This window comes from Parageobacillus sp. KH3-4, assembly GCF_022846435.1.
Taxonomy (GTDB): Bacteria; Bacillota; Bacilli; order Bacillales; family Anoxybacillaceae; genus Parageobacillus; species Parageobacillus thermoglucosidasius_A.
This window is the reverse complement of sequence record NZ_AP025627.1, coordinates 2,259,831-2,375,173: the sequence shown is the minus strand read 5'-3', so window position 1 is coordinate 2,375,173 and position 115,343 is coordinate 2,259,831. Positions and strand designations below refer to the sequence as shown.

The 115,343-nt window shown below is 41.0% G+C and carries 100 protein-coding genes and 14 pseudogenes (1 of these 114 only partly in view); 83 read left to right on the top strand and 31 right to left on the bottom strand.

Annotation, left to right across the window (positions count from 1 at the left end; translation table 11 throughout):
- The 3 genes in view from MWM02_RS12025 to MWM02_RS12015 are tightly spaced (at most 15 nt apart) and all read right to left on the bottom strand, a layout consistent with a single transcriptional unit that may run on beyond the window.
- Nucleotides 1–94 carry the 5' portion of a ribonuclease YeeF family protein gene (locus MWM02_RS12025; protein WP_244402110.1) on the bottom strand. Its footprint begins 1,526 nt before the window's first position, so 94 of the gene's 1,620 nt are visible here — the first part of the coding sequence; its start codon is at nucleotides 92–94; the stop codon falls past the left edge of the window.
- Nucleotides 95–106: 12 nt separating this feature from the next.
- On the bottom strand, nucleotides 107–379 hold the full coding sequence (locus MWM02_RS12020; RefSeq protein ID WP_244402109.1) for a YwqI/YxiC family protein: 273 nt from the start codon (nucleotides 377–379) through the stop codon (nucleotides 107–109).
- A gap of 15 nt (nucleotides 380–394) precedes the next feature.
- The gene (locus MWM02_RS12015; protein ID WP_244402108.1) at nucleotides 395–778 is read right to left on the bottom strand and encodes a YwqH-like family protein; all 384 of its coding nucleotides are present in this window, start codon (nucleotides 776–778) and stop codon (nucleotides 395–397) included.
- Nucleotides 779–2,196: 1,418 nt separating this feature from the next.
- Here MWM02_RS12015 and MWM02_RS12010 point away from each other — a divergent pair.
- From MWM02_RS12010 to MWM02_RS11995, 4 genes and pseudogenes are all read left to right on the top strand, one after another.
- Nucleotides 2,197–2,343: a hypothetical protein gene (locus tag MWM02_RS12010; RefSeq protein ID WP_157778151.1), complete on the top strand. Its 147-nt coding sequence runs from the start codon at nucleotides 2,197–2,199 to the stop codon at nucleotides 2,341–2,343.
- Nucleotides 2,344–2,733: 390 nt separating this feature from the next.
- Nucleotides 2,734–4,452, top strand: coding sequence for a serine hydrolase domain-containing protein (locus tag MWM02_RS12005; protein WP_244402107.1), 1,719 nt, complete (start codon nucleotides 2,734–2,736; stop codon nucleotides 4,450–4,452).
- An 18-nt stretch (nucleotides 4,453–4,470) separates the two neighbouring features.
- Nucleotides 4,471–6,563 (top strand): annotated as a pseudogene (locus MWM02_RS12000) (glycoside hydrolase family 3 protein).
- A gap of 15 nt (nucleotides 6,564–6,578) precedes the next feature.
- Complete coding sequence (locus tag MWM02_RS11995; RefSeq protein ID WP_244402106.1) at nucleotides 6,579–7,835, top strand: exo-beta-N-acetylmuramidase NamZ family protein; 1,257 nt, start codon at nucleotides 6,579–6,581, stop codon at nucleotides 7,833–7,835.
- 603 nt (nucleotides 7,836–8,438) lie between these two features.
- On the opposite strand, the gene MWM02_RS11990 is transcribed toward MWM02_RS11995, so the two are convergent.
- Together MWM02_RS11990 and MWM02_RS11985 are read right to left on the bottom strand one after the other, a co-directional pair.
- Nucleotides 8,439–9,314, bottom strand: coding sequence for a fructosamine kinase family protein (locus MWM02_RS11990; protein ID WP_064551275.1), 876 nt, complete (start codon nucleotides 9,312–9,314; stop codon nucleotides 8,439–8,441).
- On the bottom strand, nucleotides 9,314–10,039 hold the full coding sequence (locus tag MWM02_RS11985; RefSeq protein WP_244402105.1) for an NAD-dependent deacylase: 726 nt from the start codon (nucleotides 10,037–10,039) through the stop codon (nucleotides 9,314–9,316). The genes MWM02_RS11990 and MWM02_RS11985 overlap by 1 nt, the downstream gene beginning before the upstream one ends.
- A 158-nt stretch (nucleotides 10,040–10,197) precedes the next feature.
- Between MWM02_RS11985 and MWM02_RS11980 the strand changes: the two genes are divergently transcribed.
- A complete protein-coding gene (locus MWM02_RS11980; protein ID WP_064550814.1) occupies nucleotides 10,198–10,752 on the top strand; it encodes a DJ-1/PfpI family protein in 555 nt (184 codons plus the stop codon).
- A 104-nt stretch (nucleotides 10,753–10,856) separates the two neighbouring features.
- Here the strand turns inward: MWM02_RS11980 and MWM02_RS11975 are convergent, their stop codons facing one another.
- Nucleotides 10,857–11,753 carry a DMT family transporter gene (locus MWM02_RS11975; protein ID WP_064550813.1) on the bottom strand — a complete coding sequence of 299 codons (897 nt, stop codon included), beginning with the start codon at nucleotides 11,751–11,753 and terminating at the stop codon, nucleotides 10,857–10,859.
- 640 nt (nucleotides 11,754–12,393) lie between these two features.
- Between MWM02_RS11975 and MWM02_RS11970 the strand changes: the two genes are divergently transcribed.
- The 5 genes and pseudogenes from MWM02_RS11970 to MWM02_RS11950 all read left to right on the top strand — a co-directional run.
- On the top strand, nucleotides 12,394–13,836 hold the full coding sequence (locus MWM02_RS11970; RefSeq protein WP_244403626.1) for an NAD-dependent malic enzyme: 1,443 nt from the start codon (nucleotides 12,394–12,396) through the stop codon (nucleotides 13,834–13,836).
- Between the two features lie 417 nt (nucleotides 13,837–14,253).
- Complete coding sequence (locus tag MWM02_RS11965) at nucleotides 14,254–14,796, top strand: helix-turn-helix domain-containing protein (protein ID WP_064550812.1); 543 nt, start codon at nucleotides 14,254–14,256, stop codon at nucleotides 14,794–14,796.
- A gap of 39 nt (nucleotides 14,797–14,835) precedes the next feature.
- Nucleotides 14,836–16,881, top strand: coding sequence for a hydantoinase/oxoprolinase family protein (locus MWM02_RS11960; protein ID WP_244402104.1), 2,046 nt, complete (start codon nucleotides 14,836–14,838; stop codon nucleotides 16,879–16,881).
- Nucleotides 16,882–16,884: 3 nt separating this feature from the next.
- The gene (locus MWM02_RS11955) at nucleotides 16,885–18,651 is read left to right on the top strand and encodes a hydantoinase B/oxoprolinase family protein (protein ID WP_064550810.1); all 1,767 of its coding nucleotides are present in this window, start codon (nucleotides 16,885–16,887) and stop codon (nucleotides 18,649–18,651) included.
- A gap of 479 nt (nucleotides 18,652–19,130) precedes the next feature.
- Nucleotides 19,131–19,383 (top strand): annotated as a pseudogene (locus MWM02_RS11950) (PTS transporter subunit IIC); the annotation flags it as partial.
- Between the two features lie 119 nt (nucleotides 19,384–19,502).
- Here the strand turns inward: MWM02_RS11950 and MWM02_RS11945 are convergent.
- Nucleotides 19,503–19,726, bottom strand: a pseudogene (locus MWM02_RS11945) (winged helix-turn-helix transcriptional regulator); the annotation flags it as partial.
- On the opposite strand from MWM02_RS11945, the pseudogene MWM02_RS11940 reads away from it, so the two are divergent.
- The 7 genes and pseudogenes from MWM02_RS11940 to MWM02_RS11910 form a co-directional block, all read left to right on the top strand.
- Nucleotides 19,712–19,891: pseudogene (locus tag MWM02_RS11940) on the top strand (aldo/keto reductase); the annotation flags it as partial. The pseudogenes MWM02_RS11945 and MWM02_RS11940 overlap by 15 nt on opposite strands.
- Nucleotides 19,892–20,311: 420 nt before the next feature.
- Nucleotides 20,312–20,923, top strand: coding sequence for a glycerol-3-phosphate responsive antiterminator (locus tag MWM02_RS11935; RefSeq protein ID WP_481861461.1), 612 nt, complete (start codon nucleotides 20,312–20,314; stop codon nucleotides 20,921–20,923).
- A complete protein-coding gene (locus tag MWM02_RS11930) occupies nucleotides 20,910–22,016 on the top strand; it encodes an ABC transporter ATP-binding protein (protein ID WP_244402103.1) in 1,107 nt (368 codons plus the stop codon). Before MWM02_RS11935 ends, MWM02_RS11930 begins: the two co-directional genes overlap by 14 nt.
- A complete protein-coding gene (locus tag MWM02_RS11925) occupies nucleotides 22,013–22,939 on the top strand; it encodes a carbohydrate ABC transporter permease (protein ID WP_244402102.1) in 927 nt (308 codons plus the stop codon). Before MWM02_RS11930 ends, MWM02_RS11925 begins: the two co-directional genes overlap by 4 nt.
- Nucleotides 22,936–23,748: a carbohydrate ABC transporter permease gene (locus MWM02_RS11920; protein ID WP_244402101.1), complete on the top strand. Its 813-nt coding sequence runs from the start codon at nucleotides 22,936–22,938 to the stop codon at nucleotides 23,746–23,748. Before MWM02_RS11925 ends, MWM02_RS11920 begins: the two co-directional genes overlap by 4 nt.
- A gap of 18 nt (nucleotides 23,749–23,766) precedes the next feature.
- Nucleotides 23,767–25,104, top strand: coding sequence for an ABC transporter substrate-binding protein (locus MWM02_RS11915; RefSeq protein WP_244403624.1), 1,338 nt, complete (start codon nucleotides 23,767–23,769; stop codon nucleotides 25,102–25,104).
- 117 nt (nucleotides 25,105–25,221) lie between these two features.
- Entirely contained in the window at nucleotides 25,222–25,941 is a 720-nt protein-coding gene (locus MWM02_RS11910; RefSeq protein WP_081260222.1) for a glycerophosphodiester phosphodiesterase, read from the top strand.
- Nucleotides 25,942–26,386: 445 nt separating this feature from the next.
- Here the strand turns inward: MWM02_RS11910 and MWM02_RS11905 are convergent, their stop codons facing one another.
- From MWM02_RS11905 to MWM02_RS11885, 5 genes are all read right to left on the bottom strand, one after another.
- Nucleotides 26,387–26,767 carry a DMT family transporter gene (locus MWM02_RS11905; protein WP_064550804.1) on the bottom strand — a complete coding sequence of 127 codons (381 nt, stop codon included), beginning with the start codon at nucleotides 26,765–26,767 and terminating at the stop codon, nucleotides 26,387–26,389.
- Between the two features lie 120 nt (nucleotides 26,768–26,887).
- Entirely contained in the window at nucleotides 26,888–27,820 is a 933-nt protein-coding gene (locus tag MWM02_RS11900) for a TauD/TfdA dioxygenase family protein (protein WP_003251288.1), read from the bottom strand.
- 153 nt (nucleotides 27,821–27,973) lie between these two features.
- On the bottom strand, nucleotides 27,974–28,816 hold the full coding sequence (locus MWM02_RS11895; RefSeq protein ID WP_064550803.1) for an ABC transporter ATP-binding protein: 843 nt from the start codon (nucleotides 28,814–28,816) through the stop codon (nucleotides 27,974–27,976).
- Between the two features lie 21 nt (nucleotides 28,817–28,837).
- Nucleotides 28,838–29,899 carry a taurine ABC transporter substrate-binding protein gene (locus MWM02_RS11890; protein WP_244402100.1) on the bottom strand — a complete coding sequence of 354 codons (1,062 nt, stop codon included), beginning with the start codon at nucleotides 29,897–29,899 and terminating at the stop codon, nucleotides 28,838–28,840.
- A 36-nt stretch (nucleotides 29,900–29,935) separates the two neighbouring features.
- Nucleotides 29,936–30,730, bottom strand: a complete 795-nt coding sequence (locus MWM02_RS11885; RefSeq protein WP_003251282.1) for an ABC transporter permease — start codon at nucleotides 30,728–30,730, stop codon at nucleotides 29,936–29,938.
- A 389-nt stretch (nucleotides 30,731–31,119) separates the two neighbouring features.
- Here MWM02_RS11885 and MWM02_RS11880 point away from each other — a divergent pair, with 389 nt between their 5' ends.
- From MWM02_RS11880 to MWM02_RS11870, 3 genes are all read left to right on the top strand, one after another.
- Complete coding sequence (locus MWM02_RS11880; RefSeq protein WP_244402099.1) at nucleotides 31,120–33,177, top strand: BglG family transcription antiterminator; 2,058 nt, start codon at nucleotides 31,120–31,122, stop codon at nucleotides 33,175–33,177.
- A gap of 31 nt (nucleotides 33,178–33,208) precedes the next feature.
- On the top strand, nucleotides 33,209–33,475 hold the full coding sequence (locus MWM02_RS11875) for a PTS sugar transporter subunit IIB (RefSeq protein WP_003251279.1): 267 nt from the start codon (nucleotides 33,209–33,211) through the stop codon (nucleotides 33,473–33,475).
- Nucleotides 33,476–33,629: 154 nt separating this feature from the next.
- Nucleotides 33,630–34,892 (top strand): PTS ascorbate transporter subunit IIC, encoded by a 1,263-nt coding sequence (locus MWM02_RS11870; RefSeq protein WP_064550800.1) that lies wholly within the window; start codon nucleotides 33,630–33,632, stop codon nucleotides 34,890–34,892.
- Nucleotides 34,893–35,384: 492 nt separating this feature from the next.
- Here the strand turns inward: MWM02_RS11870 and MWM02_RS11865 are convergent, their stop codons facing one another.
- A complete protein-coding gene (locus MWM02_RS11865; RefSeq protein WP_244403623.1) occupies nucleotides 35,385–36,248 on the bottom strand; it encodes an SDR family oxidoreductase in 864 nt (287 codons plus the stop codon).
- A gap of 644 nt (nucleotides 36,249–36,892) precedes the next feature.
- Here MWM02_RS11865 and MWM02_RS11860 point away from each other — a divergent pair.
- The 5 genes and pseudogenes from MWM02_RS11860 to MWM02_RS19670 all read left to right on the top strand — a co-directional run.
- Entirely contained in the window at nucleotides 36,893–37,198 is a 306-nt protein-coding gene (locus MWM02_RS11860; RefSeq protein WP_244402098.1) for a DUF5082 domain-containing protein, read from the top strand.
- The gene (locus MWM02_RS11855; RefSeq protein ID WP_244402097.1) at nucleotides 37,195–38,493 is read left to right on the top strand and encodes a pre-toxin TG domain-containing protein; all 1,299 of its coding nucleotides are present in this window, start codon (nucleotides 37,195–37,197) and stop codon (nucleotides 38,491–38,493) included. The genes MWM02_RS11860 and MWM02_RS11855 overlap by 4 nt, the downstream gene beginning before the upstream one ends.
- A 28-nt stretch (nucleotides 38,494–38,521) precedes the next feature.
- On the top strand, nucleotides 38,522–38,866 hold the full coding sequence (locus MWM02_RS11850) for a hypothetical protein (RefSeq protein WP_064551988.1): 345 nt from the start codon (nucleotides 38,522–38,524) through the stop codon (nucleotides 38,864–38,866).
- Nucleotides 38,867–39,082: 216 nt separating this feature from the next.
- A pseudogene (locus MWM02_RS11845) lies at nucleotides 39,083–39,262 on the top strand (EndoU domain-containing protein); the annotation flags it as partial.
- Nucleotides 39,263–39,733: 471 nt separating this feature from the next.
- Nucleotides 39,734–40,139, top strand: a pseudogene (locus tag MWM02_RS19670) (IS1634 family transposase); the annotation flags it as partial.
- A gap of 162 nt (nucleotides 40,140–40,301) precedes the next feature.
- Here the strand turns inward: MWM02_RS19670 and MWM02_RS11835 are convergent.
- Complete coding sequence (locus MWM02_RS11835; RefSeq protein ID WP_275973735.1) at nucleotides 40,302–41,546, bottom strand: APC family permease; 1,245 nt, start codon at nucleotides 41,544–41,546, stop codon at nucleotides 40,302–40,304.
- 310 nt (nucleotides 41,547–41,856) lie between these two features.
- Between MWM02_RS11835 and MWM02_RS11830 the strand changes: the two genes are divergently transcribed.
- Complete coding sequence (locus MWM02_RS11830) at nucleotides 41,857–43,605, top strand: cache domain-containing protein (protein WP_244402095.1); 1,749 nt, start codon at nucleotides 41,857–41,859, stop codon at nucleotides 43,603–43,605.
- A gap of 309 nt (nucleotides 43,606–43,914) precedes the next feature.
- Here MWM02_RS11830 and MWM02_RS11820 read toward each other — a convergent pair whose 3' ends face one another.
- Nucleotides 43,915–45,039, bottom strand: coding sequence for an NAD(P)/FAD-dependent oxidoreductase (locus tag MWM02_RS11820; protein WP_244402093.1), 1,125 nt, complete (start codon nucleotides 45,037–45,039; stop codon nucleotides 43,915–43,917).
- A 614-nt stretch (nucleotides 45,040–45,653) separates the two neighbouring features.
- Here MWM02_RS11820 and MWM02_RS11815 point away from each other — a divergent pair.
- The 10 genes from MWM02_RS11815 to MWM02_RS11770 all read left to right on the top strand — a co-directional run bounded on the left by MWM02_RS11815 (nucleotide 45,654) and on the right by MWM02_RS11770 (nucleotide 56,777).
- On the top strand, nucleotides 45,654–46,826 hold the full coding sequence (locus MWM02_RS11815; protein WP_064550727.1) for an ATP-grasp domain-containing protein: 1,173 nt from the start codon (nucleotides 45,654–45,656) through the stop codon (nucleotides 46,824–46,826).
- Between the two features lie 3 nt (nucleotides 46,827–46,829).
- Nucleotides 46,830–48,542, top strand: a complete 1,713-nt coding sequence (locus tag MWM02_RS11810) for a methyl-accepting chemotaxis protein (protein WP_244402092.1) — start codon at nucleotides 46,830–46,832, stop codon at nucleotides 48,540–48,542.
- A 768-nt stretch (nucleotides 48,543–49,310) separates the two neighbouring features.
- The gene (locus MWM02_RS11805) at nucleotides 49,311–51,455 is read left to right on the top strand and encodes a BglG family transcription antiterminator (protein ID WP_244402091.1); all 2,145 of its coding nucleotides are present in this window, start codon (nucleotides 49,311–49,313) and stop codon (nucleotides 51,453–51,455) included.
- 2 nt (nucleotides 51,456–51,457) lie between these two features.
- On the top strand, nucleotides 51,458–51,901 hold the full coding sequence (locus tag MWM02_RS11800; protein ID WP_064550724.1) for a PTS sugar transporter subunit IIA: 444 nt from the start codon (nucleotides 51,458–51,460) through the stop codon (nucleotides 51,899–51,901).
- Nucleotides 51,898–52,164 carry a PTS sugar transporter subunit IIB gene (locus tag MWM02_RS11795; RefSeq protein ID WP_064550723.1) on the top strand — a complete coding sequence of 89 codons (267 nt, stop codon included), beginning with the start codon at nucleotides 51,898–51,900 and terminating at the stop codon, nucleotides 52,162–52,164. The genes MWM02_RS11800 and MWM02_RS11795 overlap by 4 nt, the downstream gene beginning before the upstream one ends.
- Nucleotides 52,165–52,192: 28 nt before the next feature.
- Nucleotides 52,193–53,488 carry a PTS ascorbate transporter subunit IIC gene (locus MWM02_RS11790; RefSeq protein ID WP_064550722.1) on the top strand — a complete coding sequence of 432 codons (1,296 nt, stop codon included), beginning with the start codon at nucleotides 52,193–52,195 and terminating at the stop codon, nucleotides 53,486–53,488.
- Between the two features lie 100 nt (nucleotides 53,489–53,588).
- Nucleotides 53,589–54,581 carry a phosphotriesterase family protein gene (locus MWM02_RS11785; protein ID WP_064550721.1) on the top strand — a complete coding sequence of 331 codons (993 nt, stop codon included), beginning with the start codon at nucleotides 53,589–53,591 and terminating at the stop codon, nucleotides 54,579–54,581.
- Nucleotides 54,582–54,590: 9 nt separating this feature from the next.
- Entirely contained in the window at nucleotides 54,591–55,322 is a 732-nt protein-coding gene (locus MWM02_RS11780; protein WP_064550720.1) for a creatininase family protein, read from the top strand.
- A complete protein-coding gene (locus tag MWM02_RS11775) occupies nucleotides 55,309–56,037 on the top strand; it encodes a KDGP aldolase (RefSeq protein ID WP_064550719.1) in 729 nt (242 codons plus the stop codon). Before MWM02_RS11780 ends, MWM02_RS11775 begins: the two co-directional genes overlap by 14 nt.
- Entirely contained in the window at nucleotides 56,034–56,777 is a 744-nt protein-coding gene (locus MWM02_RS11770; protein ID WP_064550718.1) for an SIS domain-containing protein, read from the top strand. The genes MWM02_RS11775 and MWM02_RS11770 overlap by 4 nt, the downstream gene beginning before the upstream one ends.
- A gap of 81 nt (nucleotides 56,778–56,858) precedes the next feature.
- On the opposite strand, the gene MWM02_RS11765 is transcribed toward MWM02_RS11770, so the two are convergent.
- A complete protein-coding gene (locus MWM02_RS11765; RefSeq protein WP_081260214.1) occupies nucleotides 56,859–57,314 on the bottom strand; it encodes a CBO0543 family protein in 456 nt (151 codons plus the stop codon).
- Complete coding sequence (locus MWM02_RS11760) at nucleotides 57,241–58,392, bottom strand: DUF2515 domain-containing protein (RefSeq protein ID WP_244402090.1); 1,152 nt, start codon at nucleotides 58,390–58,392, stop codon at nucleotides 57,241–57,243. The genes MWM02_RS11765 and MWM02_RS11760 overlap by 74 nt, the downstream gene beginning before the upstream one ends.
- 81 nt (nucleotides 58,393–58,473) lie before the next feature.
- Here MWM02_RS11760 and shc point away from each other — a divergent pair, with 81 nt between their 5' ends.
- From shc to mngB, 4 genes are all read left to right on the top strand, one after another.
- Nucleotides 58,474–60,360 carry a squalene--hopene cyclase gene (gene shc / locus MWM02_RS11755; RefSeq protein WP_244402089.1) on the top strand — a complete coding sequence of 629 codons (1,887 nt, stop codon included), beginning with the start codon at nucleotides 58,474–58,476 and terminating at the stop codon, nucleotides 60,358–60,360.
- A gap of 168 nt (nucleotides 60,361–60,528) precedes the next feature.
- Nucleotides 60,529–61,257 (top strand): MurR/RpiR family transcriptional regulator, encoded by a 729-nt coding sequence (locus MWM02_RS11750; protein WP_125010031.1) that lies wholly within the window; start codon nucleotides 60,529–60,531, stop codon nucleotides 61,255–61,257.
- Between the two features lie 132 nt (nucleotides 61,258–61,389).
- A complete protein-coding gene (gene mngA / locus MWM02_RS11745) occupies nucleotides 61,390–63,300 on the top strand; it encodes a PTS 2-O-a-mannosyl-D-glycerate transporter subunit IIABC (RefSeq protein ID WP_244402088.1) in 1,911 nt (636 codons plus the stop codon).
- A 4-nt stretch (nucleotides 63,301–63,304) separates the two neighbouring features.
- Entirely contained in the window at nucleotides 63,305–65,932 is a 2,628-nt protein-coding gene (gene mngB, locus MWM02_RS11740) for a mannosylglycerate hydrolase (protein WP_244402087.1), read from the top strand.
- 119 nt (nucleotides 65,933–66,051) lie between these two features.
- Here the strand turns inward: mngB and MWM02_RS11735 are convergent, their stop codons facing one another.
- The 5 genes from MWM02_RS11735 to MWM02_RS19485 form a co-directional block, all read right to left on the bottom strand.
- Nucleotides 66,052–67,407: an amino acid permease gene (locus tag MWM02_RS11735; RefSeq protein WP_244402086.1), complete on the bottom strand. Its 1,356-nt coding sequence runs from the start codon at nucleotides 67,405–67,407 to the stop codon at nucleotides 66,052–66,054.
- A gap of 792 nt (nucleotides 67,408–68,199) precedes the next feature.
- On the bottom strand, nucleotides 68,200–68,574 hold the full coding sequence (locus MWM02_RS19325; protein WP_252120594.1) for a tyrosine-type recombinase/integrase: 375 nt from the start codon (nucleotides 68,572–68,574) through the stop codon (nucleotides 68,200–68,202).
- Nucleotides 68,571–68,870, bottom strand: coding sequence for a site-specific integrase (locus tag MWM02_RS19665; RefSeq protein WP_481861776.1), 300 nt, complete (start codon nucleotides 68,868–68,870; stop codon nucleotides 68,571–68,573). The genes MWM02_RS19325 and MWM02_RS19665 overlap by 4 nt, the downstream gene beginning before the upstream one ends.
- Nucleotides 68,871–68,976: 106 nt before the next feature.
- Nucleotides 68,977–69,345, bottom strand: coding sequence for an Arm DNA-binding domain-containing protein (locus MWM02_RS11725; RefSeq protein ID WP_244402085.1), 369 nt, complete (start codon nucleotides 69,343–69,345; stop codon nucleotides 68,977–68,979).
- Between the two features lie 25 nt (nucleotides 69,346–69,370).
- Nucleotides 69,371–69,703 carry an ImmA/IrrE family metallo-endopeptidase gene (locus tag MWM02_RS19485; protein WP_332455029.1) on the bottom strand — a complete coding sequence of 111 codons (333 nt, stop codon included), beginning with the start codon at nucleotides 69,701–69,703 and terminating at the stop codon, nucleotides 69,371–69,373.
- Nucleotides 69,704–69,895: 192 nt separating this feature from the next.
- Between MWM02_RS19485 and MWM02_RS11715 the strand changes: the two are divergent.
- The 5 genes and pseudogenes from MWM02_RS11715 to MWM02_RS11690 form a co-directional block, all read left to right on the top strand.
- Nucleotides 69,896–70,246, top strand: a pseudogene (locus MWM02_RS11715) (N-acetylmuramoyl-L-alanine amidase); the annotation flags it as partial.
- 231 nt (nucleotides 70,247–70,477) lie between these two features.
- Entirely contained in the window at nucleotides 70,478–70,576 is a 99-nt protein-coding gene (locus MWM02_RS11710) for a YjcZ family sporulation protein (protein WP_081260212.1), read from the top strand.
- 1,076 nt (nucleotides 70,577–71,652) lie between these two features.
- Nucleotides 71,653–72,456, top strand: a complete 804-nt coding sequence (locus MWM02_RS11700; RefSeq protein WP_244402083.1) for an N-acyl homoserine lactonase family protein — start codon at nucleotides 71,653–71,655, stop codon at nucleotides 72,454–72,456.
- 948 nt (nucleotides 72,457–73,404) lie between these two features.
- Nucleotides 73,405–73,881 carry a putative immunity protein gene (locus MWM02_RS11695; protein WP_244402082.1) on the top strand — a complete coding sequence of 159 codons (477 nt, stop codon included), beginning with the start codon at nucleotides 73,405–73,407 and terminating at the stop codon, nucleotides 73,879–73,881.
- A gap of 301 nt (nucleotides 73,882–74,182) precedes the next feature.
- On the top strand, nucleotides 74,183–74,542 hold the full coding sequence (locus MWM02_RS11690) for a YunG family protein (protein ID WP_064550763.1): 360 nt from the start codon (nucleotides 74,183–74,185) through the stop codon (nucleotides 74,540–74,542).
- A gap of 306 nt (nucleotides 74,543–74,848) precedes the next feature.
- Here MWM02_RS11690 and MWM02_RS11685 read toward each other — a convergent pair whose 3' ends face one another.
- Nucleotides 74,849–75,913, bottom strand: coding sequence for an acyl-CoA dehydrogenase family protein (locus MWM02_RS11685; RefSeq protein WP_244402081.1), 1,065 nt, complete (start codon nucleotides 75,911–75,913; stop codon nucleotides 74,849–74,851).
- A 274-nt stretch (nucleotides 75,914–76,187) separates the two neighbouring features.
- Nucleotides 76,188–76,721: a DUF4242 domain-containing protein gene (locus tag MWM02_RS11680; RefSeq protein WP_064550765.1), complete on the bottom strand. Its 534-nt coding sequence runs from the start codon at nucleotides 76,719–76,721 to the stop codon at nucleotides 76,188–76,190.
- Nucleotides 76,722–77,110: 389 nt separating this feature from the next.
- Here MWM02_RS11680 and MWM02_RS11675 point away from each other — a divergent pair, with 389 nt between their 5' ends.
- On the top strand, nucleotides 77,111–77,560 hold the full coding sequence (locus MWM02_RS11675) for a winged helix-turn-helix transcriptional regulator (protein WP_064550766.1): 450 nt from the start codon (nucleotides 77,111–77,113) through the stop codon (nucleotides 77,558–77,560).
- Between the two features lie 55 nt (nucleotides 77,561–77,615).
- Here the strand turns inward: MWM02_RS11675 and MWM02_RS11670 are convergent, their stop codons facing one another.
- The 3 genes from MWM02_RS11670 to MWM02_RS11660 all read right to left on the bottom strand — a co-directional run bounded on the left by MWM02_RS11670 (nucleotide 77,616) and on the right by MWM02_RS11660 (nucleotide 80,244).
- On the bottom strand, nucleotides 77,616–78,383 hold the full coding sequence (locus MWM02_RS11670) for an ABC transporter permease (RefSeq protein ID WP_244402080.1): 768 nt from the start codon (nucleotides 78,381–78,383) through the stop codon (nucleotides 77,616–77,618).
- Between the two features lie 4 nt (nucleotides 78,384–78,387).
- The gene (locus MWM02_RS11665) at nucleotides 78,388–79,356 is read right to left on the bottom strand and encodes an ABC transporter substrate-binding protein (protein ID WP_244402079.1); all 969 of its coding nucleotides are present in this window, start codon (nucleotides 79,354–79,356) and stop codon (nucleotides 78,388–78,390) included.
- 102 nt (nucleotides 79,357–79,458) lie between these two features.
- Nucleotides 79,459–80,244: an ABC transporter ATP-binding protein gene (locus MWM02_RS11660; RefSeq protein ID WP_064550769.1), complete on the bottom strand. Its 786-nt coding sequence runs from the start codon at nucleotides 80,242–80,244 to the stop codon at nucleotides 79,459–79,461.
- A gap of 616 nt (nucleotides 80,245–80,860) precedes the next feature.
- On the opposite strand from MWM02_RS11660, the gene MWM02_RS11655 reads away from it, so the two are divergent.
- From MWM02_RS11655 to MWM02_RS19400, 11 genes and pseudogenes are all read left to right on the top strand, one after another.
- The gene (locus MWM02_RS11655; protein WP_064550770.1) at nucleotides 80,861–81,151 is read left to right on the top strand and encodes a 4a-hydroxytetrahydrobiopterin dehydratase; all 291 of its coding nucleotides are present in this window, start codon (nucleotides 80,861–80,863) and stop codon (nucleotides 81,149–81,151) included.
- Nucleotides 81,152–81,177: 26 nt separating this feature from the next.
- Nucleotides 81,178–81,450 carry a YdbC family protein gene (locus MWM02_RS11650; RefSeq protein WP_244402078.1) on the top strand — a complete coding sequence of 91 codons (273 nt, stop codon included), beginning with the start codon at nucleotides 81,178–81,180 and terminating at the stop codon, nucleotides 81,448–81,450.
- Nucleotides 81,383–81,715 carry a hypothetical protein gene (locus MWM02_RS11645; RefSeq protein WP_244402077.1) on the top strand — a complete coding sequence of 111 codons (333 nt, stop codon included), beginning with the start codon at nucleotides 81,383–81,385 and terminating at the stop codon, nucleotides 81,713–81,715. The genes MWM02_RS11650 and MWM02_RS11645 overlap by 68 nt, the downstream gene beginning before the upstream one ends.
- A gap of 526 nt (nucleotides 81,716–82,241) precedes the next feature.
- On the top strand, nucleotides 82,242–82,790 hold the full coding sequence (locus tag MWM02_RS11640) for a GNAT family N-acetyltransferase (RefSeq protein ID WP_244402076.1): 549 nt from the start codon (nucleotides 82,242–82,244) through the stop codon (nucleotides 82,788–82,790).
- Between the two features lie 560 nt (nucleotides 82,791–83,350).
- A pseudogene (gene tnpB, locus MWM02_RS11635) lies at nucleotides 83,351–84,466 on the top strand (IS200/IS605 family element RNA-guided endonuclease TnpB).
- A gap of 72 nt (nucleotides 84,467–84,538) precedes the next feature.
- A pseudogene (trpB, locus tag MWM02_RS11630) lies at nucleotides 84,539–85,537 on the top strand (tryptophan synthase subunit beta); the annotation flags it as partial.
- A gap of 251 nt (nucleotides 85,538–85,788) precedes the next feature.
- A complete protein-coding gene (locus tag MWM02_RS11625; protein ID WP_244402075.1) occupies nucleotides 85,789–86,004 on the top strand; it encodes a hypothetical protein in 216 nt (71 codons plus the stop codon).
- Nucleotides 86,005–86,534: 530 nt separating this feature from the next.
- Nucleotides 86,535–87,434: an ABC transporter ATP-binding protein gene (locus MWM02_RS11620; protein ID WP_244402074.1), complete on the top strand. Its 900-nt coding sequence runs from the start codon at nucleotides 86,535–86,537 to the stop codon at nucleotides 87,432–87,434.
- Nucleotides 87,424–88,221, top strand: a complete 798-nt coding sequence (locus MWM02_RS11615) for an ABC transporter permease subunit (RefSeq protein ID WP_244402073.1) — start codon at nucleotides 87,424–87,426, stop codon at nucleotides 88,219–88,221. The genes MWM02_RS11620 and MWM02_RS11615 overlap by 11 nt, the downstream gene beginning before the upstream one ends.
- Nucleotides 88,221–88,898: a TetR/AcrR family transcriptional regulator gene (locus MWM02_RS11610; RefSeq protein ID WP_244402072.1), complete on the top strand. Its 678-nt coding sequence runs from the start codon at nucleotides 88,221–88,223 to the stop codon at nucleotides 88,896–88,898. Before MWM02_RS11615 ends, MWM02_RS11610 begins: the two co-directional genes overlap by 1 nt.
- A 538-nt stretch (nucleotides 88,899–89,436) precedes the next feature.
- Nucleotides 89,437–89,640: pseudogene (locus MWM02_RS19400) on the top strand (NAD(P)-binding domain-containing protein); the annotation flags it as partial.
- 248 nt (nucleotides 89,641–89,888) lie between these two features.
- Here MWM02_RS19400 and MWM02_RS11600 read toward each other — a convergent pair.
- Nucleotides 89,889–90,380, bottom strand: a complete 492-nt coding sequence (locus tag MWM02_RS11600; protein WP_481861450.1) for a thioredoxin family protein — start codon at nucleotides 90,378–90,380, stop codon at nucleotides 89,889–89,891.
- 133 nt (nucleotides 90,381–90,513) lie between these two features.
- Nucleotides 90,514–90,888 (bottom strand): YmaF family protein, encoded by a 375-nt coding sequence (locus MWM02_RS11595; protein WP_081260221.1) that lies wholly within the window; start codon nucleotides 90,886–90,888, stop codon nucleotides 90,514–90,516.
- A 303-nt stretch (nucleotides 90,889–91,191) separates the two neighbouring features.
- On the opposite strand from MWM02_RS11595, the gene MWM02_RS11590 reads away from it, so the two are divergent.
- From MWM02_RS11590 to MWM02_RS11480, 25 genes and pseudogenes are all read left to right on the top strand, one after another.
- Nucleotides 91,192–93,120 carry a sigma-54-dependent Fis family transcriptional regulator gene (locus MWM02_RS11590; RefSeq protein ID WP_244402071.1) on the top strand — a complete coding sequence of 643 codons (1,929 nt, stop codon included), beginning with the start codon at nucleotides 91,192–91,194 and terminating at the stop codon, nucleotides 93,118–93,120.
- 251 nt (nucleotides 93,121–93,371) lie between these two features.
- On the top strand, nucleotides 93,372–94,358 hold the full coding sequence (locus MWM02_RS11585) for a thiamine pyrophosphate-dependent dehydrogenase E1 component subunit alpha (protein WP_064550787.1): 987 nt from the start codon (nucleotides 93,372–93,374) through the stop codon (nucleotides 94,356–94,358).
- A 25-nt stretch (nucleotides 94,359–94,383) separates the two neighbouring features.
- Entirely contained in the window at nucleotides 94,384–95,403 is a 1,020-nt protein-coding gene (locus tag MWM02_RS11580) for an alpha-ketoacid dehydrogenase subunit beta (protein WP_244402070.1), read from the top strand.
- A 27-nt stretch (nucleotides 95,404–95,430) separates the two neighbouring features.
- Nucleotides 95,431–96,804 carry a 2-oxo acid dehydrogenase subunit E2 gene (locus MWM02_RS11575; RefSeq protein ID WP_244402069.1) on the top strand — a complete coding sequence of 458 codons (1,374 nt, stop codon included), beginning with the start codon at nucleotides 95,431–95,433 and terminating at the stop codon, nucleotides 96,802–96,804.
- A 279-nt stretch (nucleotides 96,805–97,083) separates the two neighbouring features.
- Complete coding sequence (locus tag MWM02_RS11570) at nucleotides 97,084–97,359, top strand: hypothetical protein (RefSeq protein ID WP_064550790.1); 276 nt, start codon at nucleotides 97,084–97,086, stop codon at nucleotides 97,357–97,359.
- 398 nt (nucleotides 97,360–97,757) lie between these two features.
- The gene (locus MWM02_RS11565; protein WP_244402068.1) at nucleotides 97,758–98,591 is read left to right on the top strand and encodes a formate/nitrite transporter family protein; all 834 of its coding nucleotides are present in this window, start codon (nucleotides 97,758–97,760) and stop codon (nucleotides 98,589–98,591) included.
- A gap of 349 nt (nucleotides 98,592–98,940) precedes the next feature.
- Nucleotides 98,941–99,153, top strand: a pseudogene (locus MWM02_RS11560) (IS4 family transposase); the annotation flags it as partial.
- A gap of 118 nt (nucleotides 99,154–99,271) precedes the next feature.
- On the top strand, nucleotides 99,272–99,451 hold the full coding sequence (locus MWM02_RS19660) for a PaaD-like zinc ribbon domain-containing protein (protein ID WP_481861446.1): 180 nt from the start codon (nucleotides 99,272–99,274) through the stop codon (nucleotides 99,449–99,451).
- Between the two features lie 46 nt (nucleotides 99,452–99,497).
- On the top strand, nucleotides 99,498–99,596 hold the full coding sequence (locus MWM02_RS19480) for a hypothetical protein (protein ID WP_332455035.1): 99 nt from the start codon (nucleotides 99,498–99,500) through the stop codon (nucleotides 99,594–99,596).
- A gap of 94 nt (nucleotides 99,597–99,690) precedes the next feature.
- Nucleotides 99,691–100,055 (top strand): annotated as a pseudogene (locus MWM02_RS11555) (3-hydroxyacyl-CoA dehydrogenase family protein).
- Nucleotides 99,959–100,248: pseudogene (locus MWM02_RS19655) on the top strand (3-hydroxyacyl-CoA dehydrogenase family protein). Before MWM02_RS11555 ends, MWM02_RS19655 begins: the two co-directional pseudogenes overlap by 97 nt.
- Before the next feature lie 107 nt (nucleotides 100,249–100,355).
- The gene (locus tag MWM02_RS11545; protein WP_346015917.1) at nucleotides 100,356–100,565 is read left to right on the top strand and encodes a thiolase family protein; all 210 of its coding nucleotides are present in this window, start codon (nucleotides 100,356–100,358) and stop codon (nucleotides 100,563–100,565) included.
- Nucleotides 100,566–100,676: 111 nt separating this feature from the next.
- Nucleotides 100,677–101,477, top strand: a complete 801-nt coding sequence (locus tag MWM02_RS11540; protein WP_244402065.1) for an enoyl-CoA hydratase/isomerase family protein — start codon at nucleotides 100,677–100,679, stop codon at nucleotides 101,475–101,477.
- Nucleotides 101,478–101,691: 214 nt separating this feature from the next.
- On the top strand, nucleotides 101,692–102,567 hold the full coding sequence (locus MWM02_RS11535) for a PaaX family transcriptional regulator (RefSeq protein WP_244402064.1): 876 nt from the start codon (nucleotides 101,692–101,694) through the stop codon (nucleotides 102,565–102,567).
- 19 nt (nucleotides 102,568–102,586) lie between these two features.
- A complete protein-coding gene (locus MWM02_RS11530; RefSeq protein WP_064551983.1) occupies nucleotides 102,587–103,573 on the top strand; it encodes an MBL fold metallo-hydrolase in 987 nt (328 codons plus the stop codon).
- A 457-nt stretch (nucleotides 103,574–104,030) separates the two neighbouring features.
- Complete coding sequence (locus MWM02_RS11525) at nucleotides 104,031–104,966, top strand: Phenylacetic acid catabolic protein (protein ID WP_064551982.1); 936 nt, start codon at nucleotides 104,031–104,033, stop codon at nucleotides 104,964–104,966.
- On the top strand, nucleotides 104,966–105,292 hold the full coding sequence (locus MWM02_RS11520; RefSeq protein WP_064551981.1) for a metal-sulfur cluster assembly factor: 327 nt from the start codon (nucleotides 104,966–104,968) through the stop codon (nucleotides 105,290–105,292). Before MWM02_RS11525 ends, MWM02_RS11520 begins: the two co-directional genes overlap by 1 nt.
- Nucleotides 105,289–105,528 (top strand): Cas5 family CRISPR-associated protein, encoded by a 240-nt coding sequence (locus tag MWM02_RS11515; protein WP_064551980.1) that lies wholly within the window; start codon nucleotides 105,289–105,291, stop codon nucleotides 105,526–105,528. Before MWM02_RS11520 ends, MWM02_RS11515 begins: the two co-directional genes overlap by 4 nt.
- On the top strand, nucleotides 105,525–106,169 hold the full coding sequence (locus tag MWM02_RS11510) for a Phenylacetic acid catabolic protein (RefSeq protein WP_244402063.1): 645 nt from the start codon (nucleotides 105,525–105,527) through the stop codon (nucleotides 106,167–106,169). The genes MWM02_RS11515 and MWM02_RS11510 overlap by 4 nt, the downstream gene beginning before the upstream one ends.
- 325 nt (nucleotides 106,170–106,494) lie before the next feature.
- Nucleotides 106,495–106,686 (top strand): enoyl-CoA hydratase-related protein, encoded by a 192-nt coding sequence (locus MWM02_RS11505; protein ID WP_256462218.1) that lies wholly within the window; start codon nucleotides 106,495–106,497, stop codon nucleotides 106,684–106,686.
- A 271-nt stretch (nucleotides 106,687–106,957) separates the two neighbouring features.
- Nucleotides 106,958–107,758 (top strand): enoyl-CoA hydratase/isomerase family protein, encoded by an 801-nt coding sequence (locus tag MWM02_RS11500; protein ID WP_244402062.1) that lies wholly within the window; start codon nucleotides 106,958–106,960, stop codon nucleotides 107,756–107,758.
- Nucleotides 107,759–107,870: 112 nt separating this feature from the next.
- Entirely contained in the window at nucleotides 107,871–109,460 is a 1,590-nt protein-coding gene (locus MWM02_RS11495) for a benzoate-CoA ligase family protein (protein WP_064552939.1), read from the top strand.
- A 41-nt stretch (nucleotides 109,461–109,501) separates the two neighbouring features.
- Nucleotides 109,502–109,951 (top strand): acyl-CoA thioesterase, encoded by a 450-nt coding sequence (locus tag MWM02_RS11490; protein WP_244402061.1) that lies wholly within the window; start codon nucleotides 109,502–109,504, stop codon nucleotides 109,949–109,951.
- 24 nt (nucleotides 109,952–109,975) lie between these two features.
- The gene (locus tag MWM02_RS11485; protein ID WP_064552943.1) at nucleotides 109,976–111,754 is read left to right on the top strand and encodes an adenine deaminase C-terminal domain-containing protein; all 1,779 of its coding nucleotides are present in this window, start codon (nucleotides 109,976–109,978) and stop codon (nucleotides 111,752–111,754) included.
- A gap of 440 nt (nucleotides 111,755–112,194) precedes the next feature.
- The gene (locus MWM02_RS11480) at nucleotides 112,195–112,527 is read left to right on the top strand and encodes a hypothetical protein (RefSeq protein ID WP_244402060.1); all 333 of its coding nucleotides are present in this window, start codon (nucleotides 112,195–112,197) and stop codon (nucleotides 112,525–112,527) included.
- Between the two features lie 420 nt (nucleotides 112,528–112,947).
- Here the strand turns inward: MWM02_RS11480 and MWM02_RS11475 are convergent, their stop codons facing one another.
- Nucleotides 112,948–113,451, bottom strand: coding sequence for a hypothetical protein (locus tag MWM02_RS11475; protein WP_232509641.1), 504 nt, complete (start codon nucleotides 113,449–113,451; stop codon nucleotides 112,948–112,950).
- A gap of 285 nt (nucleotides 113,452–113,736) precedes the next feature.
- The gene (locus tag MWM02_RS11470; RefSeq protein WP_244402059.1) at nucleotides 113,737–114,321 is read right to left on the bottom strand and encodes an Atg14 domain-containing protein; all 585 of its coding nucleotides are present in this window, start codon (nucleotides 114,319–114,321) and stop codon (nucleotides 113,737–113,739) included.
- Nucleotides 114,322–114,471: 150 nt separating this feature from the next.
- Between MWM02_RS11470 and MWM02_RS11465 the strand changes: the two are divergent.
- Nucleotides 114,472–114,825 (top strand): annotated as a pseudogene (locus tag MWM02_RS11465) (BMQ_0737 family morphogenetic spore coat protein); the annotation flags it as partial.
- Nucleotides 114,826–115,343 lie beyond the last annotated feature (518 nt).

The window sequence follows — 115,343 nt, the reverse complement described above, 5'->3', positions numbered from 1 at the left end:
GAACAGCAAGAATTTGTTCTTTTTCTTGCTGTTTTTGACGGATCAATTGATTGGTTTCATGCGAAACTTCCGATACTTTTAATGCCTTCATCATCTTGACTCCCCGTTATATGGTCATCTTTTTGGCAATATTTCGGTCTGTCTCCGCAAGATTCTCAATATGTCTGCGAACATCGCTTTCAATGTTTAACAGCGTATTTTTATAATCGGCAACGATTTGATAGTAAAGGTCTTCAATTGCTTTTATTTTTGTGATGAAATCAAGAGAGGAAACAGGGAACGATGGATGTGAATGGTTAGTGTTTAATTCGCCGATTTTACGTTTTAGCCCGTCTAAGGACGCTTCAACTTCCTGTAAATGGACTTTAATTTCTGTCATTGTGATCCCACCTGTTTACTGAGCCTTTAGATGAGCCAGCTGGCTTCGTTTTGAAGAGATGGTGTTGGAAATGCTTGTATTCATCACTTCTAGTTCCGATATCTTTTTGGAAATATCATTTAGAAGGTCTTCGGTTTGCTGAATAATGCCAGTGTATGCGTAATTGGTGTCGTTTCTTATATCTAAAAACATATCGGCATATTTGCCCTGCCATGTATAGGGAGTGAGCTCGGGGTCAAATACAAGTGGTTTGTGATCAACCAATTCACTAAGTTCATTGGATATGCCGCTTTCAGCTTTTTTTAACCGTGCAATTTTTTCGTGATTACCGCGCAATTGGTTTTCAAGATTAGAAATATCATTATATAATTGGTGAATGATGTATTCTTTCTCCGTCATATTCATCTTCCTTCAAAATAACTACTGTTTATAGAAAATATGGAATTCATTATATATTTTACACAGTGTTTGTTTTCCAGGAAATATGAAACAGGAAAATTAAGGATTTTGAATCATTTTATTCATAAAAATATGATAAAAAATACCTATTTGAATTTTGAGAAATCCATTCAATCAGCGCTTATTTGTAAAAGAAACGCGCCTGAATGGGGGCTTTTTGTATGCCCGGTATAGGAGCAGTCTATAGGAGGATGGTCCCAATCCGTGAAGGCAAAAGCAGCTGCTAATCTAGCGTAAGGGTGTTCGTGGCGACATGGAATCGGAAGGGAGCGGGCGGCAAACTTTCGGACTGAGGAACATGAACTTCATAGGAGGCTAGGTATTATTGGTAAATTTTTGCACAATAAAACAAATTTCTTTCTGCCGAAGGGGATGCTGAGCAAATGAAGCAGATGGGGAAATGACCACAGTTGAGTTATAATTTAGATAAATTATTCATAATAAAAGCAAGGAACACGAGCATGAACAAATTCCTTCTATCTGTATCTGCACGTGTTTTTTTCTTTTTCTTTTCATATGGGCTACGGTGGCGACAGAAGTGATCCATGCAATCGATCAGTAGCTGTTGCAATTATTTAACTCGTGAATCGAAGGCTAACGTCTTGAATTTTCTAGTTTTTGTGAATGTTAAATTGTCCTCCATCTCGAAGCGAAGTGAGGGGGAATCCTCTCGTTCAGTCGAAATATGAAGGGTTCAATAGTGTTTAAGAACGTATATTTTTGTTTATAGAGCATTATACATCAAAAAAGCACCTCCAACTATACATTTTTCACATTACCGCTTTCTTCAAAGAGTTTTTCTCAAATATAGAAGAAAAAAAGCTTGAGCTTGGTCTTTTCATCTAGACTTTCTTCTTTTTGTATAAAATGTGGTAAACATGGAGGTATATGATTTATTTTAAGGGAATGAAAAGATAGAAATACGCAGGATATTTATTAGGTATAGTGTTGATATTGGCTGACATTATTTTTTTGTATCTAATTAGAAAATATTAGATCGTTTTACAAATACAAGATTGAACATCGGCTTAATGGAATTGCTTTACGGGTTGAGAACGGTTTTTGTCTATGCCATGATTTTTTAGGCAGATGGATGTTTGTCTGTGAGGCGTTGGCGTTTGGCATTACGCTCGCTCTGATCGGGCAGATTTATAACTCCCATGCTGACAACTATTGGCTGTTTATCATTTAGCTTGTTCCAACGGCGGCGTTGGCGTGGATTACGAAGTATGAAGCGGTTTCTGTCATTAGTATCGCGCTACTTATTATTGGCTAACGTTTTTGCAGGGAGATGATATGCAGTTGTTTTATGATAGTTTGACGATCCAGTCTTTAATAGGAATAGAAAAGTACAAATAGTGCTGCGAAAGGGCCAAGACGGCGTGCATCGCTTTGCGGATATCTATGCGATAAACAGGCAACAACATGAGGAGTACGTTCCGCAAGGCGGCGATGTAATCATCAATGGAACGTTTTATGGCAATACGGTTCGTGTATGGAATTGAATCATATTTATTCCGGAAGGAGAAGGAACGAAATGTCAGGAGAAGACCTTCTTTGCCTATGTGCATGTTAGTGAGGATGGAGATGCGCTGCTCGAAAACATCAGCGGCGAATGACGGATCCTTTTATAGTTTGATAAAGCTAATTCAAAAAGGGAACTGACGCGTGAATTATTTTTGATTGGAGATTAGGAAAAACGTCTTGATCAAATCAGGAGCAAAGTGGTATATACGCCTATACCATAAATTGCTATTCTATTATTAAAAATGAAACCCCTTCCAACATCTCTGCTTCCACATTGACATTGATCCCTTCTTTCTTTGCCCCAAGACAATGCACCAGAAGAAATATGCTTTCTTTAATTAGTTATTTCGATGAAAAGGAGGTTGCTCATGAACAATCGGTCTATTTCCGTTGTTTTGTCGTCTATAATGCTAAGTTCAACTATCTTTTCTTCATCCCCATCTGTTTTAGCAACATTTCATAAACATCCATCTCCTACGATCGAGCAAATGGAAAAGAAAGCATATCGAACAACTCGGTCAAAAATGCAAACGCCTTTTTCTTGGGATCGTCCAGGCCCCGTTTTTGCCGTTATACACCATGGATCGCCTAAAGCGGCTGGCATGAGGGAAGAACCTTTGCGGAAAATCGATCAAGTAATCGAACAGGCGATGCGTGACCATGTTATCCCAGGGGCGGTTGTTTATATTGTTCGGAGAGGAATCATTGTCAAACATGAGGCGTATGGATACGCAAAGCGATATGAGGATGATGCGTTTACCGAATCCAAACAGCCGATACCGATGCGGGAAGATACTATTTTTGATTTAGCTTCCATCAGCAAGCTGTTTACGACGACTGCGGCGATGAAACTATATGAGCAAGGAAAATTTTCGTTAGATGACCCTGTTGCCAAATACATTCCTGAGTTTGCGAAAAATGGAAAGGAAAAGGTGACGATCCGGCAGTTGATGACCCATACTTCCGGGCTTGCGGCGTGGATTCCGTTGTATCAAATGGGAGACAATCGCGAAGACCGTTTGCAATTCGTGTTTGCCCAGCCGCTTGAACATCCGCCAGGGACAACGTATATATACAGTGATTTGAACATGATGACATTAGGAGCGCTAGTGGAGCGGTTGTCCGGTTTGCGCCTTGATCAGTTTGTGTATAAATATATTACGAAACCGCTTGGCATGAATGATACGATGTATAATCCTTCCCCACAATTAAAGGAGAGAATTGCAGCTACAGAATATCAGCCGTGGACCGGAAGAGGGCTTGTCTGGGGGGAAGTCCATGATGAAAACGCGTGGGCGCTGGACGGGGTGGCCGGTCATGCAGGAGTGTTTTCGACTGCTCACGATTTAGCCATTTTTGCTTCGATGTTTTTACAAAACGGAAAGTATGGCGGTAAGCGCATCCTGCAGCCTGAAACCGTCCGGCTATTAATGGAAAACCAAATTCCGCAATTCCCTGGCAATGACCATGGACTAGGATGGGAACTTGCTCAAGGGTGGTACATGGATGCGCTGTCGGAAAGTACGACGCTGGGGCATACTGGGTATACAGGCACATCGATGGTCGTAAGCCCGAATAATCATGTTATTGCTATTTTATTGACGAATCGTGTGCATCCTACGCGGAATACCGTGTCTACAAATCCGCTGCGCAGACAAATTGCCCGTTTAACGGCCGATGCGATTCCAGTGGCAATGCCTAGTAAAAAACGAGCCTGGTTCGCAGGGTACGGTGACGGTTTGAATGCAGTGCTATCGACAAATGTAACATTAAACGAACGGGCAACATTAACGTTTGATACGTGGTATCGAGTCGAACCGAACGCTGATTTTGGTGTAGTGGAAGTATCACAAGACGGCATTCATTGGACGCAAGTCGGAGAATGGCTGACAGGCAGCAGTGGAGATTGGGTGACAAAGACCGTGACAATTCCGGCACATACTGTCTCGATTCGTTTTCGCTATCATACCGATGCTTCTGTCAACGGGCGTGGCTGGTATGTAACGAATATTTGTCTTATGGATGAAAGCGGTAAAAAGAGGAAGGCAATATGGGAGAGCAGCGAGTGGGAACAGCGTTCATTTTGATATAGAGGAGGAGCAAGGATGTTGTCATTTTATAAAAAAATAACTGTTATTTTGGTAACGGTGATGATGCTCTTCGTTCCATGGACTTCGCCGCAAGCGCATACAGAAAAATCGAAGCCCGACTTAATCATTTATCAAAACATTCCGGAAGTAGATGTGAAAGTCAATGGAAATACGATTTCGTTGCGGGCGCTCCATGTTCATCGGGAAGGATATTTCACCGAAGTAACAGAAGGGCTAAGGTGGAAGTCATCCAATAAAAAGGTAGCTACCGTTGATGATCATGGTGTTGTTACTTTTTTCGGAAAAAACGGAAGAACGTTGATTACGGTGACAGATGGGGCACGGAAAGACCGTATCGCTTTTGCTGCCAAAACCGCTCCTGCAGCGAACAAAAACAGCAAACAGAACGTGAAAGTGGCCGTTGCCAAAGAAAAGGGAAGCCGCTACAACATCATTGAGAAAGCAGTAAACAGCTTAACGTTGGAAGAAAAAATCGGGCAAATGCTGATGCCGGATTTCCGCAATTTCAATGGGAAGCCTGTCACTGCTATGCTTCCGGAAATCAAGGAACTGATACAAACATATCATATTGGCGGCGTCATCTTATTCCGGGAAAATGTAGTGACGACGGAGCAGACGGCAAAGCTCGTCGCGGACTATCAGCAGGAGGCTGAAAAGTTCGGTTTGCTTATGTCGATAGACCAGGAAGGCGGCGTCGTGACGCGGCTGCAGTCAGGGACAAATATGCCAGGGAATATGGCGCTGGGGGCAACGCGTTCCGAACAACTTGCTTACAAAGTGGGGCATGCGATTGGCGAGGAATTATATGCGCTAGGCATTAACATGAATTTAGCACCTGTTTTGGATGTCAACAATAATCCGGACAATCCGGTGATCGGCGTTCGTTTGGCGAAAATCCAGAGCTTGTCGCGGAGCTAGGGATGTCTTATATCAAAGGATTGCAAGACAGTGGGGTTGCCGCTACCGCCAAGCATTTCCCAGGACATGGAGATACCGCTGTCGATTCCCACCTTGGCCTGCCGGAAGTGCCGCACGACCGCGACCGTCTCCAAAAAGTCGAATTGTATCCGTTTCAAAAAGCGATGGAAGCGGGAATTGACGCGATTATGACTGCCCATGTCACGTTCCCGAAAGTCGATGATACAAAGGTGATTTCGCAAAAAGACGGAACGGAAATTTCGCTTCCTGCCACTTTGTCGTATAAAGTGCTGACCGAGTTAATGCGCGAAGAAATGGGCTTTAATGGTGTCATTATTACCGATGCAATGAATATGAAGGCGATTAGCGATCATTTTGGGCCAGTGGATGCGGCGGTAAGAGCGGTTCAAGCCGGTGCTGATATCGTGCTGATGCCGGTGGGGCTGGAAGAAGTGGCAAACGGGTTAAAGAAAGCAGTGCAAAACGGTGACATTTCGCAAAAACGCATCAACGCCTCCGTAAAACGAATATTAACGCTAAAAGTGAAACGCGGCATTTTCAAGCAAGAAACACCGCCTGATACGCAAGAAATCGTCAACCAAGCTTTGCGCGTTGTCGGTTCGAAGGAGCATAAACAAGTTGAAGCTGAAGCAGCGGCAAAATCGGTTACACTTGTGAAAAACGACGATGCATTGCCGATTCAAGCAAATGAAGTGAGCAACCTTGTTGTTGTGGGAAATACGATGATGGAATCATTAGAGAAAGCAGTACAGACCTATGTTCCAAATGCGACTGTCATCCAAGCGGCGGCTCTTTTAGATGAAGCGCAGCTGCAAAAAGTGAAAGAAGCAGACGCGGTCATTGTTGGCACGTATACTGCGGACGTCTCAGGAAGATTGCCATCGAGCCCGCAAATGAAAATGGTGCAGCAAATCATCGACAGCACCGAAGCTCCTGTCATCGCAATCGGAATTCGCAATCCGTATGATGTGATGTCCTATCCGAACGTAAATGCCTATCTTGCGCAATACGGTTTTCAGCAGGCAAGTTTCCAAGCGGCAGTAGATGCAATTTTCGGAGTAAATACACCGACTGGCAAACTTCCGGTAACGATTCCAAGTTATGATGGCGGCGTGCTGTATGAATACGGCCATGGCCTCACTTATTAAAAAGGGGGCGATTTCATGCGGAACCGATGGTGGATTGTTTTTTCGGCAGTGATCTTGAGTTTGTCGCTGTTTACGGGTGTATTGGCAAAAGGGCCATCAGAAGAGAAAAAGAACCAAAAACTAGAGCTTGGCATAGAAGTGCTATTAAAGGAGAAGAAGTACTTAATTAAAGGAAAACGGGTTGGGCTCATTACGAATCCAACAGGTGTTGACCAACGCCTAAACAGTGTGGTGGATCTCCTTTACAATGACCCTGACGTCCAGCTTGTCGCTTTATACGGCCCGGAACACGGGGTGCGCGGCAGTGAGCAAGCCGGCGAATATGTTCCTTTTTATATCGATGAAAAAACGGGGCTTCCGGTATATAGCTTATACGGACCAACGAAAAAGCCAACACCGGAGATGTTAAAAGGAGTTGATGTGCTTCTTTTTGATATTCAAGACGTCGGCACCCGCTGCTATACGTACATTTATACGATGGCTTACGCAATGGAAGCGGCGAAGGAAAACAACATTCCATTTATCGTTTTAGACCGTCCGAATCCGTTGGGCGGCACCAAAGTAGAAGGACCTGTGCTCGATCCCAAGTATTCATCGTTTGTCGGCATGTATCCGATTCCGTTGCGCCATGGGATGACAGTTGGCGAATTAGCCTTATTATTTAACAAAGAGTTTGGCATCGGAGCCGATGTGAAGGTCGTGAAAATGAAAGGCTGGAAGCGTTCCATGTATTACGATAATACAGGGCTGCAATGGGTATTGCCATCACCGAATATGCCGACGCTTGATACGGCGCTGGTGTACCCGGGAGCAGCTCTCATCGAAGGAACAAACGTATCGGAAGGAAGAGGAACGACAAAGCCGTTTGAACTGATCGGCGCTCCGTTTATCGACAGCATCGGATTAGCGGAGAAACTAAACGCTCTGCATCTGCCAGGGGTTATTTTCCGCCCGGCAAGCTTTACGCCGACCTTTTCCAAATATAGCGGAAAATTAACACATGGCATCCAAATTCATGTGACGGATCGTCATGTGTTTGAACCAGTAGAAACCGGTTTATCCATTGTCAAAACCATTCATGATTTATATCCAGATCAATTTGCCTTTAGCCAAGAAAACAGCCAAGGCGTTTCGTATTTTGATCAGCTCATCGGCAATGGCTGGATGCGCCAGGCAATAGAAGACGGAATGCCAGTGGATGAAATGAAACAAAAATGGGAGAAAGAGATAGAAGCATTTATGAAGGTCAGAAAGAAATACTTGCTTTACTGATGAGAGATGTTCCTATGAGAAGCTTGCTTTACCTTTGTGGTTTTTGGCAACGATGAGGGAGGCGCTTCCAGTCCGAATGTTGCCGAAGAATTAACACAAGCGCTGCCAGCACTTCAAGAACTAAAAAATAACCGCTAACGTTATGTAACTATAACTCTAGAGATGAAGACAAAACTCATTCTGTTTCAGAGTGGGTTTTGTTTTTCACAATAGTTAGCTAATTAAGTCCCAGACAGAAAAAGCGATTTTGTTTTCCGAATGATCCAAGTCACTGGACTTAAAGTGGAATTTTAATAATGGCTTGATTTGTGGCATTTCTGGAAAGAATTGTCCCAGATGCCATAAAAGAAGGAAGTAAAGACATTGTTCCTGCGCTAATGCAAGATGGTGACAGCGTTTAGACAACAAGTGTTTCAAAAGGATGAAACAACATGGCGGACGCCCATTGCCAGCCAGTATGATGCGGAACAAACCAGTAAGTAGGCGTTGCATGTTTATCTGGATTTTAGGATGATGTGTCGTTGAAATAAAAAGACTTTCATTGGATACATCCTTTCCTGATTTAACGGGGAAAGGATGTTTGCAATTGCTAGAAAAAAGCAGTTAGTTGCCGCCAACATACCAACGCAAAACGCGGTCGACCGCGCCGCCATACGATTCCCCAAATAAGTTCAAATGCACAAGCAAATAGAAAAGCTGGTACAATTGTTTCCTTTCATGATAGTCGGAAGAGAGCGGCATCCGTTCGTTGTACGATTCGTAAAAGCGGCTAGGGAATCCGCCAAACAGTTCAGTAAAAGCGATTTCAAATTCATAATGTCCGTAAAATACGGCGGGATCAATCAAATACGGAACGCCGTTTGCACCGACGATCCAGTTTCCGCCCCAAAGATCGCCGTGCAATAAGGACGGAGAGCAATCTTTTGGCAGCCAGCGTTCCAAGGAGGAAAGCAGCTTTTCGAGCTTATTTCGCCGCTGTGCAGGCATTCGCCCTTTTTGTTCCGCCAACTCGATTTGTGGAAGCAGGCGGCATTCCCGAAAATAGTCGATCCAGTTTTCATACCATCCGTTTTTTTGTGGCAGCAGTCCAATATAGTTGTCTTCAGCAAAACCAAACGAAGGCCCGTAACATTGGTGAAGACGGGCGATGGCGTGGCCGAGCTGTTCGGCCGTTTTGTTCGTTTCTTTCCCTTCAATCCATTCTAAAATCAGAAATCCATAATCGTTTGTTTCTTGCACTCCGTAAACAAACGGAACGCGGATGGCGCCTGCGTTGCGAAGCGTCTCAAGCCCCATCTTTTCACATTCGAAAAAACGCGGGGGAAGAAAGTGGCGGATTTTAATAAAGTATTGCTGTTTGCCGCTTTGGACGTAAAAAGAATCGTTGATGTCCCCGCCGTGTACGCGGCGATATTGTTGTATAGGAGTCGAATCGCCAATATGCTGCAAAGCTTCTCGTAAGATCGTTTCTGTACTCATCATTCACCACTCTCCTTCAGTTCACGATCAATTTCGCGAAGAACGTCGCCGATTTTCCGTTCATGAATGGCGATATCTGCAATGTCATCTAATTCGGTCGGCTCCCAGTTTACAATGACGACTTTCGCGCCATTCCGTTTGGCAATGACCGGCAGCTGATTTGCGGGGGAAACTTGAAGTGAAGAACCAAGCACGATCAATAAATCGGCCCTTTGCGCCGCCTGCCATGCTTTTTCAATGGCGTCTTCCGGAAGCATCTCTCCAAACAGGACAACGGAAGGGCGCAAAAAGCCGCCGCATTCGCAGTTGAGTTGGTTGCGAAGATATGCTTCGCTATTTAGCGTGTTGCCGCACCGCTGGCAACGGACCGTCCGCAGCGAGCCGTGCAGTTCAATGACACGGCGGCTGCCTGCTTGCTGGTGAAAGCCATCCACATTTTGCGTGATAATTTGTTTAATCAGCCCACGCCGTTCCCAGTCAGCCAAAATGGTGTGCCCTTTGTGCGGTTCGCACGATCGGAGGGTGCGGATACGGTATTGGTAAAATTCGACAAATGATTGGCGCTGATGTTCAAGCGCGTAGGTGCTCGCTAATTGCTGTGGATTAAAGCGATTCCATAACCCTGTTTTAGCCGAACGAAAATCGGGGAGTCCGCTTTCCGTCGACATGCCCGCTCCGGTTAGAACGACGGCATGGCAGGCGGATGCAAGCCATGAGGAAATCATGCTTTTTCTCTCCTTTGCACATAGTTTTGGCATTTTTATTTTATTATAAAAATGAACAATTTTCTTATTTTGTATTTCGGCAAGCATTTCGCTTTCTCTTTTTTCCATCTTTCGCTATGATAAAGATGCAAAGAAAAAATAGGTAAGGAGGCATGACGATGAGCAAAAAAGTGTTGATTGTAACGGGAGATGCCGTCGAAGCGCTGGAAGTGTATTATCCGTATTATCGTTTATTGGAAGAAGGACATGACGTCACAATCGCCGCGCCGAAGAAAAAGAAATTGCAGACGGTAGTGCATGATTTTACTGGCTGGGATACGTACGAGGAAAAGCAAGCATACCTCATCGAGGCGCACGCGGCATTTGCCGATATCGACCCAACGCAATATGATGCCATTGTCATTCCGGGAGGACGCGCGCCGGAATATATTCGTCTTGACGCAGACCTTCAACGCATTGTTAGACATTTCTTTGAAGCGAACAAACCGATCGCTGCGATCTGCCATGCGTCGCTCATTTTTGAAACGATGCCGGATCTGTTGAAAGGCCGCAGCCTGACTGCTTACATCGCCTGCAAGCCAGGCGTGGAAGCGCTAGGGGCAACGTATGTGTCTGACAGCACGATACATGTCGACCAAAATCTTGTTTCTGCTCATGCATGGCCGGATCTTCCTGCCTTTATGCGTGAATTTCTCCGCTTGCTTCAAAAATAATGCTTAAATCCCCTCAAGGCAGCTTGAGGGGATTGATTTATGTTTATGTGGTTGCGTTTTTTTTTTTGCGATTAAGTCAGGGAAAACAAAATTTTATACAATCATTAGGATTTGACCTCTTTTGCCGCGGATGCTTCCGTGTTTCGCACGTTGGTTGCCAAATAAACCCCAGTCAACACGAATGCGCCGCCGATCAGTTGTGATGCGGAAATGTCTCCACCTAACAAAAACGTGATTATTGCGGTAAATACGGCGATTAAGTTTAAATAAATACCCGCGTAGCTCGGTCCCACTTTTTTGACAGACATGTTCCAAAACAAGAACGAAAAAACGGATGGAAACAAACAAATATAGCCGACGCCAATCCATCCTTTCCCGCTTAGCTCAGAGAGCGGCAACGGCTGCGAAAAAAGAAATGGAAACAATAAAAGAATGCTGAAAAATACAGAACAAGTAGTCGCAGTAATCGGAGGAACAGTTAATTTTTTTCCGATAATCGAATAAAGCGCCCACACTACACCTGCCAGCAGCATCATCAAATCACCGCGGTTATAGCTCGTTTGCAAAATCCACTCTAAATGTCCGTTTGTTAAAATAAACAATACACCGATGAGCGAAATGATAAAGCCGGCCGCATTGACAAACGTGATGCGCTCTTTTAAAAGAAAAAACGACAAAAGGACAATAATTGCCGGATTCAACGAGTTGACAATCGCCGCGTTCATCGGCGATGTATATTCCAACGCCCCGTAAAGAAGCAAGTTGTAGCCAATAATACCAAGAACACCGGCGATGCTTAATGGCAACCAAAATTGCTTCATGATTTCTCCGTAACGCGGCCGTTCCAACAGATAGGAGATAGGAAGAAGAAATAAAAACGCGACGGCCCAACGAATGAACGTAAGCCATAAAGGGCTGATCTCTGCAGTGACGTATTTTCCAAATATGTAATTACCTGCCCAAAATAAGTTGGCGAGCACTAAAAAAATTTTTTCTCTCATCTCCATCTCTCCTGACTTATCTCTTTTACTCCATGTTCTTATGTTTGCAGTTTGATGATCGCGGACAATTCCACTCTCGGCCAGTGAGCATGAATCGCCGAAAGCAAAATCATTGTTTGGGCAATTCTCGGCTTTTTGCGCATTCTCTACATATTGACAATAAAAAAGATTTTAATAGTGTGAAATGCGAAATTTTTTATTATAATATACGAAACAGATGTGATAATATTATGATAAATGCATTCGGTACATTAGTAAATGAATAAAGGAAGTGATGGCGACGGCATAAACGATAAAAGTATACTCGGATTATGCGTGTCCGTTCTGTTTTTAGCAGAAAAGCCATTGCAAGAATGCGTATGAAGAAGCACACATCGCCGCTGTTCCGACGTTTGCGATTGGCGGGTTCTTACTGGGATTCGCCCGAAAGAAACATTGGAAAAGGTCAGCGAAGACGAAATCAAGAAACAATCATTCCGCGATTTCAGGGAAGGAATGTCTTGCGCAATCGATGGATGTTGACGCCGCGGTGGGCAAATATTGCGCAGAATAAAAAATTGTCTTTTGTCTATTATTGAGATAACATGTGTACAGTAGAGATTTTAGGTAGATAAAAAATATAAGAGAAAGGTAGATGGCGATGGCATTACCGAGTGGCGCAACGATGAACATTACGATTCGTCTTCAATTTGAAAAAGACCGCGTCACATTCGGCGATATCGCCGCTGCGATCGGTAAAGCGGGCGGAGATATCGTCGGGATTGACGTTATTTCATCGAGCAAAGTACATACCGTGCGCGATATTACCGTTAGTGCGTTGGATACGAAACAATGCGATTTAGTTATTGAAGCGCTGAAAAAAATCAAGGGCGTCAAAATCATCAATGTATCAGACCGCACGTTTTTGATGCATATCGGCGGGAAAATTGAAACGAACTCAAAAATTCCAGTAAAGACGCGCGATGATTTATCGCGGGTTTATACGCCGGGGGTGGCGCGGGTATGCACGGCCATTGCGGAAGATCCAAGAAAAGCGTATTCCTTAACCATTAAGCGCAATACGGTGGCGGTGGTTTCCGATGGCACGGCTGTCCTTGGGCTTGGCGATATCGGGCCGTACGCGGCAATGCCAGTGATGGAAGGAAAAGCGATGCTGTTTAAGCAATTCGCGGGCGTCGACGCATTTCCGATTTGCTTGGATACAAAAGATACCGAAGAAATTGTTCAGATTGTGAAAGCGATTGCGCCGGCGTTCGGCGGCATTAACTTGGAGGATATTTCGGCGCCGCGCTGCTTTGAAATTGAAAGACGGCTAAAAGAGGAATTAGATATCCCCGTATTTCACGACGACCAGCACGGAACGGCGGTAGTGTTGCTCGCAGGCCTGTTAAACGCATTAAAAATTGTTGGTAAAAAGCTGGAAGACATTAAAGTCGTCTTAACGGGAATCGGCGCCGCCGGAATCGCCTGCACGAAAATTTTGCTGGCGGCCGGTGTGCGCAATATCATTGGTGTCGACCGCCACGGTGCAATTCATCGCGGCGAAACATACGATAACCCGTATTGGCAGGAATACGCGCAAATCACCAACCCAGATAACGAAAAAGGAAGCTTGTCCGATGTCATTGCCGGTGCAGACGTATTTATTGGCGTTTCCGCTCCGGGCATTTTGAAGGTGGAAGATGTGAAAAAAATGGCGCGCGACCCAATCGTGTTTGCAATGGCCAACCCAGTGCCAGAAATCGATCCGGAACTCGCGGAGCCATATGTCCGCGTGATGGCGACAGGACGTTCCGATTATCCAAACCAAATTAACAACGTTCTTTGCTTCCCTGGCATTTTCCGCGGCGCACTCGATTGCCGGGCAAAAGAAATTAACGAAGATATGAAACTCGCCGCTGCGAAAGCGATCGCTTCCGTCGTAACGGAAGACGAACTAAACGAAACGTATATCATTCCAAGTGTATTTAACAGCAAAGTAGTGGAACGAGTACGACAAGCGGTAATGGAAGCAGCATACCGCACCGGCGTGGCGCGGAAAGATAACATTCCTTTAGGGGGATATTCTGGAGGGCAAAAGTAAATCTGCTGTTCGGGCAAGACTGTTGACAAAAAAGGGTTCAGACAAACGTCTGAACCCTTTTTATATATGGATGAGTCAGAAACAGCCTGTAATGATTTTTATTTTATACTCCGTGCGTTTTTTGGATTACAACATACGTAATGGAATAATATTCAAAAAAACTTGCAATTCATTATTAGAACAACAATGATGCCTAAAATTTTAGCGAAGCATTGCTAGTTCAAAAGAAAAAGAGAGGAGATTCGCTGATTGGACAAAAACATTCCATAATAGATTTGATATAAAAAATCTATTTTTATTTTTCTTAATATTATTTAAATTTTGTTAAATATATGCTAGTATTAAGAAAATACAGTATTACTTAAATAAAATTAAGTATTTCTAAAATAACTAATGTAGTATGAGAGGAAGTTTAGGATGGATGAAATTCATAAGAAAATAAAGGCTATACGATTAAGAAATGGTTTAACACTTAAGGAGCTTAGTGAAAAAACCGACTTATCCATAAGCTTTTTATCCCAAGTTGAAAGAGGAACATCGTCTTTGGCAATTACATCTTTAAAAAAGATTGCAGATGCATTAAACGTTAAGATCACAGAGTTCTTCGAAACTGAATCAAACGATAATTATCTCGTAAAAGTAGAACAGCAAAAGCCTTTTAAAATTGAGGGATCTGATTTTACCTATGTACGTTTAAGCGGCGAATTTAGCGGAAGAGTACTTGAGCCGATGCTTGTTACTTTGGCGCCCGGACAAATGCGCACGCAGACTTTCCATCATCCTGGTGAAGAGTTTTATTACGTGTTAAAAGGAGCAGCGCTATTTAATGTGGATAACGAAGAGTATTTGATCCGTCAGGGGGATAGTCTGCATTTTCCTTCGACTTGCCCTCATTTTGTAGAAAATGTGCTTGATGAAGAAACCGTTCTTCTCTGTGTATTGACACCAGTTATTTTTTAACTGGTTTATCAATAATTTTTCTAGGAAAGGTGGAACACAATGAGAGTTGCAACAGATATTGGCGGGACTTTTACGGACTTAGTTTATGTTGATGATGACGGAAATTTTGGGGTAGCCAAAAGCCATACGACACCTCCAAATTTTGAGCAAGGAGTTATCAATGTTATTCAAAAAAGCGGGATTAATCCGCAAGCGATTCGGACATTTATTCATGGAACGACAGTTATTATCAATGCTTTAACAGAAAGAAAAGGTGCCAAAACCGGGCTTATCACGACAAAAGGGTTTAGAGACGTTTTAGAGATTGCCAGAGGGAATCGTCCGGATCTCTTCAATCTTCGTTACAAAAAACCAGAACCTTTCGTAGAACGCTATCTCCGCCAAGAAGTGGAGGAGAGACTTAATTATAAAGGAGAAATCATTGTTCCGCTAAATAAGGAACAAATTAAAGAAATTGTCTCTTATTTCAAAAAAGAAAAAGTCGAGGCGATTGCCGTTTCTTACCTTCATTCATACGTAAATCCAGTCCATGAACAAGAAACAGTAGAAATCATTAAAGCCCTTTGGCCGGATGTCGCTGTGACAGCTTCCCATGAAGTGACAAAGGAATGGCGTGAATATGAAAGAACGAACACCGCTGTTTTGAACTCCTGCGTAAAACCGATTGCCGCTTCTTATATTGACCGCTTACAGGCGGAACTCATTGAAAATCAAACCAATAGTCAGAATTTTATTATGCAATCCAATGGTGGAACAACTACGTTTAGCCAAGCTAAACAGACCCCGATTCATATGGTGGAATCTGGGCCCGTCGCCGGGATTTACGGCGCAAAAGTTCTAGGAGAGATGATAGGGGAAAAGAATATTATTGCCTTTGATATCGGAGGAACGACGGCAAAATGTTCACTCATTAACAATGGCGAAGTGAAAGTAACGACTGATTACTATATCGAAAAAAATGAGCGGAGTGCCGGTTACCCGATTAAAGTGCCGGTCGTAGATATTGTCGAAATTGGTAATGGCGGTGGATCCATTGCTTGGATTGATGAGGCAGGTTCTTTGAAGGTAGGACCGCAATCAGCCGGAGCGTTGCCAGGCCCTGTTGCTTACGGATTAGGGGGAACAGAGCCGACAACAACAGATGCGAATCTAGTAACTGGGCGTCTATCTCCGGAAAATTTTGATTATCAAGTAGATTTAGAGAATGTGCGCAGAGCGATTAAAGAAAAAGTGGCTGATTATTACGGAATTTCTGTAGAGGAAGCGGCATTAGGAATCATAAGAATTGCGAATTCTAACATGCTTAATGCGCTAAAGCTCATTTCTATTCGAAAAGGTTATGATCCGAGAGAATTTGCACTGATTGCATTCGGTGGCGGAGGCCCTATGCATGCTCCTGCTCTTGCTAAAGAATTAGGCGTGAAAAAAGTTATTGTGCCTGTCGCATCCTCTGTTTTCTCCGCTTGGGGAATGTTAATGACGGATCTTCGCCACGATTATATCCAAACGTATATTAAGAGATTAGCGAATATTGATTTGACAGAAATCAACAAGGAATGGGCTAACTTAGAATCAAGAGCCTTTTTCCAATATAACGAAGAGGGAATCACAGAAGAAAATGTGTTATTTACGAGATTTGCAGATATGAGATATTTGGGGCAAGAACATACCGTTAAAGTACCTGTTCCAAATGGAAAATGGACAAGCGGCATTCTAGAAGAGATCACTCATCGATTCCATCAACTGCATGAACAACACTACACATTTAAGCTTGAAGATACGCCTACTGAAATTGTCAATCTTCATTTAACAGCGTTTGGAAAAGTAAAAAAAACAGTTTTGAAAAAGATTCAAAAAACCGGAAGTAAAATAGAAAATGTTTTAAAAGAAATTCGCCCTGTATTTTACGAAGACAAAGGCTGGCTTAACACGGAAGTTTATTACCGCAACTTATTAGAACCAGATATGGAAATTACAGGTCCAGCTATAGTCGAAGAGCCATCTGCTTCAACTGTGCTATATCCGGGCCAATTATTAACCGTTGATCAATACGGCAACTTAATCATTGATACGGGGGTGGAGTAATCGATGGCAAATACCAAGTCAAAAACGGACCCGTTTACCCTTGAAATTGTAAAAGATTCATTAATTGCTATTGGAGAAGAAATGTTTTATGCCCTGGCTCGAACTTCCATGAGTCCTATTATTTACGAAGTATTAGACTACGCGAGCGGTTTAACGGATGCAAAAGGCCAATTGCTTACGCAAGGAAATGGTGTTACCGGCTTTATCGGAATGTTGTCGTTTATGGTAAAAGAAACATTGCAAAAGTTTGGAAAAGAGGGCTTAAGACCAGGTGATATTATTATTATCAATGATCCTTATGGTGGGGGAGGGTCCCATCTATCCGATGTTGGGCTTGTCATGCCGATTTTTTACGATGGTGAACTGATCGCTTTCTCTGCCAATAAAGCACATTGGACAGAGGTAGGCGGAAAAGATCCCGGTTCGTTTAGCAATGACGCAGTGGAAATATTCCAAGAAGGACTGCAATTCCCTTGCGTAAAATTGTTTGAAGAAGGAAAAATCAATCAGGCGCTTGTTGATATCATCCGATCGAATGTTAGATTTCCTGATTTATCACTAGGCGATATGTGGGCGCAAGTCGCAGCTTTGCGAACAGGCGAAAAACGTGTTCGCGAATTGTGTGGCAAGTACGGAAACGATATTGTGTTAGCATCTATCGAGCATTTATTGGATCACGGTGAACAATTGGCACGGAAGGAGCTACAAAAACTTCCAAAGGGGACTTTTGAAGCGGAAGATTATATTGATGATGACGGTTTGGGTAACGGACCATTTAAAATCAAAGTGAAAGTAACAATTACGGATGATGAATTCATTTGCGATTTTCGCGGAAGTCATCCGCAAGTACCGGGCCCGATTAACTGCTCATATACAGCGCTAGTATCTGCCGTACGAACGATATTTTTAGCTGTTACGAACCCATCTCAAGATGTAAATGACGGAGTTTTCCGGCCGCTGAAAGTAATTACGGATCCGCAATCGGTTTTATCGGCGGAGCGTCCAGCCCCTGTATCGATATATTGGGAAAGTATGTTAGCCGGTGCGGACTTAATTTGGAAAGCCTTAGCTCCGGTCGTGCCGCATCGTTTGCCTGCAGGACACTTATTGTCGGTGTGTTCGGTAGTGCTAGCAGGAAAACATCCAGATACGAATGAGCCATTTTTAATTGTGGAACCTTCTGTTGGTGGATGGGGAGCAGCAGAAGGGCAAGATGGCGCTCGAGGGCAGTTCTGTATTGGCGACGGTGAAACGTACAATGTACCAGTTGAAGTTGCTGAAACCCGTTATGGTGTCATGGTCGAAGAGTATGCTTTAAGAACAGACGGAGCTGGCGCAGGGGAATATATTGGCGGTTCAGGTGTCATTCGCTCCTACCGTGCTTTAACAGATCATCAAATGGTATCTGTCACATTTGGGCGCAACAAATTTTTGCCTTGGGGAATCAATGGCGGTCATTCAGGATCTGCGAATGAATTTATTATTCAAAAGGTAAATGGAGAAGTAGACGGTCCTTATGGAATTTATCCGAGGTATCCGCTCAATAAAGGAGATGTTGTCAAGTTAATGACGGCAACAGGCGGCGGTTATGGAAACCCTCTCGACCGTCCAGCTGAAAAAGTAGCCAACGATGTAAAAAATGGATATTTCACTATAGCCCAAGCAAAAGAAATATTTGGGGTCATTTTAAATCCCGATACTTTTGAAGTAGAAGGATATACATCTTTAAGAAGCGAGAGGATGAAATCAGACTGCAGGTCATCACAATGAAAGATTCATCGACAGAAGAACAAGCTTGCATGCCCATTTGGAAAGTGTTTGAATAAAAAATGTGAGTGGGCATACTACAGTATGGGACTTGCTTTAGCGAATATATCGGCACGTTTCGGAGCGAAGAAGGCGTTCATCCCCTTGTAGCATCATATCCACCATCAAAAAGCAGAAGCAGGGAATGTTGGCGGCTCTCGCGAAACTGATGGAAGAGAAGGCGTTAGGCTTGTTTGCTACATCCCGTAAAAAAGGATATTTTCAAAGGGGGAAACCGCCTTCTTTGTGTTGCTTTCTCACCCGTTAGCTGGTAATAGGCTGAATCGTTACAGGAGAGAAAAATAAAAAACGGGCGAAATGTTTGTGAAGTTGTTGTAAATTCGGTTGTTGCCACATCTATTTGCGGATGTGGTTTTTTATTTTTTCTACTATGAATAAATCGAGAAGACTCCTGTTTCCATGAAGTAAGCGGGAGGTGAATCGGTAACGCCGCGGGTGATAGACGAGGCGCCATTTTTGGAACATTTGCCAGCGGAATTTTCCTTTTCTTTTACCAGCGTGCTTACTCCCAGTCGTTGGCTCGCTCGGATTTGCAGGGACGACGTGCGGAGATCGGATTTTGGGATTGTTGGAATTTTGTTGGGGGATTTGATTAAGTTGTTTCGTGATGGAAGAGGAGTCCCCCTAACCTTGACAAGATACAAAGTAAACCCTCCTGTGGTAATAGTTTACTAATATAATGACCACGAGAGGGCTTCACCAAAATTGTGGGAGAACCAATTTTATCACCGTTGATTACACCAATACGATGATGGTAAAACTTTATCAAGCTAAGCCAATGTTTTAATAAGATTTTAAAGAGTTCCATCTATCCTTAGTTTATCATTTAAAACGCTCTCTTCTAACACAGTACCTTGGTGATATGTTTTTCTCCCCATGCACATAAAGAGTCTAAAATGTCTTTTAAACTCCACCCATATTCACTAAGTTCATATCCCACCTTTGGCGGAATTTGGTTATAAACAATACGATTAATGATTCTATCCTTTTCTAACTCGCGTAATTGTTGAGTGAACATTTACAAAACGGCGTTGTAACCATTCCAAAAACGACAAAAGAACATCGCATTATTGAAAATGCATCGGTATTTGATTTTGAGTTAACGGAAGAAGATATGAAGCGGATTGATGGCCTGAATCAAAATCATCGAGTCGGTCCAGACCCGGATAATTTTGATTTTTAATAGAAACCAGAAGGGGATGGATGTATTCAAAAAGAAATATGAGGCTTAGTATTTTAAATAAAACTCAGAAGATCTCCTGTTTCACCTTGATAAGGTGGAGGCCGTGCACTCCGAGCCAAGTCGGATCATCACGCGAAGCCCGGACTTGAAATGAAGAGTCCGGGCTTTAGTTTTCGTGCTTGCCTAGTTCATAAAAGCTTCCACAAAAATTTGACTAAGTTTATAAAATATCCGAATTTTACAAAAAAACCATCCTCTTTTAACATGCCATTTATAAAAATGGCCTATGATGGAATTAAAAGTGAATGGGTAGGTGGAGAGGATGAGAAACCGTGAATGCAAAAAGGAAGCGATTTTACTAAACGCTCCTATATGTTTTCATGGTTTCTTTTTCTTTTACTTTGCGAAAGGGGGATTGTTGTGAGAGAACGATGGTTGGAGTGCATCCGAAGCGACCGGATCATTGCCGCAATTAAAAGCCCAAAGCATCTGGAAATGTTCCTCCAAACCGAATTGCAAGTCGCCTTTTTGCAAACGGGAAACATTAGTGTGATTAAACGATATGTCGATTTATTAAAGGAACAGCAACGATTTGTTTTTCTTCATGTCGAAAAGATCCCAGGAATTAGTTATGATCGGGAGGGATTGAAGTTTTTGGCGAAATTTATAAAGCCGCATGGGATTGTGACGACAAAAAGCTCTCTCGTTCAATTAGCGAAAAAAGAAGGGCTGATGACCGTTCAGCGCTTGTTTTTAGTGGATACCGATGCGGTGGAAAACGGAGTAAAAAATATTCATGATGTCCAGCCGGATGCATTAGAGATTATGCCAGGGCTGATTCCTGAAATGATTGAGACGATCCGGAAACAGACGCACGTTCCCATTATTACCGGCGGGCTGATTCAACATGAGAAACATATCGAAGCCGCGCTGCAAAGCGGAGCGGTTTCTGTCTCGACGGGACGTCCATGGTTGTGGAAAAAATGGGGAAGTATAAACAGGGAAGAGGTGCATGCGCGTGGAGCAAATTGAATTAGTTCATGTTTGTAAGTCTTACAATGGAAAAGACAATGTTATTCACGATTTAAGTGTTTCCATTGAACCGGGAGAATTTTTCGTTCTTGTCGGTCCGTCTGGCTGTGGCAAAAGCACGATTTTACGGATGATAGCCGGGTTAGAAACGATTACATCCGGGACTTTGCTCATCGGCGGGATAGAGGCCAATGATCTGCCGCCGAGCGAACGCAACTTATCGATGGTATTTCAAAATTATGCGCTGTATCCGCATTTAACCGTCGAACAAAACATTACATTTGGACTATATAAAAAGAAAATTTCGAAACAAGAACAAAAGAAACGCTGTTTAGAAGCAGCAGAATTGCTTGGTTTGACCGGTTTTCTTAAACATAAACCGCGCCAATTATCCGGTGGGCAGCGCCAGCGTGTAGCGCTGGCAAGAGCGATTGTCACTCATGCGCCTATTTGTTTGATGGATGAGCCTTTATCGAATTTAGATGCAAAATTGCGGGCGAAAATGCGCTCCGAAATTCGTCAGCTGCAAAGACGGCTAGGGATCACCATGGTTTATGTGACACATGATCAAGTAGAAGCGATGACGATGGCGGATCGAATGATGATTTTGCACGAAGGGCGGCCGCAGCAAATCGGAAAGCCGCTTGATATTTATAACCATCCTTCCAATACGTTTGTTGCTTCTTTCATCGGCTCGCCGCCAATGAATTTGGCGGAAGCAAAGGTGCTGGAAAGTTTGCTGCTTTTTGACAGCGGGCGGGCGCTGCGTCTTCACCACCATTTGCCTCCTTCCACCCAGCAAATCATCGTTGGCGTCCGGCCGGAACATATCCGCCTTGCTAAGCCAGGCGATGACCATTTTATAGCGAAAGTCGTCAATGTCGAAGTTTTGGGGACGGAAACGTTCATCACATTTGAACTAACGAAAAACGAGCATTGGATCGCGCGATGGAACGGGCAATGGAACATTCATGCCGGTGAGAAAGTGCCTCTAACGATTGATGAAACAGCTTTCCTTTTCTTTCATGAAAACGGCCAGCGGTTGAATCACTCAATCCCATCTTATGCGGCCGGCCAGGGGGAACGCCAATGAATACACCGCTTTCTGTAAAATCTTCTCCCTCCGCTTCGGTTCGCCGCAAACAAGCGATATGGGCGATGTTGGAAGGAATTGCATACTTGTTTCCATCTCTTATTTTGTTTTCTATTTTTCTTTTTTACCCAATGCTCAGAACATTGTATTTAAGTTTCTACGCAACAGATCATCAAGGCAATCCTGTTCAATTTGTCGGGATCGAGAATTTTGTTTATTTGTTAAAGGATGCAAACTTTCTGCAAAGTGCAAAAGCGACATTGTTGTTTGTTTGCTACACCGTTCCGGCCAGTGTTATTCTAGCGTTATGTCTAGCGCTTATGGCCAATGAAAAGCTGAAAGGAATCGGTTTGTTTCGCACGTTTTTTTCTTCAACGATGGGCATGAGTGTCGCGGCCTCTTCTGTGATTTGGATGTTTATGTACAACCCTTCCATTGGGATTATCAATAAAGTGCTATCTTTATTTGGAATTTCAGATGTTCAGTGGCTGCTTGACCCGAACATTGCGCTCATTTCTGTCGCCATTTCAACGATTTGGATGAATACAGGATTTACCTTTCTGGTTTTGCTCGGAGGATTGCAAAATCTCGATTCCTCTTTATATGAAAGTGCGAGCATTGCGGGGGTGGGCTACTGGTATCAGTTTCGCAAAGTGACATTGCCATTGCTGTCGCCGACACTCTTTTTTGTGACAACGGTTTCGCTCATTCATTCGTTCCAAACGTTTGGCCAAATCGATATGTTAACGAAGGGCGGACCGATGGATGCAACGAATGTCATTGTTTACTCGATTTATAAAGATGCTTTCATTAATTACAACTTCGGTTCCGCCAGTGCCCAAGCGGTCCTTCTCTTTTTCGCGGTGTTGGCAGTTACCTTTTTGCAATTTAAATTCGGAGAGAGGAAGGTTCATTATCAATGAACGTTTTACGGACGTTTCTGTTGTATGTCCTTCTCATCATTTGTTCTGCTGTTGTGCTGTTTCCAATTGTTTACGCGTTCCTCATCAGCTTTATGGACGGAGCGGAAGTGCTGCAAGGGCATATATGGCCGCAGAAGTTCACGATAGAAAACTATGTTGCGGCGTTTCAGAAAGTTCCGTTGCTAGAGTATTTGTTAAACAGCTTTATTGTTTCGTTGCTTGTCATGTTGGGGCAGTTAATTGTTTCGAGCTTAGCGGCGTTTGCCTTCGTGTTTCTGAACTTTAAAGGGAGAGATGTTCTCTTTTTTCTATGTATCGCAACGATGCTAATCCCTTGGGAGGCAACGATGATTCCGAATTTTTGGACCGTGCAAAAGCTAGGCTGGCTGAATAGCTATTTAGGATTGACAGTTCCATTTTTTGCTCTAGCTTTTGGCATATTCCTTTTGCGCCAGCACTTTAAAACGATTCCATTGGAATTGTATGAGGCGGCGCAAGTATCAGGCGTTGGCCGCTTTCGTTTCTTTTGGAATATTGTTCTTCCGTTATCAAGAACGAGTTTAATTACATTAGGAGTTTACAGCTTTTTAACGACTTGGAATATGTATTTATGGCCTTTGCTTGTTACCAATAACGACCATGTTCGCACCGTCCAAATCGGATTAAAGCAAATGCAATCGCAAGAAATTTCGACGGAATGGGGGGTGGTGATGGCGGCAGTGATCGTGGTCGTTTTACCAACATTATTGCTGTTGTTTGTCGGGCAAAAGCATCTTCAGAAAGGGCTTATGCAGGGAGCCATTAAATAAGGAGGAGAAAAAATGGTCATGAAAAAGGGCATTTTCGCTTTGTTCTTGTTCATTTTTATGACACTGACCGCTTGTTCAAGCCAAAGCAACGAAGCAGCGGCCACTCCATCTGAAAACAAAGACGGGAAAACAGAGGTCATTTTTTGGCATGCGATGAGCGGAGATTTAGAAACGGTATTAAAAGAGATTGTGGACGAATTTAACCAGTCCCATCCTTCTATTGAGGTCAAGCCGATTTTTCAAGGCACATATGAAGAGGCGCTGGCGAAATTCAATGCGGTGGCTGGCACGAAAGACGCGCCAACGATTATGCAAACATTTGAAGTTGGAACAAAGTATATGATTGATAGCGGCAAAATCCAGCCTGTGCAAAAATTTATTGATGAAGGAAATTATGATACATCGCAATGGGAAAAAAATATCGTTAATTATTACACGGTGGATGGAAAAATTTACTCCATGCCGTTCAACTCCTCCACGCCTGTGCTGATTTATAACAAAGATGCGTTCAAAGAAGCGGGCTTGGACCCTGAAAAGCCGCCGATGACGTATAGCGAGTTAAAAGAAGCGGCAAAAAAATTGACAAAAAAACGAGGGGGGCAAACGACTCAATATGGTTTTTCCATTTTAAATTACGGCTGGTTTTTTGAAGAAATGCTCGCGGTGCAAGGCGGGCTGTACGTCAATAATGAAAACGGCCGCACCGGGAACGCCACGAAAGCGGTTTTTAATGGGGAAGAAGGATTGCGTGTATTCGATTTAATTCGTGACATGTATAAAGAAGGAACGTTCTACAACGTAGGACAAAACTGGGATGATATGCGCGCGGCGTTTCAATCCAAGAAAATCGCGATGTATTTAGACTCTTCTGCAGGAGTGAAAACGATTATCGACAATGCGCCGTTTGAGGTAGGAGTTTCTTACTTGCCAGTTCCAGATGGTATCGAGCGTCAAGGGGTGATCATTGGCGGAGCGTCGCTATGGATGGCCAAAGATATTAGTGAAAAGCAGCAAAAAGCGGCATGGGAGTTCATGAAATATTTAGCAACACCTGAAGTTCAAGCGAAGTGGCATGTGAAAACAGGATATTTTGCGATTAATCCAGCCGCTTATGACGAAGAGATCGTGAAAGCGGAGTGGGAAAAGTACCCTCAATTAAAAGTCACCGTCGATCAATTGAAACAAACGAAACCAATACCTGCGACACAAGGGGCGCTCATCACTGTTTTTCCAGAATCCCGTCAAAAAGTCGTAAAAGCAATGGAAAGCATATACCAAGGTGTTGATCCGAAAGAAGCGCTGGATCGTGCAGCGGAGGAAACGAACCGGGCTCTTGAAGCAGCGAATAAGAAATAAGTTGGAAATCAACGGGGCTGGCTTGAACGCAAAGTATCAGGACTCACAATTTTATGCGATATCAGACGCTCATGGGTCAGTTTCTTTAGTTTACGCATGAATGGGGGACCGAGAGGAATGGAGGTTTATGCTCATCGAGGATTTAGCGGAAAATATCCCGAAAACACCATGCTGGCGTTTCAAAAAGCGTATGATGTAGGAGCTGGCGGGATCGAATTAGATGTGCAAATGACAAAAGATGGAGAAATTGTCGTCATTCATGATGAACGAGTCGACCGAACGACCGATGGAATTGGTTATGTAAAAGACTTTCTTTATAAACAGATTCGTTTGCTTGATGCAGGCGGCTGGTTTCATGAGCGCTTTGCCCGCCAACGTATTCCCGCCTTGATGGAGGTGCTGGAGTGGGTTCAAGATTTAGATAAAGAGATAATGATTAATATTGAGCTGAAAAATAACGCCATCGATTATCCGCATTTAGAAGAAAAGCTGCTAAAAATGATTGGGCAATTTCAGTTGGAAAAGCAGGTGGTATTATCTTCATTCAACATATGCAGCATGTTAAAAGCGCGGCGGCTTCATCCGTCGATCGAAATCGGCACATTGTTTGAAGGAATTCATGAAAGCGCAATTCTAAAGGCAAAGGTAGTGAATGCCCAAGCGATACATGGAGATTTGCCGTTTGTTTTATCTTCAGAAGGAAGAAAAGCGGTGGCCCAAGGGCTGAAATTGCGCGTTTATACGGTGAATGACGCAAAGGTAACATCGCTGCTGCGCGATGCAGAAGTATCGGCGCTGATAACAGATTTTCCGAATGAATTTCTGATGAGAAAATAAGTTCTTTATGTGAAAATGAACGAAAACTTCGTCGTTGAAAAACGAATATGAAATATGATTTCAGTAGGCACAAGTTCGATATCTTAAGTGGTTTGAGCGTATGACAATTTGATATAAACGCCGTCGGCATGTTATGTAGGAAACGATCTTCAGAAGAAAGCTCCTTTGTAGACAAGTATTAACGGACACCTATTGAATTAGAATCAAGCTGTGTTTATCGATGCATATGGGTAAGATTATTTAAGAAAGTGGAAAACACTTGTGGCACTTCCTCAACGGCCATTATGAGACGATTTGACCACTTGACCCAGCAACACCTTTTTGGCACCCATTTGACACCACTTGTGGTTCCAGTAAAAAGTCTTCTAAAGATTAATGCAACAAGTTTTGGGACAATGTTAAAGCCGAAAGATGATTTTTAAGATGAATAGGCGAACAGTACCTGTCACTGTTCGCAATTTCCATTCCTTTCTGTTTGCAGGTACGACGAAGATGCTTCTTTTTCATGTGCTTCTCCACTGATATTCAACATAATAACACCGACAATAATCATTAGTATTGCCAGCATCTTGAATAAGGAAAAGTGTTCTTTGAAGAATAAAATTCCTATTGTTGCAATAATAGCTGTACCTAATCCGGACCATATTGAATAAGCAATGCTTACCTCAATCTCTTTGAGTGCTAATGTTACTAAAGTAAGACTTGTTCCATAAAAAATAAACATTAAAATGGAAGGGATTAACTTTGTAAATCCTTCTGACATCTTCATAGAGGTTGTGCCTAAAACTTCCGAGACAATCCCTAGTAAAAGGAAAAACCAACTCATTGGATATCCTCCCTTGGTGGTATTGTAAAATTTTGTTGTGAGAATACATAGTTTCATATTCAATAATTATACAAACACAATAAGTGGAACCTCTTTAAGGTTCCACTCATTTTCAATATTTTAAAATGGACGATCTCCGACAATTGCCACCCGTTCAGCCTTGCGAGGATGCGGGTAATAGTCGGAAACGGCATAATGTTGAGTTGCACGGTTATCCCAGAAAGCGACTGTGTCCTTCTCCCAGTGAAAACGGACCTGGTACTCAGGAATATGAGCTTGGCGAAACAGGTACTGAAGCAGTTTCTCGCTCTCCTCTGGCTCGAGACCGACGATTCGCGTAGTAAAAGCTGGATTCACAAACAGAGTTTTCCGGCCTGTTTCTGGGTGCGTTCGAACCACCGGGTGTTCAACAGGTGGAAATTCTTTTTGTTTAATAGCTAACTCTTCTGGTGTCATTAAATGGCTGAAAGAAGGAGTGAAATCGTGAATAGCAGTGAGGTTATCGATACGTTCTTTAATCTCGTCAGGTAAATTGTCATAAGCGGCGCCCATATCAGCCCATAGCGTGTCTCCACCAACAGGAGGAACTTCAATCAGCCTTAATACAGCTGCTTTAGCAGGATTGGCGCGAAAGGTCACATCGGCATGCCAGATGTTCTCGAAACCACCTTGCTTATGATCCCTAGAAAAGCGGACAATTTCTTTTGATTGGCCTTCTTCAATCGGATAAAATGGGTGAACTTCCAACTCACCCCACAGCCGGGCAAAGGCTCGCTGCTGTTCACTAGTGATCTTTTGGTTACGAAAGAAGAGAACTTTCCACTCTAATAGTGCACGGTTCAACTCTGCTTGTAGCTCAGGGGTAATTGGTTCTCTCAAGTCCACTCCAATGATCTCAGCGCCTATGATCGGACTTAGTGGTTTGACTTCAAATAATAAATAAGGTCGCTCCTCCATACCTTCGGGTAGACGCCGCAAAATACGCGGACCTACATAATCTTCACGGTTTTCAAACTTGAGTGGTCGAGAATAATGGGTATTCATTTGAGACATACACATGCTCCTTTCAACAGTTATATAATTTCAAATTCAAAAACCAACATCGACGAGGCGTTTAAGTTGGTTGAAACAACGGCCGAATGACTGGTGTATCGAAAAATAAATCTGTATTTTTAAAATATTTTAATTAATGGATTATTCGAATAATTAATGGTTAATTCCAAACCCTGTATTATTTGCTTTACTATTTCTGATAGTGGAAATTAAATAATATCGCAGATCATTAAATTCTTTAGAATGTTTGATTTCTTGGACGGATTGATTGTGCTGTGATAACGGGTTTTGCAAATCTACTACGATTCTTCCCGGTTTCGAATGCATAACTAAAATTCTCTTTCCTAGCAATAGGGCTTCTTCTACATCATGAGTAATAAAAAATATGCACTTTCTTGTTTTTTTCCAAAGTTCAAGAAGATGGATCTGCATGTTTTCCCGCGTTAAGGCATCTAATGCACTAAAAGGTTCATCCATTAAAATGACTTGCGGATCGGTAGCTAATGTTCTTGCAATGGATGCTCTTTGCTTCATCCCTCCAGAGAGCTGGTAGGGCAACATTTTAGCAGAGGATTCGAGCCCTACAAGATTTAAATAGTAGGAAACGATTCTTTTTCTTTCTGATTTTGCTATAGATTTCATCTTTAAACCAAATTCAATATTTTTTTCGATCGTCATCCATGGAAAAAGGTTATGATGTTGAAATACTACCCCCACATCAGGACTTGGACCGGTATGCGGTTGATTGTTAAGCACTACTTCACCCGTAGTTGGTTTTTGAAAACCGGCTAATATATTTAATAAAGAAGATTTACCGCAACCTGACGGACCTAATAGACACACAAAATCATTGGCATCTAATTGAAGATTTATATTGTCCAATATAGGAAGACCGTTATTTTCGTTTGAATAATGTAAGCTAATATTCTTTAATTCTATTAATGCGCGATTATTAAATATCTCTGAACGCGCTTGGACAGGTGTGCTTACGTACATAAACTTCCCTCACTATCACGCTTATTTGTAAAGGTCGCTTAATAAAGCTTGTTGATAAGTGGCTAGGTCAGGGGAAGATGATATGTTTTTCTGTTGAGCCATAAAATCTCCTGTGTCTTTTAATATTTTGGCTAACTTTCCCGGTTTCTCTGGTTCCCCAAAAAAATCTTTTTGTTGGGAAGCGTCCAGCCATATAATTTGTTTCATTGTTTTTAAGCTTTCCTCAGGAGATAATCCTAATTCTTTAGAAAGAAGTTGGGATGCTTCTTTTGGTTTATTCCGATAATAATGCACCGCCTTATCTAAAACAGAGATATAACCTTTAACAATTTCAGGGTATTTTCTCGCAAACTCTTTATTCACAATTCCGAATTCTCCAGTTACAATGCCTTTTTTAGACAAATCCTTTGATGTAACAATAACGCGGCCTCCCTCATTGATTAACTTTGTCTGTGTAGGTTGCCAAATATAAGCGCCGTCTATATCGTCACGTTTCCAAGCGGCATAAATATCAGGGGGCTGCATATCAAGAAGCGTTATCCTATCTTTTTCAGGGTTGATGTTTTCTGCCTTTAAGGCCCCTAGTAAACTGAAATGAGAGGTCGAACTAAATGTAGTAGCGATTTTCTTACCTTTCAAATCCTTTAAAGATTGAATGCCAGAATCTTTTTTTACGACTAACGCTTCACTTTCGCCGATAATATCATGAAGGTAATACACTTGATAAGGCAGTTTGTTTGCGATACCTATTGAGCCGGGAGGAGTACCAACAAGACCAAAATCAATGCTTCCACTTGCCATTGCGTTATTAACATCCCGTCCGGAATCAAATTTAATCCAATTAATTTTAATACGGGGGTACTTTTTCTCTAGCAAACCTAATGCTTTTGCTAAGAGTTCTCCATTTGGGGAAACTTGGTATCCTAATCTAATCTCTTTTGGCGCACTGCTAGATGAAGAAACTGGCGGTTCACCATTTTTTGCAGTAGATGTTTTTGGGCTGGAACAGCCAGTTATTACACTAAATATAAGGAGTAGCAAAATAATCAATATTGCATTTATTTCGCTTTTTTTAAATACCATCTTTTTCACTCCATTGTTTATAATTGATACACTTTGTTAATCTTGTTTTCCAACCCAAGAGAATTGAATATGCTGATACAATCTAATGATGCCATCCATAAGAATGGCGATTCCTCCCATTAGAATGATTCCTACAAAAACAATATCGCTTCTCAAATATTTACTCGCATCTAATACCATCCAGCCAATCCCTGAGGTAGCCGCTACCATTTCAGCAGCAACTAATGTAGCATACGTAACGCCGATGGCTGTACGAAATCCTGTTATGATGTCCGGCAAGCAAGATGGGAGGATTATGTATAATAGGACTTTCGGTTTTGAAGCCCCTAAAGACAATGCTCCATTTATACGCTCTTGTGGGACGCGCTGTACACTAGATACAGTGGAAATAAACAAGGGAGCAAAAGCACTTAAAAATAAAAGCGCAACTTTCGATTTATCATCAATTCCTAACCATAAAACAAGTAAGGCGTAGTAGGCTAATGGAGGAAGTGGTCGGTAAAATTCAATAATCGGATCAAAAATAGCAAGTATATATTTTGAAATTCCGCAAAAAATCCCCAATGGCACGGCCGTGAAAACTGCTAAAATTAGGGCTAAAAACAATCTGTACAAACTATTTAGTATATGAGTGCTTAACGAAGCACCTTTATATCCATCTCTTATTAACTCTAAAAATGCTTTCCAAACAGACTGGGGAGTTGGGAGAAAAACAGGATCCACCCATTTTAAATTTGTACTTACTGTCCAAACGATTAATATTAAGGTGATGCTGATTATCGAAATTCCTCTAGTAAGTATGTGCTTTTTATATACCAATTTGTTGCTCATTCCCATCCTCCTTCTTATGGATTTTCATAAAAAAATATTAAAATTCAGATAGGATTACTTGGATATATGGTAGCAAGTGGTTTTTATTTTGTCAATGACTTTTTCTATTCTTAGGTTCAACCGCACCACGAAACGACAGAAAAGAAAATTACTTTTAACTCGGTTGCAGATCCCTCGAGATTGATCAATATAGTACGAAAAATGGTTTGTAAATCTGTTAGCGAATGTAGTTTTTTATTGTCCATCAGTCCATGTTTTGCACAGTTCTGCTCACAACATTCGGGCTTATCTTTTGTCGAAAATTCAATATAATGAACAGTAAGAAGGGTCTAGATTCTTCTATTAGAGTATATGATGGTTTGCACGATGGAATGAAGGAGCGCTCCAGCATGATACTCAATGCCCGTTGTGTCCAAATTTTAAATATGTTGCTTAGTTCTTCCACTCACGTCACTACAGACAAGCTCGCTCAGTCCATGCAAGTTTCAAAGCGAACGGTTTACTACGATATGCAAAAAATAAATGATTGGCTGCGAAGCCAAGGCTTTTCGCCGCTGAAACATGTGCGCGATCTCGGTTTTTACTTGGACGATCAAGCCAAAAAGAAAATTAGTGCAGCATTGCAAACAATGCAGCCAATTCGACATTACGAGTATTCTTCGGACGAAAGAAAAGCATGGATTGGATTACTGATTTTTATCCGCAGCGGTCCAATTTTTTTACACGACTTGTTAGAGAAACTGCAAGTGAGCCGAAGTACTTTATTGAATGATGTCAAGAAACTCAAATCGGAATGGCAGCTGTTTCAATTGGAATTAGCATTCCATCGTAAGCAAGGATATTTCGTTATTGGCGAAGAGAAGCAAAAACGGAAGGCGATCGTGCATCATGCCGCACAGCTTTTGGCAACTGTTGGCTATGAACGTCTATGTTCTGAGTTGCTTGGTGGACACATATTACCGATCAAGAATATTATTCGCCAATCAGAAACATTTTCTGCCATTCGTTATACGAATGATGTTATTCACACATTAACGGTTTATCTTTCTATTTTTCTGAAGCGATGGATTCGTGGTAAATATATTCAAATGGATGAGCAGGAAAAAGAAGTGCTGCAGTCGACTAGGGAATACAAAACGGCTCATCATATCATTACTCAAATTGAAAACGTTTTCCGAGTTGATGTTCCTCAAGATGAAATTTGTTATCTAACAACTTATCTTTTAGGTTCAAGAGTCACAGATGATAAGCAAATCGATCAAAATAATGAAATTGCCACTTTGAAACAAATAATCAAAAACATGGTCGATGATTTTCAAAAGTATGCTTGTGTACAATTCAAACATCGTGAAGAGTTGGAAAAAAATTTATTGATTCATATGAAGCCAGCCTATTACCGACTGAAATATGGACTTCATTTGCAAAATGAATTAACCCAATCTGTTAAAGCAAATTATCATGACATTTTCACTTTAACGAAAAAAGTTGTTCATCATGTCGAAAACGTTGTCGGCCAATCCATAGGCGACGATGAAATCGCTTATATCGCAATGCATTTCGGTGGATGGCTTGACAGAGAAGGGGTATCTGTTCCGAATCGGAAAAAAGCGCTCATTGTGTGTGAAAGCGGCATTGGCACATCGCGAATTTTACAAAAACAAATTGAAGAACTATTACCAACCGTTGATGTCATTGACATCATTTCGGCAAGAGAATACCAGGCTTATTCTCTGGAACATGTTGATTTTGTTGTTACAACCATTCCGTTAGGACCGCGGGATGTTCCCGTTTATATCGTTCGCCCTATTTTAACCGCTGCGGATAAAATGTTGCTTTTAAGGGAAACAAATGGACTGTCTGAAACGAAAACTCTATCGGTCGAAGCATTATTGGAAATCGTTAAAAAACATGCAACGATCATCAATGAAAAAGCATTAATTCAAGAGCTGCATGAATATATTAGTCAAAGCAAAAGAAAGGAGATTTTGAAAAAACCGATGCTGAAAGATTTGCTTACAAAACAATGCATTCAGTTTGTAGAAGAGGTAGGTGATTGGAAAGAAGCGATTGCGCTTGCTGCGAAACCGTTATTGGATGGCGGTTATATTACAAACGCATACATTCAAGCGATGATTGACAATGTGAAGAAATTGGGGCCTTATATCGTGATTACACCAGGAGTGGCTTTGCCACATGCCCGGCCGGAACAGGGAGTAAAGAAAATTGGCATGAGCTTTCTTAGAATCAAAAATGGCTGCCTATTCTCCGAAAAAGAAGAGCATCGGGTATATATTTTAATCGTTTTAGCTGCCATCGATAATGAAACACATTTAAAAGCGCTATCGCAGCTGACAAAATTATTATCCGATAAAGAAAATATGCGTGTATTGTTCTCGGCCACTTCGATAGAAGAAGTACTCACATTAATCGAAGCATATTCTCATTAAATAAGAGATAAAAGCAAGGAGGTACAAAAAAATGAAAAAAATTCTCGTTGTTTGCGGAAATGGGCTGGGAAGCAGTTTTATCATCGAAATGAATGTCAAAAACGTGTTGAAAGAGATGGGAATTGAAGCTGAAGTTTCCCATACTGATTTAGCAACGAGCAAAACAGAAAAAGCAGATCTGTATTTAGGGGCAAAAGATTTAGTCGAGGCACTTGATGACGGCACGCGCAATGTGGCCAAACTGACAAACATTCTTGATCTTGATGAATTAAGAGAGGCACTAAAAAAACATTTGTGAGTAATAAAAAAGGCAGGCGGCTCGCCTGCATAAAAGAAAGAAAAAACTTTCCCTTTTAAAAGTATACGAAAGAATGAGAAAACAAGAAAGAGATTTTTAGATAAAAAAGTAACATTCCTAAAACTTCTGAAAATAAAGAGGAGGCAAATGAGTGATGTTTGATTTCATTATGAAGGATATATTAGGCTCGCCGGCGATTTTAGTCGGATTGTTTGCGTTCCTTGGTCTGTTGCTGCAAAAGAAAAGCTTTCCTGATATCGTCTCCGGCACGCTAAAAACAATTATGGGATTTGTTATTCTCAGCGGCGGTGCCAACATTTTAATCGGCTCGTTAAACGTTTTTGGGAAAATGTTTGAAAAAGCCTTCCATATTAAAGGAGTGATTCCGAATAACGAGGCGATTGTTGCCATTGCCCAACAAACGTTCGGTAAAGAAACTGCGATGATTATGTTATTTGGAATGATTGTCAATATTCTCATTGCGCGATTTACTCGTTTTAAATATATTTTCTTAACTGGGCATCATACGTTATTCATGGCTTGCTTAATTTCCGCTGTATTTGCTACTGGTGGAGTCACTGGAGTTCCGCTTGTCATCGTTGGTTCAATTATTCTTGGAAGTTTGATGGTGTTGATGCCGGCGATTCTTCAACCTTACATGCGGGAAGTTACGGGAACGGACCAAATCGCTTTAGGCCATTTCGGCTCCATCGGTTATTTTACTTCGGCGTGGATCGGAAAGCGTCTTGGAAACAAAGCGCAATCCACGGAAGATATTAAAGTGCCGAAATCATTAGGATTCCTTCGCGATACATCGGTTGCGATGTCCCTGACAATGGTCATCTTATTCTTCATTGTCGCTCCATTTGCTGGAAAGCAATTTATAGAGAAAGAGTTAAGCGGCGGCGTGAACTTCCTTGTCTTCTCCCTGATGCAAGGAATTACATTTGCCGCAGGGGTATACGTCGTATTGGCGGGAGTACGGATGCTCATAGCTGAAATTGTCCCGGCGTTTAAGGGGATTGCGGATAAAGTGGTGCAAGACGCCAAGCCAGCGCTCGACTGTCCGGCTGTATTTCCTTACGCCCCAAATGCCGTCATCGTCGGTTTTTTATCCAGCTTTGCCGCGGGGATTATTTCGATGTTTATTTTGCCGCTCGTCGGCTTAAAAGTCATTGTTCCTGGGCTAATTCCGCACTTTTTCACAGGAGCAGCTGCCGGCGTATTCGGCAACGCTACAGGTGGTAGAAGGGGCGCCATTTTCGGGGCATTTGCCAACGGAATTTTAATTTCCTTCTTGCCGGCACTTTTGCTCCCAGTTCTTGGCTCGCTCGGATTTGAAGGGACGACGTTCGGAGATTCGGATTTTGGAATTGTTGGGATTTTGTTAGGATATTTAATCAAACTGTTTTCATAAGCACATAGGAACTCCCCCGCTTCGTTAAAAAAGTGGGGGTTTTTTAGGATAGGGAGCATATTGTTTTTTGGCAATTAGTTTCCTTCATTATAATTTGTAGGGATCGATGATAGGAAGATATTCAATCACATGTGTATACCAACTATGTGAGCGGGAGGAAACTAGCAGAAGGAATTCACGACACGGAGGAAAGATTGCTGCTCAACTATGCCAGCAGACAAATCGGAAGCCATAAACGAGTGTACAGCCAATAGCATTTTCTCCGATGAAAGATCCTATAATGAATGAAATTCTGCATGAGCTAACGATAGCAGAAGTAATTGAAAAGTTTGATGACTTTTGAGTAATTTTTAGTAGATTTAGGAAAGCTGAAAGAAACAAAATGTATTTTCCTTTTAATTTATTCACCCAGAACAAGTAAAAAACAGGTCACATGTTGGATATACCGCTAGGTGACCTGTTTTTCTTCCACTTATTGCAGTACAAGTATCTTTACATTTGCAAAGCTTGTTTTACGGTTTCTTTAAGAGGTGTTAAGGATCCGATAAGTTTTTGCAGATCATCTGACGTTTTAGACGTTTCGCCTTTAGAAACCGCGTCATAAATCGCTGCCGTAAGTTCAGCAAAAGGTTCAGGAACGCCAGCGTTTACGAGAATATTTTTCTCTTCTTCAAATGAAACGGACTGGTGCACAACTTTTTTGCCGGAAACTTCAGAGAGAATTTGCGCTAGATCGTCAAAGTTCCACGGTTGATTGGAAACCAGGTTATACGTTTTGTTTTCATGTCCTTCCTCTGTAAGAACCGCCGCGGCAGCCAAGGCAAGATCATTGCGGGTTACCGAATTAATTCTTCCACTTCCTGTATTCGTCACCACTGCTCCAGACTCTACGGATGCGCGCAGCCCTTCGTTTATAAAAAGTTCCGTATATAAGGCATTGCGTAAGAAAGTATACGGAATGTTAGTGGTGCGAATGGCATATTCCGTAGCTAAATGAACATGGGCAAGCGGTAATATTGCCTCTTCAGCAAAAGCATATCCGGTATAAGCAATATGTTTTACCCCTGCATCTCTGGCTGCTTTTACGACATTTGCATGTTGAACGATACGCAGCGTATCATCAGTGTCTGGACTGGAGATAAAGAGCAGCTTGGAAGCGCCAGCAAAAGCTTTTTGCAGAGATTCTGGTTCCAGATAATCCCCTTGGCGAACTTCAATTCCTAGATCGGCAAGAGAGGAGGCTTTTTCCACATTACGGGCAATGGCAATGATTTGACTTGCTGGCACTTTTTTGAGCAAATGTTGAATCACAAGACCTCCGAGTTGACCAGTAGCGCCAGTAACCGCAATTGACATAAACATCTTCCCCTTCTTTTCATAAATTTTTGAGAGTAAATCTTGATAACAACGGGCACTAAATGCTGTTATAACCAAATTGGTTACAACGCGCACAAAAATAGGCATTGTTATAACCAAATCGGTTACAACTGACATGAAAAAATTAGCTCTTCAAAGAGCCGATTTTCAAGATATAGACTATGTTGGAGAAGTGATTGCTAACTTTTTATGTGTTTCAACCTCTAGTTGTAACCATTATAATTACATCGGAAATAAAAGTCAAATCTTATTTTGTGCACCGTCAGGCAACGCGGAAGGACGCCAAAGCGGAAAAACTACAGTCGTTTTTTACACTTCAATCCAATCTATTCCATCTCGTCAACCGTGGATGAGTCGAAAAATACCATCCGTTTCTGTCATGGCTGTCCGGCTTTTTCATTTTCGGCTTTCTGTTCCTCCTCTTCACGATAATCGTTCCACGCATGAAAAAGTTTGTTCCGTAAACAGGTTGTTTTCGAAGGAACTTTGGCATGTTTAACATGTCAGATAGATAAGAAAAAAGTCCCTGTTGTCATCTGGAAAAACAGGAATATATCATGATTTATCCTTATTTTCCCTATGTTACCATTTAAATGGCATGTAAATGGGGGGAGGAAATCAAGATGGCGTCTTTATCGGAATCGATCGAACAAGAAGTGAAACGCAGGGCCTATGAGGCGATGATGGATTATCTTAAGTCTTATCAGGGGCAGGTCGAAGAAGCAATCGGGGAATTTCGACATGGGACTCATGCATTTTATCACGCAAGTGCCGAGAATGTCCCGCATTGGCAAGGAGAGCCGGGGAAAGCGCATGAGCCGATATCCGGGAACTTGCGGCAAATGATTGATGCAACGGCAGATGGTCTTCTTTATGAAATAAGCAGGGAAATCGCCCAAATTCGTCGAAAGATAGAGGAACGGCAATGACGACGATTCGAGTCAAACCAGAAGAGCTGGAAATAGTAGCAAAGCATATCCCCGATGCAGAAGAAGCCTGCCGTCGTGCGCGGACCTCTCTTTCTTGGACACTGCCTTCTTTAGCCATGGAGATTCCCGGCATCGGCTCTGCCGCCATCCGCGAGCTTACAGACGAACTGATTCATTGGCTCGACCGCTATGGAGAAAAGCTGAATGAAGCGGAGGAACTGCTGTATCAGACGGCCGCGTCCATCAGACAGGCAGACCAAACGCTTGCCGACAACATAAAAGAATTCGGCTTAGAGCTTCTTGGCTGGTATGACTTGCAGCGATTATTTGGAGAATACGATCCAGTGACTGGAGAACGGATTTCAGGATGGGACCGCCTGGTTGCGGGAGGAATGTTATTGTTGTCCGTCATTCCTCCAGCCAAAGGAGCGGGTGTCGCCGGTAAAGCCGTGATCAAAGGAGCGAAAGCGGCGGAAACAGCGGTGGATGTTTCCAAATTGGTCTCGCAAACAAAAAACGTCCTCAATTATAATAAAATCAAACCGTTCTTCCAAACGATCTATCACCAAGTCATCAAAGGACCAATCACCGAAACAATCCGGTCATTCAAACAGCAATGGGAGAACTTTCACGAAAATGTTGGCTCTGTCCTGCAGGGACCGCGGCTAGCCGCCGATGGAGTTGGAGTGGTGCCAAGTGGACGGGTGATAGGAATCGCTGAAGAATCCGCCAGCTCGGTGCGCTTTTCGATGAGTCAAGCGGTGGATGGTGTGGTGGATAAGGGAAATGCTGTAGGCGATAAGGTAGTAAAAAATGAGGCCGATATTATAGCAGAAAGAGCAAAAAATTTGGATTTAACCCCAAGGGAAACACCGTACAAGATTATGGGTAGTAAGAAAATGAAGATATTAAATGAAAAGGTCAAAAATAGAACAATAACACGAGAAGAATGGAAACAATTGGAATGGAACAAGAGGTTTAAAAGAAGAAGGGATAGGGGTGTAGATAATTTTTGGGAACAAGAAAAAGTTCGGGTAATGAACGGTAATCCGACTAGAAATTGGACGCCAGAACAAATCAAAGACATTTTGAATGGAAATATACCAAAACACAATGGAAAGCCTATAATTGGTCATCATGCATATAGTGCTTCTAAGTATCCACAAATAGCTGACAAAGGGGAAATTATTTATCCAGTTACTTTTAGAGAACACTTGTATCGTTGGCATGGTGGTAATTATCGAGATAGTCTTCCTGGGAGACCAATAAACGATTCAATTCCAAATGATTTTTAATCGTTGATATTGAAAGGAGGTTATTTAATTGTCAAAAATACTAGTATTACTAGACAAAAATACTGTTCAAACAAAGCATTTGGCGATGGTAAAAAAATATACTAACTTAGGTCTTGGTGATATAAAAAATAGAATAGAGAATAGTAGTCCCATTTTTGAATGTGACTTATTCAAAAATGAGGATGATGACGCTAAACTTGAGAAACTCATTACTGATTTAACAAATAATGGAGTGAAGATAAAAATTTACGAAGAGGAAATATCGAGTGATAAGGAAGTTTCTATTAAGTATTTAATGAACAGGTTAAACAGATTTAAAGAAATTCAAGCTCAAAATGAGTTGTTAGATGACCTTATGTACGGCGATGATTGATACTCCTATAGCCCATCCCAAACGAGTAATTACTCGTCTGGGATTTTTATTTGCTTAACCGCTTTAATAAGATAATGTAATAATATTACACATTGAAGTAACGTATACGTCCATCATTACGAATGATCCTTTTTAATAGCGAAGCAGGAAAATTCCCCAAATTGGCACAAGATAAGAGAAGCTGCAATGACGACGATTTGAGTCAATCCGGAAGAGCTGGAAACTGTAGCTGAGCATGTCCCCGATGCGGAAGACGCCTGTCAGCGTGCGAGAACCTCGCTTTCCTGGGAACTCCCCTCTCTCGTGATAGAGATTCCCGGAATCGGTTCCGCCACCATCCGCGAGCTTACAGACGAACTGATTCATTGGCTCGACCGCTATGGAGAAAAGCTGAATAGAAATTCCTGTACTATAAAATGATGAGTTACTTTGGTTAAAAGTTATTTTTGGAATCATGAAATGCAAGCACTCAAAATAATACACTTAACAAGTTGTGGAGTAACGTATATTGGGGCAGATTTAGAGAGTTGAGGAAGATAATAAAATTGATGATTCTAAGATGAGAGAATTAAAATTAAGAAATAATTTTTAACAAGACTAAAAAATAAATCAAATGAGTAAAGATAAATCAAAAAACCTTGATTGGCTTTATGCCTTTCAAGGTTTTTCTATTTTCAATCTAACAGCTATATCAAATAATAAAGTGAGATTACGTTTTCAAATTAGTCTCACAAATGAAACATGTTCTCCGCTATGATAAAATAATGTCTGTTTTTCTTGGCGAGAAAGATCAAATTCCTCTTGCCTATGCTCGAACTTCTTTCATCATGAACGATTCCGTTTGCGCTCTTTAGTAAAATTCATGCACGCCGTGCTTCCCGTTTTGCCTCCGTTATGGCCGTTCCGGCTGAGTGGCAGGGCAAAACCATGGACAGAAAGGAGATTTTAGCCCTCTATGAGGGGCAAGTGAACGTTAAAGGATCTGTTTTTTACAGATAAAATTTACGTAAAGAAACCGAAACGGGTGCTGGCGTTGGGTTATCTGTTTTTGTTAGCGCTCGTCGTGTACCGAGTATTCCAACGCCGGATGCGGCAAGTCATCACCAACGAACGTCCATTGAATGGCGCGGGAAAGCGCAAGTTGACGAAACAGACGGACCAAGCCATTTTGCAGCTGTTTGCCTAGTACAAGTTGTCGTTTTCGAGTGGCCAAATGGGCCAAAGGGCAGGCCGGTCGTTGACGTATGAGCGGCAGAGAGTATTGCGAGAGTAGGGATTCCGAAACTTAAAATAAAGAAGGATACGGGGAGTATTTGCATTGTTTTGAAGAAGAAAACCGCTAAACGGCGGCCGTTTAGCGGTTTTGCATTTTTTCGATCGTTGTGTTGTCAATGCTGTTTAGGTGAACCAATGCGTTTTGAAGGTATGTATTCGTTTAGCTTGCTTTTTTCGCCGTTTTATTTTTGTGTTTGGTTGTAAGACTCCAATAAATAGGAATTCCCGACAATGTGATTAACACAGAAAGAAAAGCATCGAGCGGCTGATGGATGACGGTGCTTCCAATAATGTAAATTGCTCCTGCGATCGCAACAACAGGCGTTACAGGATATAAAGGCACTTTATATAACGAATGATCAGGCTTTTGATTTTTCCGCAATAAAAATACAGCGTAAAATGCTAAGCCGTAAAAGGAGAAAACACTAAAAATAGCAATATCACTCAAGCGATCAGGGCTGGTCATTAACATCATAGTCACAGCGATCGCTACTTGTAAAACGATTGCTTGAACAGGAGTGTGAAACGTCGGGTGAACGCGTGTCAAGAAACGAGCGCCAGGGAACAGCCCATCTTCTGCCATCGCAAACGGCATACGAGGGAATGTCAAAATTTTTCCATTTAAACAACCAAAGATAGAAATTAAAATGCCGATCGCAATCATTTTTCCGCCTACATCGCCAAATAGTAACGTCGCGGCTTCTTTTGCGGCGTTCGGGCCAAGCTCAACAATTTTACTAGCAGGAAGCACGTGAAGGATAGCGATATTGACAGCTAAGTAGCAGAGTGTGACAATGACAATTCCAGTAATAATAGCTTTTGGTAACGTTTTTGCTGGATTTTTCATTTCGCCTGCCACAAATCCGACGTTCATCCAGCCGTCGTATGCCCAAAGCGTTGCTAACACAGCAGCGCCCATGCTGATTGTTCGGTTGTTTTCACTTTCCATTCCAAGCACAGGCACATCTCCTTGAACCATTCCAAACACGATAATTAGGAAGATCGGAAGCAGTTTTGCTAATGTTAACAAGCTTTGAACTGCTCCGCCATATTGTGTTCCTAGTATGTTAATGAGTGCAAGAAAAAGAACAGCTAAAATGCCGATCCATGTTTCCGCCTGTTTTGGAAAACCGAACACCCCTGCAAATAACGAACCAAAGTATAATCCGAGCGCTCCGATCACCGCTGGGCCGTAGATGATTGTTTGCACCCATCCGCATAAAAAGCTCCAAAACTTTCCGTACACCTCTTCGATATAAGCATACAACCCTCCGGTTTTCGGAATTTTTGCGCTCACTTCTGCGATCGTTAAACCGCTCGCTAATGTAATGATGCCACCGATGGCCCATGCCCATAGGGCCATTGTCGAATCACCAGCAGCGGCGATAACAACGCCTGGTTTCATGAAAATACCGGAACCAATGACCGTGCCGATGACTAAAGATGTTGCAGCGATAAAGCCAATACTTTTTTTAGTTCAGCATGCCCCATTTTGTTCACCTCAAAAAGACAAATGTTTTTGTTATAAGTACTTGACAATTATAACATGAGATTAGTTAAATTATTTTTTTCCGAAAATTAAAATATTATAGAGAATCAACATGATTTATTGACATAAATGAATTTTTTTGTACATGATGAAATCTGTCATCATTTTCATGGCATAAATGGTATAATAAAAATCTGCAACGAATGACGTAGGGAGTCGTAGAAAAATGAATTGGATACAGTCACGTATTTTTTGGAAAATTTATATTATTAATTTAGTTGTTATTTTTGCTTTGCTAGCTTTAATGTTTATAATCGCTCGGATGTCTTTGCCTGAAATTACAAAAGAGCAGTATCGGTACATAACGGATAAAACCGTTTTGCGAATGAAAGAACAAATTGTGCAAATTGGGGAGGATTTACATAAGTTGGAGCAATACGTGCAAAATGATCCGCATTTCCGGATGAACGATGCCAAGAAATGGTCAGAAGGGCTTGAACATATTATTAAAATTTCTCCTTACATTGATAGCGCTACTGTATTAGATTCGAACGGATATGTGAAAGGGGTTTACCCTAATGACTTGGGCCATCTATTAAACTATAACTTAAGTAAGCGCGAATACTTCCAACAAGCGTTGCGAACGAAAAAAGCTTACTTCAGCGATGTCGTCTCCGCTGATACAGGACGTTATTTGCTCGTCATTTCTGTCCCTGTTTTAAATGAACGGAATGAAGTGGAGAGAGTCGTCAACTTATCGATGCGAATTGTACAAAATCATCTATTTCGATCCATTGTTCAAAGTTTTCAAATTGGGGAACACGGCTATACATTCATCGTCGATCGCAATGGGAACATTATTTCTCATCCATCGAAAAAACGAATTGGCGATAATATCGCTGAAAATGCCGTTGTACAAAAATTGCTCCGGGGACAATCAGGCTATGAAGAAGTCGTCAATACGGAAGGAGTGGCGATGTTTGCTTCCTATGCGCACATTCCGATTTTACAATGGGGGGTGGTTGCGCAAGTGCCTGTTTCGGAAATTTATAAACCTTATGCGTTGTTTGAAAAGGCGCTGTGGTTTGCTTCTATTGCAGCATTTTTCATTTTATCGCTTTTAACAGCGCTCTACGCCCAGCAAATTGTTCATCCGCTTCGCCGGTTGTGTGAGGTGGCAGAAGCGGTCGCAAAAGGGAAAAAACATGTTCGCGCAGACGAAACCGATCAAACGGAAATTGGTTTGCTCGCTAAGCGTTTCAATTACATGATTGATTCTATTCAACAGTCGGAAGAACTGTTGCGGAAATCGGAAAAATTAGCGGTTGTCGGTGAATTGGCGGCGGGGGTTGCCCATGAAATCCGCAATCCATTAACATCGCTGAAAGGGTTTATTCAGCTCTTAAAAGAGGGAGAACGCAATCAGACGTATTTCGATATTATTGAAGCGGAATTAGAGCGATTAAATGAAATTGTCGACGGGTTTTTGCTGCTTGGAAAGCCGAATGCAACAATAAAAAAAGCATACAGTCACGTATCGGAAATGTTGCAACATGTGATGAAGCTTCTGGAAGGACAAGCGCTGTTGCATCATGTGACGGTTCAATGTTTCGTTGATGAACAGCTTCCGCCGCTTTATTGTGATGAAAATCAATTGAAACAAGTGTTCATCAACATCATCAAAAACGCAATTGAAGCGATGCCAAATGGCGGAATATTACGGATCGAAGCGAAACAACGACTAGATTCGATTCTCATTTGCATCGCAGACGAAGGCTGCGGCATTCCGAAAGAGCGAATGGCCAAGCTCGGTGAACCGTTCTACAGTACAAAAGAAAAAGGGACAGGATTAGGGTTAATGGTGAGCTTTAAAATTGTGGAAGCGCATGGTGGCAAAATGAACATTCATAGTGAAGAAGGAAAAGGAACGACCGTGTGTCTGCTTTTTCCCATTTCCTCAAAACGGGAGGGCTGAGCGAAAAGATCAGCCCTCTTTCTCATTTTTAATTGTTCTCCCCATTTGGCAGCACGCAACAAAAATTCGCTGTGGGCATGGCCATGGACGCCGCGAATCTCGTCTTGTGCCTGTCGTTTAATCATTTTGTAAAGAGCGGGATCGATTCGCAATGGAAAGTTTTACTTTTTCGCCATATCGCTTCACACCATCGAGGCGAACAGTGCCTTGGCAATGGTTCGCCTTGAAAATGGATCTTATGCCTAAGCAGCCATTTGGTCAAGTCGAAAGCGAATTACGATGGTGTTCTCCTTATTGACTCTGGGTGTTTTATTCTATTTTTTTAATGGCGCCAGCGACATCATAGTCAAAAGGGTTTAATTCTGTTGGTTTTCCGAGCACGAGCTTTGCCAGTTCGGAACCTAAGTAAGGGCCAGCTGTCAGTCCAGATGCGCCTAGTCCGTTGGCCACATAGATGCCTTCGAAACCCGGAAGCGCTCCAAAGACCGGAAGAAACCCAGGAGTGTATGGACGAAATCCAACTCTTGTTTCAAGATGAGTGCAATTTGCCAGCCCTGGAGCCATGGCTAAAGCTTTGTCTAATACTTCGTGCAATCCGCCAGCCGTTATTCTGTAATCGAAGCCGACCCCATCTTCATGCGTTGCTCCGACAACGATGCGGCCATCTGTAAAGGCAAGAAGATATTGGTTGTTTGGCGGCATGACAACGGGCCAGTTGTCTGTATCCTGTTCTGGCCTTTCAAGGTGAACGATTTGTGCTCTTTGCGGCGTTACTAAAAATTCAATGCCTAATGGCAGAAGCAGCTCTTTTGACCACGCACCAGCCGTTGCAATGACGGCATCTCCTATATATTGTCTTCCTTCAACTTCGGCACCGATTACTTGGGCACCTTGATGGATAAGTTTTGCGTTTCCTCTGATATAAGTAGCCCCAAGCTTTTGCGCTGCCCGAATTAAGGAATCGCGAAGTGCTCTTCCGTTAACGCGGGCGGCGCCACTGACGTGAATGGAGCTATACTTCTCTGCTAATGGTGGAAATAGTGCTTTTGTTTCCTTAGGAGACAGTCGGGTAATTTCGCCCATTTCTGGTGCGTCTTCACGACGTTGTAATGCTCTTTCCTCGATCTTTTGAAGCTTTTCTTCATCTGTATGGAGACAGATTGCTCCTACACGCGCATATCCCGTTTCCGTTTCGCCATAGGATTTCAGTTCTTCGATTAAAGCAGGATAAAATTTCGCTCCGCCTTTCGCTAAACGATACCAAAGCTTATTCCGGCGCTGGGAAACCCATGGGCAAACAATCCCGGCTGCCGCATCTGTTGCTTGGCCTTTATCACCCCTGTCAATTAACGTTACAGCAGCTCCTTCTTTTGCCAAGTGATAAGCGGTAGACGCTCCCAAAATTCCGCCTCCAACGACTATGTATGATTTCATGAAAAACACCTTTTCTATTTTTTCTTTTTCCATCATTAGAATAGCATATGATGAAGCATTTGCGAAAAGTTTAAGGCTATCCCAAATGCACTAGTAGATTACGGTAATATTTTAGAAGTAGAACTCTTATCAAGCAAAATGAATAATGAGACGGGTAAGTTTATTTTGAAAGATGATGAAATTTCTTACCGTTTTTTTGTCCTAGCCCAAACTTGACACAAAATTTTTATACATCATCCCTTAATCGGTTCCTGATTTTTTTATTTTCTAAGAAAGGATAAATTTTTTAAAAAGTAAAAAAACATTTAAAACGTTAAAACTTTTCATGTTTTGACGATAAAAAGAGTGTTGGAATCATCCAGCGAAACAAAATGTGAGCAAGGGAAATGATGTCGCTGCTTTTCTGTCATGAGCAGTTGGCCTCCAAAATCGGATTTATGTTCGCCACAGCTGGTTCAGCAATTGGATGAGGCGCTATATGGAATTTTCTGTATGTACACAGAGCGAGCGGGGAAGGAGCTTTCTTTCTAGTTTTTCTTATTTTTAGGTAATGGATGGAACATTTCAGATTTATATAAAGAAACAAAATCTCTACTTTAGGAAGGTGCATCAAGGTGATTATCATCAATGATCAAATCATTTCCCCTATTCTGGTCAAATCGTTGCAAGAACTTAATGTACCTGTTTTCAAACAAGGCAACCGTTCCGAAATGTTAAAAGCATTAAAGGGAATGGAAGCTGAGGAGTTTTTCCCTCTTATTAATGAGCAGCAAAAGTTATTGACGAATTCAGAAAGCTGCTTAGCATTGCTTGAATCTTACGTTCCTGATAGCGTTCAAAATCGTTGGGCAAAACAATTAAAAGATAAAGGAGCGTTCCGCCAAATTCTTTCTAGTATGTACCCTGATTACTTTTATAAGGTAGTCAGCCTGGACGAACTTAATAAAATTTCGGTAAAGGATATCCCTTTCCCTGTTGTGATTAAGCCAAGCAAAGGATATTCCAGCGTGGGAGTGTATAAAGTAAAAAGTGCAGATCAATGGGAAGAGACTTTACATAAATTAAATACGGATCTACTTCTTATAAAAAACATTTATGACAAAGAAGTAATTAATGGAGAGAGCATTTTAATTGAAAAGTGGATATTCGGAGAAGAATATGCCGTTGACAGTTATTACGATCACGATGGCAATCCTGTGATTTTAAATATTTTTAAACGTTTGTTTAAAGACGAATATGATACGTCGGATCGAATCTACTATACATCCAAACAAGTCATCAATGAAATTTACGATGACATATTAACTTTTATGCATAATTTTAGGAAAATTGTCCCAGTGAAGAATTTCCCAATTCACTTTGAAGTGAGAAAAAGTAATCATACCATCATTCCTATTGAAATGAATCCGCTCAGATTTGCTGGGGCGGGAACAACAGATCTTGGATATTATGCTTATGGATGCAATGTGTATAAGCATTATTTTCAAGGCACAAGCCCAGACTGGGAAGAAGTGCTTCACAACATGGATGAAAGTATCTATAGTTTCTTCTGCGCGGAAATCCCGATGGATATTTCACAAAATCTTATAAAATCCATTAACCATCAATCGTTTAAAAAGCAATTTCAACAAATTTTAGAGTACAGAGAAATACAAGCAACAAATGATAGAACATTTGCCATTGTCTTTTTTAGAAGCGAAACAATGGAAGAACTTTATCGATTACTGCGAATGGATTTACGTCCATTTATCACATTAAAGGAAATCGAACATTCGAGGGAGAGGTAGAAAATGAGAAATATCACGTGGAAAAAATCAATCAAAATCCAATTAGTCATTAGCTTTTTATTTCCATTTCTTGTATTTTCACTGATTCTTTTTGGATTTGTCCGATATGTATCAGATTACATTATTCAAGAACATGTTATTCCGCAGTTTGATGAACGTCTAACAGAAAATGGACGATTACTAGCAGAGATGCTTGATCCTAATTCCATTAAAAATACAATCGAGTTTCCAAAGACGTATGGTCCGGCACTTAAGCGGGATTTAGATTCGTTTATTGAACGAAAAAAAGGAATCGAGTATGTATATGTATTGTCTAGAAAAAATGGCAAGGATGTCATTGTGGCTTTAAATGGCAGCGACAAATTTATGGTTGAATCTCCGTTTACGAATGAGCAAAAATTATCATATGAAAACAAAAAGCCTGTGCTGAGTTCTATTTATAGAGATAAATGGGGCGTCCATAAATCATTTTTCATTCCTGTAGATGGTGCGGATGCCATCGTTGGAATAGATATGAGCGCCAAATTCATTGATCAATTAGAAAAATGGACATCGACTGTTTCGCTTATTGTAACAGCTGTCATGGTTGTTATTGGAGTCTTATTGGCTTTATTCGTTGGAAATAGAATATCTAAACCTCTTAATCATCTAGTACAATATGCGAAAACCTTTTCTACCGGAGATCTTAGCCAATCGGTGAATATCCAGCGGGAAGATGAGATAGGGGTTTTAGCAAATAGCTTTGAAGAAATGAGGAAAAATTTAAGTCGCATCATCGATAATGTAAGAGAGAAATCGGAAGCAATTCATCATACTGGCCAAACTCTTTTGGCATCCTTTGAAGAATTGGCTCAAGCTTCTAAGCAGATTGCAATGAGTACAGATGAAGAGGCAAAAGGATCCGAAGAAAGAGCCAATCATATCGACCGAATTTCAAATATGATGTCTGAAATGTCAATAGCGATATCCAACGTGGATGAACAAACGAAGTTGATAAAAAACCTTACTGACCAAACAAGCCAGCAAGCTGAAAAAGGAAATGTTCAAGTTCGAATGATTACCGAACAAATGAACAAAATAAAACAAAATGGTATGGTGAGCAAAGAAAACTTATTTAATCTAGGCAAAAAGTTGGAAGATATTAATGAAATCATTAAGATCATCCAAGACATTGCGTCTCAAATCCATCTTCTTTCTTTAAATGCTTCTATTGAAGCGGCTCGTGCTGGAGAAGCCGGCAAAGGATTTTCGGTTGTTGCCCAAGAAGTCCAAAAGCTTGCCGGCCAAACGGATGAATCCATTAAAACAATATCTGAAGCGATACGTGAAATCAATGAACAGGCTAATATCGTGCTAAATCTGAACCAACAAGATTTTGAAGATATTGTAAAAGGTGTTGAGATTGTTGAAGATAATGGCCGATTATTTAATTCTATTTTTGAATCAGTAGAGCAACTGGCAAAAGGTATTGATACGATTACTAAAAGTACAGGAGATCTGCATCGTGCATCCGATGAAATTTTAACATCCATTCAAGAAATTGCGGCAATTTCAGAGCAAGGAGTGGCTGCGACTCAAGAAATTTCTGCTTCTGCTGCTCAACAAAACAATACGATTGATTATTTAAAACAGCAAAATTCAGAGCTAAAACGCTTGGCTGACAATCTTCAAGATATGATTAAGCGATTTAAGACAAGTGAAATTGCAACAAAATAAAACGAAGCTTTGTCAATAGGAGATTTCTTTATCTTCCTGAAAATACGCTTGCGGAGAAACTGCAAGGTAAGGTGGAAAAAATCATTACTGTAGGAGACGCTTTAAAAGTAAGAAGGGCATTCGAAGCTATGGAAGAGGGTTACAGAGCAAGATTAGCTGTATAAAGAATTCATAAAAAATAACGCTTCTTTTATAAGAAAAAGTAAAGATCTTTATACTGATTGCGTGGATTCCGGCCGTTCACCCCTAAATTTTATATAAGAAGGGGTTGACGCAAAACGTCGCCTTCGGGTGATGTTTTACGTCAACCCTTATTTTGTTTGTTTGATGCGTTTTCTTTTCTTTCTGATTTTGTTGCATCCTTCCATGAAGACAAGACTCGATCGCTTGTGCCTCCGATATATTCTTATCCACCAAACGTTTGAGCGGCTTGCGCCCAGAAATCCCCGAACACACCGGAAATGACGAAACTTAAACTTCTCTCACACTTTCTGGATGCGTTTTTTCCGTGATCTATTGCCTGAGCCATTTGTTACGCAATGGGACAAATCCCGCAAATTCCGAATATCCTCCAAAGGCACAAAACTGTTTTCCATCAAACGATGATGACAATCATTTAGGATGATTTTTAGTACAGTTTTGCACAAACATAGTGTGGGAAATTTGGCCTTATAAGCGGGAGCGCTTTCTAATAAAATGAAATTAAGCAATGGCTAAATATTTTTAAGACCAATCCGATTTTGCACAATTGTGCAGGGGGGTCTGACAATGTCGCTTGATGAACGCAGTACTGCGATATTACATGAGTTGGTAAGGCGCGATGGTTATTTATCAGTAAAGGAGTTGATCAAAAAGTTTAATATATCCAGACGAACGGTTTATTACGATATAGAAAAGATTAACTATTGGTTAAAGAGCAATCATCTTGATGAGGTGAAATATGTTCGGACTTCCGGTTTTTATGTAACAGAACGGACGAGGCAAGCTATTCCCGAAAAATTAAAAAACTTAGAGGTATGGAATTACGCATATTCCGAGAAAGAAAGGTTAGCATGGCTTGCAATCCATTTATTAGTAGAGGAACCACCTCTTTTCCTGAAAGATTTATCAGAAAAAACAAAAGTGAGCAGAAATACGACTATTAAAGATTTAAAGAAATTATGTGCACAGTTGAACAGTTTCCAATTAACTCTTTGTTTTACCCGCTATACTGGCTATGTAATAAAGGGAAAGGAAGAAGATAAACGAAGGGCGATCGTATATTACTTATCCCTTGTTGTCCCACACCAACAAGATTGGCAAACGGTTTTAGGTAATTTAAAACGCCTGTTGATTCATGATGAGGATGAGTCAACTACAGTCTTAAGCGAGTTAAGAAGTATACTTGATGTCTTAAATGAATGTGAAAAGAATTTAAATATACAATTTGCAGATGATGTTTTGTACCACTTAGCTCTGCGCTTTTGGCTATTTGGAAAGCGAATCGTCCAAGGCAAAAAAATTGATTTTGATCCGGTGGAAAAAGAAGTGATCCGACAAACGAAAGAATTTGAAGCGGCACAAACAGCAAGAAGCAAGTTGGAATCCATCTTTCAAACTTCTATTCCGGATGATGAAGTTTACTATTTAGCTACTCATTTATTAAGCAGCAAAGTCCAATATTCTGGGAATTCTCTGCAAAGTCATGATGATTATAAGAATCTAACAAATATTGTGCAAAAAATGGTTACAGAATTTCAAGCCCTCACATGTATTACGTTTCCAAACAGGAAAGCAGTTGAGGAAAACTTGCTTTTACATTTAAAGCCTGCCTATTACAGAATTAAATATGGCTTACAAGTGGAAAATCCGCTGATTGAGCTAATTAAGACAAAATATAAAGACCTTTTCTTCATTACAAAAAAGGTGATTCATCATTTTGAAACCGCTATCGGCAAGAAAGTTAGCGATGAGGAGGTCGCGTTAATTGCTATACATTTTGGAGGATGGCTGCGTAAAGAAGGAATTCAGCCAAAAGAACGGAAACGCGCCATTCTTATTTGCGCAAGCGGCATCGGCACTTCAACCATTTTACGACAACAGTTGGAAGGATTATTTTCAGCCGTTGACTTTGTGGAGACCATTTCTTTAAGGGATTACGAGCAAAGAGATTTTCATGACATTGATTTTGCTGTCTCGACTGTTCCAGTTTCCAAGAAAAAGCATCCTGTATTCGTTGTGAATCCGATTTTAACGGATCAAGAAAAAGAAGCGCTGTTAAAAAAAGTTCATGTTTTATTTGGCGAAAGCGCATCACAGAACACAAAATACTCCCCAGAAGCGATTTTAGGAATCGTTAAACAATACGCTGATATAAAAGATGAACAAGCACTAATGACCGCATTAAAGGAATACTTTTATAAGCCTTTTATTCCAAAAAATTGGACGAGCAAACCGGGTTTACTTGATCTACTTTCACTAGAATATATTCAAATTGCGGCGAAAGTGGAAAATTGGGAGCATGCAATAGAGCTCGCCTCTAAACCGCTTTTACGCACCGGTAGAATAACGCAGCAATATGTTGTTGCGATGATCAATCACATTAAAAATTTGGGACCGTACATCATCATCGCGCCGAAAGTAGCGCTTCCTCATGGAAAGCCGGACGAAGGGGTGAAGAAGCCAGGGATTAGTTTATTGGTGCTGAAAGAGCCGGTTTCTTTTTCGGAAAAAAAAGAACATGATGTTCAATTAATCTTTGTTTTGGCATCAGTAGATCCAGACATTCATCTTCATGCATTATCAACATTGTCGGAATGCTTTCAGTCATCTGAATTTGTCCAAGAGTTAATTCGATGTTATACGCCTGAAGAAATATGGTCGTATTTGAAAAAGAAAATGGACGAGGATAACAAAGAGCAAAAAGGAGATTAGTCATGAAGTTTTTAGAACCAAACCTAGTAGCATTGAATGTAAAAGCTAATACACCTGAAGAGGCTATTAGGAAAGCGGGACAATTACTCGCTGATCAAAATCATGTCGATCATTCTTATATAGAGGCGATGGTGGAATCGTATAGAAATAATGGACCATATTTTGTTTTAGCGCCGCAAGTAGCTTTACCGCATGCAAGGCCGGAAGATGGAGTAAAAGAAGCGTCAGTATCGCTCGTGCAGTTGGCAGAACCGATCGAATTCGGAAATAAACTAAACGATCCTGTCAAGCTTGTGTTAGCTCTTGGAGCTTCTAATAATAATGAACACTTGGCAATTTTAAAAAAGTTAATGGCATTGTTAGGAAATAAAGAGACGATCGAAAAGATGATCCATGCAAAGACATATGAGGAAATTGAAATTTTGATTAGAGGAGTGGAAGCATGAAGTTATTATGCGTTTGTGGCCTCGGACAGGGAACGAGTTTAATTTTAAGAATGAATGTGGAACAAGTTTTGTCCGAACTAGGAATTATGGCAGATGTAGAACATACGGATGTTTCTAGTGCATCAAGCATGGATGTGGATTTTATCGTGACCAACAGGGAATTGGCTGATTCTTTAGCAGGTGTAAACGCGAAAATCATTATTGTGAATAACTATTTTGATCGAGTGGAAATTAAAAATGCCTTAAAGGAGAACTTAGAATAATAAATCTTCATATTAGGAGAGATGGCCAATGGAAATCATTAAGTGGATTGCTGACAATGTGTTTGGAACGCCGGCTATATTGCTCGGTTTCATTGTATTTATTGGTTTGCTATTGCAGAAGAAAAAAACTAATCAAGTTATCAGCGGCACATTTAAGGCTGTCATCGGGTTCCTAATTATTGGCGCTGGTGCTGGCGTTATCGTAGATTCTTTGACTGTTTTTGAACCTATGTGGAAAGAAGTATTTAATTTAAAGTCGGAATCGTTAGGTAAGTTTATAGGGCAGGAAGGATTTAACGCGAAATACGGTAGTGCGGTAACTTTAGCCATGACAATAGGTTTTTTAATTAACGTTTTCCTCGCCAGATTGACCAAATTTAAATACATTTATCTGACTGGACATATGATGTTTTGGACAACGACCGTTTTTGCCGGCATTGTTATTCATGCCGTCGGAGATGTGTCATTTTGGAAACTTGTTATCTTTCTGTCTATTATTATGGGGCTCTATTGGACGTTACAGCCAGCGCTTACACAACCATTTATGAGGAAAATTATGGGAAACGATAATATTGCTTTAGGTCATACTTCTGCATCGGTTGCGTTGATTGGGGCACTGTCCGGTAAAGTGCTTGGGAACAAGGAAAATGATTCAGAAAAGATCAAACTTCCAAAAGGATTAGAGTTTTTAAGGGATTCTAATGTCATTACTGCGCTGACGATGGGAACGTTATTTTTAGTAGGTGCTATCATTGTTTCTCTAAAAGGAACTCCAGGAGCAGAGGAATTAATTAAGAAAGCAGGAAGCCAAAACTTTATTATCTATTCGATTGTCCAATCCTTTACGTTTGCCGCAGGGATTGCTGTTGTGCTAATGGGAGTTCGGATGTTTATTGGCGAAATTGTTCCAGCTTTTAACGGCATTGCGACCAAGCTTGTGCCGGGAGCGAAGCCGGCTCTCGATTGTCCGGTTGTTTTTCCTTATGCTCCAAACGCGGTAATATTAGGATTTTTAGGTGCGTTCGCAGGAGCATTAATTTGGCTTGTTATTATCGGAAATACTGTTGGTTATGTATTTGTACCAACGATGATTGTTCTATTCTTCCATGCCGCGACAGCGGGAGTGTTTGGCAATGCGACAGGTGGTGTAAGAGGAGCCTTGTTAGGCGGATTTATGACCGCAACAGTGGTGGCATGGGGACAGTATATTATGGTGAAATTTTTAATATCGAGTACAATCCCTGACACCGCTATGTGGGCAGCTGACTCGGATATGTTTATTCTCGGGCCTGTTATTAAAATGCTTGCCCAATTATTCTTCTAGATTTTGTTAAGGAAGGCGGGCTGGGCAAAAACACCGTTCAAAGTGATGGAATCTAGTTTTATCTGCCGCAGCAGAGGATTTGTGCTGGAGGTGTTGAAAAATGAGTTTTATTCGTACATTGCATGGAGATATTCATCCTGAACAGTTAGGATTTACTTATTCCCATGAGCACATTGTTTGCCGCCCGCCGTATTGGAAAGAAAAAGGAGAGGACGATTTATTGTTGGATGATAAGGAAAAATCATTGAAAGACGTTCTAGACTTTGTTAAACATGGCGGTAATGCGATTGTGGATGCTACTGCAGTAGATTATGGAAGAGATGTAGAAGCTGTTGCAGACATTGCAAAAAAAGCAAAAATCCATATTATTGGCACAGCCGGTTTTAATAAAAGCTTTTTATGGGGAGCTAAATTGGAAGAAAAAATACAAAAAATAGTAGGTCCTTATGCTACCTATTATGAGTGGATAGAAACCGCAACTATAAATGAACTGGCGGAATTTGTCATCCAAGAAGTAGAGGAAGGGCTTGAAGGAACATCTTATAAAGGAGGGCAAGTGAAATTCGGAACAGGTTACAACCGAATTAGTCCTTTAGAAGAAAAAACAATACGTGCCGTCGCCAGAGCACATCACGCAACAAAAGCACCGATTCATTCCCATACGGAAGCAGGTACGATGGCTCTTGAGCAAATCGAAATTTTGCGAAGCGAAGGGGTTGATTTGTCTAATGTAAGTTTCGGTCATATGGACCGGAACCCCGATCCTTATTACCATGAACAAATAGCTAAAACTGGTGCTTACCTTTGTTTTGACGGCATTGGAAAGATAAAGTATGCTCCGGAAAGTACAAGAATCCATTGTATTTTAGAACTTGTCCGCAAAGGATACGAAGAACAGATACTAGTGAGTGGAGATACGGCGAGAAAATCATATTACAAACATTATGATTACGGGCTTGGTTTAGAGTATATCATTTCTAAATGGGTTCCAAGATTTATCGATGAAGCCAATCGTGCCGGTTTTGACGGAGAAAAACTAATTTATCTATTTTTTGTAGAAAACCCTTCCCGCTGCTTTACATTTAAAAAGTAGGTGAAATCGATGAACTTTGCTTTGGAAAATTCATTCGAGATAGGTAAGAAAATTACGAAATCAAGCATTGCCATCATGCCTATAGGTGCAGTGGAAGCCCATGGCCCGCACCTCCCGTTATGTACCGACACCATTTTGGCAGAACGTCTTGCCTGGCGGTTGGCAGAAAAGGTTGGAGGATTTGTTCTCCCTGCCATTCCATATGGACAAGTATGGAGTTTACGCGATTTTCCCGGTAGTATATCTGTTTCCAATGAGACGTTAATTCGTTTGTTGGTGGAAATTGGAACAAGTTTATATAAACAAGGATTTCGGATTTGGGCAATGGTCAACGGTCATCTTGGCAATCAAACAGCGTTAAAAGAAGCAGCAAGAATATTATATGATCAATTTCCCGATTTTAAAACCTTTTATTTTTTCTATCCCGGCATGAACAAAGTCGCTAATGAAATACGGGAAACGGAGGCGATTCATTCCGTCTATTTCCATGCTTGTGAAATTGAAACATCGATTATGCTTTATTTAGCTGAAGAATATGTAGACATGAGCAAAGCCATTTGTGATATTCCGAGTATAGATGAGGAAGCGGACGTGAGTCCAACGCCATGGAAGGAATTTACTCAAACGGCGGTGTTAGGGGATGCGACGAAAGCAACAAAAGAAAAAGGAAGAATAATTGTAGAAACAGCTTTGGACAAAATGGCATATATGTTAAGGAGCGAACAAAATGAAGCTATTTAATATAAAGCGATTTCAAGATCAGCTGCTGCTCAATGTTTTAGCGAAGGACGGAAAAAATGCCGCTGATCTTTTGGAAGCATCGGATGGCTTTTGTGTGCCAGGGATTGCAGCGGCGGATTTTGCCACAATTGAAGAAGCCGTTGGGGCGGTGAAAAGTATTAAGCAATCATCGCCGGTTGTCAGTATCGGCCTTGGTGGTGGCGGAAAGTTTGATGAGTGGAAACGAGTGGTTGATATAGCCGTCAGGAGCAACCCTGAACATATCAATCAGCCATTGGAAAGAGCCCTTTTTGCCAAAGGATTTTTAGCAGCAAATCAATGTTTTCCTATTGTTACTGCTCTTATCTCTCCATCTGGGGAGGTCGGTTTTGCCAAAATGACAACAGGAAAAAAGATAAGAGTAGAGCCATTATTGGAATTGGCTGCTGCTTGTGGAGTGGAATCCATAAAAGTCATGCCAATGAAAGGACTCGATCACCTAGAAGAGCTTCTTTTCATTGCCAAAGAAGCAGCCAAAAGAGGAATAAGAGCCATTGAGCCAGCGGGCGGCATTAAAGTTCACCATCTGCCCGTTTTATACAAAGAGATCAGAAAAATAAATCTGGAATTATTTATGCCGCACGTATTTGGTGACGTATTGCAAGGCAAGGGAGAGTCAGATCCAAGCAAAGTCAAAGAAATTTTTCTACAACTAAAAGGGGTGATCAGCTCGTGATCGAACATTATTTTCAAAAGGTCAACGAACGTCTGGGACTCGTTTTAAAACATGAAAAGGACAATCTAAAAAAAGCTGCTTATGTAGTAAGTGAAGCCATTCAGAAAGGTGGAATTATTCAACTGTTCGGATGCGGTCACTCCCACATTTTAACGGAAGAAGTGTTTTACCGTGCTGGAGGGCTTGTACCAATTAAACCAATATTTTTTGAACCTCTTATGCTCCATGAAGGTGCGGTCCGTTCGTCCATGTTGGAGAGAATGAATGATTTCGCACAAAATTTTATCGATCATGAGGATATCCGTCCTGAAGACGTATTTTTTGTTTTGTCCACATCGGGGCGCAACCCAGTTCCGATTGACGTTGCGCTGACGGCTAAAGAGAGGGGGGCTTATACGATCGCCATTACATCCTTGGAATATGCAAAAAGCCAGCCCTCACGACATAAAAGTGGCAAGTTGTTATACGAAGTAGCTGATCTTGTTATTAATAATTATTCCGTGAAAGGTGACGCAATTTTATCCCACGAAAATGTTTCCGTTCCATTTTCTCCTACCTCTACTGTTGTAGGAAGCGCGATTTTAAATGCTATCTTTGCTGAAGCTATTGTCTTCATGGCGGAAAACGGTTTGGAACCACCGATCTTTTTAAGCGGCAATATGGAAGGGGCGGATGAACATAACAACAGATTAATTGCAAAATACAAAGAAAGAATTCCTGTTTTAGTAGGGGCAAGTTAACAGTATCGTAAAATGTCCTCGTTTTTTCTTAACAAAGGATTGCCTGCGAAGTGCGGCAATCCTTTTTGATATCCATCTTCTCTAGAGCGGACTCATCCAGCGATAAAACTTCCAGACCACCGCCATAAACAGCGAATACCCAACAAACGAATACATATGCTTCCATTCGGAGCTGTGGACAAACCATCCTATTGTCTCTGCTTGTTTTTCGATCCATGTCATTAGCAGGCTCGCTGTGATGAGAAAACATCCCCGTTGCCACGCGCGCAGCTTTGCCATTATGCAAAGAAAAAAAGCGACAAAGAGCGGCAGGCCGATTAAGGTGAAGGAAAGGTCAATCGAAAAAATAGCTGGGAACGGCCTGTGTGGAAAATGATATAATCCATTTCCGACAAAATAAAGGTCTAAATATGTTCCAATCCATGAGGCAAAGAAAAGCGTAGAAATATAGGCCGGCGCGCGTTTAACGCGAATGAAAGAAAGTGTTTTTGGCGATGATCGCCAGTTCCATTTTTTCGAGCGTTTCACAATAGGCATTGGTAATCTCCCCATTTATTTGTTCGTTTGATTTCGTAAGGTATTCCACCACATTCCAATCATCAAACCAATCGCCGCGCTCCGCTTCTTCATGGACAACGTTTTTCCATGCGTATAGGAGTCGCGGACTGTAAATCCGGGGCACCCCCGGCTGTATTTGACAATCTTTAATCCGCCGGCGGTACGGTTGCCTAGGTGCCGATTCACAAACATCATTGAACAGATGAGGCCAATAATCTTTCCGTGTCCCAGTATGGGGATGAAGCAAGGCCCAGTGAACCACCCTTTCCAATGTGTCGTTGTTTTGAAACAGCAGCGAGTACAGCCGCTTTCCTAGTAAAATTCGGTCATGCAGCGAATGGAACTGATGGAGCGTTTGACCGATGAGAACAGTGTTTCCTTGTTGATCTTCGTACGGAAACAAAATATGATTTAAGCTAAGGAAATCTTGCAGTTTGAATTCGATTGTATGGAGAACGGTTTTTTGAAAAACGGGATTTTGAATAACCCGTTTTTCCAAATAATTTTGCTCGTTAATGACCAAGGCGATGGCGAGAATAAAAGGATCGCCATAGCACCAAAAATGGTTCCAAATCGTTTCCATGAAGGTCGATACATGAAACATTGGGAGAAGATAAAACAGCGGTTTTCGCCGTTTTTTACTTTCCTCATACAGCAAAAATTGCGGATAGATATCTTGAAAAATAAGCCAGTTTCCTCGTTCCAAAAAGGTGAAAAAAGATTGCCGTTCTTTCTCAGTCAACAAATACAGCAGCAGTTCTCCTTTTAAATCTGTCATATTCCAGCCGCCGTTTCTTGATACCATATGTCCTAAAAAAGCCCAGTGAATTTCCGGGTGGCGCTTGTAAAAATCCAGGTATGCCGCTGTTCTTGTGACGTTGTTTTCGTTTTTCTCTTTCGTCCGGGCTGCTATTTGCTGCACAAGCCGTTTTTCTTCCATTGTTAGATTGGCCTCTTTTACAATATTGCTCATCCCTTTCCTTTTTTTCTTTAGCTCATTTTTGATCTCAAGAAGAAATGGGGAGAGGGAAGGAGTTTTCTTTTTTGTCCAAAACATGCGTGCCACTCCTTCTGTGAATCGTTTTGCCGGTGCGGGAATAAGTATTAGAGGGAGAAGATTATATACTATTAGGAAGGGATGGCGAGTGTGACATACAGCATGCCAAGCGAAATGAGCAGACTTGTGGCGACAGTGAAACGGGAACAAGCTCCCGATGGATCGTGGCGCTACCCATTTGAAACGGGTATTTCTACTGATGCTTATATGATCATCTTATTACGCACGTTGGAAAGAAATGATGAAGATCTGATTCGGAAGCTGGCGGAACGGATTGAAAGCAGGCAGGAGGACAATGGGGCGTGGAAGCTTTTTTATGATGAAGGGGAAGGGAACGTCACCACGACGGTGGAGGCGTATTATGCGCTTTTATATTCTGGGTATCGAAAGAAGACCGATCCACGTATGCAAGCGGCGAAACAGCGAATTTTAGAAATGGGAGGCATCGAAAATGTACATATGTTCGCGAAGTTTATGTTGGCCATGACGGGACAATATCGCTGGCCGAAGTTTTTTCCGATTCCCGCTGAATTTTTGCTGCTTCCGCCTTCATTCCCGCTTCATTTTTTTGATATTTCCGTGCAAGGACGGGCCAATCTCACACCGTTGCTCATCTTGACCGATAACAAATATTATCGAAAAACACGAAAAAGCCCTGACCTTTCCGATTTGTTTCGATCGCGGGCCGATAGCGGCGAAAAATGGGGGCTGCGGGCGGATCGTTCGTTTCTTTCGTACCTCAAACAATCGCTCATCGGGCTGCCAAAGCAGATTCACACCGTTGCGAAACAGCGCGCCGTCCAATATATGCTGCAGCATTTGGAAGCAGATGGAACGTTTTATAGTTATTTTAGCTCGACGTTTCTGATGATTTTTGCGTTATTGTCGCTGGGATATCCGAAGGACCATCCAATCATTGTCAAAGCGGTCGATGGGCTCAAAACGTTTCGTTGTTCCATCAATGGACATACGCATATGCAATATACAACGGCAACGGTTTGGAATACTGCTTTAGCCAGTTACGCTCTGCAGGAGGCGGGCGTGCCACCGTCCGATGCCGCCATCGAAAAGGCGAACCGCTACCTTCTTTCCCGCCAGCATAACCGATATGGAGATTGGGCTGTGCACAATCCTTACAGTTTGCCAGGGGGATGGGGTTTTTCCGACATCAATACGATCAATCCTGATGTGGATGATACAACTGCTTCGTTGCGGGCGATTTACAGACAGGCGTCCAAAAACACTTTGTTTCGCCACGCATGGGACAGAGGGCTTCGTTGGCTGCTTTCCATGCAAAATGATGATGGGGGATACGGAGCATTTGAGAAAAACGTCAATAAACGGCTATTTCATTATCTTCCCATTCAAGGAGCGGAATTTTTATTGACAGATCCATCGACAGCGGACTTAACGGGAAGGACGCTAGAATTTTTTGGTGCATTTGCGAATTTGACGAAAGATCATCCGGCTATTGCGCGCGGGATCAAGTGGTTGATTGACCATCAAGAAAAAAACGGGTCGTGGTATGGCCGATGGGGGATTTGTTATATATACGGTACATGGGCGGCGGTGACCGGAATGATTGCTGCCGGTGTCCCCCCGACGCATCATGCCATCCAAAAGGCGGCGAAATGGCTATTAAGCATTCAAAACCGCGATGGCGGGTGGGGAGAGTCGTGTAAAAGCGACAGCGCGAAAACGTACGTACCATTGCGGGCCAGCACTGCCATTCATACCGCATGGGCGCTAGATGCCTTGATTGCCGCCTTTGATCAGCCGATTCCGGAAATTCAAGTCGGGATTCAATTCCTGCTTCAATCTATCAAAAAAGAAGATTGGACGGCTTCGTATCCGACAGGGCAGGGGATGGCTGGCGGATTTTATATTCGCTACCACAGTTACCGTCATGTATTTCCGTTGTTAACGTTAAGTCACTATGAAAAGAAATTTGGATCGCTTCCGACGTGAAAATAGGGGGAAAGAGCCGGCATTTGCTAATGGAATATTGAGGATATGGCTGCTTTGCGGTTGATTGAAAGTAATCCTTATTGCTGTGTGATGGGGACCTTTGCTATATTGCCTATGTTATTGTTAAATACATTAATGAAGAGATTATGGCAATGGGGGATAAGGACAATGAAGTTTGAAGAAAGAGCGCGATTTTATGCCGATAAGCTAAATGATACAGAAGATCAAATTGTCGAGTATATTTTGCAGCACCGTCACGAAGTTACTAGCATGTCCATTCAAAAATTAGCAGAACATTTGTATACGGTCCCCAATACGATTGTCCGCCTTGCAAAAAAACTAGGATATAAAGGGTTTTCAGAATTAAAAGCGGCATTAGTATTAGAAAATCAGGCGGAAATGGTGCAGATGACGGAAGTGCCGTTACATATATTGAAAACATACGAGATGATGGATATCGATACGATGGATATGGCAGTGCGGAAAATGCATGAATCGAAGCGGGTTTTATTCTACGGAATAGGAGATTCGGCATATTTTTGTGAAATGATGGCAAAAAATTTACGATGCGTCGGCAAACAGGCGGAGTTTTTTACACAGCGGCATGACATGATTTATAGTGCGGACCGCTGCGACCAGAAAGATCTTCTTTTTGTTATTAGTTTATCCGGAGAAACAAAACAAGTTCTGGAAGCGGTAACAATTGCGAAACAAAGAGGAGTTTTTATCATCAGCATGACGCATTTAAGCGAAAATTCGCTTGCCAACTTGGCAGATCTGCGTCTTTATTGTTGGGCCCCTAAACAATTTTTGAATAAGTATGATATTACGGATCGAACTTCATTATTGATTGTGTTAAGAAAAGTAAGTGAACGTTATTGGCAAATGTATGGATGATGTGTATAAATACACAAACAATATGGTTTCCGCAAGTAATGTTGTGAAAAAATAAGAAGATTTCCGTCTTCTTATTTTTTTTATTTTATAATAAAAGCCGATAAAGGGGGATTAGGAAAGGGTGTGAAAGGAATGGAACTGAAGAATTTGACGAATGTTCATTTAATTGATGTTGGCGTAGCGCTATCAACGAAGGAAGAAGTAATTTGGTATTTGACGGAGAAGTTGGCGCAGGAAGGAAAACTACATTCTGCCGAAGAGTTTTACCGAGATGTATTAAAACGCGAGGCCTTATCTCCAACCGGACTGGAAGCAGGGCTGGCGATTCCACACGGAAAGTCGCGTGCAGTAAAATCCGCTTCCTTTGCTGTTGCCAAGTTGAAGAAGCCAATTGAAAACTGGGAGAGCATCGCTGAACACAATAAAGTCAGTCTTGTCTTTTTGTTAGCGATTCCAGAAGAGGAAGCGGGATCGACTCACATTGAGCTGCTTGCGGAGCTGGCAAAAAGGCTTTCTCGTGCCGAATATCGAAAACGATTACAAAATTGCACAAGCGCCGAAGAACTATATGATGCATTAGATGATGTAGAGGAGAAAAATGAGCACAAAATGGCTCCATCTGCCCAAACCATCGTTGCGGTGACGGCGTGTCCGGCAGGAATTGCCCACACGTATATGGCAGCAGAGGCATTGCAAAAAGCAGGGCAAGAACTTGGCGTTACTGTTTATGTGGAAAAGCAGGGGGCAAATGGCATTGAAGACCGCCACACCGATGAACAGCTGCAAAAAGCAGATGCAGCCATTTTCGCCGCGGATGTAGCAGTAAAAAATGAGGAGAGGTTCTCCCATCTTCCAATCTACCGCACAACGGTGGCGGCACCGTTAAAAGATGCCAAAGAAGTGATTCAAAAGGCGCTAGAAGCAGCAAAAACGAAAGAGAAAACAGAATACAAGCCGCAAAAAAGCGAACGTCCATCGGAAACGGTATCATGGAAAACCGAGGTCAAAAATTCTATTTTGACAGGTATTTCCCATATTATTCCGATCATTGTGGCGGGAGGGATGATTTTAGCTTTTACCGTTTTGGTAGCACAAGCGTTCCATTTGCAACAGTTGTATGATACAGAAAATTCATGGTTATGGATGCTTCGGAAATTAGGCGGAAATATGCTCGGAACGCTGATGATCCCTGTCTTATCTGCATACATGGCTTACGCTATCGCCGATAAACCGGCATTAGGACCAGGTTTTGCCGCAGGGATTGCCGCAAGTATGATTAACAGTGGATTTTTAGGAGGAATGCTCGGCGGATTTTTGGCGGGTTATTTTATGAAACTATTGAAGAAACAGTTGCCGCCGAAAGGAACATTTTCTGGATTTATCAGCTTTTGGGTATATCCAGTTGTAGGCTCTCTTGTTGTCGGAATATTGATGTTGTTTGTGCTTGGCAAACCGGTTGCGGGGTTAAACAATTTATTGCTTCATTGGTTGGACAACCTTTCAGGAAGCAATGCCGTTATTCTTGGCGCGATTTTGGGAATCATGGTTTCCTTCGATTTAGGGGGGCCTGTCAATAAAGCTGCTTATACGTTTTGCATCGGTGCGATGGCCAGCGGCAATTTTATTCCGTACGCCGCTTTTGCCTCGGTCAAAATGGTTTCCGCTTTCTCTGTAACAGCAGCGACATTGTTATTTAAACGCTATTTTGCAGAATATGAGCGCGAAGTTGGCAAATCGACTTGGATTCTCGGCTTGGCCGGGATTACTGAAGGAGCCATTCCGTTTATGATTAATGATCCTATCCGGGTGATCCCGTCCCTTTGCATCGGTTCTGCTGTTACAGGAGCGATCGTAACCGCGTCCCATATCGGCCTAAACGTTCCGGGAGCAGGAATTTTCTCCTTGTTTGTGCTGCAAGGCGCGCCTTTATGGAAAGCCGGAATGATTTGGCTAGGCGCAGCGCTTATCGGCGCATTGATTTCCATGATACTTTTAGTGGTTACTCGCATTCATAAATTGAAGAAACAACAAGGGTTAAGCTAGAGAGGTGGATATTTTGAGACAATATGTTCACATTGTCCCTCACATGCATTGGGACCGCGAATGGTACTTTTCCACAGAGGAGTCACGCATTTTGCTTGTCAATAACATGGAAGAAATATTAGAGATGCTTGAAACGAATCCAGATTACCCGTATTACGTCTTGGACGGGCAGACGGTGGTTTTAGAAGATTATCTTGCTGTAAAACCGGAATATAAGGAACGAATCCGCAGATTAGTCCGGCAAGGAAAGCTAATCATCGGTCCTTGGTATACGCAGACGGATGAAATGGTCGTCGGCGGAGAATCGATTGTCCGCAACTTGTTATACGGACTGAAAGATTGCCAGGAATTCGGTGAGCCGATGAAAATCGGCTATCTTCCGGATTCGTTCGGGCAGTCTGCCCAGCTCCCGCAAATACTCAACGGCTTTGGCATTCATCGGGCCATCTTCTGGCGGGGAATTTCTGAACGACACGGCACAGACCGGACAGAGTTTTATTGGATGAGCGACGACGGCTCCAAAGTGCTTGTGCAAGTATTTCCATTAGGCTATGCGATCGGAAAGTATCTCCCGACGGACGAAGCAAAATTAAAAGAACGGATGGACAAGTATTTTTCCGTATTAGATAAGAGAGCGACAACCGACCATATTATTATTCCGAACGGGCATGACCAAATGCCGATTCAAAAAAATATTTTCGAAGTCATAGAGCAGCTGCGCAAGTTGTATCCGGAAAGAAAATTTTTCTTAAGCCGCTATGAGCATGTTTTTGCGGAGTTAGAAAAACAGGAAGATCTCGCAACAATTAAAGGAGAATTTTTAGACGGCAAATATATGCGCGTGCACCGCAGCATTTACTCGACACGCATGGATATTAAAGCAGCAAACGCGAGAATAGAAAATAAGATAACCAATATTTTAGAACCGTTAGCTGCGATTGCATCGACGCTAGGGTTTCCTTATCATCATCAATTGATTGAACTCATTTGGAAAGAAATGATGAAAAACCATGCGCACGATAGCATCGGGTGCTGCTGTTCCGATAAAGTCCACCGCGAAATTATGTCGAGATTTTTCATCGCGGAGGAGAAGACAGATCGTTTGATTTCCTTCTATATGAGAAAAATCGCCGATGCGATGCCGTCCGATCGGTCGATTGACAAGCTGGTGGTATACAATACGCTTCCTTATGAAAGAAATGAGCCGATTCAAGCAGAAGTTACGACAAAATGGAAAAACTTTGCGCTAGTCGACGAAACGGGAAAAGAAATTTATTTTGAAGTAGTAGATAAAAAAATAGTGGATCCGGGCTTAATTGATCGGCAAATCGTTCATTACGGAAACTATGATCCGTTTGTCCGCTATACCATTCAATTTCAGGACCGAATTCCGGCAATGGGCTATAAAGCGTATTTCGTTCAAGAAACAGAGCACATGATAGAGAAACAGCCTGAACCGGTGCCGCAAATTGATACGAATTTTTATACGATCACGGTAAACGAAAACGGCACGCTGAATATTTATGATAAACAATTGCATCGAACCTTCAGAGACGTGTTATTGATAGAAGATATGGCGGACGACGGCGATGAATACGATTATTCTCCTTTATTAGACGATTTCGTCGTGCATAGCAAAGATGTAAAAGCGAAGTACTCGTTACGGCAAAATCAATATTTCGCCTACGCTGATATCGAATACCGCCTGCCGGTGCCGGCGGACATCGAGAGCCGCAAGGCAAAACGCTGCGACAGCTTTATCGATGTGGCGATCCGTTTGACAATTCCGATGAACCAGCCGCTTATTGATATTCAAATAGAAGTAAAGAACGCGGCGAAAGATCATAGAGTAAGAGTGTATGTTCCAACCGGAATTCCATCGACCCATTCCATCGCGGATAACCAATTTGGCACGATCAAAAGACCGGCCGTCGATCCAGCTATAGAAGTATGGGAAAAAGAACAATGGGATGAGCGGCCGGATGCCATTTATCCAATGTTAACCTATGTGGGGCTATCCAACGAGGATGGCGGCGTAGCCGTATTAACCAACAGCACGAGGGAATATGAAATTGTCGGGGAACGTCATGACACGATTGCGGTGACGCTATTCCGAAGCGTAGGATATCTCGGAAAAGAAGAGCTAATCAGAAGACCGGGGCGCCCTTCGGGGATTAAGCTGGAAACTCCTGATTCGCAAATGATCGGAACAAATCGTGTGCATATCGCATTGACAACGCATAAAGGAACGACCGAACAGGCGAACGTGGCAAAAATCGCTAAGCAATTTTTAACGCCATTGTATGCGTATAATAAGATGCCGTATGATGCGATGAAATTAAATCCGGTTGATTTCCATGTCCCATACCATTACAGCTTATTTGCGCAAACGGATTCGGACATTGTTGTAAGTACAGTAAAGCGAAGTGAAGATAACAGCGGCATTATCGTTCGTTTCTATAATCCTACACAAGGGGAGAAAATAGCGCAATTTCAGTGGAATTGTCCGCTCTCCCATATTTACCGCACCAATTTAAATGAAAAGCCGATCGACGCTATTGCGTATGATTCGCACAGACGCTTTGCAGTAACAGTAAAACAAAATCAAGTGCAAACCGTTTTGATCATATAATCTAAACAACAATGCAAAAGGCGGTTCCATTGAACCGCCTCTTTTTTGCTTTATAAGGAAGCTAGTATGATGCCCAAGAAATAGATAAATGAAACAATATAGATTTTGCCTGAAAACTTTTAGACCTCATCGTTTTTTTCTCTTTTGTTGCCGGTCACGAAGGAAAACGCGGCAAGCAGAAATACGATGGCGAGGCAAACGGCAGAACCAATTATATTATTTTTGTTGAATATAAAAGAGATGAAGATGGTCGACAAAGATACGATGGCCAATATCGTTGCGTACGGGAACCATTTTACTTGGAAAAACGGTTGTTTCGTATATTGGGAACGAAGCTTTAGTTGAGCCGAGCAAATGCTTATCCATACTAAAAGAACGGTAAAACCGGGGATCGTCATGAAATAGCTGATGACCCGATCGGGAGCGATATAAGCGAAAAATACCCCGATCAATATGCATATGGTGACGATGGTAATGCCGTTTATCGGTATTCCGTGTTTGGAAACCTTTAATAACCTGTTTGGCGCTTCCCCGTTTTGCGCCATGGAATATAACATTCTGGAAGTTGCGTATATCCCCGTGTTTGCCGCGGATAAAACGGCGGTTAAAAGAACAAAATTCATAATATGCGCTGCTCCGGGCAGCCCTGTAATGCTCAATACCTGAACAAACGGGCTGTCTTCCCCTGAAACGTTATTCCATGGCATTAATCCGCATATAATAAGAATAGGAAGAATATAAAAAAGAAGGACTCTCCATACGGTTCCTTTAATGATTTTTGGCAGCACCTTCTCGGCGTCTTTCGTTTCCGTCACAGCGACGCCAATTAATTCTGCACCGCCATATGAAAACATGACGACTAAAAGGGCGCTCAACATTCCTCCGATTCCATGCGGAAAGAACCCGCCGTGTTCCGTGTAGTTGGACAAAGGATCATCAATAGCGCTTGGAATGATTCCTGATAAAATGGCAAATCCTAAAATAATAAAAGCGGTTAACGCGGCAATTTTAATCCCTGCGAACCAAAACTCAATCTCCCCATAGTATTTTACATGAAACAAGTTCATTCCGATGATCAAGACGGTGCAAAAGAAACTTAAAAGCCATAACGGTACGGATGGAAACCAATATTTTAGGAAGCTTCCTGCCGCTAAAATTTCGACAATGGTGACAATCGTCCAATTGATCCAATAAAGCCATCCTACGATAAAGGAGATATGGAATCCAAACGCTTTATATACAAGGTGCTGGACGTTTAAGTTGGGATAGACAATGGCCATCTCCGCTAATGCCGACATCACAATAAATAGTAGTAGGCCGCCTAATAAGTAAGCGAAAACGACGCTTGGCCCCGCTATATTTAGCGTATCTGAGCTTCCCTTAAAAATGCCCGTTCCAATCATGCCTGCCAAAGCAATAAGCTGAACGTGCCTAGGCAGCAAACCTTTCTTTAAATTTTGATGATTGTTTTTCATGTTGTTCCTGCCTTTCTGTCACAATATTATCATGATGATGGATTGCAAATAATGATAAAAAAGTTAGAGAAAGCAAAATGATGATGAAAGGTTGCAAAGGCAAAATCAACAATTGAGTCCTGAAAATAATGTAAAAAGTATTTGTTTTCCCCCGTGATCCAAATTTATTGGCTGGAGGAGGGAAAAGTATAATAATTAGGGCGCATCAAAATAGCTTCCTCATGAATCCATCCCTTTTTGCTTAAACACTTTTAAACTTTTATGCTTTTAAGCTTTTACGCTTTTATGCAGTTAAGTATAAAATAATATGTTTTTAAAATATAATATTGTCTTTTTATTGTCAAGATTGCGCCGTAAAACTCATAGTTATGTAAAAAAGTGGATAGACGCGGCTCAACCATAATTAGAAGATCAACAAGGATATGGAATCGTGATATTTTAAGCTTGGGAGAGGAAACGCGTATTGGAAAAGCGAAAATGCGCCGTCCAAATCTACACGGGAGTGATCTTACAAATCGGAAAGGGGACAAATTACAAAAATAAACACCTGACGCTTTCAAAAAAGGTAAGGCTGTGGATAATTTTTGGGAGGGAGCGGCTGCCCCGCTTTCTGATCGCGCTGCGCGGGGCAATGTTCTAGCTTTTATGTCTAACGTGGCATGTCGTTTCCAAAACGGACGGGTCAGATAAATCCAACCATCAAAGTGTGTTTAGTGGTTTCATGTAAACACATAAGCGCAACACCCTTGTTCTATCAAGGAGTTGCGCTGCATTTTTTGTCATTTGACCACATTATTTGACTTTGTGGAGTTTTTTCAGTGCTCTTTCAAAACGGTCGGATGATTCTTGCTGCATATCAGGGGTAACATGAGAATAGGTGTTCATGGTCATCTCGATGGATGAATGACCAAGACGTTCAGAGACGATTTTCGGATGTTCTCCTAATTGAAGCATAATTGTTGCGTGAGTGTGGCGCAAATCATGAAAACGAATTTTCTTTACTCCTGCCTTTTCAATCATCTTGGTGAAGTGGTTATACACATAATTGGGATTTAACGGCTCACCTTTTGAATTTGCTGTAATGTATCCATCTTCTGAATAAGGAATTCCAAACTTTAATTTTCTCTCCATTTGCCAAATGCGATGCCTTTTCAATTCGTTAATCACAAAGTCAGAAATCGAAATGACTCTGACGGATCCTTCGTTTTAGTGGATTGTTCAAAAATCCCATTTTCTTTCGTATAATAAAGCGTTCTACTTACACTAATTTTCTTCTGCTCGAAATTCACATCGGTCCATTTTAATCCAAGGATTTCGCCGCGGCGCATCCCCGTATAAATCGCTAAAAGATACAAAATATAGAAATGTGGTTTGCTATCCTTTTTCGCATATTCTAAAAAGCGATTGCATTCTTCAATCGTCCAAGTATTTACCTGTTTTCTTTTTCGTTTTGGCTTGTCCACTTTATGAATGATATTGTTTTTGATATATTCCCATTTGACAGCTGTATCAAAAGCTTGTTTCAAGATAGAATGAATATATTCAACATATTCTGCAGATAATCCTTCATTAAATAAGCGAATGATAGTATTTCGTAATCATCACAGGTTTTATTTGTTCGAGTTTCATGTGACCAAACTTTGGGATGATTCTTTTATAAACAGCAAATGTGGAAGGTTTTACGTTTTGCTTTGCTACATTTTCCAACCAATCAATCATAAATTCTTTTAAAGTGATTGGTTTGGGTTGGATATATTCGCCCTTTTCGATTTCCAGTAGAAGTTGAGCAGCTGCATTTTCTGCATCTTTTTTTGACTCAAAGCCGCGGCGTGTGATTTGTTTTCGTTTTCCTGTTTCCGGATCCCTTCCGATATCTATCGTAAAAGACCATGTATATTCTTTTTTGTTTTTCGCTTTTACTTTTCGAAAATAGGCCATCGCCATCCCCTTTTTGCACAATCATTCATACTGTTATCTTAAGGAGATTTCGGGAGAATTTTTGGTACAATTTATGATGTTTTACCTTTGGATGTGCTAATTTTGCTCCATTGCTCGATTGTTTGACTAATATACGATTTCTAATCTGTGTTAAGCGTTCTTCGCATAACTCTGGTGTTACTTTAAACATATTGGACATATGCTCAACTATGTATGGCTCGCGCCAGTCAATGAATCTTAACATGTGAAAGGGAATAGCAGCATATTTAGTAAAATGGTTTGCGTCCCGTTCTTGCAGCTCCCGAAAAGCTTCCGGCATCATACTCTGTATACCAACGTGCCTTAATATGTGACACAACTCATGAAAGAAGGCTTCTCGTTTTGCTTCTTTAGAAGTCGGGAGTCGACAACAATGCAGCGAAAGCGGCCCACAACTTGATGTGTTGAAGGGAACGGCTTTTCGCGGAGAAAAATGCCTAATTTTCTTGAAATTATTAATGGACTAATATCTTCTGGGCGAAAAATCTTTAGTCTTATGTAAAACCTAGTCGAGATCATGAAAGCGATCAATGTGACTGACCGAGGAAAAAAACGTGCGAACTATGCGGTGTTGCGTGAAACGAAGATGTCAGCGATTCTCACAGAAAATCTGTTTATCGACAATGCGAATGATGCGGCAAAATTGAAATCAGAGCAGTCCCTGCAACAAATCGCATATGGCCATGTTCAAGGTATCGTGAAGGCGTTTGGCTTGAAGAAAAAAGCAAACTCAACACCATCGCAACCACAACAAGACGGAAAATTGTATCGCGTGCAAGTCGGGGCATTTGCCGATCGCAACAACGCTGAAAAACTAGCTGAAGAACTCAAAAAGAAAGGATATCCAGCAATTATTGTGTAACCGCTCCGGCTGTTCGTGGTAGGGATTCAGCTTGTCTACAAAAGCTGACAAGATTGGCTCAGATCTGTTTTAGATCTGAGCTCTTTTAATGTATATAAATTAGAATTTAGATAGAAGTGGAATTTTCTTATCAGTTGATGAGTTTGTTCAATCCAACTTTTTCTTAGAACATATCTTAGAAGTAGGGATGGCAATTAGCTATCCCACAATACTCAATAGGAGGTGTTAGATATGAGTGATGGAATTAGTAGAGCTTTTACCTTAGTTGTTGTCCTATTCATCTTACTTATCATTGTAGGATGTTCTTGTACAGGTCTAGGCGGTTATTAATCCCCACAAGGCTGACATTAAACACTCCCCTTAAATTCTTTTTTTAATCGGAATAGGTGGTTTCGTTTATTGAAAAGGAAAAGGGCAGATTGTTAATGATCTGTCCTTTTTCAAAGTATCTATTGGGACAAACATTATGGGAAGTAAGCCTATCGTCTAAGTATATCGATTAAAACGTTAAAATCATTGTATTCTGCAGCTCCTAATAGAGTACCTTATTCACAAAAAAATGGATGAGACTTGTTCATGACCCTCCTATTCCAAAATCTCCTGTGTAAGAAAGGAGGGATAAAGTGGAACATTTAGTTCGCAGATATCAGGGAGAACCGGTTGAGGTTATAGATCGTTATGGAAGAGTTCATAGAGGAGTGATAGACGGAGATCCGCCACCAGGGGGAATGTTTCTTCGCACCGGCTTTGGGAGAAGATTTATCCCATTTTTCTTAATCGCTGCTCTTTTTCTTTTAAGATTTGGAAGACGGCGCGTTTTCTAAAAATTTTGGTTCATCATGTGGATCCATTTTTCTCGATTCGCAAACTGAATAAATGATCAATTGATGGTTTACTCAACACCATCTTTAAAGAGCCTATAGGTTCTTTTCAGCTTGTCAATTTTGTCGACAAGCTATAATCCTGCCTTCTGGCAGGGCTTTTTTTATTTTTGTGGAATGAAGTATTGAGGAGGTGATTCTGTGTTCGAAATCGTCGGTCGGTTACGTTGTCCTATTTGTTCGGAGCCGGTCCAAATGGACGAGAAAGTGTTCCTCGATATCATTAACACCGTTATCCACCAGAAATGCTATTACCAATCCTCAAAGGGACTCCCGATCAAGGATGAAGGTTCATTCCAAAAAATGTTCATGAACTATATTTTTTTCAATGAATTGTTTTAAAAAAAAAGGGACCTTTATACTCCTATGGAAGAATAAAATTTATTCCATCATCTATGGTAAAGCTTGCTTCATGGTTGGCTAACGGGGTAGGTTAATTCGATAAGAAATACAAAAATTTTCTGTTTTTTTTAAAATAAAATCAATAGATGACATGTCATTTAATTGTTGGGGGAGTGTTTATAAATGAAAGTGCATGTTTTGCACACAGGTAAGGTTTACATTGACCGAGCGTTGGCTTATAAGGAAAAAACTTTGCATCCTATCCCATTTACAGGGTGGCTAAGGGGTAAGACTAAAAAGATGTGGGTTCCTGTGTCTTCTTATTTAATCGAGCATCCAAAGGGACTCATTTTAGTGGATACTGGTTGGCATGAAGAGATTAGGTTTAATCAAAAAAAACATCTAGGAAGTTTAGCTTACTCTATGTTTAAGGGTGACCTTCCAGAAGGAGATTCAATAGCTGAAAAACTTGATTCTTTGGGAATAAAAAGTAAGGATTTAGATTTTGTTATACTTACACATTTGCATTCAGACCATGTTAGCGGTTTGAAACATGTACAAGATGCTAAAAAGATTCTTACAAACGAAATAGAATGGAAGGCTGCACATAAAAGAATTGGTTACATAAAATCAATGTGGAATGGTGTTTCTATTGATACCTTTAGTTTAACAGACATACCATATGGTCCTTATAAAAAAGGGTATGATTTATTTGGAGATGAATCTCTGTACCTTGTTCATACTCCTGGTCATAGTGATGGAATGGTTTCGATATTAGTGAAAATGCGAAATGGATGGTTGGTATTAGCCAGTGATGTTGGTTATTCAGAAAAATCATGGGAAGAAATGATATTACCTGGTGTAACAACAGATAAAAAAGCTGCTTACCTATCATTGAAATGGTTGAAGGACTTTTCAAAAAGAAAAGATTGTATCCGAGTGATTGCAAATCATGACCCAGCAATAATACCTGGAATTATTGAATGATTTTAAATAGGAGAAGCAAACCTTCCTATCAAAGACCGAGAGCTACTTTGAGAAAATGATTTTTAAATATCCTTTTTCAATGAGGACGACGATAAGGACTCCATGTAAAAAGCCCCTCTCGTTTGAGAAGGGCTTTTGTTCAATTCCTTAAAACTTGGTCCAGATCCTTATGACTTAGTGGATCTGATCGAAGCGTTTCAATTCCTCATAGGTAAGATAAAAACTGACAAAAAGGAACAACGATTTACCTTTGTCAAACAATTTCAATTCCTTATAGGTAAGATACAAACGTATTCGATGAAGTAAACACAGTACCAAAACCGAACCAGTTTCAATCCCTCATAGTTAAGATACAACTCAAAAAACGTTGATTGTATAAATGACTACACCCAGTATAAGCCATTTAGAAAATTGCGTCAATATGTGGGAATGTTTTTAATAGGGGGTTTTTTATTTTCTATAGAACCCTTTTCCTATCCATGCTATACTTTTGATGAAAATTTTTCCAAATCTTTGCGTACATACATATCATATAAAAGGGAGGAATCGCAATGTTTAAAAACCTAAAGGAGATATTTAAACAGCGTATTAACGTTGAATTCTTTCGGGAGGGCATGTACTAAATGATAAGGATATGCCAGTTCGCTTCATTAATATTGTCAAAGGGGAACAGCCCAATTATTAGACCGAATCTCATAATGATTTGGTCTTTTTTTATCAAAGATTATTGGATTTTAACATATGAAATCGCATAGCAGATCACACCCTAAATTATAAAATGTCAATAGTTATTGTTAACGTCCAAATTAATGTTGTATTCAATAGGTAATTGTAATTTTATGTTAAAATAAATATCGAGTTGTGAAGGATTGTTCTTAAACTAATGAACAGTATAGTTGTAATAAAGGAATGGTATTTGTGTGATGAATAATATTAAGGAGGTAGAATATGCGAAATAAACGTTTTGTTGCAGTACACCGTGGAGGATACCTCACTAAAGATAATCATCGCGGACTAATGAGATGGGCTAGAGAATGTTCGGAACATGTATTACCACTCATTGACGAAAAAATTGATAAGCGGTTAATTCATGCTTTAAATGTAGCAAAAGAATGGGAAAATGATAATGTATCAACAGGTGATGCTATGAAGGCTTCATTAGATGCTCATGCTGCGGCAAGAGAATCTTCTAATCCGATTTCCATAGCGGTAGCTCGATCCATTGGACAAGCCGTTGCTACTGCTCATATGGCAGACCATTCACTAGGTGCAGCATTGTATGCTTTGAAAGCTGTGAAGCATGCAGGTAAATCAATAAACGAAGAAAGAGAATGGCAAATCAAACAATTACAGCAATTACCTTTGGAAATCGTAGAGCTAGTGCTAACTACAATGAAAAAGAAAGAAAAAGGTTTTAAATTATAATGAAATTGATGAACAAAAAAGAAAAACATAGCTTTTATTCAAGTAAATGAAAAACAACGCTTGGAATAAAATTCAGGAGTTATTGTGTGCTAATTATACTGTTATTTAGAGTGCGAATCCCATTGTAATTCGTATGTTATTTGTTATTTAAACTGTTTTTTGACATTTTCCCCACAGTATCTGAACTACTTAGAGTAAGACTCCGGCCTTCTTGATCAGTCATAATTGTAATAATAATTAAAAAAATGAAATTTTATATGCACATTGGTTAATTTTTGGTTTAAAAAGGAGGGGGTAATCAATGCATAATTTAGAAGAGAAAATACTTGAACTTAAAAATGTTTTAATGAAAGTCTGGTCAATCGAATCAAGCTCTAAATGGACTCCTGAGAATCCAGCAAAAGGACAATGTGGAGTTACTGCGTTAGTGGTAAACGATATATTTGGTGGAGAAATACTGAAAACACCGACTCCTGAAGGTTGGCATTTTTACAATAAAATAAATGGTCGGCGTTATGATTTGACAGAATCCCAATTCTCGGAAGCTATTGAATATATGGATATTCCTTCTAATAGGGAAGAAGCTTTCTCTGATACGAATGAAAGACAATACAATTATTTAAAACAAAATGTATATAAGAACTTTTTTAAAGACAACTAACAATATCAATATTGACCCGAATGAATGGCATTAATGAAGTCTACTAGTTTTGAGTAGACTCCTTTTTGCAAAAAGAAGGCGGAGTAAGACTCCGACCTTATTGACCACGTGACCACCAAATTGACCACAAATATTATAAAAAATAATGAAGATGTATGGTTTTGTGCAATGTTTTTAGTTAGCTAAATTGCTTAAATTTAGCGCGAAATAAATGAATCTGTAAAAATGTGGAAGCCGTTAATCAAAGGTTTCATATAACAAGAGAGCTTTTCTGCTATCGTTTTGCCGGTATTTCTTATGGATCGTCTATTTATTTAATAGTTTTTCCAAATGTTTCACCGTAGGCGTTAAGTTGGCGAGGAAGTATGATTCTCTTAATCTGCGGGATGGATCGCTTTGTTGCAAGTAACCGGCTCCTCCATGATGTAACATTGAGCCATGGACCGCTTTTAAAGTGAGATAAGTAACGTTTAAACGGATTCTTAATAAATCTTCGCAATATTGCGTCAAATCAGGCGATTGAACAAGACGATATATTTCTTTGCGGATGGATATTAGTTCGTTTTCTAGTTCCTCCGGTTGAATGCTTAAATATCGATTGCATCCGTTTTGTTTGTTTTGTATTTTTTTCATTGACTGGATAGAAGCGGCTGTGACTCCCAATCCCAGCGGGATTTGATAAATAAGAAATATCGGACGTATTTTTCGCACAAAGTCATCCGCATGTTCAGAAATCATCCATTGATCTGGAATGAACACGTCATTGAATGTGCATGCATACGTTGCGCTTCCATTCATCCCCAAATAGTCTAGCTTCTCTTTTAACGCCAATCCTTGAGCATGGCATGGGACAAACGCCATGATCCGCTGTTTTTCATTAACGGATGCGATAATGCCGAACCAGTGATTTGGCCCTAAGTTTGAGACAGACGGCAGATGGCCATTAATGATATATCCTTTCTGGGTCCGTTCTGCTTTCAAATGGAGAGATTCAAGTCCATCGTAATATTTCATCGGATTTGACAATCCGGTTCCTCCAAGCGTTTTTCCATTTTCAAGCAGCGGCAAAACCTCATTTTTAAGGTAAGAGTTTTCGCATGTGCGCAAGTATGTGAGCGCTGCTAAATGGCACCAAAGGGTAAAAGCGGTTGTCATGCATATTTTTGCTGTTTCCTCGACTAATTGTATTTCGCGGGAAAGAACCTCTTTTTTCGAAAGCCCAGCTGACAAAAGGAAACCGTATTTCCCGATATTTTCTAAAAATTCACGGGGATAATAGGCTTTTGTATCAATTTTTCTTACTAAAGGTTTTAGTTGGTTGTAAAGTAAATCTTTTAAAACGTTTTTTGCTTCTGATTCCATAATGGCCACTTATCTCCACCTCCTATCCGAATTATGTATTTCTTTGTAAGTAAAGAAAATTAGGGCCCGGAAATTGTGTAAAAAGCAATTTTTTGGAGATCCAAGTTCACCGGGATGAGAAATAGGATTTTACATAATAATTACCGTGAGGAACACCGGTTCAATGACTCTAAACGTTTTGTTTTCTTCCATCAGCAAGAAAAGTGTTATCGATTATCTAGTATCATTTAATGATAGTCAAACCCCAGCGGGAATATGAAAATTCCGCTGAGGTTAGGGAATGTTATTTATTTGGCAAAATTTCTGTGACCGTATCAATCGGTGCTTTCACTGCTTCACGGGCTCTTTTGACGGCTTGTTCATCCGGAGCATGATAAAAGCAAAGGCATTTTGTCATATCTTCGCATACATACGTTCTAGAGAAAGTGACTTCCGGTACTTCTGCATAGTGCACGGAATTCTTTTTCTTTCTGTCTAAATATTCTTCCATGGTGAGATTTTCAGGAAGGTTCCATTCCACTACGTAGTTTACGGTATCCGCTTCTTTTTTGACTTCTTCGATATCTTTTCCAACTAAACGGACCGGTTTAATAAGAGTAACAGGAATGCCTAACTCTCTTAAGCGATCATTAATAATATTTCGTCCTTCGCTTTCAAAAATGAAAAATGCTCTTGAAAAATCTTTGGAAACTTGGACTTCAATAAGATTTGCGCTGTTTTTACTTAGGTCTTCCTGAATCTCGGAAACTTTCTTTTCAAACACCTCTTTGGCTTTTACTACCCCGTTTAAAATCGATTCCACTAAGTAAAGCGCCATTTTTATTGCCTCCTTTATCATTATAACCTCAAATTCTTATGAAATTAATATGATTTTATGGTAATTTTATTATAGTTAGTTCAAAAAATCAACCTTAAAAATAATTATGTTGCATTTATTGCTTTTGTTACACAAACTTGGCAAGTATGCCTCCATATCACATGGTTTTGGTCATGAACATGCACTATACCAAGAAGAGATAAGTTTAATTTGAAGGTTCGGCTTCTCGTAGAATAAGAAGTTTTTCGACTGTCGAAGGCAAGTCACTAACGGTTGAATATGATCCTTTGATAAAAAGCTAAAAATTTATACGAATAGTGGTGAATGAAATTTTTATTTTAGAAAAGGTAAGTTATAATTGAACCGAAACAAGAACAGGAGGTTTTTTTATGAAAGAGAGATATGACTTGCCTTGCAATATCGCCCAATCCTTGAACATCATCGGTGATCGCTGGACATTGTTGATTATTCATGAAATTTTATTGGGGCATACGACGTTTAATGAAATAAGAAAAGCATTAAAAGGGATATCTTCCAATCTTTTGTCGGATCGTTTAAAATATTTGGAAGAAACTGGATTGGTTACTTCTACTTTATATTCCGAACACCCGCCAAGATACAAATACATGTTGACAAAAAGCGGAAAAGATTTGGAAATGGTGTTCAACGCCCTCATCCTGTGGGGAAGGAAACATTTAAAAAAATGTTACAAAAAATTGGTGCACAAATCTTGTGGGCATGAGGTGGAAATTTCCTATTATTGTCCACAATGTAAAACAAACGTGGAGGACTTGGCCGTTGTCGAAGTCCATTCTGAAGCTATTCCCGAAAAACTGTGACAGTGGCTAATAAAAAAGACAGAAAGCATCCTACTTTCTGTCTTTTTTTTATAGATTATTTATTCGGCAGCATTCCCCATTGCTTTTCTACCCATCTTTCGAATAATTGGATTGCTTTGTCAAGAATAAGCCCCAAGATGCCGATAAAGATGATTCCGGCTAAAACAAGATCCAAACGTAATGAATTTCTCGCATCGACGATTAAATACCCTAATCCGGACTGGGCGCCGACCATTTCACCGGCAACGAGAAAAATCCAAGCTGTGCCGATTGCAATGTGAAGTCCATTGGCGATAAACGGAAAAGCAGCAGGAAAAATAATTTTTGTCATTAAATGCGGCTGCTTGATCTCAAAATTTTCCGCCACTTTTAAATATGTGCGGTCCACTTTTTTTACCGCGGAAACAGTGGAAAGCAATACAGGGAAAAACGCTGCGATAAATATAATCACAATTGCAGGAATGTCCCCGATGCCAAACCACAAAACAATAAAGGGTGACCAAGCAATCGGGGAGATAGGCCTTAAAACTTGAACAATTGGATCAATAATATTCCATAATTTTGCTAGGCGCCCTAAAATGAGCCCTAATATAACGGCAATAATCACTGCCGAGAGATAACCAATCAAAAACCGGATGAAGCTCACTTTTAGATGCACCAATAGAGTGCCGTTGGTAATCAGCAGCCAAATTCCTTTTCCTACTTTCAAAGGAGAAGGAAAGAGAGCCTCTTCATAATTTCCAATCATAATCACGGTTTGCCATATCGCAATTAATATCGAAAATCCTATTATGACATTGGTTAATTTCTTTGCCGTGTTCATACGATCACTTCGCTTCATCTATTAATGAATTATCGACAAATTCCTCGTAGGCCGGAGGATTCTTGGACAATCCCGTTTCGATCATGTACTGCCTTAGTTCTTCATACGCGCTTTTATCTATTCTTAAATCGTTAAATGAAATCCACTTTAACGATAGATTGAGCACATCTTTATTTACATTCATGTATTTGGAGGCGGCTTCATAGGTGTACTCGTCTTTTAATTCTGCTTTTTTCCCGGCTTTGACATATTCACTCACAAATTCTTGCGCGAGTTTCTTTTCGTTGCGGATAAAGTCATTTCTTAAAACGAGTGCGCAGCACACAGAATGTTTCCAAAGGTCTTTAGATTGAAATAACACCTTACCTTTATTCATTGCCACAGATAGAGCGCCAAAAGGTTCTGCCACTGCATAGCCGGATACTCTGCCTTCGGAAAGGGCTGCTGGCATTTCAGCAGGAGGCAGTTCGACGATATTCACATCTTTATATGTAAGACCTTCCTGCTTCAACATTTGATAGAGTAATAGGTTATGTGTAGAAAATTTGTGAGGAATCGCAAAGTTTTTCCCTTTTAAATCTTTTACGCTGTGAATATCATGGGAAGTCACAACGACATTTCCATCTCTGTGTCCTAACGCCACCGCTTTTAAATCAACGCCCTGTTCTTTTGCTTTCATCGCCAATTCCACAAGCACGCTTGCTCCATCGATCCGTCCTGTGTTCAGCGCATCCATTAGTTCAGGCCATGAACCGAATTTGATAAGTTCCAGATTAAAAGGTTGGGACTGGCCTTTTTCTAGTTCTTTTTCTATATATAGGGGTATGGCATGGGTAATCGGCAAGTATCCTATTTTAATGGTCCGCTTTCCGTTTACGTTGGACTGCGCATTATTGGAATTACAAGCGGTTAGGCTAAAAACTACTGTCATGATGAATACAGAAATCATAAATGTCCTTAATTTTTTCGTCATGGTATATACCTCCTTTTTTATTACGTTGTATAGCTACACTATCTAAAGATTCGGGCAATTTTGTGTGTATAAGGGTTTATGCACATCCTTGGTTAAGGTGGATTAAATATTATAATCCATCGTAGGGGTAGGACGATGAAAATGAAATTCTTCAAGAATAATCTTTCGGTAATATTGGAAGTCTCCGTGACTCCGGTCTCTAGGCCTTGGGGTGTCAATTTTTAGTTCTCTATGGATTCGGCCGGGATTTGCGCTCATGATTAATACCCGGTCTGATAAATATACCGCTTCGTCAATATCATGGGTCACAAGAATGATAGTGGTCTTTTCTTTGTCTTGAAGGCGCAAGAGTTCGTCTTGTAAATAATAACGGTTAAAAGTATCCAATGCGGCAAACGGTTCGTCCATCAGTATTACCTCTGGCTGAATCGCAAGCGCCCGGGCAATCGCGACTCGCTGCTGCATTCCGCCTGACAATTCATGGGGAAAGCGTTCAGCATAGTCATGTAAACCAACTAGTTTTAGATAATCGAAAGCCCGGTTTCGCCGTTGTTTGGAAGTTAAGTTCAGCCCTTCGAGACCCAACTCGACATTTTTAAGGACGGAACGCCAAGGCAGGAGGCCATAATGTTGGAATAACATTACACATCGTCGGCTAGGTTTTTCCACTATGTTTCCATCCAAAATGACATGACCTTGGTCCGGTTTTTCAAAACCGCCGATGATGTTTAAAAGTGTACTTTTTCCGCAGCCGCTCTGGCCGAGGATCGAAATGATTTCTCCTTTTTCTATACGAAAGGAGATTTGTTGGAGAACTGGTTCTGGTCTTCCTTTATTCGGGAAACTTTTACTTAAATTCTCCACTTGAATGATTACTGGATTTTTCAATCGCCTAACCTACCTTTCGTTGTTTTTAAGAAGCGAACGGATATTTTAGGCAGTAAATAAACATTTTTAAATTAATTAATTCCTATATGTTTAATATGATTAATATTTGTTAGTAATTTTATTATACTTTGTTCAAAAAATCAACTTAAACTTTGTTTTTTCTAGACGGGCTGAAGCCGATTCGGAAATCATGAAAGTGCAGGAAAATAGAAAAGCAACCGAACTACGAAGGGGAATCCGTACATCGAACGCGGTATGTGAGGTATCGTTGGCTCTTTCAGGATAATCTTAGAAACGAGATGGTACGAAGAAACAGAAAAAAGCACTCGTTGCGATGGCGTCCCGAATGTTTGCTATTATTAACTGTATGTTTTCGCGGAAAGAGCTGTTTCAAGAACCATAAATAGTAGTAGTATACAAAGATAAGGAAGCGAACATAAATCTTACATTTTTGTTCACTTCTTTACGTTCAAAGGGGAGGAAGCTATTATGAATAAAATTTTTTCAATGATGTTTCGAAGTTATAGAAAGGTTTTTCTATATATGGTAATATTTTTACAATGATATACGATGTTGGTTGTCCGTTTTTGATACAAAAATCAAGGAGGAAATAGTAATGCGGTTAACAGAGGAAGAAGTGCAATCCCTTTTACGCGGGATGGAAGGTTGGGAGTTGGTCGAGGAGCGGTGGATTGCGAAAAAGTATCGCTTCCAAGACTATTTGCAAGGAATCGAATTTGTGCGGCGAATCGCGGCAATTTCGGAAGAAGCAAACCATCATCCGTTCATTTCCGTTGATTACAAGTTAATCACGGTAAAAATTTCATCTTGGCGAGCGAAAGGACTCACGAAGCTCGATTTCGAACTAGCGAAAAAATATGATGAGGTTTACGAGAAAATGAAATGATCAACGCAGAGTAAGAGGGGAAAGCAATGCTTTTGAAATGGATTCGATGCGAAGTGGATAAAGAGAAAAGAGCCACGTTTTCCGCCGCGCAAGAAAAATGGCGCGATTTGAAAGGATGTTCCGGTTTTCTCGGACAGATAGGCGGCTGGAATGTTGCCAAGCCGCAAGAAGCATGTATATTGGCGTTTTGGGAAAATCTTGATTTTTATCAATCTTTTATGAGTGAGAAACATGACGAAATTTTTGAGCGAAGCAGGCAAAAAAGGGACGTATCACAGCATCTCAGTGGATATTGTTAAAGTAAAACAAGATATTGAATTTCGGCATATTAGTATGACCGAAGTGTTGCAAAAAAGCAAAATGATGTATGTTGTCCATTCGAACAGAATAAAAGAAAAACAAATCCTTTCAAACGTGATAAAACAAGACAAACATATATTGGCAACGTTCCTTTCAGAAAATCAATTTGCTGTTTTATGTGCATCGATGGAACTTCCACCAAGCGAATGGAAGAACACGCCTTATACACAAGTTAAGCTGGAAAGCGCGTGGACGGTTGTTTGAAAAACAAAGGAGCATGATCTACATCGCCTCTAGTTTTGTCAACAAAGAAGCGGTTCGTGCTTTGGCAAGCCATCATAAATGAAAGTTTTACACAAATATATGACTGAAAAAACGAGCGTGTGACAACGCTAGAAGATTCAGCACGCATGGAGAAGAGCTGTAAAAAAACTCATCCCTCTGTAATAGTTTGTTAGTTATTTCTGCCTTTAGAGATAATGATAAAGAAAAATTGGAAAAGGTGAATAACAGTAACGAGTTCCGCTTTGAGGTTGCAAAACAAGCATTTGACACACAACATCGCGGGCGAATTTGCAATCGGTTCGGCATCCATTTGTCTGGTCCTTACAAGGTTTTTCCAATAAAGTTATTTACTTTGGCAGGAGAAAGTGTGAACTATCTCGAAGATAAGAGTTGAAGGGAGTGTCAATTACCTGCCAATTCAAGTGTCATTTCTAAGGCCAGTCGCGATACTCCATCCATCACAGGATTCCTGTAGTGCTTATATGTAAATAAGGAATGAGGAAAGATGAATTTGGTAGGACACAAAATCTATTTGCGATTTTTAAAGGATACAGATGTGGGACCATTGGCAGAGATGCACCGTCGAAACCGGGAATTTTGGCAACGGTATACACCAGATAGGCCCGAGGAGTTCTATACGGAGGAATATCAGTTAAATCGAATCCAAACCAGCTTGGCGAAGATGGAAAGGGACGAGCAATACACGTTCGGCATTTTCCTCATCAGTACGGATGAACTGATTGGCATCATTGAATTGACGGAAGTGGTCCGTGGTCCTTTACAGACATGTTGGTTAGGCTATTATGTAGATCAGTCGCACAACGGACGCGGCTATACTACTGAAGCTGTGCGCCTGGTCGTTAGCTATGCCTTTGAGGTTCTCAAGTTACACAGAATTGAAGCAGGAGTCATGCCACATAACATCGGGTCGATTCGAGTTTTGGAGAAGGCTGGGTTCCATAAGGAGGGGCTTTCCAAGAAGAGCGTGAAGATTAACGGAAGATGGGAAGATCATTTGCACTTCGCTATCGTGAATCCAAATGATTCAGAATGACCGGGACACCCCTATTTTCTCAAAATGGCTGGCCACAAAATCGAATCAGCCATTTTTTATTGAAAACTAGACTTCGTTCAAAAATCTTTGTCATTGAGCTGTTCGCAACATTTGGTTAAGATATCCGAATGCCGCTGTATTGATTAGAATTGTCTTCTTTTCCCGCTTGTCCTGCTGGCTTGGAGGAAGCAAAAAATAAACTATTTATAAGAAAATACAGAAAATTTATTGGTTTTCATCGGCAAATATCCTAATTATAAAGTTTGAAAAGCAGAGGAGAGATGAGTTGATGAGTTTCGTTCAGCAAAGAAGGGGTTTTTAACCGAGAAGACTCTCACTTCTATAAGTGGGAGATGGAGCAGCTTAAGTCTCGATTTAACTTTTTTGCTTGTCGGATTGGTTCAATCCTTTACGGATTCATTCATATACTGCGCTCGCAAAATTAGAAAGATAATTCTCTTTTTGATATTTTTTTTAATTTCCTTCACTAACTCAGCAGGAAATTTGATTAGTTTTGGAATACGTTCCATGTTTCAGCACCTCTCTAATATAAAAAGGAGGTGAAAAAGGCTTATCAATTTCGTATCTATCCAACGAAAGAACAAGAAATTCTCATTCATAAAACATTTGGATGTTGCCGTTTTGTATTTCATTATTTTCTCTCTAAATGGACGGATACTTACAGAAAAACAGGGAAAGGGTTAACGTACAACTCTTGTTCTTCTCAATTGCCTCAACTAAAAAAAGAGTTTCCATGGCTCAAAGAAGTGGATAGCATTGCGATTCAAGCCTCATTGAAACATTTGGCAGATGCATTTACCCGTTTCTTTAAAGGAAAAAATAACTATCCTCGTTTTAAAACAAAAAAGAATAAAGTCCAATCGTATACCACAAAGTATACGAACGGAAATATTGCTGTTGCCGGCAATAAAATGAAATTACCAAAACTGGGATTTGTTCGTTTTGCCAAAAGCCGTGAAGTGGAAGGGCGTATTTTAAGTGCAACGATCAGACGGAATCCAAGTGGTAAATATTTTGTTTCTATTTTGACGGAAATGGATGTGCAGCCATTGGAAAAAACGAATTCTTTTGTCGGGATTGACATGGGATTGAAACACTTTGCCGTTCTTTCCAATGGAGAAGTATGGGAAAACCCTAAATGGCTGAAAACACTAGAGAAAAAACTGATTCGTGAATAGCGAAAATTATCCATACGTAAGGGCAGCGGCTCTAATTGGAATAAGCAGCGGATAAAAGTTGTCCGCATCCATGAAAAAATCGTCAATGCCCGCAGAGATTACTTGCATCAACTCTCCACCTATATTGTCAAAAACCACGACATTATTGGGGTAGAGGATTTGCAAGTGAAGAATATGTTAAAAAATCGTAAATTAGCCAAAGCTATCAGTGAAGTAAACTGGTCAGAGTTCATTTCGGTGCTGGAATACAAATGCAAATGGTATGGCAAACAATTGGTGAAAGCAGCGAAAAACTTTCTTTCCAGCCAGCTTTGTTCCTCGTGTGGTTATCAAAACAAAGAAGTGAAAGATTTACGCTTGCCTGAATGGACATGCCTGCAATGTGGAATGCATCATGATCGGGACAGAAACGCAAGTATGAATTTGCGCAAGGAGGCATTGCGCTTAACCGCCGGGACGGCGGGGATCGCCTACTAAATAACTGCCCATCAGGGCAGTGTTCGTAGGAATCTCCCATCTCTTAGCAAAGCGTAGGTGGGAGTAGTTCAATTAAAAGAGTATGTCGGGCGGGGAGAATCCGCTTACGTTTGCTGCCCGGCTTACCGAGCGTTTAGGCGGGGCGAAAATCTATCTAAAGCGCGAAGATTTAAACCATACAGGTTCACATAAAATCAATAACGTCATCGGACAAATTTTGCTTGCGAAACGAATGGGAGCAAAACGTATCATCGCTGAAACGGGAGCAGGGCAGCATGGTGTCGCCACCGCGACGGCTTGCGCGATGTTTGGCATTATATGGGCGAGGAAGATACAAGACGCCAGGCATTAAACGTGTTTCGCATGGAGCTTTTAGGCGCAAAAGTGGTTCCGGTATCAAAAGGACAAGGAAGATTAAAGGATGCAGTCGATGAAGCGTTGAATGACTTTATGCAAAACTACAAGGACACGTTTTATTTGCTTGGTTCAGCGGTTGGACTACATCCGTATCCAAGCATCGTTAAACATTTTCAGGCTGTCATAAGCGAAGAAAGTAAACGGCAAATTTTAGAAAAAGAAGGACGTTTGCCTGATGTCGTTATCGCTTGCGTTGGCGGCGGAAGCAACGCGATTAGCGCGTTTGCTCATTATATTGATGAACCGAGCGTACGTCTGATCGGCGTCGAGCCGGAAAAAGCAGCAACGCTTACCAAAGGTGTCCCATCCGTGCTTCATGGGTTTAAATGCTTAGTATTGCTAGATGAAGAAGGAAATTCTCAGCCGACTTATTCGATTGCCGCTGGTCTTGACTATCCGGGAATCGGTCCTGAGCATAGCCATCTGAAAGTGTCTGGACGTGCCGAATATTATGCGGTGACAAATGAGGAAGTTCTTGAAGCATTCCAACTCTTATCAAAAACGGAAGGTATTATTCCAGCGCTTGAGAGTGCCCATGCGGTTGCTTATGCAGTGAAATTGGCTCCAACATTAAATAAAGATCAAATTATGATTGTCAATATTTCCGGGCGTGGCGATAAAGATGTCGAGCAAGTGTTTCGTATGTTAAAGTAAGAAGATGCAAACGCCGTCAAAAGTGCGGCGTTTCAGACTGTTGAAAAACGGTTTTGTCAAACGACAAAATCGTTTTTTTATGATATATGTTGAGAAAATAACTTATAAGGAGAAGCCACTTCCGTACTACTACCAATCTAACCTAGAGATTCAACAAAATCGTCAAGCTTATGAATCTGTGACTGCTGCTAACGTACATGGTCATTGTTTTTGAAAAATGACGAGCGTTTGAAGAAAACGAGGTGAGAGGAATGAAATTTTTGCTGTTTTTTGTTTTAGGCATATTCGCTGCTCTTTTTTTCTTCGGTTTTCTGTCAAATACAACGAAAACGCATAAGCGAAATAAAAGAAGCGGTAGCGAAGTGCTTCCGCCGTTTTACCATGGTACTTTGTCCAGCAATGATTACAACGATTACTGCGATTTTGGCGGGGATGGTGGCGGAGACGGTGGAGGGGGAGGAGACTGAATGTTCAATCATCCACTCCGATGGTAAGAAAATGGTATTGGTGCCCCTATAACACTTCGCAAGCTTGTTCAAAATGCGGTCAGATGGTGAAAAAGACTCTCAATGATAGAACCCATCAAAATGTTCTTGCGGCTGTACTGCTGATTGAGACGTAAACACCGCGAGAAACGTTTTAAAATCTATCCGGCATGGAACGTTCCTTGGTGGATAAATGGAGGTTTACTGCGTCGGATAAAGCGAAAAGCTAGCCGCTTCTAGTGTCGGTGTCGTTCACAAAAACAACAGCATCCGATCATGGGGAAATCCACTTTGTGTAATGGATATAGAAGCATAATCTGTTTAGTCACAGAATGCGGCGTGTCAGGACATTGAGGTCTGAAAGCAAATGGTTTATGTCGTGGTCTTTATAGGGATTGCCTTCCACCATGCATCCCTCTTTTTGAAATGTATTGACTTGTGAGTCAATATTTTTTTATAATCGGATTGACTGGTAAGTCAATTAATGCAAAGCCGCCCAAGGAGGGAAAGGTATGAAAGTTGTAGATATCAAGAATTTGACCAAGACTTATAAAAAGAACCGGGGAATTATTGACCTTACATTTTCCATTGAAGAAGGAGAAATTTTCGGGTTTATCGGTCCGAATGGAGCAGGCAAGAGCACAACTATTCGAACGCTGTTAAATTTTATTTATCCGACTAGTGGGAGTGCGACGATTTTCGGAAAAGATATCATCAAGCACTCAAAAGAAATAAGACAAAATGTAGGCTATCTGCCGTCTGAAGTCCACTATTATGATGATATGAAGGTGATCGATTTATTAAAATACTCCGCTGGCTTTTACAAAAAATTTAATTTGAAGAGAATGAAAGAATTGGCGGAAAGACTTGACTTGGATCTCCATAAAAAAATCGAAGATCTTTCATTTGGCAATCGAAAAAAGGTGGGAATTGTCCAGGCGTTGTTGCATGAGCCAAAACTTCTTATTTTGGACGAACCGACAGGCGGACTCGACCCGCTGATGCAAAACACCTTTTTTGAACTTCTTGCAGAGGAAAGAAAGAAGGGAACAACGATCTTTTTCTCCTCCCATATTCTTTCGGAAGTGCAAAAGATGTGTGATCGGGTTGCCATCATTAAGGAAGGGAAGCTTGTTAAAGTAGAAACGATTGAAAATTTGACGAAGAAAAATTTGAAATATATCACGATTGCGTTTGAACAACAAGCGGAGCAAATTAATCTTGAACTGGAAGGAATCGTGAAGAAAGAAGCAAACGGAAATGAAATGACGTTGCTTTACAGCGGGGATATAAAGGCGCTTTTAAATAGATTGAATGCCCTGCCGATGAAGGATTTATTAATTGAAGAGCCGACTCTTGAGGAAGTATTTATGCATTATTATGAGAAGGGCGGGGTTGACAATGATTTTTAAGAGAGAGTTGAAACGGAATTTAAAATCATTGATTATTTGGAGCATCGTACTCAGCGGGCTTATTTTATTGACGTTAAGCATTTATCCTCAGTTTGCCGAGCAGCAAAAAGAAATGACAAAACTGCTTGAGAGCTATCCGGAATCGATTAAAAAAGCGTTTGGAATGAATGAGCTAAATATGGGAGATTTGCTTGGTTTTTACGGGGTAGAAATTTATATGATGACCACCCTTTTGGGAAGCATATACTCGGCAATTCTTGCCTCCAATATTCTTGCCAAGGAAGAAAATGAAAAAACGATTGAATTTTTGTTGTCAAAGCCTGTGTCAAGAAGCCGAATCGTAACAGAAAAACTTCTGGCTGTTTTGGTAAATATTTTGATCTTTAACGGGGTTTCGACGATAGCAAGTATTATAGGATTTCAATTTGCAAAAGATCCGGATGTCCCGACAGACACGTTTAGTTTGCTAATCGTCGCAACGATTTTGCTTCATTTGACTTTCGGTGCTATTGCGTTTATGTTGTCATCGCTCATGAAAAAAACACGGAATATCCTTTCCATCTCACTGGGGGTTGTCCTAGCGGCCTACTTTATGAATGTGATGGCAGGGATATCGGAAGACTTAGAGTTCCTAAAATATTTCAGCCCGTTTAAATATGTGGACGCCGCCACCATTATTAATGATAACGAGATTAAGCTTCTGTATATCTTTATTATGGCTGCGGTCATTTTGATTAGTATATTCGCTGCATATATGGTATATAGAAAGAAAGATATTGCAGTCTAATGAAATTAGAGGTGTTAAAATTGTATCCAGCTTTTGAAAAGCAGCCGCAAGAAAAGAAGGATCTGATCATCAAAGTGGCCATCGAGGAATTTGTGAAGAATGGTTATGAAAAGGCCTCTACAGATGTTATTACGAGGCGGGCGGGGATTTCCAAAGGAATTCTTTTCCATTATTTTAAGAGCAAGAAAAACCTATACCTTTATTTAGTGAATTATGTGAAGGACTTTTTGACGGAAATAGCAATGGAAGAGTTGAAAAAAATTCAATCTGACGATTTCTTTGAAAGGATCAAAGAAATCGTCCTGTTGAAACAAAAAATAACGGTTCAGTATCTCCAAGAGACTCAGTTTATTACAGACGCCTTCCTCAATCCTCCTGTGGCAGTAAAGGAGGAAATGGAAGAAATCATTAAGAAATACTACGAAACTTACCAAGGAGATTTTTTGCTAGAGCATGTTTATATTAAAGACCTTATCCAAACGGAAAAACTTAGAGAAGATATTTCCGTGGATACCGTGATCCGCATGACCATGTGTATCGTTGATCAGCTGTCTAATAAATATTTGGCTCTATATAAAAATAAGCAAATTGATATCATGAATAGTACGGAGTTCATGTTAAGGGAATTGAATGAATATCTTAAAATTGTGAAATATGGGATCTATAAATCGGAATAGATTTTTGCTTTCTTTTCCCGCGGCGGTCGGCTGCGGGATTTTTTGTGTATGAAATAGCCATGAGAAATTTTTTAACATTTTCTCGAGAAGTCTCCCTTCCTTGAAACGAATAAAAGGAGAAAGATGAATCGGGAATTTTTTTGGTTTCTAAAAAGAACACAGGTAAGGAAAGAAGGGATTCTTATGCTTCGTGGCCAAAATATGTATTTATATTGGAATTGGAATACCACAAGCCGAATATTGAACGGATGGATGGGGTTAGGAAGTCCTTCACAAAAAAAGAATGGCTTGGACAATGCACCAAATGGCCGTCAAAAAGCAGAAGAAAAGTTTCTACAAACAGCCGTTGTAATTATTGAATCTTTCAGAAACCTAAACCGGTGTGTACAATTTTTATACTGAGAAAGGATGTTCCTAGCTCACAGTTTTTCTTTCATATAGTATAGTTTATAAAGCGTAATGATTACTATTATCAAACATTAAATATCAAATAACCAATAAAACGTAATGATAACTATTATCAAGGGGTGAGAAAGAAATGAAACCTTTTTTTCTTATCGTTGGAGCGGGTCCTGCTGGGATTGGAATGGGGATATTATTAAAGCAATTAGGGGTTGAGAATTTCGGGATTTTAGAGCGCGACCGTATTGGTTCATCGTTTAGGCAATGGACGAAGGAGATGCGCTTTATTTGGGGAACACACGCAAGAAATACTATCAGCTTGCCGGCGGCCCCGTTCTACGCAAAACCCTCGACTATTGGAGTAGCCGAGGGTTAAGAGGCCTATTTGAGAAGTGATACTTAATGGAACCGCCATATATCGAACAGTACGCACAGTGGTGTAAGGGGGCGGGGATTAGCCCCCCTTCTACTCGATTGATCATATTCATATTCCGATATCGGAGACTCCACTCATTGAATACATTCGTTAGCATTTCCGCTTGTGAGAAGAATCTCAGCCAAAAGGGTGTCTATCACCACACAAACAAATTACGATTGCTCCGCTAAAAAATAAATCTTCTTCATTTTTTCTTTAAACTGTTCAACATGAACAAATCTTGCTTCTCGTAAAACTTCTTTTCCATCGACATATAAAATCAAAACAGGTGCGGTAAATACGGAAAGGTGCCCTGCTATGTTCGGGACATTATCGGCGTTGACAAAGGCCATTTGAATCTTTGGGAATTCCGCCAAGACTTTTTTCACTTTTGGCAGCAGCGCATGACAAACACTGCAATTTGTTTGCGAGATGTATAAAAATGCTAAATGGTGATGGTTTACGAAATGATTGATTTCTTCTATGGAAAATAATTCATTCTTTGCATTCAAGTTTATTTCGTCTCCTTCCATACTGATTTTCAACAAAACTCTTTTTTCCATTATACTACAGGAAGCTGCAAGAATTATTGTGCCTGATACTGCAGCTACCCATGGTCTTGCTGAAAAACAGATGGAGGAACACGGCTGTTTGGCTTTTATCATTCAATGAACATGTTTATTCCGTTAGTGTCTTTTCGAACTGTAGAACCAGATTTGGTTGGATGGAAGTATACAGAGGCTCGCTTCTCTATACCTTTTGGAGCAACTACTGATACGTGGTTCACCCGAGTTTTATTCATCCGCTCGTTTTCCCGCTGTACCGATGAGAATGGGGAATTCGTCCGTTAGTTGTTGTAACACCGGAAAATTCGTGATAATGTCCACCGCCCGGAAGCGGAATAGCTGGTCCGGTGACGCCCCTTATCTCATGCCTGTGCCCATCATTGAAGGAGGTAAAGGTAAAGTAACGGTGTGTATGTGGAACACCGCTTGGCGCAGGTTCTGTCACGCCAACATATTTATGGCTATGGCCCACGTCATAAGAAGTAACCCCAGAAAATTTGTGAACATGGACAGGCCTTCCATCCCAAGTAGTAATATACAGGTTATGCGAGTGATATGAGCTTGAATCATCAGAATGAACCAAATATCCGCTGACAGGTACCTCCATTGTTTTTCTCCTTTCATTTTTTCATTTTCCATATATCATATGATGAGGAGTGCATCGATGTATAGGTAATTTGGATCGGATTTCTTTTGTTTGCCGCAAAGCAAAAGAAGAATTTAGAGCCGTAGAAACAGCTGAATAGCTAATTGCCACAATTTTTTGATGACCAGTTGGCGATGTTTAATGCTAAAATAATAGAAAAAGCAGCCGGATGGACTGACTATGCGTTTCGAACGCCAGCGAAATTTTTGTTTATTTTGCTGTGGAAACCACCAAACCGTTCATATGCTGCGGAGGTGTTGTGACGTGAACAGTCGGCGTGAGGATGTCAAAGAAATGTGGAAGCGCTTTATTTTTAAAAATGAACTAGACGAAAGGCTTTCCCCCATTGTCAAAGACTCATGGATTCGCTCAAAAAAATGGAAGGTAGATCCTTTCCGGCCATATGGCTGTATAAAAACAATAGAAATGGAACAATATCAATACCTTATTGATTTATCGATACCGTTAATGGAAGGGCTTTATTCCATCGTAAAGGGATCTGGATTTTTAGTTATTCTTTGCAATGAAAAAGGACAGCTGTTAAAATCAATCGGCGATCTGGATACACTGGAAATGGCCGCGCAAATCGGCTTTGTCGAGGGGGCGGATTGGAGCGAACAAACCATGGGCACCAACGCGATTGGCACGTCCATTGCGATTGATCAGCCTGTACAAATATTTGCTGAGGAACATTATTCGCAAATATGCCAATCATGGACTTGTTCCGCAGCCCCGATTCATGATTCCAAAGGCAGCATCATCGGAGTGTTAAATGTATCCGGACCATATGAAAAAGTGCATCCTCATACGTTGGGCATGGTGGTGTCCGCGGTCAAAGCCATCGAATATCAATTGAAATTGAATGAAAACACGGAAAAAAATATTATGATGCAAAGGTTTCTTGAAGCGACAACCAATAATATGAAAGAAGGCATCCTCATTATTGACACAGAAGGAAACATTATAAAGGCGAACGATCAGCTGAAGAGGCTTCTTTGTCTTGATCAGCCGCATCTCGAAGGAAAAAGGATCAACGAAATTTTTGCAAATCAATCGATTGCTTCCAATAGGCCTGTCTATCTGCAAAACAAGGAACTCCATTTAAAAGTGAAACCATCAAGAAACATCCATCATGTCATGGTCGATAAAATCCCCATCTATAAAGACAACCATTGGATCGGTTCGATGATTATGCTGAGAGAAATTGAAAAAGTGCGCCAATTCGTCAATCACTTATCAGGGAACCAAGCAAAAATAACGTTTAATGATATTATCGGGCAGCATCCTCATTTTATTCAAAAACTGAATGAAGCCAAACTGGCAGCAGCGACCGACTCCAATGTTTTGATCATGGGGGAAAGCGGAACGGGAAAAGAAATGCTTGCGCAAGCGATTCATAATGCAAGCAAGAGAAGAAACAAACCGTTTATTGCCATCAATTGCGGCGGAATCCCTCGCGATCTTCTCGGCAGCGAACTGTTTGGCTATGTCGAAGGCGCCTTTACCGGAGCCAAAAAAGGCGGAAGCGCGGGGAAATTCGAACTTGCTGATGGCGGCACTCTCTTTTTAGATGAAATTGGCGAAATGTCTTTGGAAATGCAGGTCCTTCTTTTGCGTGTCATTCAGGAAAAAGAAGTGATGCGGATCGGCGGCCATAAAGTGATACCGGTAGATGTCCGCATTATTGCGGCGACGAACAAAAACCTCCGCGAGGAAGTGCAAAAAGGAAGCTTCAGGGAAGATCTGTTCTTTCGCCTCCATGTTATGCCGATCACTTTGCCGCCTTTGCGGGAAAGAAAGGAAGATATACCGCTTCTTGTCCATCACTTTATCAGCAAACTTTGCAAAAAGCTAAATAAGCCGTTTCCAGAAATCCGACCAGACTTTCTCCAAGCTCTCATGCAGTACGACTGGCCCGGGAATATTCGGGAATTGCAAAATATACTAGAAAGAACGTTAAACCGAAATACGAACTCCATTTTATCCGCAAACGATTTGCCGGAAGAAATGTTTCAAATGTTTCCAAGTTTGAAAAAAGAGGAGATGTCGGTGCATAGAGACGATATTAAAAAACAGTCCATTATTCAGGCATTACGTTTATGCAACGGGAATATTTCCAAAGCGGCCAAGCATTTAGGAATTTCCAGAAGCACTTTTTATCGGCAAATGAGAAAATTTAACATCGCTTATTAAGCTGTATTAATATTGTTTCATTTTGTATCAAATTGTATCAATATGTAGCAACAAAGTGTTCCAAAATGGGACATTTTGTTGCTTTTTATTATAAAGTTGATGATCTCACAAAGAAAATCTTTCAATTTTTTAAATAGAATGATGAATGATTTACGGTAAATTTCTTCATGCATCCTTCTATATTGGCACGTTTTTTGCATTTTTATATAAATGAAAACGCTTTATTTTTAAAAATAAAGGAGGAGAGCAAGTTGGCGATTTCTATCGATCATCTTATTTGGATGTACGAAACCATGTACAAAATTCGCTATTACGAAGACAAAATGGCAGAAGCTTATGCCGAAGGAAAAAATCCTGTCTTTAATATCGGTGCGGGGCCTGTACCGGGTGAAATGCATCTGGCAACAGGGCAGGAACCGGCTGCCGTCGGCATATGTGTTCATCTAAAGAAAGAAGATACGGTCACGTCTCCGCACCGTCCGCACCATCATGCGATCGCAAAAGGCGTTGACTTAAACAGAATGACCGCCGAAATCTTTGGAAAAGTGACTGGACTTGGAAAAGGCAAAGGCGGGCATATGCACTTATTTGATCCAGATGTCAAATTCTCTTGCGGCGGAATTGTCGGAGCTGGCATTCCCCATGCGCTTGGCGCAGCACTCGCGGCAAAGAAAAAAGGAACGGATTGGGTAGCTGTCGCTTTTATTGGGGAAGGGGCGGCCAACCAAGGTGCTTTCCATGAATCTTTAAATATGGCAGCACTTTGGAATTTGCCTCTGATTGTCGTGATTGAGAACAATCAATACGGAATTTCTGTCCCTAAATCCGCATCCACGTCCGTTCCATCCAATGATATAAGAGCGGTTGCTTATGGAATGAAAGGATATTATGTGAAAGATAATGACCCGATCGAAATGTACCATGTTTCAAAAGAAGCGGTGGAACGGGCGAGAAAGGGAGAAGGGCCATCCATTATTGAAATCGAAACTTACCGTTATTTAGGGCATTTCCAAGGAGATCCGGAAGTGTACCGCGATAAAAACGAAGTGACTTTGTTAAGAGAAAAAGACCCAATTGTCCGCATGCGCCAGATTTTAATGAAAGAACATGGAATAGAAGAACAGCGACTGATTGAATTGGAAAATAAGGCAAAGCAGGAAGTCGAAGCCGCCTATCAGTTCGCGCGCGAAAGCGATTATCCTAAACCGGAAGATGCTTTAAAAGATCTTTTTGTTTAAAACACGATAGAAAGGGGTCATCCAAATGCAAAAAACAAAGCAACGCTTATTAACGGGAAATAAAGCGATCGCCGAAGCGATTCGATTAGAAATGGAAAGAGATCCGAACGTGTTTGTCATGGGGGAGGATGTTGGTGTATACGGAGGCATATTCGGGGCGACGGAAGGATTATTTCAACAATTCGGTCCTGAAAGGGTGATCGATACACCGATTTCCGAAACGGCTTTTATTGGAGCTGCTATTGGAGCCGCTGCAGAAGGAATGCGGCCGATTGTCGAATTAATGTTCGTTGATTTCTTCGGCGTCTGTATGGACCAAATTTATAACCATATGGCAAAAATTCCATATATGTCGGGCGGACGAGTTAAGCTGCCGATCGTGTTAATGACTGCCGTTGGTGGGGGATACAGCGATGCCGCCCAGCATTCGCAAACATTATACGCCACTTTTGCCCATCTCCCGGGAATGAAAGTGGTAGCGCCATCCACTCCGTATGATTTAAAAGGAATGATGATTTCCGCCATCCGGGATGACAATCCAGTCGTCTTTATGTTTCATAAGACATTACAAGGATTAGGATGGATGGACCAACTGGATGCATCCGTCGGACATGTTCCGGAAGAAGCATATACCGTGCCAATCGGCAAGGCGAAAGTGGTGAGAGAAGGAACGGATATTACAATTGTGGGCATCCAAATGACGACCCATCACGCTTTAGAAGCTGCGAAAAAGCTGGAACAGCACGGGATTCAAGCGGAAGTCATCGATTTGCGTTCACTCGTTCCTTTAGACCGCGAAACGATCCTTCAATCGATTAAAAAGACGCACCGTTTGCTGGTAGTCGATGAAGATTACTTATCATACGGCATGACGGCAGAAATCGCCGCGATTGCAGCTGAAGAAGGTTTATATGATTTGGATGCGCCGGTCAGAAGATTGGCTGTTCCGGATGTGCCAATTCCATACAGCCGTCCGCTTGAACAATTTGTCTTGCCAAATGCCGACAAAATTTTTCACGAAGCAATGAAACTAGTCAACGAATAAAATCCATTTCCAACACAGGAGGTAGCCATGTTAATCGAAGTGAAATTACCCCGACTATCCGATACGCATGATGAAAGTTTGATCACCTTCTGGCACGTCTCAGAAGATGATGCAGTGGAAAAAGGCGATACGCTCGTGGAAGTGCAGACAGAAAAAGCAGTTTCGGAAATTGAAGCCCCGGAGTCGGGCGTTGTCAAAGAAATCAGAAAAAAAAGAGGCGAAACTGCCGCGGTCGGGGAGGTATTAGCTGTTATTGAAACAGCCGCTGAAACGGCAGATTCCCCAGAGGAACAGGAAAAAACAGAACAGGAGATTCCTGAGGAAACAGCAGTTCAGGCTCAGGAGATTCCGGGTGAGAAAAAGGCGACGCCGCGTGTAAAAAAATTAGCCAAAGAACTTGGTGTGGATTGGCGCCTTGTCACTCCGACTGGGCCTAATGGCAAAGTCACGGAAGAAGACGTCCGAAACGCGGCAAAACAAAGCGAAAACGAAAAACAGCCAAACCGGTTTGTCAAAGCAGCGCCATCCGTGCGCAAATTCGCAAGAGAACACAATGTGGGCCTTGATGAAGTGACCCCGACCGGGCCGAACGGAAGAATATTAAAAAGCGATGTCGAAGCTGTCATCGCCAAACGAAAATCAGCACAAACAGAAGCAAAAAAAGAAGCGGCAGCTGCCAAGGAAACAACACGAGATATCCCGCAAAGCCAACGAAGAATTCCGCTTACCGGCATTCGAAAAGCGATTGCGAACGCCATGGTTCATTCGAAATCGGTAATTCCGCATGTAACTCATTTTGATGAGGCAAATGTAACAAAGCTTGTGTCCCACCGCCAAAGAGTGAAACTGTTTGCGGATGAAAAGGGAATTAAGCTCACCTATTTAGCATATGTAGTCAAAGCGTTAACAGCTGTATTGAAAAAATACCCGATGTTAAATGCCTCGTTGGATGACGAACGAGAGGAAATTATCTTAAAGGATGAATATCATGTCGGTTTTGCCGCCGACACTGACCGCGGTCTGGTTGTTCCGGTGATTAAACATGCGGATCAAAAATCGTTATTTCAAATCGCCAAAGAAATTCAAGAACTTGCGAAAAAAGCAAGAGACGGTTCCATCAAAGCGGATGAAATGACGGGATCCACATGTACGATATCGAACATCGGATCAGCGGATGGTTCCTGGTTTACGCCGATTATTAATCATCCAGAATCATGTATTTTAGGCATCGGCAGAGTGGAGAAAAAACCTGTTGTCATCAATGATTCCATTGAAATCGCCGCGATGATGGCTTTATCGCTCAGCTACGACCATCGGTTGATCGACGGCGTTTTGGCGCAAAAAGCGTTAAACGAACTGAAAAAATATTTAAGCGAACCGGATTTGTTATTTGTCATATAAACATCGCTTTTGGCAGGATGATTTGTCTTGCGTCATAACAACCGAAAAAGAGGCTGATTGAAAAAGTTGTTTGAACACACAGAAATAGGTTTCTACTACTGTAGCATGGAAAGGGTGTCCCATCACTGTTGGACACCCTCTTTTTTGGTTTTTCATCTGGTGAAGGTGGTCTAGATGGCCGTCTATTTTTTTTCTTCCTTTTTCCGATCAGAGATGTTGATAAAAAAATCGCTTTTTGGGAAATACTAATGAAAACAAACACGGGAGGATAAAGCAAGGATGTCATGGATCGAAGGGAGCATTATTTCCGGTGAATATGATAGGGAAATGAACGTCTTCACCATTCAAAAGTTAAAACAATTTTTCATTGAATCTGTACTCGAGCCACGTCAGCTGCAGCATTTGTCAGATTATTTGAAAAATCATCAAAATGACGAGGAAGGGCAGATTCTCATTCTTTACGATCAAATGCCTGTGAAATTGTCACAGGAAGAAATAAAACAATTCATAGCGGATTTGGACGAAATTCAGTCACTCTGTAAAGTTTTTTCATGAAAAGGAGAAATGAGCGTTTTAACCATATAAAAAATTTTTCCAGGCAGACTGAATATAGAAAATCGAGTGAGTGAAAGAAACCATGCCCCATCGGAACCATTCGATGGGGCTTTGTTGCCGCATGAACGAAAAGAATAAATAGCAGTTTCTTTTAGCGAGGGTGGAAATGAAAGAAATGAGTCAAGCGGTGTTATTGACCGGTTGTTTGATTATATTAGAACAACTATTTCTGAAATTGCAACGGTTATTTTTTTAGTAAACGATTACAAATAAAAATGTTGACATTTGTTTTAACTTTTCCATTGATATGTTGAAAAATAGATGAAAAAGACGTATGTTATATATCGCAAAGAATGTGAAAAGAATCACAAATAGAATGAAAGAGAAGGGATGAAAAGATGGAAGCAGTTCAAAAATGTAAAGAGTTAGCTTTAAAAAAGCGTACCATTCTAGAGCGATCTCTTATTCAATATATGATGCGGGCTGCTTTGGCAGGGGTGTACATCGGATTTGCGCTTGTTCTTTGTTTTCGCGTAGGGGAATTTTTTCGTGAAGCGAATTCTCCTGCGACTTATTTAGTCAGCGGCATTTTTTTCGGAATCGCCTTAGTATTAATTATGTACGGTGAGGCAGAACTGTTTACTGGCAATACGATGTATTTTACAATCAGCACCTTGCAAAAAGAAACGACAATCAAAGATATGTTGCGAAATTGGCTTGCATGCTATAGCGGCAACTTATTAGGCGCTGTGTTTTTTGCTTTTCTTATTTCGCAATCCGGCGTTTTTGATCATATTTCACAAGATCATTTATTATTTGTGGTGGCGGAGAAAAAAATGCACGCAACAACGGTGCAGCTTTTTTTTAAAGGGATTCTCTGTAACTGGCTTGTTTGTTTAGCGATTTTTATTCCAATGCAAATGAAAGAGGATATGGCAAAAATATTTTCGATGATTCTTATCGTTTTTATCTTTTTTGCCTCTGGATACGAACACTCCATTGCCAATTTCGTCCTCTTTTCGATTGCATTAGCGGTTCCGCATCCAGCGACAATCAACATAGCCGGAGTGGTGCATAATATTATTCCTGTTACATTGGGCAATATTGTCGGTGGCGCCTTATTTATGGGAGCGTTGTATACGTATTTGACATCGCAAAACGATGTTCAAGTTTCAGTCAAACAGTCTGTTGGCTATTTGTTTCATAATAAAAAGAAAATATTGAATAAATGATGAAACGACTGCCAACTCCCCGGAGTTTATTGCGCCACTGTTGCAAGAAGGTATTTAATTTCGGTGATTGTAATATGTGGCAATGGTTTTGTGTCAGCAGCGGCGAATGAATGGAAAAGCTTCCGACATGGAGCGGATGTGGCGCTTCTTATAGGGTTCTTGCCATCGATCATTCGACTGTTGCCAATAAAGCCAAGAACGTTCTATATGAAGTGATAAAACGTCTTTTTTCCAAATGCAATCGCCAAACCCATCGATCCCTTAGATTTCCAAAGTATTTCGTCGTCGTGGCTTCCACCACGATGACGGTTAGACAAACGCGTTTTCCTGGGAAGCTTGCCACAGAAAACGCTCGGGTGTGAAACTTCACGTAGCGTATTCAGAACTGGAACTACCGATGGATGCGATCGAAACGATTGGCCTTCGACATGATGGCCCCGTGGAAGAAGCACTCGCAGACCAACGCTATATTCTTGTCGAAGATGGGGCCTATTTTAAAACGGAACAATTGGAGCAGTTTGCAGGCCAGTATTTTTCCAATCTAATGAAAGATGATTTATAACAACCAAAATCAACTGAATATTTTAATTTTTCTGTTTAAATCGTTGACAGAATAAATAATTTTTTATTAATATTATGTTAAATATACGATAGTAATAAAAACATAACAAAAAAAAGAGGTGTCCATCGTGCCAAGTCAGGAGGCCGTACACTGTTCGTTTTGTGATTCAACAGATGTGATGAAATTGTCCATTTTTGGTACTGCCCAGTTGGTTTCTCAATATTACTGCAATCAATGTAAAAGTGTTTTCGAGTTTATACGCTGGCAAAAAGAAAAAGAGGAAAACAAGGAGGTGTAAATGGATGCTGGCGATTAAAACTGTGGGGATTGTCGGCTCGTGAACAATGGGTTCGGGAATTGCCCAAACTTGTGCGCAAAACGGATTTTACGCCCTTCTTTATGATATAAATGATACGATCGTTCAAAAGTCATTAGACCATTAGACAGAACAACTAAACGTCTGCAAAGATTAGTAGAAAAAGAGTTTAAAGCATCAATGGATCGGATCGAAACGTGTACAGAACTAACTTATCGGAAATGAAGCGATGTGATCTCGTGATGGAAGCGGTGCCGGAAAAATTAAATCTTAAAAAAAGATTTTTTTAAAATTGGATGAAATTTGCTCTGGAAACGCGATTCTCGTCACAAACACGTCCTCTTTTTCCGTAACAGATATTGCAAGCGTTACCAACACGCCAGAGCAGATTGCTGGTTTGCACTTTTTTAATCCTGTCCCGCTAATGTCTCTTGTCGAAGTGGTACGAGGAATGAGGACAAGCGAAAAAATCGTAAACGTTCTCTATCAATTGCTGCATCGCTGCAAAAAGAACCGGTCGCGTGTGAAGACACGCCAGGATTTATCGCCAACAGAATTGCCCGCCCCTTTTATAACGAAGCGCTAAAAATCGCCGGCGAACGTTTAGCGACGATCGAACAAATGGATCGGATTATGAAAAAGCTGGAAATTTTAAGATGGGACCCTTTGAACTACAAGATTTGATTGGGATTGACGTTAACTTTTCAACAACCGCATCGGTCTATCAAGGGTTCTTTGAGGAGGGCGGTTTCGTCCTCACTATTTGCAGCAGCGCATGATGCAATCGGGGAAGGTGGGGAGAAAGGTTGGTGAAGGGCATTTCCGTTATGAAAATTAAAACATTTGTAGGAACCGTTGCTTATTAGAAATCTAATCGATCCTTCTTTTGTGGAAGCCTGATTTTGTGGAAGGAGGGACTGTTACGGTAGGGAATTCGTCGGGAATTAATGATGGGGCATCGGCGATTTTAATCATGGAAAGAACAAAAGCGGAACAATTAGGATTCAGACCGATGGCTCGTTTTGTCACTTCCGCTGTATCAGGCGTTCATTCGTCCTATATTGGAAACAAACCGTTAAATTTATTGGGAATTTAATATTATGTTTTTTTAAATATCGTCTAAAATATTGTAAAATATCAGAAAATTAATTATATTATATTTAGTAGACGAAAGTTTTTAAAACATAAAATTTAAGAAGGAATTTTTATGCCAGAAGCGGTGGCAGTGGAAAAGAAAAACTTAACGGTGATAAAAGAGAACGGGATTGCCGAGATCCATCTTCACATCAATAAAACGAACGCTTACAGCCTTGAATTTTATCAAGAATTCAACGCGGTGATTGATGACATTCGCTTTGATCCGGACATTAAAGTCGTGGTGCTCATGAGCGATGTTCCGAAGTTTTTCTCCGTGGGGGCGGACATCAACTTTTTAAAAGCGGCAGATCCGCACTTTAAAACGCAGTTTTGTTTGTTCTGCAATGAAACATTGGATAAAATCGCCCGCTCTCCGCAAGTGTATATTGCTTGTTTAGAAGGGCATACCGTGGGAGGCGGATTAGAAATGGCATTGGCTTGCGACCTTCGGTTCATGGGGGATGAAGCGGGAAAAATCGGCTTGCCGGAAGTATCCCTTGGCGTGCTGGCAGGGACGGGAGGGACGCAGCGTTTGGCCCGTCTAATCGGCTATTCGAGAGCGCTGGATATGAACATTACCGGGGAAACGATTACGCCGCAGGAAGCGTTGGAGATCGGGCTTGTCAACAAAGTGTTTCCGCAAGCGGAAACGAGAGAAAAAACGTTGGAGTATGCGAGAAAGATCGCCAACAGCGCGACGTATGCGGTATCGAACATCAAACTTGCGATAATGAACGGAAAAGACATGCCGTTAAACGTGGCGATCCGCTATGAGGGGGAACTGCAAAACTTATTGTTCCGTTCGGAAGATGCGAAAGAAGGATTGAGTGCATTTTTGGAAAAACGAAAACCAAATTGGCAAGGAATCTAATCAATGTGAAAACATATCGGTCGCTTTGACCGATATGTTTTTTCGTAGAATGACAATAATTTCAGCTTTTAAGGTAAATAAAACAGCGTCAGCAAAAAATTGGCCAGTCGGCAAGTTTTTATAAGAAACAACTTGTAAAAACGAAATTTCATCAAGCATAATAAAAATAGTAAAAAAAGAGGGAAAATTCAAGAAAAGACGGGTGTGAGTAGCTATGAAGCCAAGGGCTTTAATGTTTACCTTATTCGGTGAGTATATTCAACATTACGGCAACGAGGTGTGGATCGGAAGTTTAATTAATATGATGTCCCATTTTGGCATTTCCGAATCTTCCATTCGGGGAGCCGCTTTAAGAATGGTGCAGCAAGATTTTTTCAAAGTTAGAAAAATTGGCCATAACAGTTATTATTCTCTGACAAGCAAAGGGAAGAGAACGATGATGGACGGATTTACCCGCGTCTATTCGATGAGAAACTACAAATGGGACGGCTACTGGCGAATTTTAACATACTCGGTCCCCGAAGAAAAAAGGGAGCTTCGCAGCCAGATTCGAAAGGAGTTAAGCTTAATGGGATTTGGTTTGATTTCCCATGGTACATGGGCAAGCCCGAATCCTGTGGAACAACAAGTGATGGAATTCATTAAAGACTATCACTTGGAACCATATGTCATTCTTTTTACTTCAAGCTCAATTGTTTCCCATGATAATCAAGAATTGATTCAAAGAGGCTGGAATTTCGATGAAATTGCGAAAGAATATGATATTTTCATAGAAAAATATCAAAAAAAATTTGATGATTTCAAAGAGCGCGCGTGGAACAACGAATTGACTGACAAGGAATGTTTTATTGAAAGAACGAAGCTTGTTCATGAATATCGTAAATTTTTCTTTATTGATCCAAGTTTTCCAAACGATCTTTTGCCACCTGATTGGAGCGGAACAAGAGCAAGAGAACTCTTTTTCAATGTTCACCAGCTTTTATCCGTGCCTGCCATAAGATATTTTGAGACATTATTTGAAAAAGCGCCCGATTGTGAATTCATTGCTAATCGGGACAAGGCGATAAATCCTTTTATGGACATTATTTAAACTAAGTAGGTGGATTTTTATGTTAAATATTGAGCAAATTGAAGAAAATCTATTTCGTATTCCCATCCCGGTGCCATTTCCAATGAAATATGTTTATTGTTATTTGTTTCAAGAAGTGGATGGGTGGAATTTAGTGGATGTGGGGTTTCATTATCCTGATGCGGTAGATGCGTGGAAACAAGTGTTTAAACAATTAAGCGTGAATCCGAAACATGTCCGTTCTATCTATTTAACGCATTTTCATCCCGATCATTTTGGTTTGGCTGGATGGATGCAGGAATTAACGGGAGCAAGAACATTTATCAGCAAAGAAGACTATTTAATGGTTGAGCGTGTTTGGGGACAAAACAGCCGGCAGGCTAGCCTGGTCGGTGCTGTTTGCAGACAAAATGGCGTCCCAGACATCCTAGCTATTCAAATTGAAGAAAATATGAAGAAACTATCCAAACATGTAACGCCCCTTCCTTCTCTTACTGTTTTAGAGGAAAAAGAGGTAACGTTGGGCGGGAAATCCTGGAGAGTTATTCCGGTACCAGGGCATAGTGACGGACTTGTAAATTTTTATCAGCCAGAACAGCAATTGCTTCTTGCTGCCGATCATGTGCTAGATAAAATTACGCCAAACATTAGTTTATGGCCGGGATGCAGCCCTAATCCCCTTAAAAATTATTTTTCATCATTAAGCAAAATAGATGAGTTGGACATCCAATTGGCCCTTCCAGCTCATGGAGCAGTTATTCATCAACTTCAAAAAAGAATTTCAGAAATTCGCCGACACCATGAAAAAAGGCTGAATCAAATGTTTTCGCTTGCAAAAGACGGTCAAACTGCTTATGAAATTGCCAGTAAAGTGTTTCGGCATAAAGAGCTGTCTCCCCATCAATGGCGGTTTGCCATTGCTGAAACATTGGCTCATTTGGAATATCTTGTGTCTATCGGTCAATTAATCAAAATGGAACGAAACGGAATTGTATTTTATCAACAAGCCAATGAAAAGGGCGCATAGCTTAAGCTTTGTGCTCTTTTCATTGGCTTTTGCTTTCAGCAAACTTGTGCTACTGTTGGCTCTTTCCAAGGTGGACGGACTTATGCATAATATTGCGTACATAACCAGTGATCTAGGGATTCTTGCGAATTAATGCGGTGTACAAAACGCATAAGTCAAGCGTCAAAAATTCACATACATATCGTTAGATTTTTTCGGGAGTGTAGCGATAATTTCTATACTTATTTATTGTATGTAAATTATACGACCGTTTTATAAGTGTAATATTATTGAAGATGCTGCTGATATTTTTTAACTTTAGTGAATCATTTGAAGTTCTTTATATTTCTAGGCAATTTTTAGAAAATAATGATAAAAATAAATTTTCTTATTTTTCGTTGACAAAATTATTTCGAATGGATTAATATTATGTTAAATAGACGATAAATAAAAAAACATAATATAGAGAGGTGAAAAAATGGATAAGACAGCTCTTTTAAAAGAAAAGATTCAAAACGGGTTTATCGTTGAAGGGCTGGAAGACATGAATGAGGAATATTTGAACGCACTAAAACAAACGTTAATCATTGTTGGAGATACAGAATTGTTAAGCATCCCTCCTTTACTAACGGTTTATGATCAAGCCCCTACATTGAACAGCAAAATTACTGCATTAGCGATTATGCAGGACGAAATTGGCCATGCCCATATCGCTTATCGTTTGTTAAAAGATTTAGGCGAAGATGTGGACGATTTGCTGTATAATAGAGAGCCGCACCGTTGGAAAAATCCGTATGCTTTTGACTTTGAACTTTCCAATTGGATTGAATTTGGCGTGTTCAATGCCTTCTTCGACCGGGCTGGGTATACGCTGCTTGGAGACGCTTTTGAACATACTTCATATGGTCCGTGGAAACGGGCGTTAGTAAAAGTGGATAAAGAAGAATTGTTCCATCTGCGAAATGGTGAAATCATCATGAGAACAGCGATGCAAGATCCCAAATTGCGTGAGGAAGTGCAAAAAGCTGTCGACTGGATGTTTTTAATGGCGCTGGAGTTCTTTGGGGTTGAGGATCGTTTGAAAAGCCGCTCGACGCAGCTTGAATATCGCTTGAAAGGAAGAACGAATGATGAACTTCGCCAAAAATGGCTGTCGACGGCTGTGCCTTTCTGTGAATCGATCGGCGTGAAAGTACCGGCCCATTATGATGAACAGCAGCAAAAATATGTACTTGATGTACCGTTTCCTTGCAAATTTGACCCTGTAAACAAAAAATGGCTATTTGATCAGCCCGATACATGGGAAAATGTGATTAAACGCTTCAAACAGCGGGGACCAAAAAATAAACAATTTGTTGAAAGAGTGCAAAGAGGAGTAAAAGAATTAGAACAGTTAAGAAAAGAGGTGGTGTGATGGAAAAGGTAAGCACGGACATGCAGAAATATTGGGAAGCGCTCAAGGAAGTGATGGATCCTGAATTTCCAATTAGCATCGTGGATATGGGCTTGATTTATGATATTAAAAAGAACGGCGGCGAAATCGACATTACGATGACATATACTGCTGTTTCCTGCGCCTGTATGGAATGGATTGAAAGCGATATCAAAAAAAGGCTGCTAGAAGAAGAGGAAATAAAAACTGTCAACATCCGTGTTGTTTGGGATCCTCCTTGGACGGTTGACCGATTAAGCCCTGAAGGACGGGAAAAATTGAGATATTGGGGGGTAAGCGCAAGATGATCATCGAAAAAGAACAAAGGTCTATCTTTGATGTTTTTGCCCGCGCCAAGAGGGGAGATCATTTAATGTACATCGGCACCGTAGAAGCGGAAAATAAAGAACTGGCGAAAATATATGCCTCTTTTACTTACGATGAAGAAGATTGGTCGGAGATGGTTGTCGTCGACAGAGAACAGTTAGTGTGGGTAAGAAAACCAGAATGGTTATTTGCCGAAAAAGGAGATAGATTATTATGAGCAAAATGAAGTTAGGTGTGCATTCCTTTATCGAGTTACTGGAAACCATTGCTGATAACAAATATGTACTTGGCGACCGTTTGGTGGAAATCGGTGTGAGTGGACCGAATTTGGAAGCAACATTGGCTGCTGTTGCCATGGCACAAGGAGAATTAGGCCATGCAAGGCTATTGTACAATTGGTGCTTTGACTTAAGAGGAGTGAAAGGAAAAAAAGCTGATATTCTCAGGCAAACAGGAAAAGCATTTAGAGGAGTTGTAAACGTTCACAACTGGATTTCGCTCATCGCCGCATTATACACTGTCAATACCGCGATTCATATCGTATTGCAATCCGCGCTTGAATCCAACCACTCCAAAGCCGCCTCAAGAGTTCAAAAGCTTATTCGAGAACAGAAAGATCATATTATATACGCAAAAAATTGGGCTAAACAGCTTCTCCATGATCAAGGGATCGTTCCTCACAGATTTAGAGAATCATTGAACGGGGTTGTTGATGAAGCATATGCATGGCTTGCAGAAATTGAAAAAAAACAAGAATTGCAAATGGAAGGATACTTGCCGAAAGACGTGAAGTTAACGGAGAAATTTAAAGAACAATGGAAGGAATTAAATAACGAACATCTTGTTCATACGAAGTGAGTGATTACTGTGCCTGAATCAGAGGCAATATTTGAAGCTCGGCACACCATTGAAATGGTTCGTTTAAATAATCCGAAACGTGCCAATGCACTAAGCAATTTTTAGTGCAAAATTTGGCTGATACAATAAACAAATTAAAAGATGATACTTGTCTCAGTGCGGTCATCTTGACGGGAGGTGAGGATTTAAAGGAAAGGTAGACGATGAGCAAAGATGAGGTTATAGAATACGTCAATATTTTGGAGCAAAACATTTGCAGAAATTGCTTCAATGCCGGTGCCGACCATTGCAGCGATTAAAGTGACGGCTTTAGGAGGGGGGCGAGCTGGCACTTGCCTGCAATTTCCGGGTAATGGAAGAAGATGCGATCATTGGTCTGACGGAAGTGTCATGGGGAATTGTGCCGGGGGCTGGCGGCACCCAGAGGTTGTCTCAATTAGTTGGCGCCGGAAAGGCGAAACAATTGATCTTTACGGCAGAAAAGTTAAATGGAAAAAAGCATATGAAATCGGACTAGTGGAAGAAATTTGTGAAAGTGGTCATGCATAATTGAAAGCGCTTAAAATAGCGGGCTTATTGCGGAAAATTTATTGCATTCCGTTCGGCTAGCAAAACGAGCTGTTGGTAGTTTTTTGAGCAAACACAAATCGAAAAAGGACTTCAAGTTGAATGGGAGTGTTATAAAAAAACGATTCACCATCCGGACCGATTGGAAGGATTGGCTGCATTTCAAGAAAAGCGCAAACATGATTATTCCAATGAATTAAAAATTTGAAAGGAGAATGTTTATGTCAGTTGAAACAATTGCAAAAAAGAAAAACTTAACGGTGGTAAAAGAGAACGGGATTGCCGAGATCCATCTTCACATCAATAAAACGAACGCTTACAGCCTTGAATTTTATCAAGAATTCAACGCGGTGATTGATGACATTCGCTTTGATCCGGACATTAAAGTCGTGGTGCTCATGAGCGATGTTCCGAAGTTTTTCTCCGCGGGGGCGGACATCAACTTTTTAAAAACGGCAGATCCGCGCTTTAAAACGCAGTTTTGTTTGTTCTGCAATGAAACATTGGATAAAATCGCCCGCTCTCCGCAAGTGTATATTGCTTGTTTAGAAGGGCATACCGTGGGAGGCGGATTAGAAATGGCATTGGCTTGCGACCTTCGGTTCATGGGGGATGAAGCGGGAAAAATCGGCTTGCCGGAAGTATCCCTTGGCGTGCTGGCAGGGACGGGAGGGACGCAGCGTTTGGCCCGTCTAATCGGCTATTCGAGAGCGCTGGATATGAACATTACCGGGGAAACGATTACGCCGCAGGAAGCGTTGGAGATCGGGCTTGTCAACAAAGTGTTTCCGCAAGCGGAAACGAGAGAGAAAACGTTGGAATATGCGAGAAAGATCGCCAACAGCGCGACGTATGCGGTATCGAACATCAAACTTGCGATAATGAACGGAAAAGAAATGCCGTTAAACGTGGCGATCCGCTATGAGGGGGAACTGCAAAACTTATTGTTCCGTTCGGAAGATGCGAAAGAAGGATTGAGTGCATTTTTGGAAAAACGAAAACCAAATTGGCAAGGAATTTAACTTAAGAATAGTCGTTTCATGTTTTGTACACAGAAGCCTTCTGAAATGGATTCATTTCAGGCGGCTTCCGTGTCGATTATTTTTAAATTTATAAAAAGTAGGATGGTGGAAGATGGAACTGCGCGGATTAGGTTTGCTTTACAATGCTGCCGATCTGTTTATCGATGAAAATGTTAATAGGGGATTGGGAAAGAAAGTTGCAATCTATTATCGTGATCAGTTGATACGTTATCAAGATTTGCAAGAAAAAGTAAATCAAGCGGGAAATATGTTGCGGGAACTCGGATACAAAATGGAAGATCGGATTTTAATGGTTTGCCATGATACGCCAGAGTTCATTTATGCTTTTTTCGGTGCAATTAAAATTGGAGCTGTTCCAATTCCTGTAAACACTATGATGCAGCCATCTGATTATGAATATTTTTTAAACAACAGCCGCGCGAAAGGATTGATTATCCATGAAGATATTTGGGAAAGCATGCAAAATGTAAAGGATCGGTTTTTATTTTTGGAACATATCATCGTTATAAATGAAAGCGTGCATCAATTACCGGATCAAGTCTTGGATTTTCATCGTTTGCTCAATCATTCAAGCAAGGAGCTTGAAGCTGCACCTACAAACAGAGATGATTCAGCGTTTTGGTTGTTTAGTTCCGGCAGTACCGGTGATCCAAAAGGAGTCATCCATTTGCAGCATGATATGGAATATGCGCTAGACACTTATGCGAAGCAAGTACTTCTTATCACGGAAGAGGATCGTTGTCTTTCCGCATCGAAACTTTATTTTGCTTACGGTCTTGGCGGAGGCATGTATTTTCCTTTAGGCGTCGGTGCGTCTACTGTACTGGTGAAAGAACGTCCATCACCTGAAACAATGTTTCAAGCGATTGAAACATATAAACCAACCATCTTCTTCGGCGTTCCGACTTTGTATGGAGCGATGATTGACTATGCGCTGAAAACGGGAGAACGCTTTGATCTCAGCTCACTGCGAGTTTGCGTTTCTGCTGGTGAAGCCCTTCCTCCAGCGTTTTATCGGAAGTGGAAGGAGTTGTACAATATAGATATTTTAGATGGAATCGGTTCAACAGAAGCTCTTCATATTTTTATATCGAACCGCATTGGTGATGTGAAAGAAGGAAGCTCAGGAAAAGTCGTTCCGGGATTTGACGTAAAAATTATTGATAAACAAGGGACAGAGTTACCTCCGAATGAAGTGGGTGATTTGGTGGTTCGCGGGGATTGTGTTGCCCACGGATACTGGAATCTTCATGAACAGAATAAGAAAAAATTTGTCGGAGAATGGCTGCATATCGGTGATAAATACTATAAAGATGAAGAAGGATATTATTGGTATTGCGGGCGTTCCGACGATATGCTGAAAGTCGGGGGAATTTGGGTTTCTCCGATTGAAATAGAAAACTGCCTTCTCCAGCATGATGATGTATTAGAAGTAGCCGTAGTCGGCGCTAAGAATGAGCAAAATCTCGTCATTCCAAAAGCATTCGTTGTTTTAAAAGATGGGATTGAAGGCTCCAAAGAAAAGGAAGAAGAGTTAAAAAATTTCGCAAAGCAACATTTAGCCCACTACAAATCCCCACGGATGATCGAATTTATTGATACACTTCCTAAAACAGCCACGGGAAAAATTCAACGTTTCAAACTGCGAGAATTATTGAAAACAAATGTAGTGCATCGTTAATTCAGCCTTATAGAAAGGAATAATGAAAGGGGAAAATCGGGTTGAAAAGGAATGAATTTCAGCTTCGCGTTAATTTTGGTGATACTGATGCGGCAGGGATTGTCTATTATCCAAATTATTTCAAATGGTTCGATATTGCCGGCCATCAATTTTTCAGGAGCATTGGGCTCCCGCCCTCAAGACTGATGAGGGAACAAAATATCATTCTTCCCCTTCTGGATGTAGGTTGCACATTTGAGCATCCGTTATATTACGATGACATCATTACAATCAAAACGACTGTTATGGAAGTGAATCATAAAACGTTAAAGCTGAAGCATGAAGTGTTTCGCGGTGAAGTGAGAACCGGACATGGTTTTGAACTTAGGGGATGGGTTAAGGAGGAAAATGGCAATATATTTGCTGTTCCGATTCCAAATGATGTAAGACAAATACTGGAAGAGGAAGGGCTGGGAATTTGTAAGCAAACGAATCCGTGGTTACATGCATAAAATTGCGATATGGGAGTGAAAAAATTGAAAAGAAAAGCAAAAAAGGCGGAATTGATGGAAGTCGCACAAGGTCGTCGGCCGGCTGATCTGTTCATTAAAGGTGGAACTGTCATTAATGTATATTCAGGGGAATTTTTACGACAAAATGTAGCCGTTTATAAAGATTGTATTGCGTACGTTGGGGAGAATGATGTACTGGTCGATGAAAATACAAAAGTGATCGATGCGGAAGGAATGTATGTCTCGCCTGGTTTTATCGAACCCCATGCTCACCCGTGGGTATTTTACAATCCGGTTAGTATGACAAAAAAAGTATTGCCTCTCGGAACGACGACGACGGTTAACGATAATTTATTTTTTTACTTATACATGGGGGCAAAAGGATTCAAAGAAATGGTAAATGACTTAAAAGATTTGCCGGGAAACTTTCTTTGGCTTGTTCGCCTTGTTTCGCAAGCGGAATTTCCCGGAGAAAGGGAATGGTTCAATCCAAAGGATGTACAAGAGCTTTTGGAATTGGATGAAGTTGTCGGAACTGCTGAAGTGACAAGATGGCCTCTGTTGTATCAAGGAGATCCTTTTTTAATTGGCACGATTGAGATTGCGAAAAAAATGGGAAAAGTGGTTGACGGACATACGGCTGGATGTTCTTATGAAAAATTAAATTCCATCGCTGCAAGTGGAGTCAGTGCGTGTCATGAAGCGATTACTGCAAAAGAAGCGTTTGACCGTCTCAGGCTGGGAATGTGGGCTATACTTCGCAACAGCTCCCTTCGTCCGGATTTGCCAGAAATTATTAAAATAATCACTGAAGGTCAGGCAAGCACAAACAGAATTACGATGACAACGGACGGCCCCCACCCTGGTTTCATAGAAGAAGAAGGTTTTGTGGACGGCCTTGTTCGGAAAGCGGTGGCGCTTGGCGTCCCTGCGATGACTGCTTTGCAAATGGTGACGATCAATGCTGCTACCTATTTGCGCCTTGATGATGATATCGGAGGTATTGCCCCGGGAAGATTGGCCGATATTCTTTTGCTTCCTGATCTTGTAGAATTTCGCCCAGAGCTGGTTATCTCTAAGGGAGAAGTAGTCGCTGAACAAGGAAAACTGCTCGTTTCTACACCAGAAATGGATTGGAATAAATATGTAGTAAGAAAGCCTTTTGCATTCCCAAAAGAATTGTTAGATGATTTCAATGTGTATCGTTATCCTCATACTGTGATTAGCGAGGCAGTTCCAGTTGCTTATTTTAAAAGCAATGTCATTACAACAAGAAAAAATGTGATGCTTTCATCTGTTGATGGATTCGCCGACATTTCCAACAAAGAAGGGCTGTTATATGCTTCCTTGATTGATCGAAATGGCAAATGGGTGTCGAAAGCGATTTTGGAACGGTTTGCGCTGAATTTAGACGGAATGGCATCAACCTACAATACGACGACCGAATTGCTTGTGATTGGCAGAGATCCAAAAGCAATGGCAATTGCGGCGAAAAAAGTGTATGACATGGGCGGCGGCGTTGTCGTTGTAGATGGAAGTGAAATTGTCGTTGAAATTCCTCTGCCGTTTACCGGAATGATGACAACGGATTCTTCCTTTGAAACAGCAGTTCAATACCATAACCAATTGTTACTGGCTCTTCAAGAAAGAGGATTTCCTTTTCATGACATTTTATACACCTTGTTGTTTTTAACATGTGATTTCTTGCCGGGTCTTCGTCTTGTCCCTTTCGGGTTATATGAAGTGAAAAAGAATGATATTTTGCTCCCTGCTGAACCGTTAAACGAAAAAGTGGCGAAATAAACAATAAAAGTGACCGAAAGTTGCGATCATTACAAACATGTTCATTCTAGTAATGGTCACCGATTTCCAGTGGTGGATGAGAAGGCTTATCCATCAATTTTTTGCTTGTCAGGGAGGGAAAGGCGTTGGCATTTTTATTCCCTGACAAGGAATGCTTGAAACAGTTATTAATATTTCCCATTGGAATAAGGAATATGCGTTGCGGCCAAGTCCTAATATGGCATAAAAATTTTCTCTCCGTCCGGTGAAATTGGATCAACAGAAAATCAAATCGCTTTTTGCTGGTTTTTTTACACAATTTTTCGGGATTTAATCTGTGTTGTCATTAAGTAAAGTGTTTTCCATGCATGATCTTGCTTCTCTAACGCACATTATAAATGTTCGAAAAAAGATCTTTTTTTCGGACGAACGGGAAATTGGAGAAGAGGAGTGTAGAGATCATGAATCGTTTACGTCTATTTAATTTTGGACGTAATAGAGGAATGTGGGGCCAACTGTCGCGATTAACAGGACGCCGAAACAACAATGCCATATGGACTATATTAAGTGTAGGATTGGGAATTGCCGCAACGGCCATTTTCAGCATGAGAAGAAGAAGCGGTGCTCAGTATATGATGGCAAAGCCGATTCAGCGTGCGCTGAACAGCATCAACAGTTTGATGAACCGACAAACGAGAATGCCGAGCTTAGCGACTATGGAATTTTCCAAAGAAATAACAGAAACGACAAAAAATGTTTCCATTAACCATCATCCTTACCAACAGCAAAAATAATTTGGCGCGGTCTGTCATAGCTACGCCTGATGCGATTTTTTTCTGTGTATAGCTGTGTCGTCAAACAGGAAAGACTTTTTCCACGTCGAAACATCGCTGACAATATAACGTAACTGCAAAATATGGCAAACTGGAATAGAGAGAAAAAGGCAGAATTGGAAAAGCGATTAAAATTACGGAAAGAAATAAACATAGATGGATTTTCGGAGTGCATAGAAGCGGCGAACCCAAGATCAGACTGCACTCCGAAACCCTCTTTTGGATGTCTGAAGATATGCCTTTTTATCGATCGATTCTCCATCGCCTTTGCTATTTCCTTCCTCTTGCTTCATGGAAGAAGAAAAGGCGGAAAAAATGAAGGAATATGTTTTCATTCCATATAGTCTTGAACGGAGAATAGGATGCACAAGAATACGGAGATTAGTCCCGCATCTTCACATTATTTGAATATTTTTTCTTAAATAATGAGAAAAATCCTCGCTTATTGTTCGTTAAATCTTCTTCGACAGATTCATTATCCGATTTGCGAAAGGGTGTTTCGTTTTCTGGAGACTTGTCATGGATTTTAAAGGATCGGTTTGCCGGTTCTTCATGAAAGGTTAGTTCTGCTGGCTGGAGAGCGGCTGCTTGAATTTTTTTGCTATCTGTCTCCCATGTTTCTTGTGCATTTTTCACCATGATGGAAACATCGGCACTTTCGCTTAGAGATCGTATGTTTGTTTTGCTGTTGTTCATGAAATGTTCTCCTTCTGATTTAGGATTTCCAGATTTTATCACTTCAAGACTTTCATAGCCAAGTTTTTCTTCTTGCATATCAGCGTGATCTTCATATGCGATGGGAATCATATCTCCATGAGCTTCTTTTTCTGTTTGTTCGGGCGCATTCAGATGTGCTTTCAATTGTTCAGATAGTTTTTCTTTCATATGTTCCGAATGTTCCGATGTCATTGGCTTTCCTTTTGCTTTAGTGTTCAGTTCGGCGGTTGATTCAGGCAGATGGGGGACGGGGATCTGCGTGTCTGAAAGATCATCTTGCGCGTTTGTGTATAATGGCGTTGCCGTTACTAGATTGGGTGATTTATCATCATCCTCTCCCGGCTGTTTATGGAAATATGGTTGTTGGGCGTTTTGGATAGGCTTAGTTTCAATTCGTACATTTTTGATCTGGCTGAATTTTTGAGGATATACGTTGAACGTTTGTGGATGAGTTTACCCTTTCTTTTTAACTGGGGATACGACAATCGATTGCTGAGTTTCATCAATGAATTCATGTAATTGGAGAAAACTGTTTGGAGGCGATGTTCCGTTTTCCGTATTTTTCTTTATCACTGGATTGGTTTGCGGAGTTTCTATTTGGCTTTCTTCTATGTGGGCAGTTTCATGCTGCGCTGTTAATTGTTGTACTAATTGCGACAACATTTCTTTTATTTCGTTTATTTCTGGGTTTGGCGATGAATCCTCTCTTTTTTGATCCGTTTTTTCCGTTAAATCGGAAAGTTGCTTCGATATTTTCTCTATTTCTTTCGCAAACAGAATGCTTTTTTCTAGAATAGCTTCTATTTCAACCTGTTGATGTAAGACGCGTTTTTGTAAAATTGCCAAATCCTTTTGTTTCTCGTTGTCCAATTCTGATACGATTTCTTCGATGGCGCGGAATTTTTTTGTTAACGTGCGGACTTCTTCTTTTAAATTTTCTGTTTCCTGTTTTTGTGTAAATAAAACTTTTTTTAGTTCTTCAGACTCTTTGAAAACCTTATCGCTGTTTTCTTTTAAAAAAACATAATCTTTTTCCATCGTCTTGATCCTTTCTATCCAAGATGTGAATGATTGTAATTCTGATTGAAACGAAAGATACTCATTCATAATAGACCGTTGAGAAGAGAGTTCCCTTTCCAACGACCGTATTTTTTCCTCCATCATCTCTTTTTCTTTTTCAAGTTCAACTTGGAGGTAATTGGAACCAATGCAGCTGGCGCACAAGTGACTGTATTAAGTAATCCAGTGCTGATTACAACAAGTGAAGAAGTGATTCTTTGCGCACCAGAAGGTACAACAGTATGTTGCAATTCTACACAAAACGCCTTCAACATTTGCCGAGTAGGGGCATTTACACAAACTGGAGATACCATTACTGCGACAGTTTTAGTAAGAATTTGCCAAAGTATTGTCGTCACATATGAAGTCATTTTAGAAGTTGCAGCGAGATTTTGCCAACCTCGTCCAGAAATTATTTGCGAAGAAGAAGGCCCAGTGAATGTATTTCCGCCGCAATGTCCATCCGTCTTTCCGGTTATGTAAAAATTCCATTTCGAAAAGAGGGGATTTACTCCTCTTTTTTCCAATACATATAAAGAGAAGGAGTATTTATTTTTTACAAGGAGGCACAAAGCTGGTTACTAAAATCGTTGGCTTGCAAGGATTGTGGGGGACGGAGCCTGCCCGACAGACGCTGCAGCTGAACAGCGAGCCACTGGCTGTCTTTCGTAGCGTTGTTTTTGGTTTGATTATGTTTTGTAGATGTTTGTAGATTTTAGTAACCAAGAGAGCCTGAATCCATTGGTGATGAAGCCGTGGCAATATATTGATGAAAATGCGAATAAAATCGTAGAGGAGAGAGGAGAATTTTGGCTAAAGCCTGTCCGCGTTTCACAAATTAAGCCTGGGCAGAAATTGGCTTTTTACAATTTCTAACTGAAATTTGCTATTAGTGAAGCGCAAACGTCTTATGTCTTATAGAATGGAAGGGTTTTTTATTGTAAACAGCTGCAAAACGGGACCTGGGCCTTGAACAATATCGTTATTCATGTATGAATAAA

Excerpts from the sequence above, each read along its gene's own strand:
- MWM02_RS12020 (WP_244402109.1), bottom strand. The coding sequence starts at position 379 with ATGACAGAAATTAAAGTCCATTTACAGGAAGTTGAAGCGTCCTTAGAC.
- MWM02_RS12015 (WP_244402108.1), bottom strand. The coding sequence starts at position 778 with ATGACGGAGAAAGAATACATCATTCACCAATTATATAATGATATTTCT.
- MWM02_RS12005 (WP_244402107.1), top strand. The coding sequence starts at position 2,734 with ATGAACAATCGGTCTATTTCCGTTGTTTTGTCGTCTATAATGCTAAGT.
- MWM02_RS11995 (WP_244402106.1), top strand. The coding sequence starts at position 6,579 with ATGCGGAACCGATGGTGGATTGTTTTTTCGGCAGTGATCTTGAGTTTG.
- MWM02_RS11990 (WP_064551275.1), bottom strand. The coding sequence starts at position 9,314 with ATGAGTACAGAAACGATCTTACGAGAAGCTTTGCAGCATATTGGCGAT.
- MWM02_RS11985 (WP_244402105.1), bottom strand. The coding sequence starts at position 10,039 with ATGATTTCCTCATGGCTTGCATCCGCCTGCCATGCCGTCGTTCTAACC.
- MWM02_RS11980 (WP_064550814.1), top strand. The coding sequence starts at position 10,198 with ATGAGCAAAAAAGTGTTGATTGTAACGGGAGATGCCGTCGAAGCGCTG.
- MWM02_RS11975 (WP_064550813.1), bottom strand. The coding sequence starts at position 11,753 with ATGAGAGAAAAAATTTTTTTAGTGCTCGCCAACTTATTTTGGGCAGGT.
- MWM02_RS11970 (WP_244403626.1), top strand. The coding sequence starts at position 12,394 with ATGGCATTACCGAGTGGCGCAACGATGAACATTACGATTCGTCTTCAA.
- MWM02_RS11965 (WP_064550812.1), top strand. The coding sequence starts at position 14,254 with ATGGATGAAATTCATAAGAAAATAAAGGCTATACGATTAAGAAATGGT.
- MWM02_RS11960 (WP_244402104.1), top strand. The coding sequence starts at position 14,836 with ATGAGAGTTGCAACAGATATTGGCGGGACTTTTACGGACTTAGTTTAT.
- MWM02_RS11955 (WP_064550810.1), top strand. The coding sequence starts at position 16,885 with ATGGCAAATACCAAGTCAAAAACGGACCCGTTTACCCTTGAAATTGTA.
- MWM02_RS11925 (WP_244402102.1), top strand. The coding sequence starts at position 22,013 with ATGAATACACCGCTTTCTGTAAAATCTTCTCCCTCCGCTTCGGTTCGC.
- MWM02_RS11920 (WP_244402101.1), top strand. The coding sequence starts at position 22,936 with ATGAACGTTTTACGGACGTTTCTGTTGTATGTCCTTCTCATCATTTGT.
- MWM02_RS11915 (WP_244403624.1), top strand. The coding sequence starts at position 23,767 with ATGAAAAAGGGCATTTTCGCTTTGTTCTTGTTCATTTTTATGACACTG.
- MWM02_RS11910 (WP_081260222.1), top strand. The coding sequence starts at position 25,222 with ATGGAGGTTTATGCTCATCGAGGATTTAGCGGAAAATATCCCGAAAAC.
- MWM02_RS11905 (WP_064550804.1), bottom strand. The coding sequence starts at position 26,767 with ATGAGTTGGTTTTTCCTTTTACTAGGGATTGTCTCGGAAGTTTTAGGC.
- MWM02_RS11900 (WP_003251288.1), bottom strand. The coding sequence starts at position 27,820 with ATGTCTCAAATGAATACCCATTATTCTCGACCACTCAAGTTTGAAAAC.
- MWM02_RS11895 (WP_064550803.1), bottom strand. The coding sequence starts at position 28,816 with ATGTACGTAAGCACACCTGTCCAAGCGCGTTCAGAGATATTTAATAAT.
- MWM02_RS11890 (WP_244402100.1), bottom strand. The coding sequence starts at position 29,899 with ATGGTATTTAAAAAAAGCGAAATAAATGCAATATTGATTATTTTGCTA.
- MWM02_RS11885 (WP_003251282.1), bottom strand. The coding sequence starts at position 30,730 with ATGAGCAACAAATTGGTATATAAAAAGCACATACTTACTAGAGGAATT.
- MWM02_RS11880 (WP_244402099.1), top strand. The coding sequence starts at position 31,120 with ATGATACTCAATGCCCGTTGTGTCCAAATTTTAAATATGTTGCTTAGT.
- MWM02_RS11875 (WP_003251279.1), top strand. The coding sequence starts at position 33,209 with ATGAAAAAAATTCTCGTTGTTTGCGGAAATGGGCTGGGAAGCAGTTTT.
- MWM02_RS11870 (WP_064550800.1), top strand. The coding sequence starts at position 33,630 with ATGTTTGATTTCATTATGAAGGATATATTAGGCTCGCCGGCGATTTTA.
- MWM02_RS11865 (WP_244403623.1), bottom strand. The coding sequence starts at position 36,248 with ATGTCAATTGCGGTTACTGGCGCTACTGGTCAACTCGGAGGTCTTGTG.
- MWM02_RS11860 (WP_244402098.1), top strand. The coding sequence starts at position 36,893 with ATGGCGTCTTTATCGGAATCGATCGAACAAGAAGTGAAACGCAGGGCC.
- MWM02_RS11855 (WP_244402097.1), top strand. The coding sequence starts at position 37,195 with ATGACGACGATTCGAGTCAAACCAGAAGAGCTGGAAATAGTAGCAAAG.
- MWM02_RS11835 (WP_275973735.1), bottom strand. The coding sequence starts at position 41,546 with ATGAAACCAGGCGTTGTTATCGCCGCTGCTGGTGATTCGACAATGGCC.
- MWM02_RS11830 (WP_244402095.1), top strand. The coding sequence starts at position 41,857 with ATGAATTGGATACAGTCACGTATTTTTTGGAAAATTTATATTATTAAT.
- MWM02_RS11820 (WP_244402093.1), bottom strand. The coding sequence starts at position 45,039 with ATGAAATCATACATAGTCGTTGGAGGCGGAATTTTGGGAGCGTCTACC.
- MWM02_RS11810 (WP_244402092.1), top strand. The coding sequence starts at position 46,830 with ATGAGAAATATCACGTGGAAAAAATCAATCAAAATCCAATTAGTCATT.
- MWM02_RS11805 (WP_244402091.1), top strand. The coding sequence starts at position 49,311 with ATGTCGCTTGATGAACGCAGTACTGCGATATTACATGAGTTGGTAAGG.
- MWM02_RS11800 (WP_064550724.1), top strand. The coding sequence starts at position 51,458 with ATGAAGTTTTTAGAACCAAACCTAGTAGCATTGAATGTAAAAGCTAAT.
- MWM02_RS11795 (WP_064550723.1), top strand. The coding sequence starts at position 51,898 with ATGAAGTTATTATGCGTTTGTGGCCTCGGACAGGGAACGAGTTTAATT.
- MWM02_RS11790 (WP_064550722.1), top strand. The coding sequence starts at position 52,193 with ATGGAAATCATTAAGTGGATTGCTGACAATGTGTTTGGAACGCCGGCT.
- MWM02_RS11785 (WP_064550721.1), top strand. The coding sequence starts at position 53,589 with ATGAGTTTTATTCGTACATTGCATGGAGATATTCATCCTGAACAGTTA.
- MWM02_RS11780 (WP_064550720.1), top strand. The coding sequence starts at position 54,591 with ATGAACTTTGCTTTGGAAAATTCATTCGAGATAGGTAAGAAAATTACG.
- MWM02_RS11775 (WP_064550719.1), top strand. The coding sequence starts at position 55,309 with ATGAAGCTATTTAATATAAAGCGATTTCAAGATCAGCTGCTGCTCAAT.
- MWM02_RS11765 (WP_081260214.1), bottom strand. The coding sequence starts at position 57,314 with ATGCCTATTGTGAAACGCTCGAAAAAATGGAACTGGCGATCATCGCCA.
- MWM02_RS11760 (WP_244402090.1), bottom strand. The coding sequence starts at position 58,392 with ATGTTTTGGACAAAAAAGAAAACTCCTTCCCTCTCCCCATTTCTTCTT.
- shc (WP_244402089.1), top strand. The coding sequence starts at position 58,474 with ATGGCGAGTGTGACATACAGCATGCCAAGCGAAATGAGCAGACTTGTG.
- MWM02_RS11750 (WP_125010031.1), top strand. The coding sequence starts at position 60,529 with ATGAAGTTTGAAGAAAGAGCGCGATTTTATGCCGATAAGCTAAATGAT.
- mngA (WP_244402088.1), top strand. The coding sequence starts at position 61,390 with ATGGAACTGAAGAATTTGACGAATGTTCATTTAATTGATGTTGGCGTA.
- MWM02_RS11735 (WP_244402086.1), bottom strand. The coding sequence starts at position 67,407 with ATGAAAAACAATCATCAAAATTTAAAGAAAGGTTTGCTGCCTAGGCAC.
- MWM02_RS11725 (WP_244402085.1), bottom strand. The coding sequence starts at position 69,345 with ATGGCCTATTTTCGAAAAGTAAAAGCGAAAAACAAAAAAGAATATACA.
- MWM02_RS11710 (WP_081260212.1), top strand. The coding sequence starts at position 70,478 with ATGAGTGATGGAATTAGTAGAGCTTTTACCTTAGTTGTTGTCCTATTC.
- MWM02_RS11700 (WP_244402083.1), top strand. The coding sequence starts at position 71,653 with ATGAAAGTGCATGTTTTGCACACAGGTAAGGTTTACATTGACCGAGCG.
- MWM02_RS11695 (WP_244402082.1), top strand. The coding sequence starts at position 73,405 with ATGCGAAATAAACGTTTTGTTGCAGTACACCGTGGAGGATACCTCACT.
- MWM02_RS11690 (WP_064550763.1), top strand. The coding sequence starts at position 74,183 with ATGCATAATTTAGAAGAGAAAATACTTGAACTTAAAAATGTTTTAATG.
- MWM02_RS11680 (WP_064550765.1), bottom strand. The coding sequence starts at position 76,721 with ATGGCGCTTTACTTAGTGGAATCGATTTTAAACGGGGTAGTAAAAGCC.
- MWM02_RS11675 (WP_064550766.1), top strand. The coding sequence starts at position 77,111 with ATGAAAGAGAGATATGACTTGCCTTGCAATATCGCCCAATCCTTGAAC.
- MWM02_RS11670 (WP_244402080.1), bottom strand. The coding sequence starts at position 78,383 with ATGAACACGGCAAAGAAATTAACCAATGTCATAATAGGATTTTCGATA.
- MWM02_RS11665 (WP_244402079.1), bottom strand. The coding sequence starts at position 79,356 with ATGACGAAAAAATTAAGGACATTTATGATTTCTGTATTCATCATGACA.
- MWM02_RS11655 (WP_064550770.1), top strand. The coding sequence starts at position 80,861 with ATGCGGTTAACAGAGGAAGAAGTGCAATCCCTTTTACGCGGGATGGAA.
- MWM02_RS11650 (WP_244402078.1), top strand. The coding sequence starts at position 81,178 with ATGCTTTTGAAATGGATTCGATGCGAAGTGGATAAAGAGAAAAGAGCC.
- MWM02_RS11645 (WP_244402077.1), top strand. The coding sequence starts at position 81,383 with ATGACGAAATTTTTGAGCGAAGCAGGCAAAAAAGGGACGTATCACAGC.
- MWM02_RS11640 (WP_244402076.1), top strand. The coding sequence starts at position 82,242 with ATGAATTTGGTAGGACACAAAATCTATTTGCGATTTTTAAAGGATACA.
- MWM02_RS11625 (WP_244402075.1), top strand. The coding sequence starts at position 85,789 with ATGAAATTTTTGCTGTTTTTTGTTTTAGGCATATTCGCTGCTCTTTTT.
- MWM02_RS11620 (WP_244402074.1), top strand. The coding sequence starts at position 86,535 with ATGAAAGTTGTAGATATCAAGAATTTGACCAAGACTTATAAAAAGAAC.
- MWM02_RS11615 (WP_244402073.1), top strand. The coding sequence starts at position 87,424 with ATGATTTTTAAGAGAGAGTTGAAACGGAATTTAAAATCATTGATTATT.
- MWM02_RS11610 (WP_244402072.1), top strand. The coding sequence starts at position 88,221 with ATGAAATTAGAGGTGTTAAAATTGTATCCAGCTTTTGAAAAGCAGCCG.
- MWM02_RS11600 (WP_481861450.1), bottom strand. The coding sequence starts at position 90,380 with ATGATAAAAGCCAAACAGCCGTGTTCCTCCATCTGTTTTTCAGCAAGA.
- MWM02_RS11595 (WP_081260221.1), bottom strand. The coding sequence starts at position 90,888 with ATGGAGGTACCTGTCAGCGGATATTTGGTTCATTCTGATGATTCAAGC.
- MWM02_RS11580 (WP_244402070.1), top strand. The coding sequence starts at position 94,384 with ATGCAAAAAACAAAGCAACGCTTATTAACGGGAAATAAAGCGATCGCC.
- MWM02_RS11575 (WP_244402069.1), top strand. The coding sequence starts at position 95,431 with ATGTTAATCGAAGTGAAATTACCCCGACTATCCGATACGCATGATGAA.
- MWM02_RS11570 (WP_064550790.1), top strand. The coding sequence starts at position 97,084 with ATGTCATGGATCGAAGGGAGCATTATTTCCGGTGAATATGATAGGGAA.
- MWM02_RS11565 (WP_244402068.1), top strand. The coding sequence starts at position 97,758 with ATGGAAGCAGTTCAAAAATGTAAAGAGTTAGCTTTAAAAAAGCGTACC.
- MWM02_RS19480 (WP_332455035.1), top strand. The coding sequence starts at position 99,498 with ATGGGTTCGGGAATTGCCCAAACTTGTGCGCAAAACGGATTTTACGCC.
- MWM02_RS11540 (WP_244402065.1), top strand. The coding sequence starts at position 100,677 with ATGCCAGAAGCGGTGGCAGTGGAAAAGAAAAACTTAACGGTGATAAAA.
- MWM02_RS11535 (WP_244402064.1), top strand. The coding sequence starts at position 101,692 with ATGAAGCCAAGGGCTTTAATGTTTACCTTATTCGGTGAGTATATTCAA.
- MWM02_RS11530 (WP_064551983.1), top strand. The coding sequence starts at position 102,587 with ATGTTAAATATTGAGCAAATTGAAGAAAATCTATTTCGTATTCCCATC.
- MWM02_RS11525 (WP_064551982.1), top strand. The coding sequence starts at position 104,031 with ATGGATAAGACAGCTCTTTTAAAAGAAAAGATTCAAAACGGGTTTATC.
- MWM02_RS11520 (WP_064551981.1), top strand. The coding sequence starts at position 104,966 with ATGGAAAAGGTAAGCACGGACATGCAGAAATATTGGGAAGCGCTCAAG.
- MWM02_RS11515 (WP_064551980.1), top strand. The coding sequence starts at position 105,289 with ATGATCATCGAAAAAGAACAAAGGTCTATCTTTGATGTTTTTGCCCGC.
- MWM02_RS11510 (WP_244402063.1), top strand. The coding sequence starts at position 105,525 with ATGAGCAAAATGAAGTTAGGTGTGCATTCCTTTATCGAGTTACTGGAA.
- MWM02_RS11500 (WP_244402062.1), top strand. The coding sequence starts at position 106,958 with ATGTCAGTTGAAACAATTGCAAAAAAGAAAAACTTAACGGTGGTAAAA.
- MWM02_RS11495 (WP_064552939.1), top strand. The coding sequence starts at position 107,871 with ATGGAACTGCGCGGATTAGGTTTGCTTTACAATGCTGCCGATCTGTTT.
- MWM02_RS11480 (WP_244402060.1), top strand. The coding sequence starts at position 112,195 with ATGAATCGTTTACGTCTATTTAATTTTGGACGTAATAGAGGAATGTGG.
- MWM02_RS11475 (WP_232509641.1), bottom strand. The coding sequence starts at position 113,451 with ATGAAAGAAAAACTATCTGAACAATTGAAAGCACATCTGAATGCGCCC.
- MWM02_RS11470 (WP_244402059.1), bottom strand. The coding sequence starts at position 114,321 with ATGGAAAAAGATTATGTTTTTTTAAAAGAAAACAGCGATAAGGTTTTC.